This window comes from Streptomyces sp. NPDC001700 (genome assembly GCF_053596435.1).
Genome location: NZ_JBSFGE010000011.1, coordinates 1 through 115,343 on the forward strand (window position 1 = coordinate 1; position 115,343 = coordinate 115,343).

Here is a 115,343-nt window from a genome sequence, read left to right on the forward strand (position 1 = left end):
CCGGCGTCCTGTGGGCGCTCCTGCGCGACAACCGCATCTTCACCTCCGTCCCGCCGGACGCGCAGGCGGCTTGACTCAGTCATTGAGACTCCTTGCTGACGGGTGGCGGGGCGAGAGGTGTCCGGTGGCAGGCCCCGTACTGCCCGGATGGTACGTGACCGGGCGCGCCCGGGCCCAGGAAAGCGTTCGGGGTCAGCGTGGGTGCGCCTGGCGGGTGCCGCGGTAGGTGACGGCCGCCAGGGTGACCACGGCCAGCACGGCGGCGCCGAGGAGGATCGCGGGCGTGGAGAACACCGCCGTGAACAGGGTGATGACATAGGGGGCGAGGAAACCCAGGTAGGCCAGCGTCCAGAAGTACGAGGTCAGGCGCGCCAGCTGGTGCGGCGGCGCGAGGGCGGCGACCTCGGTGAGGCCGTACGCGACGCACAGCCCGTACCCGGCGCCGAGCACGACCGAGGCGAGCAGGGCGACCACCGGCTGCGCCTGCGCGGCGGCGAGCGCGGCGATCAGCAGACCGAGGGCGACGGCGGCCAGTCCGATCGCCCCCGTGGCGATCCGGTGCCGGGCGGCGAGCGACCGCGCGAACGGCGCCACGAGGATGCCCGCGCCCGGGGTGACGGCGGTGATCACCCCGGCGTACACGGTCTCCCAGCCCTTCAGCTCGGCGTCGACCAGCCCGGGCAGCGTGGCGAACGCCACCGCCGGGGCGATGAACACCCACGGTGCCACCGGGGCGACCATCCGGCGGAACTCGCGCGCCGGGGCCGTGCCGGAGCGGACCGTGCCGGAGCGGGCCCTGTCCGAGTACGCCGGGGAGGAAGGGGCCGGGGAGGACTCGGGGGTGCGGGCGGCCAGCAGCGCGGCGACGGCGGAGAGGACCAGATGCGGGAGGTAGGCGGTGACCATGGGCTGCGGAGCCCACTGGGCGATCAGCGAAGCGGCCAGACCGCCGGTCGCGAAGCCCGCGGACAGGAACAGTCCGGAACGGCGGGCCGCCACCCCCGGGTTGGGCGCGGTGCCGTGCGGTGGCGAGGACAGTTCCTTGATCCAGGCACTGCCCGCCGCCAGCAGGGCGCCCGCGCCGATCCCGGTCAGAAAGCGCCCGGGCCACAGGAAGGCGGCGGCGCTGGGGCCGATCATCAGCAGGCAGGTGGCCAGCGCCGAGGTGCCCAGCGCGAGGAAGACGACGGGTCGGCGTCCCCGCCGGTCGGCGAGCGGCCCGCCCAGCAGCAGACCGGGAATGAGCCCCAGGACGTAGATGCCGAACAGGGCCGTCGTGTCGGCCGACGTCAGGCCCAATTCGTCGCGGTAGGCGCCCAGCAGGGCGGAGAACTGGTTGGCGCTCCAGCCGGAGGCCGTCATCACCCAGCCCGCCCGCAGCCAGTGCCGGGGCGCGGGCGCGGCGGTGTCCGGGGGAGGGGCGGGAGCGGAGACCGAGGGTGGAGCGGTGGTGGCGGCGTGCTTGCTCATACCGGCCGTTGTACGGGCCGGTCGGCGCCCGGCGCCGCCTCCGTTCAGAAATCCTGAACGCCGTCGTGACCACGTGCGACGCGGTCGTATCGTGGCCGGTATGGATCTGCGCAAGCTGTCCTCGTTCCTGGCGGTGGTCGAGGAGGAGCACTACGGCCGGGCCGCCTCCCGGCTCTTTCTGTCACCGGCCGCCGTCACCCAGCATGTGCAGCAGCTGGAGCGGGATTTCGGCACCCGGCTGCTGGACCGTGGCAGCGGCCCCGTCGTGCCGACCGTCGCCGGGCGGCGGCTCGTCTCCCACGCCCGGACCCTGCTCGCCGCCGCGAACGCGGCCGTCGAGGACGTGACCGAGGCCGCCCTCGCCCCGACGAGGGGTACCGGCACCCTGCGGGTGGGCATCATGGGCCACGGCTCGGCCGAGGTCACCCCCGCCGCCGTCAGCGCCTTTCGCCGCGCCCGGCACGAAGTGTCGCTGGAACTCGTCCAGTTGACCTTCACCGAACACATCAGCGCGCTGCGTGAGGACCGGGTGGACGTGGCCTTCGTGCGGCCCGCCTTCGAGGCCGAGGGCATCGACGTGGACCTCATCACCACGGAACAGCGGATCGTGGCGGTCCCGGCCCGCTCCGCCCTCGCGGACGCCGCCGGAACCGGTGTCCGGCTGGCCGACGTCATCGACCTGCCCTATCTGCAGCTGCCGCCGCACACACCGCGCAACTTCACCGACTACCTGTACTTCGAGACCGGCGAACGCCGCGCGCCCGACTGCGCCCTCACGCCTCAGGACGTCCTCACCAGCGTGGCGGCGGGCCGTGGCGCGGGCTCGGGGCTCGCCTCGTTCGCCCGCTACTACCGCTGGCCGGGCGCCCGGTACGTACCGGTGCTGGACGCACCCCGCGCGCACAGTGTCCTCGCCACCCGTACCACCGACACCAACCCCGAAGTACGCATCTTCCGCGCCCTGACCGTGGCGCTGGCCCGTGAGAGGGGAACCGTGGCCGGGTAGCCCGCCGAGGGCGTATGGATTGACATGTTCACGGCATCTTTCTATGGTCCAGGCCAACGAGCATGGAAGAGGTCATCGGATGCGACGAACCAGAACCGCCCTGCTCAGTGTTCTCGCCCTGCTGGCCGGACTGCTGAGCCTCCAGCTCACCGGCCCGGTCCCACGCGCCACCGCCGCGCCGACCACCTTCACCCACCCCGGAGTGCTGGTGAGCCGTGGCCAACTCGACTACGCACGGACCAAGGTGCAGGCCGGTCAGCAGCCCTGGAAGGCCGCGTACGACGGGATGATGGCCAGCTCCTACGCCTCACTGTCGCGCACTCCGAAGCCACGCGCCGTCGTGGAGTGCGGATCGTCGTCCAACCCCAACTACGGCTGCACCGACGAGCGCCAGGACGCCATCGCGGCCTACACCGACGCGCTCGCCTGGTACTTCACCCGGGACAGCAGATACGCCAAGAAGGCCATCGAGATCATGGACGCCTGGTCGGCGACCATCACCGACCACACCAACACCAACGCCCCGCTGCAGACCGGCTGGGCCGGATCCACCTGGCCACGGGCCGCCGAGATCATCAAGTACACGTACGACGGCGGCTGGCCGAACGCGGGCCGCTTCGCGACCATGCTGCGTACCGTCTACCTCCCCGAGGTGATCAGCGGCGCCGAGACCAAGAACGGCAACTGGCAGCTGGTCATGACCGAGGCGGCGATCGGCATCTCCGTCTTCATCGAGGACCGCACCAGCTACGACAAGGCCGTGAACACCTACCTCGCCCGCGTCCCGGCGTACGTCTATCTGACCAGCGACGGCGATCTGCCCAAGCCGCCCGCGAACAGCGGCATCGACACCAAGGCCGAGATCATCAAGTACTGGCAGGGTCAGAGCACCTTCGCCGACGGCCTCTCCCAGGAGACCTGCCGCGACTTCGGCCACACCGGCTGGGGCATCGCCTCCATCGCGGACATCGCCGAGACCAGCCGCATCCAGGGCCAGGACCTCTACCCGAAGATCCAGGAGCGGCTGCGCCAGGCACTGGGCTTCCACACCTCCTACGAGAACGGCGCCACCGTGCCGTCCTGGCTGTGCGCAGGCTCGGTCAAGAAGGGCCTCGACGAGGTCACCGAGGTCGGCTTCAACGCCCTCCACAACCGCCTCGGCATCGCCATGTCCAACACCCAGAAGTACACCGAGGCACACCGCCCGTCCGGCACGGACAACTACTTCAACGCCTGGACGACCCTCACCCACGCGGACAACCCCTCCTGACCGTCCTCAGCCGTCGAGGGGGAAGTGGCACAGACCCTCGTGCGGCTCCTGCCCGGTGTGCCCCACGGGTGCGCGGGTGACGGCCACCGGCGCCGTCTCCGCGCACCGGTCCTCGCTCTTCCAGCAGCGGGTACGGAACCGGCAGCCCGAGGGGATGCCGTACGGGGAGGGGACCTCACCGCGCAGCGGAATCTCCTCCCCGTCCGCCGCCCCGGACACATCGAGCCGGGGAGCGGAGGACATCAGGGCGGCGGTGTAAGGGTGGATCGGCCGGTCGAAGACATCGTCGGCGAGGCCGTGTTCGATGACCTTGCCCAGGTACATCACCGACACCCGGTCCGAGATGTACCGGACCACGGACAGGTCGTGCGAGATGAACACGTAGGACACCCCGAGCCGGGTCCGCAACTCCGAGAGTACGTTGAGGACTTGGGCCTGCACCGACAGGTCCAGCGCGGACACCGGCTCGTCGCACACGATGAGGTCGGGTTCGAGGGCGAGCGCGCGGGCGATGCCGATGCGCTGCCGCTGTCCGCCGGAGAACTCGTTCGGGTAGCGGTGGGCGTCGCTTTCCCGCAGTCCGACGAGGGACAGCAGCTCCAGGACCCGGCGGTCCCGCTCCCGCGCGGTCGGCACGATGTCGCGGTGGGTGCGCCACGGCTCGCCGATGAGGTCGGCCGCGGACATCCGGGCGTTGAGCGAGGCGAAGGGGTCCTGGAACACCATCTGTACCCGGCGCCGCCACGCCAGCAGGTCCTTGCCCTTCAGGGTGAACGGGTCGGTGCCGTCGAAGCGCACCACTCCCGCGTCCGGCCGCTCCAGCCCGAGCACCACCCTGGCCAGGGTCGACTTCCCGCATCCGGACTCGCCCACCAGACCGAGGGTTTCGCCCCGCCCGACCCGGAGGTCGACCCCGTCCACCGCGGTCAGACGGCGGCGTCCGTGACCGAACGACTTCGTCACGCCACGGACGTCGAGCAGTGGTGTTCCGTCGAGCGGAGGTGTTCCGTCGAGAGGTGTTCCGGGCGTCTCAGACACGGTCCATCTCCTCGGGGAAGTGGCAGGCCGCCAGCCGTGCGGCGCCGACCAGCTCCAGGGGAGGGCGTTCGCGGGTACAGCGCTCGGCGGCCAGCGGGCACCGGGCCTGGAAGACACAGCCGGACGGCACCGCGCTCAGCTCGGGCGGGCTCCCCGGTACGGCGGGCAGCGGTTGGCCCCGGACGGCGTGTTCGGGCACGGAGTCCAGGAGCGCCTTGGTGTAGGGGTGGCGGGGGCGGGCGAAGACGTCCCGTACCGGGCCGGTCTCCACCACGGTGCCCGCGTACATGACCACGACATCGTCCGCGCGCCGGGCGACCACCGCCAGGTCGTGGGTGATGAGCACGAGCGCCATGTCCCGTTCGGTCTGCAGGTCCCGCAGCAGCCGCATGATCTGCGCCTGCACGGTGACGTCGAGCGCGGTCGTGGGCTCGTCGGCGATCAGCACATCGGGGTCCAGGGCCACGGCCATCGCGATCAGCAGCCGCTGGCGCATACCGCCGGAGAACTGGTGCGGATACGAGCGGGCCCGCAGCCGGGGCTCGGGGATGCCGACCCGGGTCATCAGCTCCACCGCCTTCTCCGCAGCCTGACGCCGCGACATCCCGCGATGGATGCGGAACGGCTCGGCGAGCTGCCGCCCGACCGGCTGCACGGGGTTGAGCGCGGCCAGCGCGTCCTGGAAGACGATCGACAGCACAGGACCGGCCAGCTTTCTGCGCTCGGCCCGGCTCACCCGCGTCACATCGGTGCCGGACACCCGCACGGCCCCGCCCGTCACCTCCGCCACGGGGTCGAGCAGCCCGGCGATGGACAGCGCGGTCATCGACTTCCCGCAGCCGGACTCGCCCAGCAGCGCCAGGGTGCGCCCCTTGTACACACCGAAGCTGACGCCGTCCACGGCGCGGACCGTGCCGGAGGGGGTGTGCAGATCGACGCAGAGCCCCTCGACCTCCAGCGCGGGGCGGCCGGTCGCGGCGGGCACGGGCGGGGCGGATGGCTTCACGCGATCATCTCCGGGGGAACGGCGGCCCGCTCGCCGCGCCGCTTACGTGGCAGCGTCAGCCGCCAGCGCTGACCGGGGTCGGTGGCCAGCCGCACCCAGGCGGCGAGCATCGCGGCGGACACCGTGGTGAGCATGATGGCGAGCCCCGGCAGCACGGCGATCCACCAGGCGCCGCGCAGATACTGGCGGCCCTGGGCCACCATCAGCCCCCAGCTCACATCGGGCGGCTGGATGCCGATGCCGAGGAAACTTAAGGACGACTCGGTCAGCATGACGAAGCAGAAGTCGAGCGTGGCCACGGTCAGCAGTGTGGGCAGCGCGATCGGCAGCAGATGCCGGGCGATGATGGCCGAGCTGGGCGTGCCGAAGGTCCGGGCCGCGTCGACGAACAGGCGGCTTCGCAGCTCGGCCGCCTCCGCGCGGGCGGTGCGCAGATAGACGGGGATGCGCGCGACGGCCAGGATCAGCACGATGTTCATCGCGCTGGGGGCGAACACGTACAGCACGACCACCGCGATCAGCAGCGACGGAAAGCTGAGGATGACATCGGCGACGCGCATCGCGACGCTCTCGCGCACCCCTCCGTGGTATCCGGCCCACAGCCCCAGGGCGGAGCCGATCAGCAGTGAGCACAGTACGGCGGGCACCGCGATGGACAGCGTCGTCCCGGCGGCGTCGATCAGCCGGGCCAGCACGCTGCGCCCCAGGACGTCCGTACCGAGCAGCCCGTAGAGGCCGTGGTCGAGGGAGGGCGGCCGCAGCGAGGCGCGCAGATCCTGCCGTACCGCCCGGTCGCCGAGGAAGAGCTGCCCGGACAGCGCGACGAGGAACACCAGGGCCAGGATGACGGCCGCGGCGGCCGCGCCCCGGTCCCTGCCGAGCAGCCGCCACCAGCGGGGCGGGCGGGACGGCGGCGAAGTGGCCGCAGCGGAGGGTGAACGGCCGTCGGGCGCGGGCATGGTGGCTCCTTCGCTCATGCCGGTACCGCCTGGCGCACTCGGGGGTCGATCAGCGCGTGGCAGACGTCGACGAGGATGTTCAGCGCGAAGATCGTCACGGCGGTGAGCAGGACGGCGGCCTGCAACACCGCGAAATCGCGCTGCAGAATCGAGTCGATCATGAGCTTGCCGATCCCGGGCCAGCCGAAGATCGTTTCCACCACCACCGCGCCGTTGACGAGGCCAACGGCGAGATCGCCCGCGACGGTCAGGACGGGGGTGACGGCGTTGCGCAGGGCGTGTCCGAACACCACCCGGGTGGCATCGGCCCCCTTGCTGCGGGCCACCTTGACGTACGGAGCGGACAGCGCGCCGACCATGCTGCCGCGGACCACCTGGACGAGCACCCCGAACGGGCGGATCAGCAAGGTGGCGAGCGGCAGCACCCACACCTCGGGGCCGCCCAGGGTGCCGGAGGTCGGCAGCCAGCCGAGCCCCACGCCGAAGACCAGCACACCCATGATCGCGAACCAGAAGTCGGGGATGCTGGCCGCCGTCATCGAGAGCACACCGGAGAGCCGGTCGACGGCCGAGCCCGGCCGGTAGGCGGCGATACTTCCGACCAGCAGGGCGCCCAGCACCGCCAGCAGCATGGTCATGCCCGCGAGCTGCAGGGTGACGGGAAACGCCTCCAGCACCATCGCGTCGGCGGGCTCTCCGGTGCGCAGCGATGTGCCGAAGTCGAGCCGCGCCGCGTTGCTGAGGTAGTCCCACAGCTGTACGGGGACGGAGTCGTCGAAGCCATGGGCGGCGGAGAACTCCGCGCGCTGCTGGTCGGTGGCGCTCAGCGGGAGGTAGAGGTCGACGGGGTTGCCGGTCAGCCGGGCCAGGCAGAACACGCCCAGCACCACGAACACCAGGGGGATCGCGCTGGAGATGACGCGCTTGCGCAGAAAGGACGCCATGTCAGTGGTTCCCCGCCTTCACGGGCCGGACCTCGGCCAGCCGCATCTCGTCCCCGGTGGCGGAGTCCGGGCGGTACCGCACCGAGGGCGACAGCCCCAGCAGCCCGCGCATATGGGCGAGGTACGCGTACTGCGCGACGCTCTCGTTCTGGTCGGCGAGCACATCGGCGAAGGCCTTCTGCCGGGCCCTGCCGGACAGCGCGTTCGCCGCGGCGATGCGGCGGTCGAGCCGCGGGGTGCCGAACGTGGACTGGGGGCCGTCGCTCAGCAGGTACTGACTGGTCGTGAAGGCCGCGTCCCCGGCCTGGTTGCCGTGCATGATGAGCAGCGCGATCGGCCCGACGCCACGGGGGAGCGGGCGCAGCTGGTACTGGAGGTGGGTGGCGGTGTCCGCCATCCGTATCCGTACGTTCAGCCCGATGCGCGCCAGCTGGTACTGCAGCGCCTCGGCCACCTCCGCGATCCCCGCGAACTGGCCGTTGCGCGCGACGAGGGTGATCCGGCGGCGGACGGGGACACCGTCGGCGGCGGCCCGCTCGACCAGCGCGCGGGCCTTCGCCACCTGGTACGGGGTGGTGGCGAGGCCGTCGTCGTGGCCCACCACACCGGGCGGGACGAGTTGCGCGGCGGGCCGGGCGAGTCCTCCGAGCAGGGCGTCGACGATGCCCGTGCGGTCGACGGCCATGCCGATCGCCCTGCGCACCCGGATGTCGTCCAGCGGTGCCTCGCGGCCGTCCAGCCGCAGGGCGGTCGTCTCGTTGTTGGGGTAGGCGACGGTGGTGTCCTTGGCCGCGTCCACGGGGTCCAGCGCCGTGGCGATGTCGGCCTCGCCCTTGTCGATCATGGCGGCGCGGACGCTGGCGTCGCTGCGCCAGACATACCGGGCCCGGGGGTAGGCGGGCGGCTTGCCCCAGTACCGGTCGTTGCGGGCGAGGGAGATCGAGACCCCGGTCTCCCACTTCCTGACGGCGTAGGGGCCGGTCCCGACCGGTATGCGCACCTTGGCCTTGGTGTCGGTGGTGCGCGGCACGATCTCGATGAAGCTGAGCCGCAGCGGGAGGATGGGGTCGGCCTTCTGAGTGGTGACGGTCAGCCGGGTGGGGCTGAGCGCCCGTACGTCGAGCTTCTCGTCGCCGAAGACATAGCCGTCCACATTGCAGGCGAGGTCCGAGTTGACGGCGCGTTCGATGGAGAACGCGGCGTCCTGGGCGGTGAACGGCCGCCCGTTCTGGAAGGTCACGCCCGAGCGGATGCCGAAGGTCCAGGTGGTGGGCTTCGTCTGCCGCCAGCCGGTGGCCAGCAGCGGTTCCAGCCCGCCCGATGTGGGATCCCGTTCCACCAGCGGTTCGGTGACGTTCGAGCGGACGACGACACCGGTCGCGGTCAGCGAGGACTCGCAGGGCTCCAGCGTCGGGGGCTCCTGGGTGAGCACCACCCGCAGCGTGCCACCGCCCGCGCTCCCGGCATCCCCCACGTCACTGTTCGCCACGGCACACGCGCTGGTCAGCAGCAGCGTCCCCGAGACCACAAGGGTGAGCACGGTGCGCCGCGCCCGGTCGGATCTCATCCTGGCCCCCGAGACTGTCTACATGTGCGTACTCGGTCTGCATTTATAAACGCCGAAGCTAAGGCGGAGGTGGCGGGGCGTCAAGAGATCTGACACAAGCGGCAGTTGGCGGATCGGAGGTCACGCCATGGACGGCGGCGGAACGGCACGCCGCCGGGCGGTGTACAGCAGACGACCCGCGCCGAGGCGCGCGTGTGAAGGGGGTGTGAGCGGCGGACCCTGCCTGCTCGGCGGGGCGGCGGATGACCTTAGACTGCCCACGTCTTCAAGTCGATCAGGAGCACCACATGCAACGCCGCCTCGCCCCCGCCCTCGCACTCGTGGCCGTGACCGCCCTCGCACTCACCGGGTGCGCACAGGACTTCGAGAAAGGCCCGGAGGGGAAGGTCACCGAGAAGGTGAAGGACGGGAAGAAGTTCTATCTGGTCGTCGATCCCGCCAAGGGGGGCGAGGGGAAGAAGTTCCGCGTCAGCAAGTACGACTACCACGACTGCAACCGGGGCTCGAAGTACCCCAAGTGCGTCGACGGTTAGACCTACTCGAATCGCGCGGTGTCGCCCGCCCCCCGTCGTACGATCTGGGCTTCGCCGTCCGAGAAGTCGATGACCGTGGTCGGCTCCGTGCCGCAGTCGCCCGAGTCGACCACGGCGTCCACCACATGGTCGAGCCGCTCCTTGATCTCCCAGCCCTGGGTCAACGGCTCGTCCTCGCCGGGCAGCAGCAGGGTGCTGGACAGCAGCGGTTCGCCGAGGTCGGCCAGGAGCGCCTGGGTGACGGCGTGGTCCGGGATCCGCACGCCGACCGTCTTCTTCTTCGGGTGCGGCAGCTGCCGCGGCACTTCCTTGGTCGCGGGAAGGATGAAGGTGTAGCTGCCGGGCGTCGACGCCTTGATCGCCCGGAACACGTCCTTGTCGATGTGCACGAACTGACCCAGCTGCGAGAAATCCTGGCACACCAGGGTGAAGTGGTGACGGTCGTCGAGGTTCCGGATCGACCGGATACGGCTGATGCCGTCGCGGTTGCCCATCTGGCAGCCGAGTGCGAAGCAGGAGTCCGTCGGGTAGGCGATCAGGGCGCCTGAACGGATCCTTTCCGTCACATTGCTGATGGTCCGCGCTTGCGGATTGTCGGGGTGAACATCGAAGTACTTCGCCATCTGGTGAGCCTAATCGATCGTCGGGATCATGCGCAGAGTGATGATCTGGAAAGGGCGCAAGGAGAGCGCGACCGAGCCGTCGTCCGACACCTCGAACGCCGCGTCGCCGTCCGGCAGCGGGCGCTCCAGCAGGTCGACGGCGACAGCCGAGGCGACCGGGAACCCCGAGGTCACCCGGGACCTCGCCCTCCGCCCCAGTGCCTCGTAGAGCCGTACCACCACCGCCCCCGAACGGTCGTCGGCGAGCTTCACCGACTCCACGACCACCGGATCGCCGTCCACCGCCACGAGCGGCGCCACCACCGCGTCCCCCGGCACCGAGCGCTCCGGCAGGTTGATGCGGTACCCCTCGCACACCGCCTCCGCGAGGCCCGCGCCGGGGACGAGGGCGTAACGGAAGCGGTGCGTGCCCTGGTCGGTGTCCGGGTCGGGGAAGCGCGGCGCGCGCAGCAGCGACAGCCGTACGGTGGTCGTCGTCCCGCCGCCCTCGCGCACCGCGCGGGTGACGTCATGCCCGTACGTCGAGTCGTTCACCAGCGCCACGCCCCAGTCCGGCTCGCCCACGTGGAGGAAGCGGTGGGCACAGATCTCGAATTTGGCCGCGTCCCAGCTGGTGTTGGTGTGCGTCGCCCGGAACACATGGCCGAACTGTGTCTCGGCGGCCGACCGGTCCGCGTGCACATCCACCGGGAAGGCCGCTTTCAGCAGCTTCTCCCGCTCGTGCCAGTCGACTTCCGTCTCGATGTCCAGCCGCCGGGCACCGGGCCGCAGCACCAGCGACTGTTCGACGCGCGAGGAGCCGAAGGTACGGATCACCCGAACCGCCGCCGCCGGTTCGTCCGTCCGGGTGAGCCGAACCTCGTCGGCGTCCGTCAGATCGGTGACCGTGTTGCGGTAGAAGGCGTCCACGTCCCAGGCGTCCCAGTGGTTGGGCAGGTCGGGGTGGAGCTGGAGCAGATTGGCCACGCCGCCCGGGGCGATCGCCTCGCGCCCGGCGGCGATGTCGTACACCGAGGTGACCAGCCCACGGCGGTCCACGGCCACCCGCAGCAGACCGTTGTCGAGGACGAAGCCGCCGTCCCGGCCCTCGGTGGCGGACACGGCCGGGCCGCCGGGCCCGGCCGTGGGCGCCGCGCCCATCGCGGGCACGCCGCCCCGCCCGTGCGGCGCCGCGTTGAACACCACCCGGGTGCCCGCGCCCGCGTCCCCGGCCAGCGCCCGCTGCGCGGCCCCGATCACCGCCTCCAGCTCCTCGGCCACCCGGGCGTAGGTCCGGGCCGCCTCGCGGTGCACCCAGGCGATCGAGGAGCCGGGCAGGATGTCATGGAACTGGTGCAGCAGCACCGTCTTCCAGATCCGGTCCAGCGTCTCGTACGGATACGCGAAACCGGTGCGCACCGCCGCCGTGGCCGCCCACAGCTCCGCCTCGCGCAACAGCGCCTCACTGCGCCGGTTGCCCTGCTTCGTCTTCGCCTGCGAGGTGTACGTGCCCCGGTGCAGCTCCAGATACAGCTCGCCCACCCACACCGGCGCGTTCGGATACTCCGCCTGGGCCTTGGCGAAGAAGCGTGCGGGCGGTTCGATCTCGACGCGCGGCGAACCCTCCAGATTCCGCAGCCGGTGGGCGCGGGCCAGCATCTCCCGGGTCGGGCCGCCGCCCCCGTCGCCGTAGCCGAACGGCACCAGCGAGCGGTTCGCCGACCCCTTGTCCCGGAAGTTGCGCACCAGATGCGCCATCTCCTTGCCGGAGAACTCGGCGTTGTACGTGTCCACCGGCGGGAAGTGGGTGAACACCCGGCTGCCGTCCAGCCCTTCCCACCAGAAGGTGTGATGCGGGAACGGGTTGATCTGGCTCCACGAGATCTTCTGGGTCAGAAACCACTTCGACCCGGACAGCTTCACCAGCTGCGGCAGGGCGGCGCTGTAGCCGAACGAGTCCGGCAGCCACACCTCCTCGGTCTCGATCCCGAACTCCTCCAGGAAGAACCGCTTGCCGTGGGTGAACTGCCGCGCCAGCGCCTCGCCACCGGGCATGTTGGTGTCCGACTCCACCCACATCCCGCCGACCGGTACGAACTGACCGGCCGCCACCTTCTCCCGCACCCGGGCGAACACCTCAGGGCGGTGCTCCTTGATCCAGGCGAGCTGCTGCGCCTGCGACATGGCGAACACGAACTCCGGATGGCCGTCCATCAGCGCCGCCACGTTGGAGCACGTACGGGCCACCTTGCGCACCGTCTCCCGCAGCGGCCACAGCCACGCCGAGTCGATGTGGGCGTGGCCCACCGCGGACACCCGGTGCGCCGAGGACGTGGCCGGGGCGGCGAGCGCCGGGGCCAGCCACTCCCGCGCCGCCGCCGCGCTGCCGCCCACGTCATCCAGTACGAGGGCGTCCAGGGCGCGTTCGACCGCGCGCAGCACACCCCAGCGGCGCTCGGCGTCCACCGGCAGCTCCCGCATGAGCTGGCCCAGCACCTCCAGGTCCTGCACCAGCTCCCAGACCACCGGGTCGAAGACCGCGAGGTCCGCCCGCCGCAGGCGGTACAGCGGCTCCGGCGGGGCGGTCCCGGTGTCGCCGAACCAGGTCACCGGGCCCGCGATCAGGGGGTTGGCGGCGGCCTCCACATGCAGCAGCACGGGCTCGCCCCCGGCCGAGGGCGCTGCCACCGGCACGGAGGTGCTGCGCGGGTGCAGCCCCTTCACCGCGGTGCCGTCCGGCCGGTACACCAGACCCTCCGCCGAGAACCCCGGATTGACGGAGTCGAACGCGTTGCCCGCGCCGGAGCCGAGGTCGACCACCGCCTCGACCTGGCGGCCGGTCCACTCGCCGGGCACCGCGCCCGTCAGCCGGAACCAGCTGGTGCCCCACGGCCGCCCCCAGACGTCGCCGACCCGGGCGGGTTCGTACGCCGCGGCCAGCCCCTCGGCCACCGGCACCGGCTCCCCGGGTGCGTGCCACACCTCCACCGTCAGCGGTACGGAGAGGGGATGGACGGCGGGGCGGATCCGCTCCCGCAGCACACGGTCGAGACGGTCCTCGACCAGTCTCCGGTCGTCGTGCATGAAACGCTCCTCGCAGGGGGCTTGCAGGGGGTGACGGAAGGGGGTGGGCTTCAGCCCTTGAGCGCGCCGCCGAGGGCCGAACTCCCGCCCAGCACACGGGACATCACGACGTACAGCAGGACCACGGGCGTGGAATACAGCAGCGAGAAGGCCGCGAGCTGCCCGTACTCCACCGTGCCGCGCGAGCCGAAGAAGTTGAGGATGCTGACCGAGGCCGGAAGCTGGTCGGGGGAGAGCAGCAGGAAGAACGGGACGAAGAAGTTCCCCCACATGGTCAGGAAGGTGAAGATGGTGACCACGGTGATGCCCGGCCACATCAGGGGCAGGACCACGCGGCGCAGCGTCTGGAGGCCGGACGCGCCGTCGGTCCAGGCCGCCTCCTCCAGCACCAGCGGCACCCCGTCCATGAAGTTCTTCGTCAGCCAGATCGCGAACGGCAGCGCGGACGTGCCGAGGAACAGGACCGTTCCGTACATCGTGTCGATCAGGTTGACCTGCACGAACATGCCGTAGACCGGGACCATCACGGCGGTGATGGGCAGACCGGTGGCGAACAGGATGGTCAGCAGGAACGGCCGCTTGTACCGCGACTCGTACCGCGACAGCGGGTAGGCCGCCAGCACGGCGCACCCCACGCACAGCGCGGTGGCGCCGCCGCACAGGATCAGCCCGTTGAGGATGGGCCGGAAGGTGATGTCGGCGTTGAGCACCTGGCGGAAGTTGGTCAGCGTCCAGGGATCCGGGGCGGTGACCCGCAGCCCGGCCGTACCGTTCAGCGAGGCGAGGACCAGCCACAGCAGCGGCACCAGGAACGCCGCCGCGATCAGCAGCAGGACCACGTTGACCATGGCCCGCTCGGCGCTCCGCCGCGAGCGGTGTGCGGTACGTGGCGCCGCGCTGGGGCGGGAGCGCCGGGCCATGGACTTCGGGGAGGCGATGACGGCCATTCAGACCTCCGTCTTCAGCAGCCGCAGATACAGCACGGAGAACAGGGCGCCGACCACGAGCAGCATCAGGGCCACCGCCGTGCCGTACCCGATGAGGCTGTTCTGGAAGGCCTGCTCGTACATGTACAGCGGCAGGGTCTGGCTCTTGTTGCCCGGTCCGCCGCGGGTCATGACGTAGATCAGGCCGAACACCGACAGGGTCTGCAGGGTGTTGAGCATCAGATTGGTGCCGATCGAGCGGCGGATCATCGGCAGCGTGATGTGCCACAGCCGCTGCCACCGGCCCGCGCCGTCCACTTCCGCCGCCTCCGAGATATCGTTCGGAATCTCCTGGAGCGCCGCCGAGTACACCAGCATCGAGAATGCCGTGCCGCGCCAGACATTGGCCAGGGAGACGGCGATGATGGGCAGCGTGTAGAGCCAGTTCTGCTGCGGCAGATGGAGAAATCCCAATATCGCGTTGAGTTCGCCTTCCTTGCGGAAGAACACATACAGCAGATAGGCGGCGACCACTTCCGGGAGCACCCAGGAGATGATCACGACGGTACTCGTGACGGTGCGCACCCGTCGTGATGCTTTCCGCATCAGCGCGGCCAGTGACAGGCCCAGTACATTCTGTCCGAGGATAGACGACACGATGGTGAAGACCAGGGTCAGCACCACCGCGTTGAGGAAGTCGGGATCGCGGAACGCCTTGGTGAAATTGTCGAGTCCGACGAAGTGTGTCGCCGAGGAACCGGTGAGCTGCATATCGGTGAACGCGTAATAGACGCAGTACGCGATCGGCCCGGCCAGGAACAGCAGCAGCAGGATCACCGAGGGGGCGACCGGGGCGCCGCGCAGCAGGGTGCGGCGGACGCGGCGCCCCGCGCGGGAGGGGGAGCCGGGCGGGTGCGGGAGGGGCACTCCCGCACCCGGGCCGGACAGCGTGGCCACCGGTAACCTCACCCGCCCGCGCGGTCCACGGTCGCGCCGTCGGTCGCGCTCTTCACCGCGTCCGCGTACGTCTTCGCGGCCTTTTGCGGGCTCGCCTCACCGGTCGTCACGGCTTCCATGGCTTCCTGGATCGCCGTCGACACCTTCGGGTAGGCGGGCAGCGCGGGGCGGTAGTACGTGTACTTCACCAGCCCGGTGAAGAAGTCGATACCGGGCATCGACTTCTGGTACGCGGGATCGGCGGCCACGTCCTTGCGCACGGCGATGTTGGCGCTGCGCACGTCGTACTCGGCCGCGTTGTCCTTCGTCTGCAGGGTCTTGATGAACTTCCAGGCCAGGTCCGGGTTCTGGGACTTGGTCGGAATGGCCCAGGTCCAGCCGCCGGAGAGGCTGACCTTGCCGGGCGCGTCACCGGTCTGGGTCGGCATCGCGGCCTGGCCCAGCACCGTCGACCACTGAGGCCACGGCTTGCCGCCGGTCTTGATCCAGTTGTTGCCCAGCCAGGACCCGTCGAGGTTGATCGCGAGCTTGCCGCTCGGCAGCAGTTCGGTGGCCACCGTATTGCCGAAGTTGGCGTCGAGCGCGTCCTCGACGTCGGGGCCGAGCTTCTCCTTGAACACCTTCTGCACGAAGCTGAGCGAGTCGGTGATGCCCTTGCTGCCGACGACCCACTTCTTCGACGACGGCTCGTACAGCGGGTCCTTGCCCGTGCCGTAGAGCAGCATCTCGAAGCCCTGCATGCTGGAGGCCTCGCCCGCGGCCTTGCCCGTGTAGACGTTGAGCGGGGTGACCCCGGGGAGCTTCTTCTTGATGGCGCGGGCCGCGTCGAGCACGTCGTCCCAGCTCTTCGGCTGCCAGTCGACCGGCAGTCCGGCCTTCTTGAAGAGCTGCTTGTTGTACCACAGCCCGCGGGTGTCGGTGCCGTCCGGAACGCCGTACGTCTTGCCGTCCTGCGCCTTGGCGGCGGCCTTCGCGGTCGGCACGAACTGGTTCCAGTCCGCCCAGTCCTTCAGATAGCCGTCCAGCGGGCGCAGATAGCCGCTGGCGATGTCGGAATTGATGAGGAAGGTGTCCTCGTAGACCAGGTCCGGAGCGGTGCGGGGTGAGCGCATCATCAGCTGGATCTTGGAGTAGTAGTCGTTCTCCGCCGCCTGGATGGGTACCAGCTGGACCTTCTTGCCGGGATTGGCCTTCTCGAATTGCTTCTTCACCACGGCCAGATAGTTGTCCATGATCCGGGTCTTGTTGTCCATGTTGCGCTGGTAGGCGATCTTGATGGTGTCGCCGGACCCGGAGGCGCTGTTGTTTCCACACGCGGCGAGCGGCAGGACGAGAGATCCGCTCAAGGAGGCTATGAGAAGGGGTCTGAGGTGGTGCGCTTTCACGGATGCTCCCCAGGAGGAGAAGCCCTCGCAGAACAAGGGCGGTGGTGCTGTTGTGCGGAAAAGTAAATCCAATGGATTGATGAAGTCAACGGGTGCGCGTCACCATTTCTCCGGTACCTTCAAAGCCCCGCGCGACCGGGCACGGCCACGCGGGGCGCTGTCGCCCCTGAAGACCGGACGGAGGCACGCAGGCGCATGCGGACGGGCACCAACCTCCCCCGGGTCGGGGGATACAACCGCGCTGTCGTACTGGACGCCGTGCGCAGAAGGCCGTCCGTGAGCCGGGTCGAGCTGGCCCAGGCCACCGGCCTCACCAACCAGACCGTCTCCAACGTGGTGCGCAGGCTGCTCGGCGAGGGGCTGATCCAGGAGACCGGCCAGGCCCCGTCCCGAGGTGGCAAACCGCGCACGCTGCTGTCGCTGCGCCCGGAGGCCGCGTACGCCGTCGGCGTCCATCTCGACCCCGACACCACGGTGGCCGTCCTGCTCGACCTGTCCGGCCGGGTGCTGCGCCGCCGCAGGCTGCGCACCTCGTCCGAGACCGACCCGAACCGGCTGGTGCGGGAGGTGGGCCGCGGGGTGAAGGCGCTGATCAGGCAGTCGGGCGTGGAGCCGGGCCGGGTGCTCGGGCTGGGCGTGGCCGTGCCCGGGCCGATAGACAGCCGGCGTGGCATGGTGCTCGACCCGCCCAACTTCCCCTCGTGGCACCACGTTCCCCTCGCGGATCTGCTGGCCGAGGCGACCGGGCTGCCCGTGGTGATGGACAACGACGCCACCGCCGCCGCGATAGGGGAGCGCTGGGCCGGAGGCGCGGACCGGGCGGGCGACTTCCTGTTCGTGTACGTGGGCGCCGGGATCGGTGGCGGGATCATGCTCGCGGACTCGGTGCTGCGGGGAAACTCCGGCAACGCGGGCGAGTTCGGGCATGTCGTGGTCGAGTCGGGCGGGGCCGCGTGCCACTGCGGTGCGCAGGGCTGCCTGGAGGCGTACGCGGCACCCCACGCGGTCCTCGCCGCGTTCGCCGCCCGGCACGGCCGCCCCGAGGCCGAACGGCTCGGCCTGACCCTGGACCCGAAGCAGACCCGCGCCGACTGGAGCAGGCTGTGCGCCGCCGCGGCGAAGGGCGACTCGTACGCCGCCGAGGCGGTCGAAGGGGCGGCGGAGCGCATCGGCCGGGCGGCGGTGACCGCGGTGAACCTGCTCGATGTGCGCCGCATCGTGCTCGGTGGCGAGGCGCTGCGCGACATCGAGGAGACGGTCCGCCGCGCGATGGACACCTGGGTCAACGACCGTTCCATCGCCCGTGCCGTGCGCACCATCGCCATCGAGCCGAGCCTCATCGGGGACGCGGTCGGCGCCGTCGGCGCGGCGTCGCTGGTGCTGCACAGCGCCTACACCCCGGGCTGGCATCTGCTCCTGGGCGCCGGGGAGCGACACGTTGATTGGGCTTTCAACGATCACCGGATCTAGTGTGCGGGGGAGGCAACGCGACACCGCTGAGGAGAGAACCATGGCGAAGATTCTTTTTGTGATGACCGGCGCCGACGTGTGGACACTGGCGGACGGCAGCACGCACCCCACGGGTTTCTGGGCGGAAGAGGCCGTCGTGCCGCTGGAGGCCTTCAAGGCCGCCGGGCATGAGGTCACCGTGGCCACTCCGGGCGGTGTGGTCTCGCCGGTCGACGCCGTAAGCCTGGCCCCGGAAGCCGCCGGTGGCGCCGAGGAGGCCGAGCGGCTCGCGCAGGTGGTGAAGACCGCCGCCGAGTTCCAGCGGCCCGCCGTCCTGGCCGATGTGCGGCTGGAGGACTTCGACGCGGTGTACGTCCCCGGCGGCCACGGCCCCATGGAGGACCTGGCGGTCGACGCCGACTCCGGGCGGATCCTGACCCGGGCCGTGGCGTCCGGGATGCCGGTGGGCGTGGTGTGCCACGGCCCGGCCGCGCTGCTCGCGGCGGTCAACGAGGACGGCACCAACGCCTACGCCGGTTACCGGATCACCGCCTTCACCAACGCCGAGGAGCAGCTGGCCGGCAGCGCCGACAACGCCAAGTGGCTGCTCCAGGACCGGCTGACCGAGGCCGGGCTCACCGTCGAGGTGGGCGACGCGTGGGCGCCGCACGTCGAGGTCGACCGCAACGTGGTCACCGGCCAGAACCCCGCCTCGTCCGCCGCCCTCGCCACCGAACTGCTCAAGAAGCTGGGCTAGTGTCCGGCAGCCGCTGCTCGCACCAGATGGTCTTCCCGGCGGTGGTCTGGCGGGTCCCCCAGTTGTGGCTGAGCCGCGCCACGAGCACCAGGCCACGGCCGCCCTCGTCGTAGACACGGGTGCGGCGCAGATGGGGTGTGGTGCTGCTGGCGTCGGACACCTCGCAGATCAGCTTGCGGTCGCGGATCAGCCGCAGGCGGATCGGCGCGGCGCCGTAGCGGATGGCATTGGTGACCAGCTCGCTGACCAGCAGCTCGGTGATGAACGCCAGATCCCACAACCCCCACGCGTCGAGCTGCTCCACGGCCAGCTTCCGGGCCTGCACGACCAGGGCCGGGTCGGCGGCGATCTCCCAGTCGGCGACCCGGTCGGGGGCCAGGGCGCGGGTACGGGCGAGCAGCAGGGTGATGTCGTCCGCCGGGCGGTCGTCCGCCAGCGCGCGCAGAACGCTCTCGCAGGCCGCGTTCAGCGAGGTCTCCGGCACTGACAAGGCGTCGCACAGCTTGGTCAGACTCGCGTCGATGTCGCGGTCGCTGGAGCGCACCAGACCGTCGGAGTACAGGGCGAGGACACTGCCCGCGGTCAGGTCCAGCTCGGTGGTCTCGAAGGGGAAGGCGCCCACGCCGAGCGGCGGTCCGGTGAAGCCGCGCACCAGACCGGCGCGGCCGCCGGGGGGGATGAGGACGGGCAGAGGGTGGCCCGCCGAGGCCAGCGCGCAGTGCCGGGAGACCGGGTCGTAGACCGCGTAGAGGCAGGTCGCCCCCACTCCGCCGTTGGCCGCCGCGTCCGCGTCCGCCTCCAGGACCTCGTCATCGGTGAGGTGGACGACCAGATCGTCGAGGTGGGTGAGGAGTTCGTCGGGTGGCAGATCGACATCGGCCAGGGTGCGCACGGCGGTGCGCAGCCGTCCCATGGTGGCGGACGCGTTGATGCCGTGGCCGACCACATCCCCGACGACGAGCGCCACTCGGCTCCCGGACAGCGGGATCACATCGAACCAGTCGCCGCCCACTCCGGCCCGCGAATCCGCGGGCAGATAGCGGGAGGCCACATCGACGGCCGTCTGCCCGGGCAGATGCCGGGGCAGCAGATTGCGCTGCAGCGCCAGCGCGGTGGCCCGCTCACGGGTGTAGCGGCGCGCGTTGTCGATGGCCACGGCGGCCTTGGCGGCCAGCTCCCCGGCGTCGGACAGATCGCTGTCGGTGAAGGGCGGGGTGTCCCGCGTACGCCAGAAGCCGACCGTTCCCAGCACACTGCCCCGCGCCCGCAGCGGAGCCGTGATCAGCGAGCGCATGCCGTAGTCCAGCACCGCCCCGGTGTCCTCGGGGACCAGCGCCTGCCAGTCGGCACGGGCCCGCACATCGGGTTCGAGCCTCGGCTGCCCGCACGGCGAGCCACGGGACCGCGCCCCGCACAGGGCCAGCCGGGGCGGCCCGCCCACGGGGAGCAGCGGATGATCGTCGCGGACCCCGGCCAGGGCCACCCGGCGCACGTGCGTGGCAGCGTCCGAGGGCGCCTCCTCCCCGGCCAGAACGCACACCGCCAGATCGACGGTGACGAAATCGGCGAACCGGCCCACCGCCACCTGCGCCAGCTCCTGCGCGGTCCGCTTCGCGTCGAGCGTGGCGCCGATAGCCGTCCCGGCGTCATGGAGCAGCTTGAGGCGGCGGTGTGCCGCCTGCGCCCGGTCGCGCTGGCTGAGGGCGCGTACCGCCAGCTCCGAGACGGCGAGACCGATGCCGAGCAGCAGGGCGGCCGTCCACCCCTCCTGGGCGCTGGTGACGGACAGCGCGCCCCACGGGCGGGTCAGGAAGAAGTCGAACCAGATGGTGGCCGACAGCGCCGCGATCACACCGGCGCTCCGGAAACCCAGCGCGGCCACGGCCACCACCACGGCCACCAGCACCAGAGCCGCGTCGGTCCGGGGGAAGCCGGTACGGAACGGCATCAGCGCCAGCGAAACGATCAGCGGCCCCACCAGGGCGAACGCTATCGCTGTCCGGATGTCGCTCAGCCAGCGCACACCATGGCATGTACCCACCTGAAAGGGGATGTACCACTTCACGAGGTGGCGGGTACCCGACACCGGATCGTGAGGTGCTTCACAATGAAATGACGGGTGAGGCGTGGCGGGCTGGGTACGCGCGCCATGATCACCACGTGGCAACACCGAAGTGATCGGCACAGGTAGAGCATCGTTGGAAGGAGGGCGACATGTCGTCGAAGCGACGTCGCAAGAAGAAGGCCCGTCGGAAGAACGGCGCCAACCACGGCAGCCGCCCCCAGTCCTGATCTGAGGCACTCTGCCGCGTGGCAATGAGGGACTCCCGGTGCGCGGGGCGCGCCGGGAGTCCCTTGTCGTGTGCGGGCGTGTGTACGTGGCGGGTCAGGCGGGTTCGGCCACGGTGCCTCGTACGACGAGGTGCGGGCTCAGCACGACCTCGCAGGGGTCGGTGCGGCCCTGGTCGAGGCGTTCCACGGCGGCGGCCACCGCGTGGCGGGCCTGTTCCTCGGCGTTCTGGCTGACCGTGGTCAGGTTGAAGCAGCTCAGCCGGGAGAGCGTGTCGTCGTCGTATCCGGCCACGGACACCTCGCCGGGGACGGCGACACCCGCGCGGGAGAGGGCGGCCAGGACACCGATGGCGCACTGGTCGTTGAAGGCGACCACGGCGGTGGGCAGGGCGGCGCCGTCGAGAAGGTGGCGGGCGGCCCGCTCACCGGCCGCCTCGGTGTTGTCGCCGCGCAGGATCCTGATGTGCGGGTCCAGCCCGTGGCGGCGCATCGCGGTGCGGTAGCCGCGGCGCCGGTCGGTGGCGATGACGCCCTTGCCGCCGTCGACGTAGGCGATGGCACGGTGGCCGAGGCCCACCAAGTGGTCGACGATCTGGCCGACTCCGTCGTCGTCCGCGGTGCGGACCACGTCCAGTTGCTCGTCGGTGATCCGGCGGCCGACGACGATCACCGGGGACTTGCGGTCGAGGGCGGCGAGGGTGTCGGCGGGGGAGGTCGGGCCGAGGAGGATCAGGGCCTCGCTGCGGAATGCCAGCAGGGTTTCCACGGCGGTGTGCTCGTCGCGGGTCCGGGTCAGCGTGCTGAGGACGAGGTCGTAGCCGACCTCCTCGGCCGCCGTGTGCAGATAGTCGACCAGTTCGGCGTGGAACGGGCTGTGCACGTCGACCATGACCCCGAGGAGCCGGGTGCGCCTGCTGGCGAGCAGGCTGGCGGTGCGGTCCGCCTGGTAGCCGAGTTCGGCGGCGGCCTTCAGGACCCGCTGCCGGGTGCGCTCGCTGGGGCCGGACACGCCGCGCAGTACGAGGGAGACGGACGCGGTGGACACGCCTACGCGGGCCGCCACGTCCTCAAGCCGGGGGCGCTTGTTCGCACCGTTCTGGCGCCGCTCGGAATCGACCTCGTCCACCTGTACCTCCCGGACACTCCCGGACAGCGATCTCCTCGTGCAACGCCTTGACACGCTCTTGAAACGAGTCGATAGTACCAGCACTTAAAGCGCTTTAATCGCTCTTGACCGCTCCTGGTTGTTTCCCGCGAAACCGGCCCCGCGCGTGCGAAATCCGCACGGCGCGCACGCCCGGCTTCGGTCTGCTCTCCCTCTCCTCCCCTCCTCCCCGTCCCGTCGCACAGTGAGGTGCACGAGCCATGAACCGCGTTTCCCGCTCCCGCTCCCGTTCCCGTTCCCGAAGAGCCGTCCCCGTCGTGGCCGTGGCCGCCTCGGCCGCCCTGATCCTCGCGGGCTGTTCCAGCAGCTCCGGCGGGAAGAAGGCAGAAGAGGCCGGAAGCAACGTGTCCGCGGGGAAGGCCTCCACTCCCCGCATGACGATCGCGATGGTCACCCACGCGCCCTCCGGCGACACCTTCTGGGACACCATCCGCAAGGGCGCCCAGGCCGCCGCCGCCAAGGACAACGTCAAGCTCATCTACTCCAACGACGAGAGCGCGGGCGACCAGGCCAACCTGGTGCAGAACGCGATCGACCAGAAGGTCGACGGCATCGCCGTCACCCTGGCCAAGCCGGACGCCATGAAGGCCGTGGTGGCCAAGGCCGAGAAGGCCGGTATCCCGGTCGTCGGCTTCAACGCCGGTCTGTCCGTGTGGAAGAAGCAGGGCCTGCTGTCCTTCTTCGGCCAGGACGAGTCCGTCTCCGGCCAGGCACTCGGCAGCAAAATCAACACCACCGGCGCCAAGCACGCCCTGTGCGTCATCCAGGCCCAGGGGGACGTCAACCTCGAAGAGCGCTGCGCCGGGGTGAAGAAGACCTTCAGCGGCAAGACCGACATCCTCTACGTCAACGGCACCGACATGCCCTCGGTGAAGTCGACCATCAACGCCAAGCTCTCGCAGGACAAGTCCATCGACGAAGTGGTCACGCTCGGGGCCCCGTTCGCGATCACCGCCGCGCAGGCGGCGTCCGAGGCGGGCAGCAAGGCGAAGGTGGCGACCTTCGACCTCAACAAGGACCTCATCTCCGCCATCGAAAAGGGCACGGTCCAGTTCGCCGTCGACCAACAGCCCTATCTGCAAGGCTACTTGGCCATCGACTCGCTGTGGCTCTACAAGAACAACGGCAACTACAGCGGCGGTGGCGAGCAGCCCGTGCTGACCGGCCCGGCCTTCGTCGACAAGTCCAACGTCGACACCGTCGCCACGTTCGCCGCGAAGGGCAACCGGTGATGAGCATGGCCCAGCAGGCAGCCCCGGCGGTCAGCACACCCCCGGCTCCCGGCTCCCGGCAGAGCGACGGCCGGACCACGCGGCGCTCCCTCGCGTTCCGGCTGCTCGCCCAGCCGGAGGTCGGGGTCTTCCTCGGCGCCGTCGCCGTGTTCGTGTTCTTCCTCATCGCGGCGCCCCCGGTCCGCGACGCCGGTTCGATGGCCAACATCCTGTACCAGTCGTCGACGATCGGCATCATGGCGCTGCCGGTGGCGCTCCTGATGATCGGTGGCGAGTTCGACCTGTCGTCCGGCGTCGCCGTGATCACCTCGGCGCTCACCGCGAGCATGCTCAGCTACCAGCTGACCCTGAACGTGTGGTCAGGGGTGATCATCGCCCTGGTGGTGTCGCTGGCGGTCGGCATGTTCAACGGCTGGATGCTGGTCAGGACGGGGCTGCCGAGCTTCCTGGTCACCCTCGGCACCTTCCTGATCCTCCAGGGTGCGAACCTCGCGGTCACCAAGCTGGTCACCAGCAATGTCTCGACCGACGACATCAGCACGATGGAGGGCTTCGACCAGGCCAGGGCGGTGTTCGCCTCGTCGTTCGACGTCGGCGGAGCCCAAGTGAAGATCACCGTCGTCTGGTGGCTGGTCTTCGCGGCCCTGGCCACCTGGGTGCTGCTCCGTACCAAGTACGGCAACTGGATCTTCGCGGTCGGCGGCAACAAGGAGTCCGCCCGCGCGGTCGGTGTCCCGGTGACCTTCACCAAGATCTCGCTGTTCATGCTGGTCGGCTTCGGTGCCTGGTTCGTCGGCATGCACAACCTGTTCTCCTTCAACACCGTGCAGTCCGGCGAGGGCGTGGGCCAGGAGTTCATCTACATCGCCGCGGCGGTGATCGGCGGGTGTCTGCTGACCGGTGGCTACGGCTCCGCGATCGGCCCGGTCTTCGGCGCCTTCATGTTCGGCATGGTGCAGCAGGGCATCGTCTACGCCGGGTGGAACCCCGACTGGTTCAAGGCGTTCCTCGGCGTGATGCTGCTCGGCGCCGCCCTGATCAATCTGTGGGTCCGCCGCACGGCGACCCGGAGGTGACCCCCATGACCACTGACGCGACCACTACCCAAGCCGAGGACACTTCGCCCGTGGACGGCAACCCCGTCGTCGAACTGCGCGCGGCGGGCAAGTCCTATGGCAACGTCCGCGCACTGCACGGCGTCGATCTCGTCGTCCGCCCTGGCAGGGTGACCTGTGTTCTGGGTGACAACGGCGCCGGGAAGTCCACCCTCATCAAGATCATCTCCGGGCTGCACCAGCACACCGAGGGCGAGTTCCTGGTCGACGGCGGACCGGTGCGCTTCACCACCCCGCGTGAGGCACTCGGCAAGGGAATCGCCACCGTCTACCAGGACCTGGCGACCGTCCCGCTCATGCCGGTGTGGCGCAACTTCTTCCTCGGCTCCGAGATGACCACAGGACCCTGGCCGCTCCGCCGCCTCAGCATCGACCGGATGAAGAAGACCGCCGACGAGGAACTGCGCAACATGGGCATCGTCCTGGACGACTTGGAGCAGCCCATCGGCACCCTCTCCGGCGGCCAGCGCCAGTGCGTGGCGATCGCCCGAGCCGTCTACTTCGGCGCCCGGGTGCTGATCCTGGACGAACCGACCGCGGCCCTCGGTGTGAAGCAGTCCGGCGTGGTGCTGAAGTACATCGCCGCCGCCCGCGCCCGCGGGCTCGGCGTCATCTTCATCACCCACAACCCGCACCACGCCTACATGGTCGGCGACCACTTCAGCGTGCTGCGCCTCGGCACCCTCGAACTCAGCGCCGACCGCGGCGAGGTCAGTCTCGAAGAGCTGACCAACCACATGGCGGGCGGCGCCGAACTGGCCGCGCTCAAGCACGAGTTGGCGCCGGTCCACGGCGTCGACGTGGCGAAGCTCCCCGAAGAGGCGGACCTCACGGCATCCGCCGCCGCGTCGCCTCCCGGTCGCGCAACACCGTAGTGACAACCTATTGACATGACATTTACGCGAGGGCATCGTACTCGTCGTAGGCGCGTTTAAAGCGCTTTAACTCCGCCATCCCCCGGGCCCGCAGAATCGAAGGGACACCGCGTTATGCCGTTGGAACTGCTGACCATGGGCCGGGTGGGAGTGGATGTGTATCCGCTCCAGACCGGCGTGGGGCTGGCGGAGGTCACGTCGTTCGGCAAGTACCTGGGCGGCAGCCCGAGCAACGTCGCCGTCGCCGCCGCCCGCTACGGCCACCCCTCCGCCGTGATCACCAAGACGGGCCGCGACCCGTTCGGGGACTTCGTCCGCACCGCGCTGACCGGCTACGGCGTCGACACCCGCCACGTCGGCACGTCGGACATCGCGCCCACCCCGGTGACCTTCTGCGAGATCTTCCCGCCGGACGACTTCCCGCTGTACTTCTACCGGCTGCCGAAGGCCCCCGACCTCGACATCCGCCCCGGTGAACTGGACCTCGACGCCGTGCGCGACGCCCGGATCTTCTGGGTCACCGGCACGGGGCTGTGCGACGAACCGAGCCGCTCGGCCACCCTCGCCGCACTCGCCCACCGGGCGAAGGCGGGGACGACGGTCTTCGACCTCGACTGGCGCCCGATGTTCTGGAACGCCCCCGAGCAGGCGCGGGCGTACTACGCCGAGGCCCTGCGGCACACCACCGTGGCCGTCGGCAACCTCGACGAGTGCGAGGTGGCGACCGGTGAGCGCGAGCCGTACGCCGCCGCGAAGGCGCTGCTCGCCGCCGGTGTGGAGCTGGCCGTGGTGAAGCAGGGCCCCAAGGGGGTGCTGGCCGTCGGCCGCGACGGCTCGGCCGCCGAGATACCGCCCGTCCCGGTGGACGTGGTCAACGGCCTCGGCGCGGGGGACGCGTTCGGTGGCGCGCTCTGCCACGGCCTGCTGTCCGGCTGGGACACCGGCCGCACGATCGCCTTCGCCAATGCCGCGGGCGCTCTCGTCGCCGGGCGCCTGGCCTGCTCCGACGCCATGCCCACGGAGGCCGAGGTGGAGGCGAAGCTCCGCGCCGCGGGCCCCGCCACCTCCGACGACCCTCAGCGAAAGGTGTGACGACGTGCCCTCCGACAACGTGAGCCGGATCGTGGGGGCCCGGGTCAACGACCCCGGCGCCATCGCGGCCGCCGCCGTACGACGGCGCAAGCCCACCTCGCTGCTCGGCGAGCACGGCAAAGCCATGATCATCGCAGCCGACCATCCGGCGCGCGGCGCCAACGGCGTCGGCGGCGACCCCAGCGCCATGGCCGACCGCCGCGCGCTGCTGGACCGCCTGTGCACGGCCCTGGACCGGCCCGGTGTCACCGGAGTGCTGGCCACCGCCGACATCCTGGAGGACCTGCTGCTGCTCGGCGTCCTCGACGGCAAGAGCGTGTTCGGCTCCATGAACCGGGCCGGGCTCGCCGGATCGGCCTTCGAGATCGACGACCGGTTCACCGGCTACGACGCCGGGACCATCGCCGCCATGGGCTTCGAGGGGGGCAAGATGCTCACCCGCATCGCCCTCGACGACCCCGCGACCCCGGCGGCGCTGGAGAACACCGCCCACGCGGTGGACGAGCTGAACGACCGCCACCTGATCGCGCTGGTGGAGCCGTTCCTCAGCGTCTGGAAGGACGGGCGGATCCACAACGACCTGTCTCCCGACGCCGTCATCACATCCATCACCATCGCCTCCGGACTCGGCCGCCGCACTGCCTACACCTGGCTCAAGCTGCCCGTCGTGGGCGACATGGAGCGGGTGCTGTCCGCCTCGACGCTGCCCGCGCTGCTGCTGGGCGGCCAGGTCACCGACCCCGACGCGGCGTTCGCGTCCTGGGGCAAGGCCCTGAAGCTCCCGACCGCGCAGGGCCTGGTCGTGGGCCGCTCCCTGCTCTACCCCTCGGACGGCGATGTGGCCGGTGCCGTGGACCGGGCGGTGAGCCTGCTGTGACCGCCCCCACCACGATCCGTCTCACCACGGCCCAGGCCCTGGTCCGCTTCCTGGCGAACCAGTACAGCGAGCGCGACGGCCGGGAGCAGCGGCTGATCCCCGGCGTCTGGGGCATCTTCGGCCACGGCAACGTGGCCGGGATCGGGCAGGCGCTGCTCCAGGCGGCCGTCACCCGGGAAGCCGACCTCCCGTACTACCTCGCGCGCAACGAGCAGGGCATGGTGCACGCGTCGGTGGCGTACGCGAAGATGCGCGACCGGCTCGCGGCCTTCGCCTGCACGGCGTCCACCGGACCCGGTTCCACCAACATGGTCACCGGCGCCGCGCTCGCCACGACCAACCGCCTCCCGGTCCTGCTGCTGCCGAGCGACATGTTCGCCACCCGGGCCGCCGACCCGGTGCTCCAGCAGCTGGAGGACAGCCGTGGCGGGGACGTCACCGTCAACGACGCCTTCCGCTCCGTGTCCAAGTACTTCGACCGGGTGTCCCGTCCGGAACAGCTCATCCCGGCCGCACTGGCCGCCATGCGGGTGCTGACCGACCCGGTGGAGACCGGCGCCGTCACGCTCGCGCTGCCGCAGGACGTCCAGGCGGAGAGCTTCGAGTGGCCGGTGTCCTTCTTCCGGCGCCGGGTCTGGCACGTGGGCCGCCCGCTGCCGGAACCCGCCGCCGTCGAGCGGGCCGCGCGGCTGCTGCGGAACGCCAGGAAGCCGCTGATCGTGGCCGGTGGCGGCGTCGTCTACTCCGACGCCCGGTCCCGGCTGTGCGCCTTCGCCGAGGCCACCGGCATCCCGGTCGCGGACACCCACGCGGGCAAGGGCGCCGTGCCCTGGGACCACCCGTGCGCGGTGGGCGGCATCGGCTCGACCGGCTCGTACGCGGCGAACGAGCTGGCGAAGGAGGCCGATGTCGTCCTCGGTATCGGCACCCGCTACTCCGACTTCACCACCGCGAGCCACACCGTCTTCGGCAACCCTGACGTCACGTTCGTCAACCTCAACGTGGCCCGCCTCGACGCCGTGAAGCACTCGGCGGAGCCGCTGGTGGCCGACGCCCGGCTCGGCATCGAGGCGCTGACGGCGGCACTCACGGGCTGGCGGACGGACGAGGCGTACCGGGACCGGACCCGCCACCTCATCGCCCGCACCCGGGAGATCGAGGAGGAGTGCTTCCACCGAGGCCACGGCCCCCGGCCCGCCCAGACGGAGATCCTCGGTGCGCTCAACCAGGCACTCGGCGACCGCGACGTGGTCATCAACGCCGCCGGGTCCATGCCCGGCGACCTCCAGCAGCTGTGGCGGGCACGGGACCCGAAGGCCTACCACGTCGAGTACGCGTACTCCTGCATGGGCTACGAGGTCGCCGCGGGCCTCGGCGCGAAGATGGCCGATCCGTCGCGCGAGGTGGTCGTCCTGGTCGGAGACGGCTCGTATCTGATGATGGCCCAGGAGATCGCGACCATGGTCAGCGAGGGCCTGAAGGTCATCGTCGTCCTCGTCCAGAACCACGGTTTCGCGTCCATCGGGTCGCTCTCCGAGGCGCTCGGCTCACAGCGGTTCGGCACCAAGTACCGCTTCCGCGACGGGGATTCGGGACTCCTGGACGGCGATGTCCTGCCCGTCGACCTCGCCACCAACGCCTCCTCCCTCGGCGCCGACGTCCTGCACGCCACGACCGTCGACGAGTTCCGCACCGCGATGGAGAAGGCCAAGGCCGCCACCCGTACGACCGTGGTGCACGTCGAGACCGACCTCTACGGACCCAACCCGCCCGGCCACGGCTGGTGGGACGTGCCGGTCAGCCAGACGTCCGCCCTGGACTCCACCCGCGCCGCGTACGAGACGTACGCCGCCCACAAGCTCACCCAGCGGCACTACCTGTAAGGACACCCCCGTGAAGACCATTCAGCACTGGATCGACGGATCCCCGGCCCCGGGCGCGGGCCCCCGCACCGCGCCGGTGTTCAACCCGGCCACCGGGCAGGAGCAGGCCCGGGTCGCCCTCGGCGGCTCCGCCGACGTCGACGCCGCCGTCACCGCCGCCGCGCGGAGCTTCGAGGAGTGGTCGGAGTCCTCGCTCACCCGGCGCACCCAGGTGATGTTCGCCTTCCGGCAGCTGCTCGTGGAGCACGAGGAGGAGCTGGGACGGATCATCTCGGCCGAACACGGCAAGACGGTCGACGACGCGCGCGGCGAGATCGTGCGCGGCCGGGAGGTCGTGGAGTTCGCTTGCGGTCTCGGTGAAGTCCTCAAGGGCGGCTTCTCCGACCAGGTGTCGCGCGGCGTGGACGTGCACGACTTCCGGCAGCCGCTGGGCGTGGTGGCGGGCATCACCCCGTTCAACTTCCCCGCCATGGTGCCGCTGTGGATGCACCCGGTGGCCATCGCCACCGGCAACACCTTCCTCCTCAAGCCCAGCGAACGCGACCCGTCGGCCGCGAACTTCGTGGCGGAGCTGTACCGGCGGGCCGGTCTTCCGGACGGTGTGTTCAACGTCGTCCACGGGGACAAGGAGGCGGTCGACGCGATCCTCGGCCACCCCGGCATCGAGGCGGTGTCCTTCGTCGGATCGACCCCGATCGCCACGTACGTGCATGAGACCGCCACCAGGACCGGCAAGCGGGTCCAGGCGCTCGGCGGCGCCAAGAACCACGCCGTCGTCCTCCCCGACGCCGACCTGGAGTTCGCCGCCGACCACATCACGGCGGGCGCCTACGGATCCGCCGGTGAGCGCTGCATGGCCGTCTCGGTGGCCGTCGCGGTGGGGGCGGGCGCCGACGGGCTGGTCGAGGCCTTGGAGCGCAAGGCCCGTGAGGTGAAGGTCGGCCCCGGCGACGCGCCCGGCACCGACATGGGACCGCTGGTGACCCAGGCCGCGCGGGAGCGCGTCGAGAACGCCGTCGGCACTGCCGCAACCCAGGGTGCCACCGTCGTCGTGGACGGCCGCGGGCTGAAGCTGGACGGCCACCCCGAGTACGCCGGGGGCTTCTTCACCGGCCCGTCCCTGCTGGACCACGTCACCGCCGGGATGGACGCGTACCGGGAGGAGCTGTTCGGCCCGGTCCTCGCGGTCGTCCGCGTCGACACCCTGGACGAGGCGATCGACCTCATCAACGCCAATCCGTACGGCAACGGAACCGCCCTGTTCACCGGTTCCGGCGAGGCCGCCCGCCGCTTCCAGCGCCGGGTCAAGGTCGGCATGATCGGCGTCAACGTGCCGGTGCCCGTGCCGATGTCGTACTACTCCTTCGGGGGCTGGAAGGACTCGCTCATCGGCGACTCGCCCATCCACGGCCCCGAGGGCATCCGCTTCTACACCCGCCCCAAGGTCGTCACCAGCCGCTGGCCGCAGCCTGCCCAGCAGCTCACGGCCGGTTTCACCTTCCCCACATCCCACTGACGCGTCACGGGAAGCCCACGACACCCGCACACCAACCTAGGAGGTGGCCATGGACGTCAGGGATGACACGCCCCAGGCCCCCGCACAGAGCAACGCCGTCACGGACCACGCCTCGCCGAAGGTCTACCGGAGACTGCGTGCCATCACCATCATCGCCACCTTCGGCGGACTCCTCTTCGGCTACGACACCGGTGTCATCTCCGGAGCGCTGCCCTTCATGGCCCTCTCGGCCGAGAAGGGCGGGCTCGGACTCAACCCGCTCACCGAGGGGATCGTCGCGTCCTCCCTCGTGGCGGGTGCCGCGTTCGGTGCCCTGTACGGCGGGTGCCTGTCCGACCGGTACGGGCGCAAGCGGGCGATCCTCGGGCTCGCCGTGCTGTTCTTCATCGGCGCGCTCGGCACCGCGCTCGCACCGGACCTCGTGGTGATGGTGCTCTTCCGGGTCCTGCTCGGGCTCGCCGTCGGCGGCGCCTCCGCCACCGTGCCGGTCTTCATCGCCGAGCTGGCCCCCGCCGCCCACCGTGGCCGCCTGGTGACCCAGAACGAGCTGATGATCGTGACCGGCCAGCTGCTGGCCTACACCTCCAACGCGGTCATCGCGAAGACCATGGGCGAAAGCGGCGTCTGGCGCTGGATGCTCGCGCTGGCCACGATCCCGGCCGTGCTGCTGTGGATCGGCATGCTGTTCGTGCCGGAGTCACCGCGCTGGCTCGCCTCCCGGGGCCGCTTCGACGACGCCGCCCGCACCCTCGGCCTCATCCGTGACCCGGAGGTGGTCGAGCCGGAGTTCGCCGAGATCAAGCGGCTCGTCATGGCCGGCGCCCATGAACCGAGGGCGAGCTGGGGCGACCTGCGTACCCCGTGGGTGCGGCGCCTGGTGATATTCGGCTTCGCGCTCGCCACGCTGACCCAGCTCACCGGCGTCAACTCGATCATGTACTTCGCGCCCACGATCCTGCTGGACAGCGGGCTCGGCACCCAGGCCGCGCTGACCGCCACCATCGCCAACGGCGTCGTCGCGGTGCTCGCCGTCTCCACCGGCATGTGGCTGCTGGGCCGGTACGGGCGGCGCCCGATGCTGCTGACCGGGCAGATCGGCGTCACCGCCTCGCTGGTGCTGATCGCCTTCTGCTTCCTGGTCCTGCCCGAATCGGCCGCCCGCAGCTACCTCGTCCTGGCGTCCATGCTGATGTTCCTGCTGTTCATGCAGGGGTGCGTCGCGACCGTGTTCTGGCTGATGCTCTCCGAGATCTTCCCGCTGCGGCTGCGGGGCTTCGCGATGGGCATGGCCGTGTTCGGCACCTGGACCGCCAACTTCGTGGTGACCCTGGTCTTCCCGCCACTGATCGCCGCCGTCGGCGGTGCCACGTTCCTGCTCTTCGCGGCGGTCAACGTCGCCACCATCTTCTACTACCTGCGCACCGTCCCCGAGACACGAGGCCGCTCGATGGAAGCCATCGAGGCCCACTTCCGCGGCCAGTCCGCCGACTGACCACCCCCACCACGTCGACCAGCCCGACCACCCACTCCACGCTGAAAGGCACACCCATGGCCACGTCCGGCAAGCCCCTTTCCGTCGCGGTAATCGGAGCCGGCATGGCCGGCCGCACCCACGCCGCCGGCTACCGCAACGTCAACACGGTCTTCGCGGCCGGCCTGCCGCCGGTCCGGCTGGCCGCCATAGCCGACGCCAACGTCGCACTCGGCGAGGACGCCGCCCGCCGGTACGGCTACGAGAAGGCGCTCCCCAGCTGGGAGGCCGTGGCCGAGGACCCGACGATCGACGCCGTCAGCATCGTCGTCGGCAACGATCTGCACCGCCCCATCGCCGAGGCCATGGTCGCCGCGGGCAAGCACGTACTGTGCGAGAAGCCCCTGGCCGGAACGCTGGACGACGCCCGTGCGATGGCCGAGCTGGAGCGCACCGCCGACGTCGTGACGGCCGTCGGGTACACCTTCCGGCGCTCTCCCGCCATCTCCGCCATCCGCGACCACGTCCAGCGCGGTGAGCTGGGCGACCTCACGCTGTTCAGCGGCCGCTACTGGTGCGACTACGCCACCGACCCGAACTCCCCGCTGAGCTGGCGCTTCAAGGGCGGCCCCGGCTCCGGCGCGCTCGGGGACGTCGGCGCGCATGTGATCGACGCCGCCGAGTACATCGCCGGTCCCATCGCCGCGGTCTCCGGCGCCTCGCTGTCGACGCAGATCCCCAAGCGCCCGCTGCCGCTGGGCGCGGTCGTCGGACACAACGCCGCCCCCGTCTCCGACGAGTTCGGCGAGGTCGAGAACGAGGACACCGCGTCCTTCACCGCGCGCTTCGAGTCCGGCCTCGTGGGCACCTTCTCGCTGTCGCGCACCGCCTTCGGCCTGCCCAACGGGCTCGCCTTCGATGTCGTGGGGCTCGGCGGCCGGGCGGCGTTCGACCAGCACCGGCCCGCCGAGTACCTCTTCGACGACGCCCAGCCGGACGCCCGTACCCGTGGCGCGCGCCACATCATCGCCGGTCCGCAGCTGCCGTACTTCAAGGGCGGCTACCCGATGGAGGCGCCGGGCGTGGGCGGCGGCAACGCCGAGATGTTCACGTACCAGGCGCGGGCCTTCCTCGACCAGGTCGCGGGCGTCACCGACCCGCTGCCGGCCTGTGCCACCTTCGCCGACGGGCTGCGGACCATGGAGATCATCCGCGCCATCGTCGAGTCCTCCCACAGCGGCGGTTCCGCCGTCACCATCCCGGCCACCTCCTGACCACCCCCCCTTACGTAGGAGATACCCATGGCTCTCAAGCTCGGCGCCTACACCGCTTGTCTGCACGACCGCACGCTCACCGAGGCCCTCGACATCCTCAAGGAGAACGGGCTGACCTCCGTGGAGGTCAACACCGGTGGCTTCATCCCCGCCCCGCACTGCCCGGTCGACCTGCTGCTGTCCTCGGCCACCGCACGCGAGGAGTACCTGGCCACTTTCGCCGACCGTGGCATGGAGCTGACCGGCCTCAACTGCAACGGCAACCCGCTCAATCCGCTCCCCGGGGTCGGCCCGAAACACGCCGACGACCTGCGCCGCACCATCCGGCTGGCGGGCCTGCTCGGGGTGAAGCACGTGGTCACCATGTCCGGCACACCGGGCTCCGACCCCGACGCCAAGTACCCCTCCTGGGTCGTGAACCCGTGGGACGGTGTCTACATGGACGTCCTGGACTACCAGTGGGGCGTGGCCGTCGAGTTCTGGAAGGAGATCGACGCGCTGGCGCGGGAGAACGACGTCCGGGTGGCCGTCGAGATGCACCCGCACAACGTGGTGTTCTCCCCGGTCACCCTGAAGCGGCTGGTCGACGAGACCGGCGCCACCAACGTCGGCGCGGAGATGGACCCCTCGCATCTGATGTGGCAGGGCATGGACATCGTTGCCTCCATCAAGTGGCTCGGCCCGCTGGTGTTCCACGCCGCGGCGAAGGACGCGACGCTCTGCCCCGGCGCCGACATCCGCGGCGTACTGGACTCGTCGTTCACCCGCGTGCCCGCCGACGCCCCCGGCAAGGTGCCCACCGGCTACGGCTTCTGGTGCAACGCGTGGCCCAAGGACCCGGCGTGGAAGTTCGTCGCGGTCGGCCTCGGACACGACACCGCCTACTGGACGGAGTTCCTGCGCGCCCTCGCGGAGGTCAACCCGGACATGGCCGTGAACATCGAACACGAGGACGCCGCCTACTCGCAGACCGAGGGGCTGGCCCTGGCCGCCAAGAACCTGCGCGGCGCCGCGGCCGACCTCTGAAACCATGAGCATGGGTGGCCCCGTACCCGGCAGGACCGGGTACGGGGCCACGCCCGTGCGGCCGCTACCAGGTGCGGGAGAGGACGAGCCTGGCCTTGTGGCCCGAGGCCGACTTCACCCAGATCCTCAGGTTGTTCAGCTGGACCGTGCTCCCCGGACTGGCGCTGCCGCCCAGACGCGTCCCACCGCTGGTGGCCGAGAACTTCACGGACCGGGAGCTGATGTGCGTGACGTTCAGCTTCCCGAACCCGAACGTGCCGCGCTGGACGCTGATGCTCTGCGGCTTCGACACGGTGATGGTGCACCGCCCGTCGTAACAGGGCCCCCGCCCGGCCCCGTACGCCACCGGCGCCATCAGGCCGCCTCCCAGCGCGCCCGCCAGGGTCAGCGTTACGGTGGTCGTCGCGGCGCGTCGGCGCATGCCCGTACTCATCAAGGAAACCTCCGGTCCTCACAGGGAATCTGGCCCGGAGTTTGTAACCCGGCGGCCCCGGGACCCCTCCCGAGACCGCCCGACGCCCGACCCCCGCCGCCCGGCGCGCGCCTCAGGGGCGGCTGGTGAGGTAGCCGCCCATGGAGGTGAAGTACTCGGTGGCGGCCAGCTCGTGGCCGTCCTCGGTCCGTACCCGGGTGACGGCCAGGCCGTGGTTGCGGCCGGTGCGGGCGTCGGCTCCCGCGACGATCACCACGCCGTCGCCCTCGCGGTAGAAGATGCGGCCGGGAGTGCCGCCGTACCGGTTCTGGGACACGTCCGCTGCCAGGATTTCGAGCCGCTTGCCCTTGTGGAAGGTGTAGGTGCTGGGGTACGGCTCGGACTGGGCGCGGACCAGGCGCTCGAGGTCTTCCGCGGGCCAGGTCCAGTCGATGCGGATGTCCTCGGTGGACCGCTTGTGGAAGAAGGTGGCCTGGGACCGGTCCTGCTTCGTGAACTCCGTCTGCCCGGAGGCGATGAGGTCGAGGGCGCCGATCGTGACCGGGGCGATGAGGTCGACGGTCTTGTGGAAGAGGTCGGTGGTGGTGTCCTTGGGGCCCACCGGGACCGCCTCCTGCCGGACGATGTCACCGGCGTCGAGTTCGTCGTTCATCATGTGCGCGGTCACGCCCACTTCGGGTTCGCCGTTGATCAGGGCCCAGATCAGCGGCGAGAAACCGGCGTACTTCGGCAGCAGCGAGTCATGGACGTTGAGCGTGCCGCGGCGCGGCAGGCCGAAGATGCGCGGGGGGATCCAGGTCCGCCAGTTGTTCGCCACGATGATGTCCGCGTCGGCCTCCTTGAGGCGCTCGAACAGCTCGTCGTCGTCGGGGCGGTTGCGGATCAGGACCGGGACGCCGTGCTCTTCGGCGAGGTCGGCGACGGAGTCGCTCCAGATCTTCTCGTACGCGTGCTCGCTCTTGGGATGCGTCACGACCAGGACCACGTCGTGTTCGGAGTCCAGGAGGGCTCGCAGGGTGCGGTGCCCCCAGGTCTGGTAGCCGAACATGACGACCCGCATGGGGTGCCTCCTTGAAGCAGGGGATGACCGGGGCAAGTAAAGCAAGGCTTGCCTTAGTCTGCAACGGGTCGATCTAGGGCCGCAGTTGGCGGAGCGGGCGTCGGATTGATTGTTTCCGGCTATCGACAGCCTCACGTGTTTAGCTTAGGCTCGCCTAAGTTGTTGGCGTGTCGTTCCGTCGGCGCGCCCCCTTTTACGCACCTTTCTCACCGCCTGACAGGCGATGGCCCCGCACGATGGGAGTGTCATGTCACGGGTTCTTCCTGGTGACGCATTACCGGTTCACGACCTCATTGGCATCGGCTTCGGACCGTCCAATGTGGCCATGGCGATCGCGATCGGTGAGCACAACGCACGCACCGGAGGGCCGGAGGCGATCAGCGCTCACTTCTTCGAGCAGCAGCCGCGCTTCGGCTGGCACCGTGGCATGCTGATCGACGACGCGACCATGCAGGTGTCCTTCCTCAAGGACCTGGTGACGCTGCGGAACCCGTCCAGTGAGTACAGCTTCCTCTGCTATCTGCAGAGCAAGGGCCGGTTGATCGACTTCATCAACCACAAGAACCTCTTCCCGCTGCGCGTGGAGTTCCACGACTACTTCGAGTGGGCCGCGGCCAAGGTCGGGGACATGGTCTCCTACGGCCACGAGGTGGTCGGCGTCGCGCCCGTCGTCCGGGACGGAGCGGTGGAGTACCTGGACGTGACGGTCCGTTCGGGGGAGGGGCTGGAGGTCCACCGGGCCCGCAACCTCGTCATCGGCACCGGGCTGCGTCCCCTCATGCCGGAGGGCGTGGAGCGCGGCGACCGCGTCTGGCACACCTCCGAACTCCTGGCCAAGGCCGATGGGTTGGAGGACACCTCGCCCTCCCGGTTCGTCGTCGTGGGCGCCGGGCAGAGCGCCGCCGAGAACGTGGCCTATCTGCACCGCCGCTTCCCCGGGGCCGAGGTGTGCGCGGTCTTCTCCCGCTACGGCTACAGCCCCGCCGACGACAGCGGTTTCGCCAACCGGATCTTCGATCCCGGGGCGGTCGACGACTACTTCGCGGCGCCCGACGACGTCAAGCGGCGGCTGATGGACTACCACGGCAACACCAACTACTCCGTGGTGGACATCGACCTGATCGACGACCTGTACCGGCAGAGTTACCAGGAGAAGGTGCTGGGCGCCGAGCGGCTGCGCTTCCTCAACGTCTCCCGGCTCACCGACGTCAAGGAGACCCCCGCCCAGGTACGGGCCACCGTGACGTCCCTGGTCACCGGCGAGGAGACGCTGCTGGACGCGGACGTCGTGGTCTTCGCCACCGGCTACAGCCCCGTCGACCCTCTCGGCCTCCTCGGCGAAGTCGCGGACAGCTGCCTGCGTGACGACGAGGGCCGGGTCCGCGTGGAGCGGGATTACCGCATAGCGACCGACCCCGGTCTGCGCTGTGGTATCTATCTGCAGGGCGGCACGGAGCATACGCACGGCATCACGTCGTCCCTGCTGTCCAACACCGCGATCAGGGTCGGCGAGATCCTGGACTCGCTCCTCGACCGGGGCGCCGGAGCCGCGTCGGCCGAGGCCCGGCCGGTCGCCGACGGAGTCGGCAGCACCGCGCGCTAGTGCGTCACCGGTGGAACAAGGGCCACCGGCAGAACAAGGGATGACGTACTGAGATATGAGCACGACTGCGGTTGAGCGCCCCGTGGCCAGGGGCGTAACGAAGGCCCGTCGGCGGCGGGTTGTGGGGCTCGGCACGCTCGTGGCGGTCCTGGTGGCCGTGGCGGCGGTGTCGCTGGCCGTCGGTGCGCGCGCGCTGAGCCCCGCCGAGGTGTGGCACGGGCTGTTCGCGGGGCCGGAGCCCGATCAGCGGCTCACCGAGATCAGGCTCATCGTGCGGACCGTGCGGGTGCCCCGGACGGTGCTCGCGATCGTGGCGGGCATCGCGCTGGGGGTCGGCGGTGCGCTGATCCAGGGGTACACCCGGAACCCGATCGCCGACACGGGCCTGCTGGGGGTGAACGCCGGTGCCTCGTTCGCCGTGGTGTCGGTGATCGCCGTGTTCGGGTTCGAGAACCCGTTCCAGTACGTCTGGTTCGGCTTCCTCGGCGCGGCGATCGCGGGTGTCGTGGTGTTCGGGCTGGCGAGCCTCGGCCGGGGCGCGGGCAATCCGCTGACGCTCGCCCTGGCCGGGCAGGGCATCACCGTGTTCCTCGCGGCGATGACGAAGGCGATCGCGCTGTCGGACCAGAAGTCGCTGAACGCGCTGCGGTTCTGGGACGCGGGCTCGGTGGCCGGGGTGGGATTCGACGTCATCTGGCCGGTGACCGCGTTCATCGCCGTCGGGCTGGTGCTGGCGGTGACCACGCTGCCCGCCATGAACCTGCTCAACCTGGGGGATGACGTGGCGCGGGGGCTGGGCGTGAACATCGCGCTGAGCCGGACCGTGGGCATCGTCGCCATCACCCTGCTGGCGGGCGCGGCGACGGCGGCGTGCGGCCCCATCGCGTTCCTCGGGCTCATGGTGGCCCACATCGCCCGCTATCTGACCGGGCCGGACTACCGCTGGCTGGTGCCGTACGCGGGGCTGCTCGGGGCCGTCGTCCTCCTCGTCTGCGACATCGTGGGCCGCCTGGTGGTGCGGCCGGGCGAGCTGGACGCGGGTGTGCTCGTGGCTCTCCTCGGTGCCCCGTTCTTCGCGGTTCTGGTGTGGCTCGGAAAGTTCAAGACGGCATGAGCGGAACAGATGTGAGAACGGACGCGAGAGCGGATGTGAAGCGCTCGGTGGCGCCGGGCGTGCGGCTCGGCCAGGTGTCGTTCGTGTGGCGGCCCTGGCTGGTCTGCGTGACGCTGCTGCTGGCGGCGGCGGTCTTCCTGGTGTTCTGCCTGTCCATCGGCGTGGGGGAGTTCCCCATCGGGCTGCCCCAGGTGGTCAGGACGATCCTCGGCCGGGGAGAGCGGGTCGACGAGTTCGTCATCATGGATCTGCGGATGCCGCGCGCCCTGGCCGGGCTCGTCGTGGGGATCGCGCTGGGGGTGTCCGGGGCGCTGACGCAGTCCATCGCGCGCAACCCGCTGGCCAGCCCGGACATCCTGGGGATCACCGGCGGCGCCGGGGCGGTCTCGGTGTTCCTGGTGACGGTGTCGGGCGGGGCGTCCGCGGCGATCGAAGGCGCCGTGGGCCTGTCGGCGGCGGCGCTCGTGGGCGGGCTCGGCACGGGTCTGCTGGTGTACTTCCTGGCGTGGCGGCGCGGGATCGACGGCTTCCGGCTCATCCTCATCGGCATCTCGGTGAGCGCCGTGATGGAGGCGATCACGACGTGGCTGCTGGTCACCGCCGACATCAAGGACGTGGCCCGGGCCCAGGCGTGGCTGGTCGGCTCGCTGGACAACCGGTCGTGGGACGAGGTCAATACGGCGCTGTGGTGCACTCTCGCCCTGCTGGCCGTCGTGTCCTGTGTGGCGTTCCAGTTCAAGCCGATGCACCTGGGCGACGACGTCGCCGCGGGCCTGGGCGTCCGGTACTCGCTGGTGCGGGCCGTCCTGCTGCTGTGCGCGGTGCTGCTGGCCGGTGTGGCGGTGAGCGCGGCGGGGCCGGTGCCGTTCGTCGCGCTGGTGGCGCCGCAGGTGGCGATGCGTCTCGCGCGGTGCCCGACACCGCCGTTGGCGGCCTCCGGCCTGGTGGGGGCGCTGCTGCTGATCGGCGCGGATCTGGTCGCGCGCACGGCCCTGCCGATCACGCTCCCGGTCGGCGTGGTCACCGCCGCGATCGGCGGCCCCTTCCTCGTCTATCTGCTGGTACGGGCCAACCTGAAATAAGTGGCCCCCATAGATGCCTCGGATAGGTGGTAGAAGAAGTTTGGCACACGTGAATACAGGGGGGCTTGTGAGCGCCGAGCGCAGCACCGAGATCGAGTCCGGGGCCCAGAGCCCCGCACGGCTGGCGGCCAGGAGCGTCACCGTCGGGTACGGCGGACGGAGCGTCATCGACGGCCTGGACGTGGCGATTCCGCCGGGCGTGATCACCACGATCATCGGGCCCAACGGCTGTGGGAAGTCAACGCTTCTGCGCACCCTGACCCGGCTGCTCAAACCGGCCAGCGGGAGCGTCGTACTGGACGGCGAGGACATCGCGCGGCTCAGGACCCGGGACGTGGCGAAGAAGCTGGGCCTGCTGCCGCAGGCACCGGTCGCACCGGAGGGGCTGACGGTGGCCGACCTGGTGGCCAGGGGGCGCCATCCGCACCAGAGCTGGCTGCGGCAGTGGTCGTCGGACGACGCCGGGGTGGTGGAACGCGCGCTGGCCATGACCGGGGTGGCGGATCTGGCCGACCGCCCGGTGGACTCGCTGTCCGGCGGGCAGCGGCAGCGCGTCTGGATCTCGATGACCCTGGCCCAGGGCACCGATCTGCTGCTCCTCGACGAGCCGACCACCTACCTGGACCTGGCGCACGCGATCGATGTGCTCGACCTGGTCGACGACCTGCACGAATCGGGCCGCACCGTGGTCATGGTGCTGCACGACCTCAACCTGGCCACCCGCTACAGCGACAACCTCATCGTGATGCGGGAGGGCTCGATCCTGGCGCAGGGACATCCGCGTGACGTGATCACCGCCGAGCTGCTGGACGAGGCGTTCGGGCTGCGTGCCGCGGTCGTTGACGACCCGGTGGGCGACCGGCCGCTCATCGTGCCGATCGGCCGGGCCCATGTGCGGCCGGAGCAGGTTCCTGCCAAGGAATGTTGCAAGTAAGGCTAGGCTAGCCTCACTTGCTCAGGATAAAGTTTGCCTGCCCTGAAACAAGGGGCGTAACGGACAGCGCGACAGCAAGGGATTCCGGATGCTCCTCGATCGAACGACGCGTATGGCGCCAAGACGGCGGTTAGTCGCGGCACTCTCCGCGGCGGCCCTCGGCGTCGGCCTCCTCGCCGGATGTGGTTCCGACTCGTCGGACAAGACGAACGACGACGCCCCGGCCGCGGCGTCCGGCGCGTTCCCGGTCACCGTGGAGCACGCGTTCGGATCCACGAAGGTCACCGAAGCCCCCAAGCGGGTCGTCTCCGTGGGCTACACGGACGACCAGGCCATGCTGGCGCTCGGCGTCAAGCCGGTCGGCATGGTCGACCAGTACCCGAACCCCCCGGGCAAGAAGCCCGACATCAACACCCAGTGGCCCTGGGTGAAGGACAAGTGGGGCGACACCCGCCCCGAGGTCGTCATGAAGAACGGCGACTCAGGCCCCGACTTCGAGAAGATCGCCGCCCTGCGGCCGGATCTGATCGTGGCGGTGTACTCCGAGATCGACAAGGCCGCGTACGACAAGCTCTCCAAGATCGCCCCGACCGTGGGCCGCACCAAGGGCGAGAAGGAGCCCTTCAGCGCCCCGTGGCAGGACAACGCCGTGCAGATCGCCAAGGCGCTCGGCAAGGAGGACGAGGGCACCAAGCTGGTGCAGGGCGTCCAGGACAAGCTCGACGCGGCCAAGAAGGCGCACCCCAAGTTCGCGGACCAGAAAGCCGTCGCGCTGTCCTGGTACGAGAAGTCGGTGGCGCCGTTCACCTCCACCGATGTGCGCGGACGCTTGGTGACGGGCATCGGCTTCACGTATCAGACCGAGATCGACAAGATCGCGGACGGGAAGTTCTACACCGCCCTGTCCCCCGAGCGCGTCGACCTGGTCGACGTCGACCGTATCTTCGTCGTCAACGACAAGGCGGACCAGGAAGCGCTGAAGAAGTTCAAGCTGTTCGCCAACCTGGACGCGGTGAAGCAGGGCAAGGTGTCGTACCTGCTGGACAGTGAGGGCCCGGCGGTCGGCGCGGCCATGTCCCAGGGCACCCTGCTGTCCCTGCCGTACGCGATCGACGAACTCGTCAAGTCGGCCGGTTAGGTGTGAGCATCACCGAAGCGCGCACCGCCCAGGCCACCCTGCGCACCGCGACCGGACGCGTGGCCACCCGATGGGTCGTGGCGCACTGCCGCGAGGTGCCGTGGCTGTCGGCCGCCACCGTGCTCACCACGGTGGCCGGGGCGGCGCTCCAGGTGCTCCCGGTGCTTCTGCTCGGTCAGGTGGTCGACGGGGTGGCCGGGGGCGAACCGCGCTCGGCCCTGGTCACCATCGGCGTGCTGATGGGAGCCGCCGCGCTGCTCGGCGCGGCGGCCACCGCGGCGTCGACCTATCTGATCGGGCGGCTGGGCGCGGATCTCCTCGCCCGGCTGCGCGAAGGCGCCGTCCGCGCGGTGCTGGGGATGCCGAGCGCACGTATCGAGCAGGTCGGCCGGGGCGATGTGCTGTCCAGGGTCGGCGACGATGTGGCCGTGCTGTCCAAGGGCATCCGTACGGCCGTCCCCACCGTGTTCTCGGCGGGCGTGCTGGTCGTCATCGCCACGGTCGGCATGTTCGGTCTTGACTGGCGGCTCGGCCTCGCGGGCGCGGGTGCGCTGCCCGCGTACGCGCTGGCCCTGCGCTGGTATCTGCCCCGGTCCGCGCCGCTCTACCAGAAGCAGCGGGCGGCCCAGGCCGACCGCGCGCAGGCGCTCATCAGCGGCCTGAACGGCATCGACACGGTCCGGGCCTACCGTCTGGAGGGCGCCTTCCGCGACAAGGTCACCAGCGAGTCGTGGCGGGTGCGCAACTTCGGCATCGAGGTGTTCCGGTTCTTCGGCCGGTTCGTCGGCCGGGAGAACCGCGCCGAGTTCATCGGCCTGGTCCTGATCATCGTGGTGGGGTACGCCCTGCTGGAGGCCGACGCCGCCACCCTGGGCGAGGTGTCGTCCGCCCCGCTGATGTTCCACCGGCTGTTCACCCCGCTGGGCTCCATCATGTTCACCTTCGACGAGGCGCAGAAGTCGGGCGCGAGCCTGACCCGGCTGGTCGGGGTGCTCGGCGAGGCCGCGGAGGACCGGCTGGTGGGCGACGCCCCGGCCGTCGCCCCGGCGGACACCGTGCCGTACCCGGTGACGGTGGAGGGGCTGACGTATCGCTACCCCGACGCCGAGGGCCCGGTCCTGCGGGACGTCAGCCTGACCATCCCGGCGGGCGGTTCGCTCGCGCTGGTGGGGGCCACGGGCGCGGGCAAGACGACCCTGGCCGCGCTGATCGCGGGCATCGGGACCCCGGAGGCGGGTTCGGTGCGCATCGGGCCGACCGACCTGGCCGGGCTGGACGAGGCCGGGGCGCGGGCGCTGGTGTCCATCCTGACGCAGGACACCCATGTGTTCTCCGGTCCGCTCGCCGACGACCTGCGGCTCGCCGCGCCGGAGGCGACCGACGCCGAGCTGCGGGACGCGCTGCGCACGGTCGGCGCCGAGGGGTGGGTCGACGCGCTGCCCGAGGGCCCGCACACCATGGTCGGCGAGGGCGGCGAGCGCCTGGACGTCACCAAGGTGGCCCAGATCGCCCTGGCCCGGCTGGTGCTGAGCCGGTCGCCGGTGGTGGTGCTCGACGAGTCGACCGCGGAGGCGGGCAGCGAGGGTGCCGCCGAGCTGGACCGTGCCGTGGTGGCCGCGTGTGCGGGCCGGACCACGCTGTTCGTGGCCCACCGGCTGACCCAGGCGATGGCGGCGGACCGGATCGCCGTGCTGGACGCGGGACGGGTGGTGGAGCAGGGGACACACGAGGAGCTGGTGGCCCTGGGCGGCCGCTACGCGCGACTGTGGCGGGCCTGGCGAGAAGGCAGCTAGGCGCGCCCGGTTTCAGGTGAGGTCTTCATGACGTGGAAGGAAAGCTGAGTCTTCGATGATGGATCCGAGCGCTCGTCGCGTCCTGCTCTCTCCCGCACGTGTCGCCGACGTACGTCGCCGCACCGGTGAGTTCTCCGATCGGACCATCGCCGGAGCGTGCGCCATCGGGCTGTCCTACTGGGCGACGGGCCACAGCCCCGACGGCATCGACCTCACCCCCGCCACCCTGTTCGCCGACGTCCTCGCGTGGGTCGACAACGGCGGTTCGGGACCGGAGAGTTGGGCGGTCGGCGCGGACGGCCGGAGCATCACCGTCCCGGAGGGTGTCGTACGGGCCGACGCGCAGCTCGCGCTGGACGACCTGGCCGACTTCCCGGACCGGCCGCTCGGCACCATCGGCCCGTCCAGCGTGGCGGCGAGGCTCGACGCCCTGGCCGAGTGGAACGACAACACCGCGCAGCGGGTCCGCCCGACCATCGTGGAGATGTTCCACGAACAGGCGCGGACCAGGCCGGACGCCATCGCCATCGTGGACGAGCACCGGTCGCTGACCTACCGTGAGGCGGCCGAGAAGGCCGCTCAGCTCGCCCACCATCTGCTGGAGCGCGGACTCCGCCCCGAACAGGTCGTCGGCATCTCCCTCGGCCGCTCCGCCGACATGGTGATCGGGCTGCTCGGTGTGGTGCAGGCGGGGTGCGCGTTCGTACCGCTCGATCCGCAGTGGCCCGCCGCGCGCCGGGCCGTCGTCATCGCCGACGCGCAGGTCGTGGCCCAGCTCAACGACACGGGCGAGCACGACCCGGAGGAGCCGGACGCCGTGGCCGTTTCCCTCGGCGACTGGCGCTTCGGCGGCTACCCCACCGAGGGCCCCGGGGTCGCCGTCCCCGGCGACGCCCTGGCGTACGTGATCTTCACGTCCGGTTCGACCGGGCGGCCCAAGGGCGCGATGATCCGCCATGAGGCGATCAGCGAGCGCCTGTTGTGGCAGGTCGACGAGATCCTGGGCTTCGGCCACGACGACGCGTCCCTGTTCAAGGCGCCGCTGTCGTTCGACATCTCCATCAACGAGATCTTCCTGCCGCTGGTGTCCGGCGGCAGACTGGTGGTCCTGCGCCCGGGTGGCGAACGCGACCCGCACCATCTGCTGAGCGTGATCGCCGAGCAGCGCGTCACCTTCACCTACCTGGTGTCCTCCATGCTGGACGTGCTGCTGGAGATGGCGGGCGACTCCGGGCGGCTGGACAGCCTGCGCCATGTGTGGTGCGGCGGCGAGGTGCTGACCCCGGAGCTGTACGAGCGGTTCCGCACCCGGCTCGACATCCCGCTGTACCACGGCTACGGCCCCGCCGAGACGACGATCGGTGTCTCGCACGTCATCTACCGGGGCGCGGCGGAACGCCTGTCGACGTCCATCGGCAAGGCCAACCCCAACACCCAGCTGTACGTGCTGGACGACGAACTGCGCCCGGTCCCGGTCGGCGTCGGCGGCGAACTGTACGCGGGCGGCTTCCTCCTGGGCCGCGGCTACATCAACGCGCCCGGCCTGACGGCGTCCCGGTTCGTGGCCAACCCCTTCGCCGGGGACGGCTCCCGGCTGTACCGCACCGGTGACCTGGCGCGATTCGCCCCGGACGGGTCGCTGGACTTCCTCGGCCGGGCCGACAACCAGGTCAAGATCCGTGGCATGCGGCTGGAGATCGAGGACGTCGAGGTCGGTCTCGCCGAGCACCCCCGCGTGCGGCACACCTGCGTCGTCGCGAAGAAGAACACGGCGGGCGGCACCTATCTGGTGGGGTACGTGATCCCGGCGGCCGGGAGCGAGGACCTGCGCGCGGACGAGGTCACGGCGTGGGCCGCCGCGCACATGGTGGAGTACATGGTGCCCGCCCACATCGTCGTCATGGAGGAGTTCCCGCTCACCGCGAACGGCAAGCTCGACCGCCGCGCGCTGCCGGAACCCGTGATCGGGACGGGCGCGCTCACCCCGCCCGCCACCGAGAACGAGCGCGTGGTGTGCGCGGCGGTCGCCAAGGTGCTGCGGCTGGACGAGGTCGGTGTCGACCAGGACTTCTTCCAGCTCGGCGGGGACAGCCTGCTGGCGATCTCGCTGCTGAGCGCGGTGCGCGACGCGGGACTGCACCTCACGGCCCGGCAGATCTTCACCCACAGCACCGTGGGGGCGCTGGCGGCGGTGGCGCTCGTTGCGGACACCGCCACCGTGGACCGGGAGGATGTCGCGACCGGCACGGTCGTGGGATCGCCCATCGTGCAGTGGCTCGGCGACACCACGGACGCGATTCGTGGCTTCGTGCAGTCGGTCGTGCTGAACACCCCGGCGGACCTGACCGCCGACGCCCTCGACGCGATCCTCACCGCCGTGGTCCGGCGCCACGACATGCTGCGCGCCACGCTGGTGCGCGGCGACCGCTGGAGCTTCGCCATCCCGGAGGCGGACCGGGCCACGGCATCGTGGCAGGAGAGCGACCGGCCGCTGGAGGAGTGCGTCGCGCTCGCCACCGACGGACTGGACCCGGCGGGCGGTGTGATGCTGCGCGCCGTCTGGCGGCGCGAGCCACGGCAGCTGGTCATGGTCGTCCACCATGTGGTGGTCGACGGCGTGTCCTGGCGCGTCCTGATGGACGACCTGGCCACCGGGTGGCGGCAGCTCGCCTCGGGCGAGCCGATCGCGCTGCCCCCGGTGGGCACGTCGTTCCGGCGCTGGACGCAGCTGCTGGAACACACGGCGTTCGAGGCGGACCGTGGCTACTTCCAGCGCCCCCTGCCGGGCGCGGACGCACCCGTGGGCAGGCGCGCCCTGTCCGCGGCCGACACCGTAGCGCGGGAGCGGGTACGGACCGTGTCGGTCGGCCCCGAGGTCACGGCCGCGCTGCTCGGCGAGATCCCCGCGAAGTTCCACGCGGGTGTGAACGACGTGCTGCTGACCGCGCTCGCCGTCACCCTCGTCCGGTGGCGCCGCGACCTCGGACAGGACCAGACGTTCGCCCACATCGAACTCGAAGGCCACGGCCGCGAGGGGCGGTTCGTGGCGGACACCGCCGGTTTTGAACCGGAGCTGTCGCGGACCGTGGGCTGGTTCACCACCCTGTTCCCGGTGACCGTGGACCCCGGCGCGGCGGCCGACTTCACCGCGCCCGGGTATCTGGCCGCCGCGCTCAAGGCGGTCAAGGACGACCTCGCCCGAGTGCCGGGCAACGGCGTGTCCTACGGCGCCCTGCGGTATCTGCGCGGCGCCGAGTTCGACGCGCCCGCACCGCAGGTGTTGTTCAACTACCTCGGCCGCTTCGAGGCGGGCGCCTCCGGCGACTGGCAACTCACGGGCTCCACCGGACAGTTGGGCGAGAAGCGCGACCCGGGGATGCGCCTGCCGCGCGCCCTGGAGTTCAACGCGATCACCGAACCCGCCTCGTCCGGCGCGTACGAACTGGTCACCACCCTGTCCTGGCCCGACGGGATGTTCACCGACGAGGACATCGCGACGATCGGCGGGTACTTCCGCGAGACCCTGGCCGGGCTGGCCGCGCTCGACCAGGGCGGCCACTCGCCCAGTGACTTCGGCCCGGTGCCGCTCACCCAGGCCGACGTCGACGCCCTGGACGGCCCGGCGCTGCGCGACATCCTGCCGCTGACCCCGCTGCAGGAGGGCCTGTACTTCCACTCGGTCTTCGACGGCGACTCGGCGGGCGCGTACGTCGAGCAGCAGCTGCTGACCCTGGACGGCGAGGTGGACACCGACCGGCTCGCGGCGGCGGCCACCCGGCTGCTCACCCTGTACCCGAACCTGGCGGCCCGGTTCACGGCCCTCGCCGACGGCCGCGTGGTCTCCGTACTGGAGCGCGGAGTGGAGGCGCCCTTCACCGCGCTGGACCGCCCCGGCATCACCGACGACGAGATCCGCGCCCTGGCCGAGCGGGACCGCCGCGCCGGATTCGACCTGGCCACCGGCCCGCTGATGCGGTACACGCTCGTCCGTGGCGGCCCCGGCAGGGACGTCCTGGTGCAGACCGTGCACCACATCATCGCCGATGGCTGGTCGGTGCCGCCGATGCTCCGCGCGCTGCTGGCCGAATACCACGCGCCGGGGACCGTGCACCCGCTCGGCGGCTTCCCCGACTACGTACGACAGCTCGCCGGACGCGATGACGACGAGAGCGACCGGGTGTGGCGCGAACAGCTCGCAGAGCTGCCCGGACCCTCGCTGGTCGCCGAGGGCCACACCCCCTCCGACCGGTTCGCCGACACCGCCGTGGAGCCGGGGGAGGACATCGACGCGGCCGCCCGGTCGGCCGGTGTGCCGCTGAGCGTGGCCGTGCACAGCGCCTGGGCCGTGACCCTGGGCTCCATCCTGCACGGCCGGGACGTGGTGTTCGGCTCCACGGTGTCCGGGCGGGACGCGGAGGTGCCCGGCATCGAGGACATGGTGGGGCTGTTCATCAACACCATCCCCGTGCGCGCCCGCTGGGCCGGTGCCACCACGGCCGCTGACCTGCTCGCCTCGGTGCGGGAACACCAGAGCGCGGTGCTGCCGCACCAGCATGTCTCGCTGGCCCGGATCGGTCGGCAGACCGGCGCGGGCACGCTGTTCGACACCCTGGTGGTGTTCGACGTGGCGACCGATGTGGCCGCGCTGCGACGGCCCGGCGACACCCTCTCCATCACCGGCATCGTCAACGAGGGCGCCCCGCACTACCCGCTGACGCTGGTGGTCGAGCGCGCGCTCGACGGCCGCCCCCGCTTCAACCTGATCTACGACGGCGAGCTGCTGCGCGAGGCAACCGCCCAGGCGATCCTGCACACGTTCACCCGGACCCTCACCGGCCTGCTGACCCGGCCGGACGCCCCGATCGACGACCTGGCGCCGCAGGGCACCCGGCATCCCGAGCGGATCGCCGAGACGACCCTGGGCGGACTGTTCGACACCGCCGCGCGCCGCGACCCGGCGGCCACCGCCGTCACCCAGTGCGGTCTCGACGGCGGCACCCGGTCCCTGACTTACGGCGAACTCGCGGACGCGAAGGACGAGCTGGCCGCTGTCCTGCGTGGGGCCGGGGTAGGTCCGGGCCAGCGGGTCGCCGTCGCCGTCCCGCGCTCCCTCGAACAGGTCGTCGCCCTGGTCGCGATCGTCAGCGCGGGTGGCGCGTACGTACCGCTGGACCTGGCGTACCCGGACGAACGGCTGGAGTACATCCTCGCCGACGCCGCTCCGCAGGTCGTCCTCGTGGAGCGGGAGCAGCGCGAGCGCTTCACCCGGCTGCTGGACCGGGCCGGTGTGCAAGCCCGTGTGCTGGTGCGGGAGGACGAGCGGCCACCGGCCACCACCGAGCCCGGGCCGGAAGCCACCTGGCACGACCCCGCGTACGTGATCTACACGTCCGGGTCGACCGGCAGGCCCAAGGGCGTCGTCGTTCCGCACTCCAGCGTGGTGACACTGCTCGCGAACACCCGGCCCGACATGGGCTTCGGCCCGCACGACGTCTGGGTCCAGTTCCACTCCTTCTCCTTCGACTTCGCCGTCTGGGAGCTGTGGGGCGCGCTGGCGCACGGTGGCGAGCTGCTGGTGCCGGAGTACGGGCTGACCCGCTCGCCCGTCGACTTCCACCGGCTGGTCCGGGAGCGTGGAGTGACCGTGCTCAACCAGACCCCGTCGGCGTTCTACCAGTTCATCGAGGCCGACCGGCATGCCGGTGAGCCGTTGCCCGCGCTGCGCCGGATCATCTTCGGCGGCGAGGCGCTGGACCTGGAGCGGCTGCGCGGCTGGGTGGAGCGGCATGGCACCGGATCGCCCGAGCTGGTCAACATGTACGGCATCACCGAGACCACCGTCCATGTCACCCACCGGGTGCTGACCGACGAGGACTTCGGCCCCGGCCACGACGTCAGCCCGATCGGCGGCCCGATCCCCGGACTGGTCACCTATCTGCTCGACGACCGGCTCCGGCCGGTGCCACCGGGCCGGGAGGGCGCCATCTACGTCGCGGGCGATCAGGTGTCGCTGGGCTATCTGGGCAGGCCGGGGCTGACTGCGGGCCGGTTCGTGGCGGACCCGTTCGCGGGCGACGGCTCCCGCATGTACCACACGGGCGACCTCGCCATCCGTACCCTCGACGGGGAGCTGGAGTTCACCGGCCGCGCCGACGATCAGATTCAACTCAAGGGTTTCCGTGTCGAGTTGGGCGAGGTGGAGGCCGCCGTCCGGGAACTCGACGGTGTGGTCGATGTGGCCGTCACCGTGGCGGACACCGGCGACCACCTCGTCGCACACATCGTGGGCCGGGTGCCGGGTGACTTCGCCGCGTCGCTGTCCACGAAGCTGCCGGTGCACATGGTGCCGGGCCGGGTGCTGCCGGTCGACGCCCTGCCGCTGACGGTCAACGGCAAGCTGGACCGCAAGGCCCTGATCCAGAGCGCCGCCGCCCAGGACGACACTCCGGCCGCGATGAGCGATTCCGCGCTCGCCGCGCTGGTCGGCATCTTCGCGGACACGCTGCCCGGATCCGCCGTGGACGCCGACACCGACTTCTTCCGGGCCGGGGGCGACAGCATCGTCGCCATCACGGTGATCAACCGGGCCAGGGCGCTCGGCCTGCCGATCGCGCCACGCGACGTGTTCCTCTTCCGGACACCGCGCGCGCTCGCCGAACACCTTGGGACGCGCACGCCGACAGCCGAAGCGCCCGCCTCCGTCCGCCGCGAGGACGGCCCGCTGACACCGACGCCGATCATCCTGCGCCAGCGCGAACTGGGCGGATCACTTGCCCGGTTCGCCCAGGCCAGGACGCTGATAGCGCCCGAGGGCGCCGGGTTCGCCGACGCCCAGCGCGCCGCGAACGCCGTGGTGGCCGCGCATCCCGCCCTGCGGCTGCGGCTGCGCGTCGAGCACGGGGTGTGGGCCCCGCGTACCGAGCCCGCCCGCGAGGTCACCGTCGAGACGCCGGACACCACCGATGCCACGGCGGCGGCGAACGAGGCCGCAGGGCGGCTCGATCCCGAGGCCGGGGACGTGGCCGCGTTCTCGTGGCTGGAGGCGAGCCGGACCCTGGTGGTCACCGTGCACCATCTCACCGTCGACTCGGTGTCCTGGCTGATCCTGCTGGACGACCTGGCCACCGCCCTGCGCGGGGAGCCCCTGCCGCCGCCGACCACGTCGTACGCCGAGTACGCCGAAGCACTCGCGACGCAGTCCGCTCACGCCATCGACGACCTCGGACACTGGATCACCACGCTGCGGGCGCCCGAACTCCTGCCGACCATGGGCGAGTTGCGCGGAACCACGGTCGTGCTCGCGCCCGAGGTGAGCGACCGGGTGACCCGTACCGCGCCCGCCGCGCTCGGCGTCGGTCTCACCGAGCTGCTGTGCGGCGCGCTGCGCACCGCGCTGACCCGCGTCCAGCCCATGCCCACCGATCTGGCGATCGAGCTGGAGCGGCACGGCCGGGTCCCGGCGCTGGAACACCACGACTACACCCGCACGGTCGGCTGGTTCACCTCCATCGCGCCCGTACGGCTCACCGCGCACACCGACCCCGTCGCGGCGGCGCGCGAGGTGGCCGAACGCCAGCCGGACGAGCGCGCACACGTCGGCTACGGGCAGCTCAGATACCTCAACCCGCAGACGGCGCCCCTGCTCGACTCCCGCCCGCAGGTGCTGTTCAACTACCTCGGCCGGGGCGGCGAGTCCCACGCGCCGCGCGTCACCGGCGGCGATCAGGGCAGCCCGTACGCGGTCGAGGTCAACGCGTGGACCGACGCGGCCACCGGAAGCCTGCACACGGAGTTCATCCTCGCCGAGGGCATCCCGGACGAGATCACCGAGCACTGGCGGAGCGCACTGGAACACCTCGCGGACGCCTCTGCGACGGCCGAGCGCACCGCGCCCGTGACCCCGCTCCAGCGAGGGCTGTTCTTCCAGGCCCAGCTGGCGGGCCCGGCCGGACACTATGTCGCGCAGAGCTGGTTCACCTTCGACCGGCGCCTGGACACCGACGCGCTGGCCGAGGCGATGGCGTACGTGATCGCGCGCTACCCGGGCGTGGCCGCCGGATTCGCCACCGACGACGACGGAAACCCGGTCCAGGTCCTGGGCGCGGGGCGGCGGGTCGATGTCCGTACGGTGTCCCTCGCCACGGACGCCGAGGTCGACGCCCTGCGCGTACGGGACCGCGACACCGGATTCGATCCGGGTGAGCCGCCGCTGATCCGGATGACCGTGGTGCGGCTGCCCGACGACCGCGACGGGCTGCTGCTCAGCTACCACCTGCTGCTGTGGGACGGCTGGTCCCGCGAGATCGTGCTGCGGGAACTCTTCGACGCCTACGCGGCCGTCCTCGCGGGCGAGTTGCCCGCACCGGTCCCGGCCACGCCGAGCTTCGAGGACCACGCCCGGGCGCTCGGCGCCCGCGACGCGGCCGTATCGGAGCGCTTCTGGGCGGAGCACCTGGCCGGTGTCCCCGGCCCGACGCTGCTCGCCGGACCGGCCCCGTCCCTCGTGGACGACCTGCCGCGCACCCTCGTGCACCCGCTGTCCGCCGAGCTGTCGGACCTGCTGCGGGACGCGGCCAGGGCGCACGGTGTCACGCTGAACTCGGTGCTGACCGGCGCGTTCGGCCTGCTGCTGGGCGCCCGTACGGGCCGTAGCGACGCCGTGTTCGGCGTGACCGTCTCGGGCCGGGAGGGCGAGGGGCTGGACGGCATCGTCGGTGTGCTGCTCAACACCGTGCCCCAGTGGACGCGGGCCCGGCCGGACGACACGGTCGGCGCGTATCTGTCGGCCGTCCAGGCGGCCAGGGTCGAGGCGATGGAGCACGAGCATCTGGGGCTCGGTGAGATCCAGCGGGCCAGCGGGCACCACACCCTGTTCGACAACCTGTTCGTGCTGCAGAACTTCCTCGACATGGACGCGTTCGCCGAGATGAACGCCCGGCACGGCATCACCTCCGTGAAGGCCGACGACTCCACCCACTATCCGTTCACCTGGGTCGTCACGCCCGGCGACCGGCTCACGGTCAAGCTGGAGTACCGCGACCACGACACCGCGCACGCCCGCCGTCTCCTGGACGACTACCTGAGCGTCCTCGAAGACGTGGCCCGCTCGACCGGACCGGTCGGCGCGCTGCGCGGCCTGGGGCCGTGGCCCTCGCGGGAGGCGCGTACGGACGTCGGTACGGACACCGTGGTCGACCGCTTCGACCAGGCGGCGGACCGCGACCCGCAGCGGGTGGCGCTCGTCGCCGATGGTTCGACCATGACCTTCGCGGGGCTACGGGACCGCAGCCGCGCGGTGGCGGGTGTGCTCGCCGAGCGTGGCATCGGCCCGGAGACGACCGTGGGGCTCGCGATACCGCGCTCCCTCGACTCGATCGTGGCGCTGTTCGCCGTGCTGCGCGTCGGCGCCGCGTACGTACCGCTGGAGCTGGACCACCCGGACGAGCGGATCGCCGCGATCGTCGCGGACGCCCGCCCTGATGTGATCCTCACGGTCAGCGCGGTGTCGCCCCGGCTCACCGGCGACCTGATCGAGCTGGACCGTCCGCTTCCCGACGCCGAGCCATATGTGACGTTCGCGCCGGACGACCCGGACCGGCTGCGGCACCCCGCGTACACGATCTACACCTCCGGATCGACCGGGAAGCCCAAGGGCGTGGTGACCGAGTACGCCGGGCTCACCAACATGCTGATCAACCATCAGCGCCGGATCTTCGAACCGGTGCTCGCGGCCCACGGCCACCGCACCTTCCGGATCGCGCACACCGTGTCGTTCGCCTTCGACATGTCGTGGGAGGAGCTGCTGTGGCTCGCCGACGGCCACGAGGTGCACATCTGCGACGAGGAACTGCGCCGCGACGCGCCCCGGCTGGTCGAGTACTGCCTCGAACACGGCATCGACGTCATCAACGTGACCCCGACCTACGCACAGCAGCTGGTGGCCGAGGGCCTGCTCGACAACCCGGCACGGCGCCCGGCGCTGGTGCTGCTCGGCGGCGAGGCCGTCACCCCGACGCTCTGGCAGCGGCTCGCCGAGACCGAGGGCACGGTCGGCTACAACCTCTACGGACCCACCGAGTACACCATCAACACCCTCGGCGTCGGCACCTTCGAATGCCAGGACCCGGTGGTCGGGGTGGCGATCGACAACACCGATGTCTACGTACTGGACCCGTGGCTGCGGCCGCTGCCGGACGGAGTCCCCGGTGAGCTGTACGTAGCGGGCATCGGCATCGCGCGCGGCTATCTCGGCCAGCCCGGCCAGACGGCGCACCGCTTCGTCGCCTGCCCGTTCGGCGCGCCCGGCGAGCGCATGTACCGCACCGGGGACCTGGTGATCCGGCGCCCCGACGGCAACCTGATGTACCTGGGCCGCACCGATCAGCAGGTCAAGATCCGGGGCCACCGGGTCGAACTGGGCGAGGTGGAGGCCGTGTTCGCGGCGCACCCGGCGGTGCGCTTCGTCGCCGCCGTCGCCCAGCCCGACCCGCAGGTCGACGGCGCGTACCGGCTGGCCGCCTACCTGGTGCTGGAGGGCGCGGAGCTGGCGGCGGTGGCGGCCGAAGTGGGCGCCGGGCTGCCGGACTTCCTGCGCCCCACGCACTACGCCCAGGTCGACAGCATCCCGCTGACCGTGAACGGGAAGGCTGACACCAAGGCGCTGCCGGAGGCCAAGCCGCTCGGCGCGCTGACCACGGCGGGGGAGCGGGGGCCCGAGACCGAGACCGAGACCGTGGTGTGCGAGTTCTTCGCCGAGGCACTGGACCTGGACGACGACGAGGTGAGCGCGGTGAGCGACTTCGTGTCCCTGGGAGGGCACTCCATGCTGGCGGTGCGGCTGATCGGGCTGCTCCGCCGAGAGTACGGTCCTGTGATCACGATCCGTGATCTGTTCACCCTGCGAACCCCGGAAGCGATGGCCCGCCACCTCGATGACAACGCACCGCGATGACCACTCCTGACACGCAGCGGCCCCGACCGGGGTCCGACATCCTCCGGACCGCCCTGCGCCGCAACAAGGGCGCCATGGCCTGGGGCACCGTCCTCATGGGCCTGTACCAGGCGGGTGAGACGGCCTTCCCCATCGCGCTCGGCCTCATCGTCGAGCACACCATGCGGGACCGGAGCCTCGGCGCGCTCGGCCTGTCGATCGCCGCGCTGGCGGTGATCATCACGACGGTGTCGCTGTCGTGGCGGTTCGGGATGCGCGTCCTGCAGAAGGCCAACACGACCGAGGCACACCGCTGGCGGGTGAAGGTCGCGGCCTGCGGCCTCCAGCCGGTGGCCAGGGACGTCGACCTGAAGTCCGGCGAGGTGCTGACCATCGCCACCGAGGACGCCGACCAGACCGCCGACATCATCGAGGTGGTGCCGCTGCTGGTCAGCTCGCTGGTCGCGGTGCTGGTCGCGGCGGTCGCGCTGGGCCTGGCCGACATACGGCTCGGGCTGCTGGTGATCGTGGGCACCGTCGCGATCCTGTCGGCCTTAAGCGTGCTGTCCAAGCGGATCGGGTCCAGCACCCGCGAACAGCAGGCCCGGGTGGCGCGGGCGGGCGCGAAGGTCGCCGACCTGATCACCGGCCTGCGCCCGCTGCACGGCTTCGGCGGCAACTCCGCCGCGTTCCGGTCCTACCGCGAGGTCAGCACGGAGGCCAAACACCAGGCGGTCACCGTCGCCAAGGTGAACGGCGTGTACGCGGGCACCGCGCTGGCCCTCAACGCGGTCCTCGCCGCCGCCGTGACCCTGACGGCGGGCTCGCTGGCCTGGAGCGGCAGCATCAACATCGGGGAACTCGTCATGGCCGTGGGGCTGGCGCAGTTCATCATGGAACCGCTGAAGCTGTTCTCGGAGATGCCGAAGTACGTGATGATGGCGCGCGCGTCGGCCGAGCGGATGGCGCTGGTGCTGGCCGCGCCGCCGGTGGCGGCCCCGGGCCCGGAGCGCCCGGCCACCGGTGGCGGCCTGGAGATCGACTGCGTCCGGTACGGGACCCTGCGCGAGCTGAAGTTCCAGGTGGCCGCGGGCGAGTTCGTGGCCATCGCCGCCTACCAGCCGCGCGCGGCGGCCGATCTGGCGTCGGTCCTGGCCGTGAACGTCCCGCCCGGCGCGTACGAGGGAGCGGTGCGGGTCGGCGGGCAGGAGCTGGCGGACCTGGCGGTCGAGGCGGTCCGCGGGCACCTGCTGGTCAACCCGTACGACGGGGAGATCTTCGCGGGCACCCTCCGGACGAACATCGACCCCTCGGGCACCAGCCGGATGATCCCCGAGGCCGTCGAGGCGTCCATGCTGACCGATGTCGTCGCCCTCCACCGCGCGGGCCTCGACTACGGCGTCCGCGACCGTGGCGCGAACCTCTCCGGGGGACAGCGCCAACGGCTGTCCCTGGCCCGGGCGCTGGCCGCCGACACCGACGTCCTCGTGCTGCACGACCCGACGACGGCCGTCGACGCGGTCACCGAGCAGCTCATCGCGCGCAACGTCGCGAAGCTGCGCCGGGACCGCACCACCATCGTGATCACCAGCAGCCCGGCCCTGCTGGACGCCGCCGACCGTGTTCTCGTCCTGGACGACGGCGTCATCACCGCCGAGGACACCCACCGCAACCTCCTCGCCACCGACGAGGGTTACTGCTCGGCGGTGGCGCGGTGATGCGTTGAGCCCGGTGGGCTGGGTCAGGCGAGGGCCCAGGCGACATCCCTGAGCAGGGCGTGCCGCCAGCCCGCCCGGTCGTGGCCGGACGCCGACCGCGCGACCCGTACGGTCGCGCCGGTCCGTACCGCCAGGGTCTCGGTCAGCTCGCAGTGGGGGAGCATGCTGGTCTCGTGTTCCCCCACGTCGAACGCGACCCGCAGGCCGGACAGATCGGGGCGCTCCCGCAGCCGTGCGGCGATGGCGCCGCCGACCGGGCCGCCCAGCGGGTCCGGCAGGTCCAGCGCGCCGGGTGTCCACCAGAACGACCCCGACTGACAGGCGACGCGGGACACCAGCTCCGGGAACTCCAGCGCCGCGTACACCGCGCTCAGCCCGCCCAGGCTCTGCCCGGCGACCACCAGCCGGTCGAGGTCGGCGGGCACGCCGGACTCCGCCACCAGCGGCAGCAGTTCGTCCCGGACCGCCTCCCACAGCTCGGGCGCGCACCCGAACTCGGCCTCCCGGTCCTTGACCGGAACGAAGACGAGCGTGACGGCGGGCATCTCGCCACTGGCGGCGGCCGAGTCGAACGCGGTCATGGCCGGGTGCAGATACAGCCAGTCGTCCCCGTCGAGCAGCAGGACCGCGGGCCCGCCGCCGCCGACCGGGTGGACGCGCACGGTGCGCCGCCCGCCGAGCCGTTCGCTGTTCCAGCGGATCCGGGTGCGCGGGACGGGCAGTACGTCAGCGGCGCCGATGACGGGCCAGTGCGGCTGGGCCGGGGCGTCCGGGGTGGCGGCGATGGACCGGTCGCCACCGGCACCGACCGGGTTGAACGGGTCGGCGTGGGCCTCGTCGTCCGCGAGGAACTGGTAGGTGACCCGCAGCCGCGCGGGCATGCGCACCTCGGCGTACCAGCAGTCCGTATCGGCCCACTGGCGCAGGGGCACCGGCTCCGACCAGCTCTCGAAGCCGATGGTCGCCGGGGACCCGCGCCACAGGAACAGGGTCACCCAGCCGCCGTCGCCGTCGGGTATCGACGCGGGCGCCTCCGCCTCCGCCGCAGCCCAGAACTCCTCGGTGCCCGGCGTGCCGGACAGTCCGAACTCCACGAAGGCGGTTTCCCTGCCGGTCGCGCCCAGGCGCATGAACGTCTCCTTGTGAGAGGGGAGGGACACGGATAAGCTCCTGTCAATTAGGCGAGCCTAACCTAACTTTTGGCGTTCACCGCGGGAGAGCCCTGTCCGATGCTCTGCACCAGACTGACGAACGCACGTTTCCTCACCATGGACCCCGACCACCCCGTCGCCCATGACCTGGGCGTGTGGCGGGGCCGGATCGTGGGCCTGGACGAGGCCGTGACGTCCCTGCCCGCCCGCGAGGTGATCGACCTCCAGGGCGCCACCGTGCTGCCCGGGTTCATCGACGCCCATGTGCACCTGGCCTGGACCGGCTTCCAACAGAACACGCCGAGCATCGCGGGGCACTCGCGGATCGACGACGTGCTCGCGCTCGTGGAGGAGGCCGTCACCCGCAAGGGCTCGCCCGGCGCCTGGGTGAGCATCGCGGGCTACGACCAGCGGGCCCTCGGCCGCCATCTGACCGCCGCCGAACTGGACCGGGTCAGCCACGGCCACAAGGTGTTCCTGCTGCACGAGTCCGGGCACGGATGCGTCGTCAACTCCGCCGTCCTGGACCTGCTCCCCGCCGACCTGCCGCACGAGAACGGCTTCCTGGCCGAGGGCGCCATGGGCGCCGCCCGCGCCCTGCGCCTGCCGTACGCCCAGACGGACCTGGCCGAGGCGATCGGGCACGCCGCCCGGACCTGCCTGGCCGAGGGCGTCACCGCCTGCGCCGAGGCGGGCATCGGCGGCACCCTCTTCGGCCATAGCCCGGTCGAGCTGGGCGCCTACCAACTCGCCCAGGAACAGGGCCTGTTGCCGCTGCGCGTCCAGCTCATGGTGTCCGCCGACCGGCTGCGCCCGGCCGCCGCACACCCGGCCGACGGCATTCCCCGCGCCCTCGACCTCGGCCTGCGCACCGGATTCGGCGACGACCGGCTGTCGGTGGGCGCGCTGAAGATCTTCACCGACGGCGGGATGATGGCCCGGACCGCCGCGCTCAGCAGCCCGTACGAAGGGCTTGACCACCGGGGCGAGTTGCAGGACGACCCGGAGGTGCTCGCGGACACCATCGTGGACGGCCACCTCGCCGGGTGGCAGCTCGCCGTTCACGCGATCGGCGACCGCGCGGCCGACCTCGCCCTGGACGCGCTGGAACGGGCCCAGCGCCTCCGCCCGCGCCCCGCCGCCCGGCACCGCATCGAGCACGCCGGGCTGATCCGCCCCGACCAGCTCGCGCGCTTCGCGCGGCTCGGCGTGAGCGCGGTCGTCCAGCCCAACTTCCTGCGCTCCTTCGGCGACGACTACGCGGCGATCATGGGCGCGCAGCGGGCCCCCTGGCTCTATCGCGGCAGGGCGTTCCTGGAGCACGGCATCACCCTCGTCGGCAGCTCCGACCGCCCGGTGACCGATGGATCCCCGCTGCGGGCCATCCAGTTCATGGTGGAGCGCGCCTCCGGGTCCGGCCAGGTCATCGGCCCGGACGAGGCCATCACCGTCGACGAGGCGCTGCACGCCTACACGGTGGCGGGCGCGTACGCCTGCCACTGGGAGGACAGCCTCGGCAGCCTCACCCCGGGCAAGCTCGCCGACCTGGTCGTGCTCGGCGACGACCCCCGGCGCGCCGAACCCTCGCGCATCGGCGAGATCGAGGTGGTGGCGACGTATGTCGGCGGCCGCGAGACCGGGGTGTCCGCGCTGTGAGCGGGAGATCGGCGGTTGCCGAGGTACTGCACGCGCCGACACCGTCCGCGCCGACACCGTCCGTGCGTACGGCTCGCCAGGAGGACGCCGCCGAACTCGCCGCATTATCGCGGCCCTTCGTGCGCTCGGGTGCGCTGCGGGAGCGTCCTGACGCGCTCTACGCCACCCACGCGGCCGACTTCCTCGTGGCGGAGGCCCCGGACGGCACCCTGGAGGGGTGCGTGGGACTGCGGGTGCACCGCGCCGAGCCGGGGGAGGGCCACGGGCCCACGGGCGTCGTGTACAACTTCTGCGTGGCCGGGCTGCGGCAGGGGAGCGGAGTGGGGGCCGGGCTGCTGCGCGCGGTGCTGGCCAGGGCGCGCGCCCAGTCGCTCGACGCCGTGTTCACGGCGACGACCGGCGGTGGCGGCCTGTTCCTCCGGTACGGATTCACGCCCACGCCGGTGCGCCTGGCGCCCGCGTCCTGGGCGGCGTCGCTGGACCCCCGGCGCGATGCGCGGGTCCTCGGGCGGAACCTGTGACCCCTCATACGGCGGCGCTTCTGTCGTGGTCCGTGTCGCGGTCCGCGCTGTGCTCCGCGTCGCGGCCAGGGCTGTGGTCGGGTACCACGGTGGTGCCCTGGCCCGGTTCGCCGAGAACGCCGCGCAGCACCGCGTGCGGCACCCGCCCGTCGAGTACGTGTGCGCTGCGCACGCCGCCACGGACGGCCCGCAGGCAGCCCTCCATCTTCGGCAGCATCCCGCTCGCCAGCCCCGGCAGCAGTGCGTCCAGCGCGTCGGCCGTCAGCCGCTGGATCACCTCGGTGCTGTGCGGCCAGTTCGCGTACAGCCCCGCCACATCGGTGAGCATCACCAGCCGCTCGGCGTCGAGGGCCACGGCCAGGGCGGACGCCGCGAGATCGGCGTTGACGTTGTAGACCTGCCCGTCCCTGCCGCGCGCCACGGGGGAGACCACCGGGATGTGGTCCTCCTCCAGGAGCGTGCGCACCATGCCCGGGTTCACGTCCACGACATCGCCGACGAGGCCGATGTCCACCGGCCGTCCGTCCACCCAGGCGGGCCGCCGCACGGCGGTCATCGTGTGCGCGTCCTCGCCCGTCATACCGACGGCGAAAGGCCCGTGGGCGTTGATGTGGCCGACCAGCTCCCGCTGGACCCGGCCGGACAGGACCATGCGGACCACCTCCATGGCCTCCGCCGTGGTCACCCGCAGGCCCGCCTCGAACCGGGTCTCCAGGCCTAATCGGTCGAGCATCGCGCTGATCTGCGGCCCGCCCCCGTGGACGACGACCGGCCGCAGGCCCGCGTGCCGTAGCTCCACGACATCAGTGGCGAACGCGCGCTGCAGACTCGCGTCCACCATGGCGTGACCGCCGAACTTGATGACGACAGGTCTCATCTGTGTCCCCGCCCCGTTCATGAGGTGCGTTCAGCCGACCTTGCCAAGATTTGGTTAGCTTAGCCTAACCTCAATAGCGATGGCGGGTGTCGTACGCGTTTACCAGCCGCGGGCGGCCCGCTGAAGTGCTTCGCGCACCCGGAGTACATCGGGGTTGGTCTCGGCGCCGGGCCGCTGGATGAGGAACAGCGTGTTCAGCGGGGGCTCTTCCGGTTCGTGGAGCAGGGCGAGACGGCCGGAGTCGAGGTACTCCTGACACAGCGAGCGGGGCAGCACACTGACACCGGTGCCCGCGTTGACCGCCGACAGGACCGCGTACAGATTGGGCACGGTGACCGCGGCGCGAGTGGTGAGCTGTCTGCCGAAGATGGTCCGCCAGTAGCGCCGCACGATGGGCAGGTCCTCGGCGTAGGTGATCAGCGGAACCTCGCGCAGGGCGGCGCACAGATCGTCGGCGGCCTGCGGGTGCGCGGCGATGCGCCGGGCCCAGGCGGGGGCGGCGACCAGCAGGTATTCCTCGTCGGTGAGCGGCACCGACTCCAGGCCGCGGCCGCGCGGCCGCCGGGTGGCGATGACCAGGTCGTGGCGGCCCGTCCGCATCTCCTCCAGCAGCGGTTCGGGCAGCCCTTGGCTGACGCGCAGCTGGACACCGTCGGTGACGAGGGCGGCCAGGGCGGGCAGGACCCGCACGCACAGCAGCTCGGACGGACCGGCGATGTGCACGGGCGCAGTGGGCCCGCCCTGGGAGCCGCCGCCGAGGGTGGCGAGCGCGTCGAGCGGGCCCGCGATCCGGGCGGCGAGTTCATGGGCGTAGGGGGTGGGCTCGACGCCGCGCGGCAGCCGGGAGAACAACTCGCGGCCGGTCTGCTGCTCCAGGGTGCGGATCTGGGCGGTCACGGTGGGCTGGGACAGCCCGAGCGCGGGCGCGGCGGCGGTGAACGTACCGGCGCGGTAGACGGCCAGGAAGGTGCGCAGCAGATTCAGATCGGCGTGCGCCGGGAGCCGCGCGGTGTCGGGAGCGTCGGGCGTCCGCTTCTTCATGGCGGCCATCGTACGCCTCGCTCACATCGGACTTCCGATAGCTGGAATCGGTCCTCCTATTGGTACGCCGATGGGACGTGAGCCTAACGTCATGGGTGTCACGCGAGAGGCTCGCTGGAAGGAAACCCTCATGACCACGCAGAACGCGATCAACTGGCCCGAGAAGTACCTGCCCGGGACCGGAGACAACTTCGTCTCCAACGAGGTGATCGTCCAGGGCGTCACCGCCGCCCAGGTGTGGCGGTACCTGACGGACACGGCCACCTGGGAGTCGTACTACGACAACGTCGCCGACATCTCCTTCCCGCACGGCGGCGGGCCCGTGCTCGCGGGCGACATCGACTTCAGCTTCGGCACCTTCGGCTTCCCGCCCCTGGCCGCCCGCGTCGTGGAGTTCCAGGCCCCCGCCACGGGTGTCCCGGGCCGACTGTCGTGGACCGCGAAGCAGGACGGCGAGCCGCAAGAGCGGCTGGATGTGCTGCACGCCTGGCTGGTGGAGGACCTGCCCGGTGGCCGGGTCCGCGTCCTGACCCAGGAGACCCAGGTCGGCGCCCCCGCCGCGGAGCTGGCCGGGCAGACCCCGAACCCGATGCTCAACGGCCACCAGGCGTGGCTGGACGGGCTGGTCCGCGCCGCCTCCGGGAAGCTCGGCGCCTGACCTGCCCGTCGTTCACGGCGTACGGTTCCGGGTGCGCTGCCGGTGCCCGCTGACATCGGGACGACCGATGTGGCCCGCCGGGCGCTGGGACTCGCCGAGCCAGATCTGCGGGACGTGACTCCGCACCGCCTCGACCACCGGCCGCTGGGTGGGCGCGGAGAGGGTGACGCGGTGGCGCAGGCGGGGAAGGCCGGGGTGCGGCGGCTCCTCGTCGCGGACCAGGGTCCACAGGTGGGGGTGGTCCCGGTCGATGGGCCCGGCGGGGAACAGCTCCAGGGAGTAGACCTTCGCGTTGCGCCCGAATTCGCTCCAGTAGAGGGCGACTCCGGCGAGGGTGTTCCAGGGGATGACGCTCCGCCTGCTTCCCTCTTCGAGCCACAGGCCCGTGTGGTCGATGAGAATCCTGCTGCGGCGGTTCGCCAGGAAGCCCATGAAGAGGATGACGCCGACGACGCCGAGTGCCACCGCGACCCCGAGTCCCACGAACCCGGCGACGGTGGCCTCTCCCTTCTGATTCCCGGTGGCGACCATGATGATGCCGAAGATGCCTGCGGCGCCGATGGCGATGAGGACGACGGAGCAGGGGAGCCCGGTCATGGCGCTGCGGCGGCCGATGGGTATGGCCGTGGCGTTCGGGGCGGGGGACGGGGTGTGCGGCGACGACATGGTGCGTGAGCTTAGTGGGCCTCCGGGCGGTGTGAGCAGCCGGATGGGCGGGGGTGCCCGCGATTCACGGCCATGAGCTGGCTTTGGGCGGGACGAACCTGAGATGCTGTAGGAGCCTTCGACGCGGTGGCTCCCACAGCGCATCGCGGTGGTCGAGGGAACGTAGCGTCGGTTTGAGAACGTCAGGTGCCGACCCCTTGCGGATAGCTGAAGAAGTTGGTCGGATCGTACTGACGATTCACCCGGACCAGCCGGTCGTAGTTCGCACCGTAGTAGGCCCGCCGCCAGTCCTTCAGGGTCGGATCCGGGAAATTCTGATACGAATGCGGGGGCGGCGTGTCACCGAAAATGCCGCGGTAGAACTCACGGAGCCAGTGAAGGTTCGCGTCGGCGACGCTGGGCGGATCATAATCCGCCCAGGAGGTCTCGGCGGCGAGGATGAACACGGCGTTTCGGTGCACGAACGCCGTGGCGTCCGGCGGCACTTGATTGATCTCGCCGCCGAGGGCGAACATGGCGAACCCGGCTCCGTCCTCGTTGTCGCTGCCAGGCCAGTCCAGCAGTTGCTCGGCTGCGGCACCGATCTGTGCATCGGTCAGGAGCCTCCGGGACGTCAGAACCGCCGACTTGGCGGCGAACTGTTGCACCGGAGTGGTGGCACTCAGCAGCACGCTCGCCACGCCCGGAGCGACCTCGCGGACGGAGGCGTTGTTGCGAGCGCGCTCCTCGGCCGTGCCGATGGCGAGCAGCGGGGCCAGGGTGTCGCGCAACCCCTCGAGGGAGCCGTAGTACTGACCGATGGCATTGACGTTGGCGTTGGCACGAATCTGGTCCCTGGTGAGCCCGTGCGTCCCGATGCCGACGCGGAGATGGAACCGTTTGTTGTCCAGGGTGTTCACGGCGATCTGTTGCGCGGTGGCGATCACCTGCAGCACCGAGTCCAGGCTCCAGCGCAGCTGGTAGACGCCCACGTCGCCCTGGAACCGCTCGTACTGGAACGTAAAGGAGGTGTTGACACCGAAGTTGTTTCCCGCGCCGCCGCGGCAACCCCAGAACAGGTCGGAGTGCGCGTCCCGGCCGGCCTCCACCACGCTGCCGTCGGCGAGTACCACGGTCGTCGACACAAGCCGGTCGCAGGTCAGGCCGAACATCTTGTCACTGAAGCCGATTCCGCCACCGAGCACCAGCCCGGCCACCCCGACCGTAGGGCAGCGGCCGGTCGGCACGAACATGCCGCGGTCCTCCAGCAGCGGGTGCAGGTCGCCGTTGGTGACCCCGGCTCCCACGGTGACCTCACCCGCGTCGTGAACGACCCTCATCCGCCCGTAGGTCCGGGTCCGGGATCCGGCACCCGGCCGCGCGGTGGAGACGATGCTTTTCATGCGGGCCATGTTGAGCAGCAGACCAGTGGTGGTGGAGTACCCGGCGTAGTTGTGGCCCAGCCCGGAACGAGGCACGGCGGGCAGCCCCACCGCGCGGGCCCAGCGGACCGCCGCCCGGACATCTCGGGTGGTGGCGCACGCCACGATTCCAGCAGGGCGGACCCCGGCGTACCGATGGTTGAACGGAAGTGCCAGCGGCGGGTAGCCGGAATCTCCCGGCCGGTAGAGAGTGGAACGCGACGACAGCGCCTGAGCCAGCAACTCCCAGTCCCGTTGGCTGCACCGCTCTGCCTCTTCGGTGGGTGACGCGGCAGCAGCGGGCAGCGACTGCGAACCCACCATCTCCGTCCCCAAAACACCCACAGTGCCTGCCCGCAGTACGCTCCGCCTGTTGATCAAGGTAGCTGCCCTCACAAGAGACGCGTCGGGGAAGCGATCGCCTCCCACGCCAAGTCAACCGACTCTGTTGGTCAGCACAGCCGCAAAACGAGTTCATCCCGCCAGCCCGCAACTCAAAAGGATGCTGATCTACCGCTGAATGCCCCAGCCCGGTGTTCGAACCGGATGCTGACACTACGGCGCGGGCGCCTTAGCCGGGTGCAGATACGGCTCGTCACCGGGCACCGCGCGCCGCAGCGTGTCGAGCACCGTGCCGAGCAGGGGGTTGGTGTTCTCGGCCCGGTGCAGGGCCATCACCTGGCGGTACGCGGACCGCTGGGTGAGCCGGGTGGCCTGGATCGCCTCGCTGGGCGCGTGGCCCAGCGCCGGGACGACCGCCACGCCGAGCCCCGTGGACACCAACTCCCGTACGACGTCGTAGTTGTTGCTCCGGAACGCGACCTCCGCGTCGAACCCGGCGGACGCGCACAGCCGGACCAGCGAGAGCGCCCCGGCCGTGCCCTCCGCGCTGGTGATCCAGCGCGCCTCGGCCAGCTGGGGAAGGCTCGCCCCCAGGCGGCTGTCCGTGGCCCGCAGCAGGACCAGGTCCTCGCGCAGCAAGGGGTGGCGGGTCAGCCCGTCCGGCCACTGGCGGGGGCTGAGCCCGTACTCGTAGACCAGGGCGATGTCCAGGTCACCGCTGGTGAGCAGGGCGATCAGATCCTCCGGCTCGCCCTCCTCCAGCTGGATCCGCGCCCGGGGGTGGGTCTCGACCAGCGCCGACAGCGCGGCGGGCACCAGCCGGACGCTCGCGGTCGGGAAACTGCCCAGCCGCAGCCGCCCGGTGACACCGGTGGCCAGCTCCCGCACCTGCTCGTCCAGGTCGTCCAGGGCGGCCAGGGCCCGGCCGCTGAGGTCGACCAGGCGGTGGGCGGCGGCGGTCGGCCGGATTCCGTGCGCCTCCCGCTCGAACAGGACCAGCCCGGTCTCCTTCTCCAGGGCCGAGATCTGCTGCGAGATGGCGGAGGCGGTGTAGCCGAGGTCGCGGGCCGCCACGGCGAACGAGCCGCTGCCGACGACGGCCTTCAGGGTGAGGAGATGCAGGGGCTTGAGCAACGCGACTCCTCGTGTCAGCAGGAGGCGGAGGGACGGACGGGCCACCAGGAGCATAAGGAGGGCTTGCCCTCCTCCGTCAAGACCGTCGCCCTGCTGGGGCTTGTGGAGCGTCCCCGCCCGCCCACATCGTGGGACGGCCGGGACGGCCAGGGCGGGCGTGACCGGTGCGTGTCCCAGGTGGCCGGTGAGCACAGGAGGAGCGAGCGCGGTGAGCACGACAGCACCAGGCAGCGACGGTATCGACCCGGCCGTGGTGGCCGACGCCCTCACCCGCGCGGACTGCGGGGAGGTGTTCGGCGACACCGGGCGCCGCGCGCAGTACGCGGCCGACGCCTCCAACTACCGGCAGGTCCCGCTGGCCGTGGTCTTCCCCCGCACCCGGCGCCACGTCCTCGCCGCGCTCGCCGCATGCCGCCGCCTGGGCGTGCCCGTCACCGCCCGTGGCGCGGGCACCAGCACCTCCGGCCAGGCCGTCGGCCCGGGCGTGGTGCTCGACTTCTCCCGCCACTTCAACCGGCTGCTCGCCCTCGATCCGCGTGCGCGCACCGCGACCGTGCAGCCGGGCATCGTCCTGGACGACCTCCAGTCGGCCGCCGCCGGGCACGGCCTGCTGTTCGGCGCCGACCCGTCCACCCACAGCCGCTGCACACTCGGCGGCATGATCGGCAACAACGCGTGCGGAACCCACTCCATCGCCTGGGGCCGCACCGCCGACAACATCGTGGAACTCGAGGTCGTCACCTACCGGGGCAGCGTGGTGCGCCTGGGCGAGATGACGCAGGACGAGATCGACGAGGCCATCGCCGCCGGAGACGACCGAGGCCAGCTCATCGCCTCCCTGTACGGCCTCGCGCAGCGCAACCTCGCGGTGCTGCGCACCGAGTTGGGGCGGTTCCCGCGCCAGGTGTCGGGCTACGGGCTGGAGCATCTGCTGCCCGAACGCCGCTTCCACCTCGCCAGGGCGCTGGTCGGCAGCGAGGGCACCCTCGCGGTCGTCCTCTCGGCGACCGTCCGCCTCCTCCCGCGCCCGCCCGCCCGCGCCCTGGTCGTCCTCGGCTACGAGGACGCCTGCGCGGCCGCCGACGCGGTGCCCGCCCTGCTGGAGCACCCGTTGCTCGCGCTGGAAGGGCTCGACCAGGCGCTGACCGATGTCGTCACCCGGCCTGCGACCCGTGCGGCCATCGACACCCTGCCCGCCGCGAAGGCCTGGCTGTTCGCCGAACTCGGCGGCATGGAGGGCGAGTTGCCCGCGCGTGCCCGGGCGCTCGTCACGGCGGCCGAACGGACGGCGGGGCTCACCGGCAGCGAAATCATCACCGATCCCGGACGAGCCAGCGCGCTGTGGCGCATCCGCGAGGACGGGGCGGGCCTGGCGACCCGGCTGCCCGACGGGTCCGAAGCCTGGCCCGGATGGGAGGACGCGGCCGTCCCGCCCGCCCAACTCGGTTCGTACCTGCGGCAGTTCACCATCCTGCTGGACCGGCACCGGCTCAGTGGCGCCGTGTACGGACACTTCGGCGAGGGCTGTCTGCATGTGCGCATCGACTTCGACTTCACCACCGAGCACGGTACGGCCGTCTTCCGCGCCTTCGTCACCGACGCCGCCGAGCTGGTCGTCGCCCACGGCGGCTCGCTCTCCGGCGAGCACGGCGACGGCCAGGCCCGCTCCGAGCTGCTGCCGCTCATGTACGGGCCCGGTGTCATCGCCCTGTTCGAGGAGTTCAAGGACATCTGGGACCCGGACAACGGCCTCAACCCCGGCATGATCGTGCGGCCGCTGCCCGTGGACGGCAATCTGCGGGTCACCCCGCACCGCACCCCGCTCCCGCTGGCGACCGTGTTCCCCTTCCACGCGGACGACGGCGACTTCGCCAAGGCCACCCGCCGCTGCGTCGGCGTCGGCAAATGCCGTACCGCAGCCCCGCGCGGTGGCGTCATGTGCCCCAGCTACCGGGTCACCCGGGACGAGAAGGACTCCACCCGGGGCCGCGCCCGGCTGCTCCACGAGATGACCCGGGGCGAGGTCATCACCGACGGATGGCGCTCCCGCGAGGTCCGCGACGCGCTGGATCTGTGCCTGTCCTGCAAGGGGTGTAACACCGACTGCCCGGTCGGCGTCGACATGGCCACCTACAAGTCGGAGTTCCTGCACCACCACTACAAGCGGCGCGTCCGGCCCGCCTCGCACTACTCCATGGGATGGCTGCCCCTGCTGTCCCGGCCCGCCGCCCGCATGCCACGGCTCGTCAACGCGCTGACGTCATCCCGGCTCGCGCCCCTGGTCAAACGGCTGGGCGGCATCGCAGCGGAACGGGAGATCCCGCGCTTCGCGGAGCAGACCTTCCTGTCCTGGTTCCGCACCCGCACACCTGGAACCGGCGGCCATCGCGGGCCGGTCGTGCTGTGGGTCGACTCGTTCAACAACCACTTCACCCCCGATGTCCTACGAGCCGGGGTGGCGGTCCTGGAAAACGCCGGGTTCCAGGTCCAGGTGCCCGACGGGACTCAGTGCTGCGGGCTGACCTGGATCACCACCGGACAGCTCGGCGTCGCCCGCCGTATCGCCCGGCGCACCGTCGCCGCGCTCGCCCCCGCCGTACGGGCGGGCATCCCCGTCGTCGGCCTGGAGCCCAGCTGCACGGCGGCGCTCCGGAGCGACCTGCCGGAACTCCTCGACGGCGACGGTGGCGGCGACGCCCGCGCCCTGGCCCGCGCCACCCTCACCCTCGCCGAACTCCTCGTCCACCACGCACCCGACTGGCAGCCCCCGGCCATCGAAGCCCGGTCGATCAGCCAGACCCACTGCCACCAGCACGCCACCTCGGGCTTCGGCGCCGACAGCACACTGCTGCACCGCATGGGCGTCGACAACACCACCCTCGACGCGGGCTGCTGCGGCCTGGCCGGAAACTTCGGCTTCGAACGCGGCCACTACGACGTATCGGTGGCCGCGGGCGAGGAGGCCCTGCTGCCCGCCGTACGCGCGGCCGCGCCCGGCACGTACGTCCTCGCCGACGGGTTCAGCTGCCGTACGCAGATCGCCCAGCGGACCGACCGCACCGGCACCCACCTCGCCCAGCTCATGACCCGCGCCCTCGGCTGACACCGCCGGACCGGTGCCCGCCGAGGGTAAGCTGCCGCGACGGCATCGCCCACCGGGAGGAGGCCTGCGGGCCCGTGCTCACCACACCACGCCTCCGGCTGCGCCCGCTCACCGAGACCGACGCCGACTGGTGGGTCCGGCTCCACGCCGACGACGAGGTGAACCAGTTCGTCGGCGCCTACACCCCCGAGCAGGCCGAAGCCCGTCTCCGCGACATCCACCAGCAGTGGGTGCGGCGCGGGCACGGGCTGTGCGCCGTCGAACTGGCCAGTACCGGGGAGGCGATCGGGCGCTCCGGCCTCAACTGGTGGGAACAGTTCGGCGAGACCGAGATCGGCTGGACCTTCGCCCGAGCGCATTGGGGCAACGGCTACGCCAAGGAAGCGGCACGTGCCGTCCTGGCGTGGGGCTTCGGAACGCTCGGCCTCAAGCAGATCACGGCCATGATCCACCACGGCAACACCGCCTCCGCTGCCCTGGCCGACCGCCTGGGGTTCACGCCGTTGCGCGAGGACATCGTCCTGAACCGTCCCTGCACCGTGTACGCGCTGCGCCAGGACGACTGCACCGCGCGCTGAAGCGGGCTCAGCGCGGGGTCAGGCTGGTGGGACGGGTGCGCAGTACGGCCTCGACGGAGGAGAGTGCGAGGCGGACCGCGCCCGTGATCACGGCCTCGTCGCCGAGGGCCGACAGCCGCCAGCGGGGCGGGTCCACGAGGAGGCCGTCGGCGTGCCGCTGGGCGGCGTCGAGGAGGAGTTCGGCGGCGGGCAGCAGGTCCGGGTCGCCGAACGGGCCGGTGCCGAGCACGACCAGCGCCGGGTCGAGGGCGAGCAGGACGGGGGCGATGCCGTCGGCCAGCCGCTGTCCGTAGGACGCGACGGCCCGGACCGCGTCCGGGTCGCCTGCGGCCGCGTTGCGGACGGTGAGGGAGGCCTGCGGCGGCAGGCCCGGGCGCGGGGGCGCGGGCTCGCTGGGGAGGACGGGGAAGTGGATGAAGCCGATCTCCCCGGCCGCCCCGTGGTGGCCCCGCAGCAGCCGCCCTTCCGTGATCACGCCCGCGCCGAGCCGTTCGCCCAGCAGCACGAAGATCATCTCGTCGGTGTCGCCGCCCACGCCGCGCCACCGTTCGCCGAGCGCGGCGAGGTTGGCGTCGTTCTCCACGGTCACCTGGCAGTCGAGCTGGTCGCGCAGGACGCCGACGATGTCCGCCCGGGCCCAGTCCTTGAGGTTGTCGGCCTGCCGGATGGTGAGGTTGTCCCGGTCGACCAGGCCGGGGGTGCCGACCGTCGCGGCCCACACCCGCCGGGTGTCGACGCCCGCCCGGCCGATCGCGGCGTCGATCGCCGCCGTCACGGCGCGGGCGCGGGCGCGGCCGGTGAGGTCGGCGCGCACCGCCTTGCGCTCGATGGCCACCGCGCTGCCGTCCAGATCGGCGAGGCAGGCCGTCACCGACCGGGCCCGTACGTCGACGCCGACGACGAAGCCCGCGCGGGCCCGGAAGCGGAACCGGCGGGCCGGGCGGCCGGGGGAGCGCCTGCCCCGCGCGGACTCCGCGGCGGCGGTCTCGATGAGGCCGCAGTCGGCCAGCTCGTCCACGATGGCCTCCACCGTGGGGCGGGACAGCTTGGTGGCCTTGACCAGCTCGGACAGGCGGGGGTGGTAGTCCGCCGAGCGGACGGCGGCCAGGATGGCGGCCGCGTTCGTGGCGCGGAGGTCCGCCACGCCCACCACCGCCGGCATGGGCGGGCCCGGCTCCGCGCCCTGGTCCACGGGCCAGCGCGTCTGCGGGACGGCGGCGGTGGCCGGGGACGCGTCGTCGCGGCCTCCGAGACCCCTGGACATGACCAAAGGATTCAGCCTCCTGGTATCTGGTATCCATCGACCCCGGCTCTTGACGCGCCCTCGCGCCATGCCGATTATGAAACGAAACTGCTTTATTAAATCACGCCCTGCTTCCCCCGCACAGGGCCCCGCCGCGCCCCCCGCGACCCCTCCGCGAAGCCCGGCATCGCCTCCTCGCCGTCTCAGGAGACCCCCGTGAGACCCACCCAGTCACCCCTGTCCTCCGCGTCTTCCCTGTCCTCCACCGCCCTGTCCAGACGGGCCTTCCTCGCCGCCTCCGGCGTGGTCGGCGCCTCCGCGCTCGCCGCGTGCGGCAGTCTGACACCCGGCTCCTCCGCCAAGAAGAGCAGCGCCGGGCCCGCCTCCACTGCCGTGCCGACCGGCAAGAAGCTCACCCTCGTGCTCGCCGACGCGGACGACACCACCATGACCCCGGGCCTGGTCAAGGCCTTCATGGCGAAGTACCCCAACATCACCATCAAGCGCCAGTACACCGGCTGGGACGACTACCTCAAGAGCATCAACACCACGATGTCCGCGGACACCGCACCCGACATCGCCCAGTTCACCTCCGGAATGCAGAACCTCGTCCGCGGCAGGCTGCTGCTCGACATGGGCGCGTACAGCCGTGCGTACGGCTGGCCGAAGAAGTTCCCGGGCCTGGACCAGATCACCTTCTCCGACGACGGCAGGACGGTCGGCACCGGGCAGCTGTACGGAGTGCCCGCCGGGCTGTCCTTCGAGGGCGTCTATTACAACAAGGCCAAGGCCCGCCAGCTGGGCTTGCGCTTCCCGCCCGCCACCGTGGACGACCTGGAGAAGATGTTCGCCAAGGCCAAGGCGGCCGGGGAGACCGCGCTGGTCGAAGGCAACCTCGACGGCGGCCTCAACCACCCCTTCAACGTCCTGCTCTCCGTCTTCATGAAGCCCGCCGATCGCGAGGCCTGGGCCTTCGGCCACAAGGGCGCCACCATCACCGGACCGGAGGCGCTGAAGGCCGCCCGGACGCTTCTGCGCTGGGTGGACGAGGGCTACGTCACGCCCAAGACCAACGGGCTCAGCGACAACGACGCCACCGCCGCCTTCGCCAAGGGCCAGGGCGTCTTCCGCATCAGCGGCAACTGGGCCGCGGCGGCCGTCGCCAAGGGCCTCGGCGACGACGCGGGCTACGTCAACGCGCCGCCCGCCACCCGGGGCGCCCCCGTCCGCACCACCGGCGCCGGGGTCTACTACTGCGTCTCCAGCAAGTGCGACAACCCCGACGTCGCCGCCGCCTTCCTGGAATTCGCCGCGAGTAAGGGTGCCGCACCCGTCATCGCCAAGGGCGGCTTCATGGCACCCGACGCGGCCGCCATGCCCCGCCAGAGCGGACTGATCGGCGAGGTGCAGCAGGGCTGGCAGGGCATCGTCAAGGACTCCGGTCTGGAGCCGTTCATCCAGAACGCCTCCACCACGACCATGGCCGACACCCTCACCACCCAGCTCCAGCTGCTCGCCGGAGGCAAGGTCAGCGCGGAGAAGTTCCTCGCCAACCTCCAGCAGGACTACGAGAACTACCACGCATGACCGCCACCGAACGCCTCGCCACCGGAGCCCACCGCCGCCCCCGCACACCCCACCGTCCGCGCCCCCGCCCGCACACCGCCGGGACCGTGACGACCGGCGCGGGCAGACGGCGCCGCCGCCGGGCCGTGGCGCTGCTGTACGTCCTGCCCGCCCTCCTCCCGTACACGCTCTTCGCCGTCCTCCCCGCCCTGCACACCGCCTATCTGTCGCTCTTCGACTGGGACGGCGTGACCCTGCCGTCCTTCGTCGGCCTCGACAACTACCGGCGTGTGTTCGCCGATCCGCAGCTGCGCGCCGCGGCCTGGCACGCGGGCGCGCTCATCGTGTTCTTCTCCGTCCTGCCCATCTGCCTCGGCCTGGTGTCGGCGGCCATCGTGTCCCGCCGCACCGGCCGCGGCACCGCCCTCATCCGGGCGCTGCTCTTCCTGCCCCAGGTCATCCCGCTGGTCGCGGTCGCCATCATCTGGCGCTGGGTGTACGCCGAGGACGGCACCCTCAACCAGGGGCTGCGCGCCATCGGCCTCGGGCGGCTCGCCGACTCGTGGCTGGGCAGCTTCACCTGGGCGCTGCCCGCCGTCGGACTCATCGGCACGTGGGTGGTCTCCGGCCTGTGCATGGTCCTCTTCCTGTCCGGGACCCAGCGCATCGACCAGGAGATCTACGAGGCGGCCCGCATGGACGGGGCGGGCCCGATCCGCGAGTTCCGGTCCATCACCGTCCCGCTGCTGCGGCCCGAGATCGCGGTCGCCCTGTCGATCACCGTGATCGCCGCGCTCTCCAGCTTCGACCTCATCTACATCACCACCGGCGGTGGCCCCGGCAACACCACCGTCGTCCCCGGCATCCTCATCTACCGCCTCGCCTTCGGCGGCGGCGCCGTCGGTCTCGCCAGCGCCCTGGCCGTCGTCCTCACCGCCGTCATCTCGGTGGCCGTCCTCGTGATCAACCGACTCGCCAGGGAGGCCCCGTGACCACCACCACCGAGGCCGCTACAGCCCGTCCGGCCACCAGGGGGATCGCGGCGCCCGCCGTGCTCGCCGTCTTCCTGGCCGTCGTCCTGATCCCGTTCCTCTCCCTGCTGCTGGCCGCGCTCCAGCCCGCCGGTACGCCGCTCACCGGGTTCGCCTGGCCGAACGGCATCCACCTGGAGAACTTCGGCCACGCCTGGTCCGCCGCCGGATTCGGCACCCTGCTGCGGTCCAGCGCGGTGATCGCGCTCAGCGTCGTGCCCGCCGCCGTCGTGTGCGCGACCCTGGCCGGATACGCGCTCGCCACCATGGAGGTCCCCGGCCGCGGCAAGCTCTACGCGTATCTCCTGCTCGGCCTGGCCATCCCGGTCGAGGTCACCGTCATCCCGCTCTACTACGACCTGCGGGCCATCGGGCTCACCAACACCGTGCCGGGCCTGGCCCTCGCCGAGATCGGCGCGTTCATGCCGTTCGGCGTGTTCTGGATGCGGGCGCACTTCGCGACCATGCCGCGCAGCCTCATCGAGGCCGCCCGGCTGGACGGCGCCTCGTCGTGGGCCACGCTGTGGCGGGTGCTGCTGCCCAGCTCCCGCCCGGCCGTGACCACGCTCGGCGTCCTCTACTTCGTCTGGAGCTGGAACCAGTTCCTGCTGCCGCTGGTGCTGATCCAGGACCCGGGCCGACGCACCGCGCCCGCCGGACTCGGCCTGTTCACCGGCCAGTACGAGGTCGACATCCCGCTCCTCGCGGCGGCCACGCTGATCGTGATCGCCCCCGTCGTCCTCGTCTACCTCTTCTTCCAGCGGCACTTCATCAACGGAGTGCTCAGCGGCGCCCTCAAAGGCTAGACACCCCCACACCGGCGAACGGCTAGGAAAGTCCATGGCAGAACTCGACATCGCGCTGATCGGCGCGGGCGGCATCGCCCGCACCCACCTGCCCGCCTGGGCCGCGCTCGGCGCCCGCGTACGCGTCTACGCGCCCGACCCCCACACCGCCACGCTCGCCCATGAATTCGGCGCCACCACCGCCGACTCGCTGCACGACGCGCTCAGCGGCGCCGACGCGGTGGACATCTGCACCCCCACCGACACTCACCACGACATCGCGCTGGCCGCCATCGCCGCGGGCGCCCACGTCCTGTGCGAGAAGCCGCTCGCGCTGAGCGGGACGCACGCCGAGGAGATGGCGGACGCCGCCGACGCCGCCGGGGTGCGGCTCTACCCCGGCCACGTGGTGCGCTACTTCCCCGCCTACGCCCGGCTCCGGGCCGCCGTCGCGGACGGCGAAGTCGGCCGGGTCGCCGTCGCCCGCTTCACCCGCACCGGCCGCTACCCCACCTGGAGCCGCTGGTTCGCCGACCCCGCCCGCTCCGGCGGCATCCTGATCGACCAGATGATCCACGACCTGGACATCGCCCGCTGGCTGTTCGGCGAGGTCGTACGGGTCCACGCCTACCAGCGCGGCCACTTCACCACCCCCGCCCCGGCCGGGGCGGTCGCCACCGGAGGCGCGGTCCTCACCCACGAGGGCGGTGTCATCAGCCAGGTCGTGGGCGTCTGGGCGCCCCCGGCCACCCGGTTCCGTACCACCTTCCACGTGGCCGGGACCGGCGGGACCGTACGCTACGACTCGCTCGCCGCGCCCGGCCTGCGCGTCACCGGCACCCTGGCCGAGGAGGACGGCATCCCGGCCGGTGACTTCGGCGAGTCTCCCTACCTCACCCAGATACGCGAGTTCGCCGAGGCGTTCGCGGGCGGCCCGCCGCCCCGGGTGAGCGCCCGCGACGGCGTGGCCGCCGTCCGTATCGCCGAGGCCGCCGCGCTCTCCGCCCGCACGGGCCGCGCCGTCGAGCTGACCGCCCCCAAAGAAGGAGCCACCACGTGAGGGTCGCCGTACTGTCCTTCGCCCATGTCCACGCGGCGACCTACGTCGAGCTGCTGCGCGACCGCGACGGCATCGACCTGATCACCGCCGACCCCGACGCCCCGCCCGGCGACCCCACCCGCGGCCGCGCCCTCGCCGAAGGGCTCGGGGTGCCGTACGCGGACAGCTGGGACGAGGCCTTCTCGCCGCCCCCCGACGCGGTCGTGGTGTGCAGCGAGAACGCCCGCCACCGGCCCCTGGCCGAGCGCGCGGCGGCGGCCGGAGCCCAGGTGCTCTGCGAGAAGCCGCTCGCCACCACGGAGGCGGACGCCCGCGCCATGATCGACGCCTGCGCACGCGCTGGGGTCGGCCTGATGACCGCCTACCCCGTACGGTTCAGCCCGGCCTTCGCCGCCCTCCACCGCTCCCTGGCCGACGGCTCCCTCGGGGACCTCGTCAGCGTCCACGGCACCAACAACGGCACCAACCCCGCCCGGGTCCGCCGCTGGTTCGCCGACCCGGCCCTCGCGGGCGGCGGCGCGGTCATGGACCACACCGTGCACCTCGCCGACCTGATGGACGTCCTGCTCCACGGCGAACCGGCCGCCGAGGTCTACGCCCAGGCCAACACCGTCCTCGACGCCGACTCGCCCGTCGAGACGGCGGGCCTGGTCACCATCCGCTACCCGAGCGGCGCCGTCGCCACCATCGACTGCAGCTGGAGCCAGCCCCCGGCCCACCCCACCTGGGGAGGGCTGACCATGACCTGCGTGGGGGAGCGCGCCATCGTCGAGTTCGACGCCTTCCCCCGGCTGCTCGGCGGCTTCGACTCGGTGGACGGCCGCGCCCGCTGGGAACCCGGCGGCACCGACCTGGACGCCGCCATGCTGGACGAGTTCCTCGACGCCGCCCGCACCCGGCGGCGCCCGACCCCCGACGGCGAGGCGGGCCTGCGCACCCTGCGCATCGTCCTGGCCGCCTACGACTCGCTGCGCACCGGCCGTCCCGCCGCCGTCGCCGCACACCCGTGAGAACACGCCGAAGGGGCCCGGCCACTTCCCCGCAGGCCGGGCCCCTTCGGCGTGATGACGCCATCAGCGCACGTCGGCGCACGTCAGCGCACGTCTTCGCCTTCCTCCAGCAGACCCGCCGCCGCGCCCACGACGCGCGGATCGGCGCTGCCGACCACCTCCGCGTCCTTGTCGGCGTAGTCGAAACGGGCGAGCACGCTGCGCATGGCCTCGACGCGGGCCCGCTTCTTGTCGTTGCTCTTGACCACCGTCCAGGGCGCGTGATCCGTGTCCGTCTCGCGGAACATGGCGACCTTCGCGGCGGTGTAGTCGTCCCAGCGGTCCAGCGAGGCCAGGTCCATCGGGCTGAGCTTCCACTGCCGTACGGGGTCCACCTGGCGGATGGTGAAGCGGGTGCGCTGCTCGCCCTGGGACACCGAGAACCAGAACTTCACCAGATCCACGCCGTCGTCCACGAGCATCCGCTCGAACATCGGCGCCTGGCGCATGAAGCGCTGGTACTCGTCCTCCGCGCAGAAGCCCATGACCCGCTCGACACCGGCCCGGTTGTACCAGGAGCGGTCGAAGAGCACGATCTCGCCCGCGGTCGGCAGATGCTCCACGTACCGCTGGAAGTACCACTGGCCGCGCTCGCGCTCGGTCGGCTTCTCCAGCGCCACGACCCGTGCGCCGCGCGGGTTGAGGTGCTCGGTGAAGCGCTTGATCGTGCCGCCCTTGCCCGCCGCGTCCCGGCCCTCGAAGACGATGACGAGACGGCGTCCGGTCTCCTTGATCCAGCTCTGCAGCTTCAGCAGTTCTATCTGCTGCAGCCGCTTGTGCCACTCGTACTCCGGGCGCTCCATGCGCCGCGCGTACGGATAGTTTTCCCGCCAGGTGTCGACCGGGCTTCCGTCCGGCCGGATGAGTACGGGGTCGTCGTGATCGCTGTAGTCGACCCGCAGGTCGGCCAGCTCGGACAGCAAGGGCGATGTCGTCATCCGGTCTTCCTTTCGCCTCAGTGGAACTGCGGCACGATCAGATAGATTCCGTACGCGACCACCGCCGCGCACGCGGCGAAGCACAGGCCGGCCTGGGTGAGGCCGAGGGTGGAGCCGGTGCCGTTCTCCTCGCGGGCCGCCTCGACGCGGGCGAGGCCCAGGACGCCGAGGGCGAAGACGGTGACCACGGCGACGGTGACGCCGATGCTCACCGCGGCGACCTGACCGAGTGCGTTCCAGTCGAGATGCATCGTTTCTTCAACTCTCCGTGATTCGAAAGGAACTTACGCGGCCGTGCCGACAGCGGTCGGCTGGTCGGTGCGGAGGGTGACCTCGTGGGTGTCGTTCACATTCTGGGCGTGCACGGGGTTCCGGCGCGAGAGTACGACGATGCCCGCGGCGAGGGCCGCGCCGACCAGGGCGACGACCGCCGCGCCGATGTTGCCGCCGTTGGTGACCACGCTCGCGGAGACGCCACCGACCACCGCGGCGGCGGGCAGCGTGACCATCCAGGCGATGACCATGCGGCCCGCGACGCCCCAGCGCACCTCCGCCAGCCTGCGGCCCATCCCCGCGCCGAGGATGCTGCCGGAGGCGACCTGGGTGGTGGACAGGGCGAAGCCGAGGTGCGCGGAGGTGAGGATGACGGTGGTGGAGGCGGTCTCGGCGGCGAAGCCCTGCGGCGACTGGATCTCGGTGAGGCCCTTGCCCATGGTGCGGATGATCCGCCAGCCGCCCAGGTACGTGCCGAGGCCGATGGCGAGCCCCGCGGCGGCGATCACCCACAGCGGCGGACCGGCGTCATGGCCGAGCGCGCCCGCCGAGATCAGGGTCAGCGTGATGACGCCCATGGTCTTCTGCGCGTCGTTCGTGCCGTGTGCGAGGGAGACCAGCGAGGCCGAGGCGATCTGACCGACCCGGAAGCCCTTGGTCACCGACTTCTTACGGGCGCGGTCGGTGAGCCGGTACGCGAGGTAGGTGGCCAGCAGCGCGGCGACACCGGCCACGAGCGGCGAGGCCACCGCCGGGATCAGCACCTTCTCGACGACCTTGTCGAAGTGCACACCATGGGAGCCCGCCCCGACCCAGACGGCCCCGATCAGCCCGCCGAACAGGGCGTGCGACGAACTCGACGGCAGCCCGACCAGCCAGGTCAGCAGATTCCAGAGGATGGCCCCGACCAGCCCGGCGAAGATCATCCCTGGGCTGACCAGGGCGTCGTCGACGATACCGCCGGAGATGGTCTTGGCGACCTCGGTGGACAGGAAGGCACCGACGACGTTGAGCACACCGCTCACCAGAACCGCCGTTCTGGGGGTGAGCGCACCGGTGGCGATGGAGGTCGCCATCGCGTTGGCCGTGTCGTGGAATCCGTTGGTGAAGTCGAAGGCGAGGGCCGTGACGATGACGACCGCCACCAGGAAGGTGATGTGGTCCATTCCTGTATGCAAACAAGCTCAGGCCAATGCCCGGAGAACGCGTGGCAAAGGAAGTACAAGGACGCCACGCGGGTCGGCGCCTGCGCTTCCGGTGGTTCAGGCCAGCAGGTTGCCCGTGTGGGAGAGGCGGCGCGCCGTGGTCAGCAGGGCGTGGATCTGCGGTCCGGCCTGGTTGATGTCGGTCACGGCGGTTTTGAACGGCAGCCGCACATCGTGGTGGGTGCGGGGGTATTCGAGGCGCAGGGTGAGTCCGTAGCGGTCCATCGCCACCGGGAGGGCGCGCACCATGCCCTTCTCCGGGTGCGGGTGGATGAGGCGCAGCAGCAGCGGGACGAGTTCGCTGTGGTCGTCCACGAGGTGGGTCAGCATGCTCGCCTCGCTGGTCGCGATGGGGTCGAGCGGTGCCGCCTGAAGGGTGTGGAGGGTGACGTAGTCGCGTCCGTCGGCGTTTTCGAGGACCGCCTGGCCGAACTCCAGGCAGGTGCTCTCCGTGGACTCCGCGTCGTACGGGGCGGACAGCAGCCCGGTCACCGTGACGCGGGCGCGGAGGCGGTCGCGTACGGGCGTGGGGGCGATGTCGGTGAGTTCCAGCCGGACCGGCACGCGCATCGTGGTCTGGGCGCCCGGGGTGCCCTCGAACGGCGGGTGGAGGTGGAAGTGGCCCATCGCCCCCGTGCCGTCGAGACGGCGCACTTCGGTGCTGGTTCCGTCGCTCACCACCGACATCGAGTGGGCGGCGGCGAGGATCGACCGGACTCGCTCGGCGGCGGTCGGGGTAGTGGTGCGGGGGGTGAAAGGACGCATCCGGGGGCTCCAGGCGCGGATAGGGCGGACACCAAGCGAACGACTTAGGTATGCCTAACCTAACCTACCGGGCGGGATTCGGGTAGTCCCGAGGGGTGCGTGGGGGTCAGTTGCTGCCCTTGTCTCCCGAAATGGGCCGTCTCCCGAAATGGGTTGTCTCCCGAAACGGGCGATGGCTTCGAGGATCGCGTCCCGCATCGCGGGACTGCCCGTGTGCCCCGAGTCGTCGATCACCTTCAACTCCGTGTCCGGCCACGCCTTGGCCAGCTCCCACGCGGTCTTCAGCGGACTGCCCAGGTCGAGCCGTCCGTGGATCAGCACCGCCGGGATCCCCGCCAGCCGGTGGGCGTCCCGCAGCAGTTGCCCGTCCTCAAGCCAGGCGTCGTGGGCGAAGTAGTGCGCGCAGATCCGTACGAAGGCCATCAGCGCGTCGTCGGGCTTGTCGCTGTAGTAGCCCGGACTGCCGAGCACCTCGTGGGAGATGACCGCGTCCTCCCACGCACACCAGTCCCGCGCCGCCTTGACCCGGACCGCCTCGTCCGGGCTGTTCAGCAGCCGGTCGTAGGCGGCCACGAGATCGCCGCCGCGCTCCGGCGGTGGCAGCGCGTCACGGAACGCCTCCCAGGGGCCGGGCAGCAGGCGTCCCACGCCCCGGTAGAGCCAGTCGGTCTCCTCCGGCCGGGTCGTGGTGACGCCCGCGATGACGATCTCGGAGACCCGCTCGGGGTAGCGCTCCGCGTAGGCCAGGATCAGCGTCGAGCCCCAGGAGCCGCCGTAGAGAAGCCAGCGCTCGATGCCCAGGTGTTCGCGCAGCCGCTCCATGTCGGCGATGAGGTGGTGGGTGGTGTTGTGTTCGAGACCGACCGCCGGCTCGGAGGCATGTGGCCTGCTCTCACCGCAGCCGCGCTGGTCGAACAGGACGACCCGGTAGACCTCGGGGTCGAACATCGTGCGGCTGCCACGGCGCCCGCCGCTGCCGGGGCCGCCGTGCACGCACAGCGCCGCCTTCCCCTCGGGGTTGCCACTGGTCTCCCAGTGGATCCGGTGGCCGTCGCCGACGTCGAGGAGTCCCTGTGCGTCCGGTTCGGCGGGCGGGAAGGGCTGGGCCATGGCGGTCTCCTCCTGCTGGGCGCGGCGGACAACCTCGCGAGGCTAGCGGACCACTGCCACCCCTCACCCGTGATTTACGCGGACTTGGGCGGCCCGCCGTGGCCGACCGTGCCGAGCAGCAGCCGCGCGGCCACCGCCGCTCCGTCGGTGCGGACCGTGGCGGCCACGGCGGCCGCCCGTGCGCGGGTCCCATGGGCCAGCGCCGTCCTGAGCGCGGCCGACAGGGACGCGGTGGTCGGGACCGGACCGTCGTGTGCCGCGCCGATGCCGAGCGCGGCCACCCGGCCCGCCCAGTACGGCTGGTCCACCATCTGCGGTACCACCACCTGCGGCGCACCGGCCCGGGCGGCCGCCGCCGTCGTGCCCGCGCCGCCGTGGTGCACGACGGCGGCCACCCGGGGGAACAGGGCCCGCAGGTTGACCTCGCCGACGACGTGGCAGTCCGCCCGGTCGTCGGCCGGGTCCAGATCCGCCCAGCCGCGCGAGACGAGGACGCGGCGGCCCTGCGCGCGGACCGCCGCGACGGCCACCCGGGCCATGTCCTGCGGGGCGCGCATGCTGCCGAAGCCCACGTACACCGGCGGTGTTCCGGCGTCCAGGAACGCCTCCAGCCCTGCCGGGAGCGGGCGTTCGTCCGGCAGGATCCACGCACCGGTCTGTACGACGTCCAGGCCCGCCGTCTCCCGCCACGGGCCCAGGACGGGGTCCGCCGCCAGCCACGGGCGGCCGGTGAACACATGGCCGCGTACGTCGTCCACCGGTGGCAGGCCGATCGCCGCGCGCTGGGTGGTAAGCGCCACGCCGAACAGCTCGTTGAGGTGCCGGGCGTCCAGGTCCCACAGCGCCCGGTTGCCGGTGACGTCCGGTGGGAACGGCAGGCCCTCCCGTGGCGGTGGCGGGTGGTGTGGCGACGGCAGGGCGACCGGCTGGTAGCTCACGTACACGTACGGGATGCCCAGCATCTCGGCCACCGACCGCGCGGCGACCTGTGCCATCCCCGCCGCCACCAGCGCGTCGCATCCCTCGGCCGCCGAGGCGAGGGTGCCGAACTGCGCGGCCACCAGCTCCACACGGAGCCTGGCCAGGTCCGCCGCCGAGGGCGGCGCCACGCCGTGCATCAGCGGACGTACCGGCTCGCCGACCGGCACCAGCGGTACGCCGACACCGGCCAGCAGCTCGGCGAACTCCGCGTCCGGTGGCGCGCACACCCGCACCTCCGCGCCGAGCGCGCGCAACCGCACCGCGAGCGCGGCCATCGGTTCGACGTCCCCGCGCGACCCGTACGCCGACAGCACCACACGCATCCGGAACTCTCCTCGCCGTAGGCGGCTCAGCTCTTGAGCGGGCCGCCGTTGATCGCCACCCGGCGGCCGTAGCGGGTGTGCGGGTAGTAGTCGTAGACCGCGTGGTGCTGGACGCAGCGGTTGTCCCAGAACACCAGGGTGTGGGGCTCCCAGCGCACCCGGCAGAAGAGCAGCGGGCGTTCCGCGACCACCTTGAAGAGCAGATCCAGCACGGCCCGGCTCTCGTCGGCCGACAGCTGCGGGATGCGGTCGGTGTAGGCGGGGTTGACGTAGAGGACCGGGCGGTCGGTCTCCGGGTGCCGGACCACCAGCGGGTGTTCGGATGTCGGCGCCACGTAGTCCGGCGGCAGGGTGTACCCCTTGAGCGACAGGCCGCCGTCGTGCAGCGCGGTCAGCCCGTCCAGCATGGCGCGCAGTGTGGGGGAGAGCATGTCGTAGGCCAGGTGCATGTTGGCGAACAGGGTGTCGCCGCCGCAGTCCGGCTCGGGCGTGCGGATGATGTGCAGCATCGAGCCGAGCGACGGCTCCTGGTCCGCGGTGCCGTCGGCGTGCCAGCCGTTGCCCGCCACGTTGCTGGCCTCGGCGCTGGTGCGGATCTCCAGGACGTATGGGTCGCCCTCCGGTGGCGGCGGGTTGACCGGGCGGAGTTCGCCGAAGTGGCGGGCGAACCGCTTGTGGTCGTCGACGCTGATGTCCTGGTCTCGGAAGACCAGCACATGGTGGTCGAGGAAGGCGCGCCGGACCTCGGCCAGCTGCTCGTCGGTCAGCTCCCGGGTGAGGTCCAGACCGGAGACCTCGGCACCGATGACCGGGGTGAGCGGCGCCACCTCGATGGTCCGGTACGCGGGCTGTGGCCGGGTGGTGATCCGCTCGATGGCGTCGAGTTCGTACGCTTCCATGGCTCTCCCTGCTGGGTACGGCGGATGGTGGGTGCGGCGGTCAGCGCTGATCGGCCACCGCGCGGTGGACGGCGTTGACCTCGGCCGTCACCGCCGCCACATGGGGCGGGCGGACCAGTCCGTAGTGGGTGGTCTCCACCTCGTGCCAGTCGCTCGGCGCGGCCAGCTGGGCCCGCCACAGCTCGCGCTGCTCCCCGGGGGAGCCGAGGGGTGGCAGGCCCGCCACCGGGAGCCGGGCCAGCCACACCCGGGCCGGGGTGGTGGTCAGCGGCGGTGGCCGGTGGTCGGCCATGGCGCGGAGGTTGGCCAGACAGCACCGGGTGAGCCGGTCGGCGTACTCCCGGGCCGCCTCGCCGTCCGGGCCGTCGCCACTCTCGCCGAGGCCCAGTTCGTGTGCGAAGAGGGTCCGCAACTCGCCCTCGCCGTACGTCTGGTAGAGCGGACCGGAGCCGGGCGGTGGCGGGTCGAGGAGATGCAGCGCGTCCACGGGCCGCCCCGCCGCCTCCGCCTCGGCGGCCATGCCGACGGCCACCCAGGCGCCGAACGACCACCCGGCCAGCTGCCGGTGCCACCCGGCGGCCGGGAAACGCGCCTCCAGCGCCGCGTGGTAGTGGCGGGCCCGCTCACCGATGGTCCATTCCGGGCCGCCGGGACGGCGCAGCGCCGGGTCGGCGATCAACGCCACGGTCAGCCGTGGATCGATCCCCGCGACCAGCGCGCGGTACGCCTGGATGTCCCCGCCGACCGGGTGCACCAGACACAGCACCTCCGTCCCGGCGCCCTGCTGCCACACGTCGAGGGTGACGACATCGGCTGCCCCGGCAGTGCCACCGCGCTCCCGGTCCAGCAGGGTCAGCACCTCGGTCAGCGAGACCTGGTGGCTCAGCTCGGCCAGATCGAGTTCCACGTCGAAGTGGCGCTTCATCTCGCCGATGAGGTCCAGCAGGGTCAGCGAGTCGGCGCCCAGGTCGTACAGCGAGGCGTCCCGGTCGAGGGTGTCCAGCCCCAGCCACTCGCACAGCCAGTCGCCGAGCAGCACGGCCGGTTCGTCAACGTACTCCACGGGTTCGGCGTCCGGCGCGGGCGCGGGCCCGGCGTAGAAGGCGCGGGAGGTGGTCAGTTCGGTGGTGGAGACCAGCACCTGCGGCAGTTGCGCGGCCAGCGCCCGGGCGAGGGTGCGACGGCCCTCCTCCAGCGTCAGCCCCACCGCCAGATGGGCCTGGTGGCGTACGTCCGCGGCCGGTGCCCGCAGCGCCATCCCGGCCTCCCGCCACACGTCCCAGCCGATGGCCAGCCGGAGCGTTGCCCCACCGCCACCGGGCGTGGGCGGCTCGTGGTGGGCGAAGGCGTCCAGCACCCCGGCCGACGCGGCGTAGTCGAGCTGGCCGACCCCGCCCAGCGTCCCGGCCATGGAGGAGCAGTAGACGGCCAGCGGCGGCCGGAACCGCTCGACCAGGCGCTCCACCAGCAGCGCGCCGTGCAGCTTGGCGAGCGAACCGGCGCGCGCCACGGCCGGGTCGCGGCGCGCGATCAGCCCGCCCGCCCCCGCGCCCGCCGCGTGCACCACGGTGTCCAGCCGCCCCGTACGGTCGGCGACGACGGCGGCGAGCCGATCGGGGGAGTGGGCGGTCAGGTCGGCCTCGACCAGCTCGATCCGGTCGGCCCATGGCGTCAGCGCGTCCGGCAGCTCCGGCCGCCGGGCCAGCAGCAGCACCCGCCCGGCGGTCCGCTCCAGCAGCCAGCCCGCGATCGTGGCGCCGATGCCGCCGGTGCCGCCCAGCACCAGGTGGACCGTGTCCGGCGCGGCCGGGACCACGGGGTGTTCGCTGGGCGCCGGTAGCGCCACCGTGTCCTGCCGCCACCAGTAGCCGTGACGCAGCGCCAGATGGGTGGGCGGTTGCTCGTCGGTGGCCAGCAGCGCGGCGAGCGGCGCCGCCCAGCCGGTCGGCGCGGCGGCCGGGAGGTCGACCCAGAGCCCGGCGGCGGCGCCCTCCTGCGGCGCCACCTCGGTGACCCCGGCCAGCAGCGCCAACTCGGGCCGGTCCACGGGTCCGTCCACCGGCCGGGCCCGGTGCGACAGCCACACCGGGCGTGGTGTCAGCCCGGTCCGTCCGGCCGCCGCCCGGATCAGCGCGGCCGGAGCGTCCAGGCAGGCCCAGCGGGCCCGGTCCAGCCGGTCGCCGTCGACCGGGCCGGTCACGCCCAGCGGCAGCGCGTGCAGCCAGTCCACGGCGCCCAGACCGTCCAGCGCGTCCAGCAGCGCGCCGAGCGAGGCCGGATCGGCCGGGTCCACCAGGTACGAGTCGTCGTTGCGCCGGGCGAACCCGCCCCCGGCGGCCACCAGCACCACCCGGGAACGGACCGAGCGCAGCGCCCGCACCTCCTCCGGGTCGGCCGGGCCGTCCGTGACGAGGACCAGCGGACGGGAGGCGGCCGCCGGGCCGGTGGCGCCCGCCCGGCGGAACCGCACCCAGTGCGGCTGGTGCAGCCACTGTTCCTCGGCCACCCGGGCAGGCCAGGCGGCCTTGGTCAGCTCGGCCTCGGTCGGCGCGACACCGGTCGTGGCGGCCCGGGGCGACGCGGCAACGGCCGTGACGCCCTCGGCCGACTCGGCTCCGGGCGACGCGGCGCCGGGCGGTGCCGCAACGGTCGCGGCGGTCCCGGTCCGCGCGGCACCGGTTGTGGCGGCCTCGGTCGGGGCGACACCGGTCGCGACGGCCCCGGGCGGCGCGGCATCGGTCGGGGCGGAAACGGCCGTGGGGGTCCCAGGCGGGGCGGCTCCGGGCGACGCGGCACCTGGTGGTGCCGCAACGGTCGCGGCGCCCTCGGTCGCGGCGGTCCCGGTTGGGGCGGCACCGGTTGTGGCGGCCTCGGTCGGGGCGACACCGGTCGCGACGGCCCTCGGCGATGCGGCACCGGTCGTGGCGGTCCCGGTGGACGTGGCAACGGTTGCGGCCGCCCCGGGCGATTCGGCACTGGTCGACGCGGCGCCGGGCGGTGCCGCAACGGTGGTGGCGGTCCTGGTCGGGGTGGCACCGGTGGTGGCGGCACCGGTCGTGGCGGTCCCGGCCGACGCGGCAACGGCGGTGGCGGTCCCGGGCGTGGTGGCAACGGTGGTGGCGGCACCGGTCGTGGCGGTCCCGGCCGACGCGGCAACGGCGGTGGCAGTCCCGGGTGTGGTGGCAACGGTGGTGGCGGCCCCAGGTGGCGCGGAAACCGTCGTGGCGCCCTCGGTCGGCTCGGCCCCGGGCGGTGCTGCAACAGGCGCAGCGGTCCTGGTCGGCCCGGCACCGGGCGGAGCCGCGATACCCGGAATGGCACCGGTCGCGGCGGTCCCGGGCGATGCGGCAACGCCCGGAACGGCAACGGTCGGCGCTATGCGGCCCGGGGTTGTCCCGTCCGCCGCCCGTGCCATGGCGTACTCCGCCCGCGCGAAGGACGGCGGTGGGAAGTCCCACGGCGCCTGCGCCGGGCCCGTAGGCCAGTCGATCCGCTCCCCGGCCAGCCAGTCGGCGACCAACCGCGGCGCGTCGCGGTCCGCCACCGGGACCGGCTCGGTACCCGGCTCCACCTCGACGCCACTCGCGGTACGCAGCCACCGCACCGCCGAGGCCGGGTCCGGGCAGACCGCGCCCATCCGCCAGCGGCGGTCCGGGCGACCGGCCTGGAGATGCCGCAGCACCGCCGGGTACGCCTCCGGGCGCTCCGCGAGATAGGCGGCGATCCGGTCCGCGTCGGCGCGCAGCGCCGCCTCGCTGGAGGCGGAGAGCAGCAGACAGGGCGGCGCTTCGACCGGCCGTCCCGGCTCGCCCGCTTCGATCACCGCGTGCGCGTTGGCGCCCCCGATGCCGAAGCTGCTGACCGCCGCCACCCTCGGCCGGTCGGCGGGCCAGGGCAGCGCCTCGGTGGGTACGTAGAACGGCGTCGGGTCGGGGCCGAGCTGCGGGTTGAGGGTACGGAAGTCCAGCGTGGGCGGGATCAGCCCATGGTGGACACAGAGCGCGGCCCGGACCAGACCGACCACACCGGCCGCCGCGCCCAGGTGGCCGATCTGGCTCTTGACCGAGCTGAGCGCCGTACGGCCGGACTCCGCCACCTCGAACGCCTGGCGCAGCGCGCCCACTTCGACCGGGTCGCCGAGCCGGGTGCTGGTGCCGTGCGCCTCGACGTAGCCGAGGTCGGCGCCGGTGCGGCCGCTGCGGCGCAGGGCGGTACGGATCACCTCGCGCTGGCCGGAGAGGGAGGGGGCGCTGTATCCGAGCTTGTCCGAACCGTCGTTGTTCACCGCCGACCCCGTGACCAGCGCGTACACCGTGTCCCCGGCCTCGCGGGCCAGCCGCAGCGGCTTGAGCACCAGCATCCCGACCCCGCTGGAGCCCACGGTGCCGGTGGCGTCGTCGCTGAACGGGCGGCAGTGGCCGTCCACCGAGAAGATGTGCTGCGGCTTGTAGCGGTAGCCGTCGCTCAGCCCGGTGTCCACCAGCACCCCGCCCGCCAGCATCACATCGGCGTCGCCCTGCCGCAGCAGCCCGGCGGCCATATGCACCGCGAAGAGCGAACTGGCGCACGCCGCCTGCACGCTGAAGGCGGGGCCGGTCAGATCGAGGTGGTAGGCGGCCTTGGTGGCCAGGAAGTCCTTCTCGTGGTGCAGCGCGAGCTGAAATCCGTCCGGCAACCGGTCCGGGCCGCTCTGCCGCAGCATGGCCTGGAAGTACGTGTTCTCGCCCGCACCGGCCACCAGCCCGACCCGCAGCGCCGAGGTGTCCGCGATACCGGCGTGTGCCAGCGCCTCGACGCAGGTCATCAGCGTGTGCCGCTGCTGCGGGTCCATCAGCCGGGCCTCTTGGCGGCTGATGCCGAAGTGCTCCGGGTCGAAGTCGAGCAGCCCGTCCATCTGGCTGCGGGCTCCCACCAGCCCGTCCGGGGCGTCGAAGTACTCGATGCCCCGGCCGCCGCTACGGGTCAGCTCCCAGAAGGCCCGCAGGTCCGGCGCGCCCGCCACCCGCACCGCCATCCCGACCACCGCGATGGGCTCGTGGCCCGCAGTGTGGACCGGGCCCGCCACTTCGGCCGGTCGCGCCGCTGCGTACGCCGGGCCCGGCGCCGTACCATCCAGGAAGCGCGCCAGCGCACGTACCGTCACATGCTCGAACAGGTCCGCTATCCCGAACCGCACCCCGAGCGCGGTGGTGCACCGCAGGTGGAAACGCATCAGCCCCAGGCTGGACGCACCGGCCTCGAAGAACGTCTGGTCCGGGCCGATGGGCACACCGGTCACCGCCTTGAAGGCGGCGGTCAGTTCGGCCTCCCGCTCCGAGAGCCGCTGACCGTCGGCCGGGCCGCGCCGCAGCTCCTCGCCCGGGGCGCGTGGTGCCGCCCGGCGGTCCAGTTTGCCGCTCGGGGTGCGCGGCAGCGACTCCAGCCGACGGAACCGGTCGACCCGTACGTGCGGTGGCAGCAGCGGCGCCAGGTGGCCGTCCAGCTCCCGGGCCGAAGGGGCGTCACCGCGCCACTCCAGGCAGGCGGTCAGCCCGCCGCCCTCAGCGACCACCACCGCGCCCGCCACCTGCGGATGGCGCAGCAGCGCCGCCTCCACCTGGCCCAGCTCCAGCCGGTGGCCGCTCAGCTTGATCTGCTGGTCGTCCCGGCCGTGGTGGTGCAGCAGCCCGTCGTGGCCGAAGGCGGCCCGGTCGCCACTGCGGTAGAACAGGCCATCCGCACCCGGCAGTTCGGTGAAGCGCTCCCGGTTGAGCGTGCCGTCGCCCAGATAGCAGCGGGACACCATGGTGCCGCCGATCAGCAGGTCGCCGACGCAGCCCGGGGGCAGTGGCTCACCGGCCGGGTCGACCACCCGCAGCAGCGCCCCGGCCACCGGAGTGCCGATGGCCGGGCGCTCAGGCCAGTGCGCCGGGTCGCCCGCCAGGCACAGGGCGCTGACCACGTGGGTCTCGGTCGGCCCGTAGTGGTTGAACAGCCGGGCACCCGGAAGTCCGGCGAACCAGCGGCGAATGGCGTCGGTGCACACCAACTGCTCGCCCGCGGTGACCACCTCACGCAGCCGGGACGGATAGCGGCCCAGGTGGACGGCGTGTTCGGCGAGCAGTTGCAGCGCCACGTACGGCATGAAGACGCGCTCCACACCGGCCGACTCCAGCTGGTCGAGCAGCGCGGGGATGTCCTGCCGCCAGCCGGGGCGCATGAGGTGCAGGGTGCCGCCACCGCACAGGGTGGTGAAGATCTCCTGGAACGAGACATCGAACGACAGCATGGAGAACTGCTGCGTCACGGCCGGTGTGCCGAGACCGCCCTCGGACGCCTGCCAGTGCAGCAGGTTGGTCAGCGTGTGGTCGAAGACCTGGACACCCTTGGGTGTGCCGGTGGAGCCGGAGGTGAAGAGTGTGTACAGCGGACGCCCGGCGTGCGGTGGCGGCAGTGCGGTGTCCGGTTCGCCTTCGGCCAGGGTGATGGTCCGGCGTACTGTGCCGCCGCCCGTGTCCACTCCGTCGTACGCCACCTCGTCGTACGCCGCCTCGCCGCCCGGTGCGAGGAGGACGCACACCGGGTCGACCTGGCGCAGGATCTGCCGCAGCGGTTCGGCCGGGTAGGCCGGGTCGAGCGGCACCGCGGTCCAGTTGAGCCGGGCGAGGGCCAGCAGCGCCACCACGTGTTCCACCGACGGCTCCAGGTACAGCGCCACAGGCCGCTGCCGCTCGCCGTCGGCCGCCAGCGGGTGAGCGGCCAGCAGTTCCCCGGCGAGCGCCGCCGCCCACCGGTCCAGCTGTGCGTAGCCGACCGGGCCGTCCGCCGTCATCAGGGCGGGCGCGTCGGGGGTCCGGGCGACCTGGGCGGCGAAGCCCTCGGCCACCGTCGCCCAGCCGCCGGACGGCTCGCCACCGCGCCCGAACTCCGGCAGCCCGCGCCGGTGCGGGGCCGCCACCTCGGCGGGCGTACCGGACCTGCCGGTGGCGAGCAGATCCAGGCCGGTACGGAACAGCCGGTCCATGGCCTCGATCTCGTCGGCCGCGAAGTGGTCGGCCGCGTACTCCCACAGGCAGTCGAAGCCGTCCGGGTGTTCCACCAGCGAGACGGTCAGCGGCACCTTGGCCTCGGCCGGTGCCCGCCACACCGGCCGGGCGCTGATCCCGGGCAGCTCCAGCGCGCCGAAGTCGGTGTTCTCCAGCACGAACAGCACATCGAACGGACTGTGCCCGGCCGGGTGGCCACGGTCGTCCAGCACATCGGCGAGCGACACGTCCTGCCACTCCAGGGTGTCGCGCACCGCCGCGCCCAGCCGCAGCAGCTCGGCGCGCAGCTCACCGCGCGGCGCGACGGCCACGGGCAGCAGCGCGGTGTTGGCGAACATCCCGACGCTCGACTCGAACTCCTGCACCGGGCGGCCCGCCACCGGTGTGGCGATGCGTGGCCGGGTGCGGCCGGTGACCGCGTACAGGCTCCAGGCGAACACCCCGAGCAACAACTCGAAGCGGCTCAGCTCCAGTTCGCGGCAGAGCCGGTCCACGGTGGCGCGGTGGTCCGGGTCCAGCGCGGTGTGCAGCAACCGGCCCTCGGGGTACGGCCGGTCGCGGACCGGGCGCAGCGGTTCGTCCGGCTCCTCCTCGGCGGTCCACCGCTCGCGCAGCCCGGTGCGCAGTGCCTCGTACCCGGTCGTGGCGAACCACCGCGTCTGCCATGCGGCGTGGTCCAGTGGGGTCGGCGCGGGGGATGACCCCGGCAGTGTGGTGTCCGGTGCCGTCAGCGCCTGGGCGTAGGCGGTCGACAGGTCGCGGAAGAGCACGGTCAACGACCAACCGTCCACCGCGATGTGATGCAGCCGCAGCAGCAGCGTCCCGCCGTCTGCATCAGGTAGCCAGCAGGCGGCGAACATCTGCGGGCGTGCCAGATCGTGTGGCTCGGCGAAGAACCGATCGGCGAAGGCGGACACGTCCTCCTCACCGACGAGCGCCACGGCCTCCGGCTCGGCCCACGGGGCGTACGGCGCGCCCACCACCTGCAGCAGACCGTCCGGCGACACCTCGAACCCCGTACGCAACGCCGGATGCCGGGCCACCAGCCCGCACAGGGCCCGGCGCAGTGCGGCGCCGTCCACCGGGCCGTCCAGCCGGAGCGCCTGGCCCACCGTGTAGCCACGGGAACCGGGGAAGCGCTGGTGGTGCAGCCACAGCCGCTGCTGCTCGCTGGTGGCCGGGCCACGGACGGCGCCGGACGGCGGGCCCGGCACCGGGTAGCGCGGTCCGGCTCCCGTACCCGTGCTGGCCTGGTCGATCGCCTCGGCGATGGCGGCGAAGTCGGCGTGCAGCACCTCCGCCTGGCCCAGTTCGCACCCCCAGCGGCGGCGGATCTCGAACCGGAGCCGCAGCGCCCGCAGCGAGTCGCCCCCGCTGGAAATCCACCGGTCGGTGGGGCGCAGCGCCGAGGTGCCGAGCACCGCTTCGGCCAGCTCCAGCACCTCGCGCTGCCGGGCGGTGGCCACTGCGGCAGGGCCCGCGTCGGCATCGGCGGAGCGCTGCCACGGGCGGTCCGCGCGGCGTAACAGCGCGGCCCGGTCCACCTTGCCATTGCCGGTCAACGGCAGAGCGTCCACCCGGTACACCCGGTGCGGCCGCATATACGCCGGTACGGCGGACGTCAGGTGGCGGTCGAACTCCTCGAAGTCCAGCTCCGCCCCGGCCACCAGGTAGGCCAGCAGCTCGTGTCCGGCGGTCTCCGGATGCTCCCGGGTGCACACGTACGCCTGCCGGACCGCCGGGTGCGCCGCGATCCGCCGTTCCACTTCGGCCGGTTCGATGCGGAAGCCGCGCACCTTCACCTGCCGGTCCGCCCGGCCCCGATAGCTGATCACGCCGTCCGCGTCGGCCCGTACCAGGTCACCGGTGCGGTAGTAGCGCTCCCGGCCGCCGTCGTACCAGTCCAGCCGGACGAACCTCCGGGCGGTCTCCTCCGGCAGGTTGCGGTAGCCGGTCGCCACGCCCGGCCCGGACAGCAGCAGCTCGGCCACCTCGCCCGGTTCGGCGACGCGTTCGGAGCCCGGCACCACCAGCAGCGCCCCGGTGTCCGGTAGCGGACGGCCGATCGGCACCACGTCCGCGTCGAAGTCGCGGGGGATCGGGTGAACGAGCGAGAACGTGCACACCTCGGTGGGGCCGTAGATGTTGTGCAGCACCGTGGCGCCACTGGGGTTGTGCCGGTACCAGCGCCGCACCACGGCCGGGTTGAGCTGCTCGCCGCCGACCAGCACCTGCCGCGCACCGGCGAAACACGCGGGCACGGTGTCCACCACGGCCTGGAAGAGCGCGGTGGTGACGAACAGCGTGTCGATCCGCTCCCGCAGCAGCGTGGCGGCGAGCCGGTGCGGCGACTGTACGTCCTCGTCGCGCAGCACCACGCAGCAACCGCCGGTCAGCAGCGGTGTCCACATCTCGAAGTTGATGGCGTCGAAGGCCGGGTTGGACAGGCAGGCGAACCGCGCCCCCGGCTCCAGGGGCAGCCAGCCGGGCCGTGCCATCCGCATCACACCCGCCTCCGGCAATTCCACCCCCTTTGGGCGGCCGGTGGTGCCGGAGGTGTAGAGGACCAGCCCGGCGGGCCGCTCCGGGAAGGTGTCCACCGACGTGGCCCGGTCCGCCAAGGCGTCCAGCAGCCGCGCCGCCGGGAGCGGACGCACGGTGTCCGGGATGCCCTCCGGCGGCGTGGCGCCGTGCACCAGCACGACGCTGCCCGAGTCCGTCAGGATGTGCGCCTGCCGCTCCGGCGGGCTCTGGGTGTCGAGCGGCACCACCCGGGCGCCCAGCCGCAGCGCGCCGAGCACCACCACGACCAGCTGCCAGGAGCGGGGGAGGCCCACCGCGACCGCGTCGCCGGGGCGCACCCCGTGGCCGCGCAGCGCCGCGGCCACCTGTCCACCTGCGGTGTTCAGCGCCGCGTAGCCGAACCGGCGGTCCTGGTCCACCAGCGCGAGCGCGTCCGGGGTGAGCCGTGCCCGCAGATGGACGCCGTGGGCCAGGCCGGTGGCCTCCGTTGCCGGGCCATCGCTCAACGTCGTCATGAGCGCTCCAGCGCCACGTACGGTACGTCCGGCCGGGCGGGCTCCGTGGCGTCCAGCCGGTCCAGTTCGCTGACGACCACGTCGGCCACCGCCGACACCTGCGCCCCCTCCAGCAGATCCCAGTGGCCGCAGTCGAGCGGCACCACCGCGAGCCCGGCCCCGGCCCGCCGCCGCCAGAACTCGCGGGTCGGATGCGGTCCGGATGGCCCCGGGCCGTCCGCGGCGGCCTCGATCAGCGTCAGCGGGGCGGTGGTCGGCCGCGGGGCGTGGCCACGGGCGGTCATCCGGCTGTGGTTGTACGTCTCGAAGTACCGGGTGAGCTGGTCGGCTTCGATGCCCGGGTACATGCCGTTGAACCGCACCAGCTTCTCCGCGAACTCCTCGTACGCCACCGGCTGGATCGCGGCCCGCGCGGCCGGGTCGTCGGTGGCCTGGGTGTCGAGCAGCACCACGCTCAGCCGGGCGTGCCCGGCCAGCGCCAGCCGTCGGCCCATCTCGTGCGCGATCAGACCGCCGTACGACAGCCCGCACAGCACCAGCGACTCGTCCGGGCGGGCGTCGATCAGTGCCAGGTACGCCCGCGCCATCGCCTCGACCGTGGGAAGCCGCTCCTCGTGCGGGTCGATGCCCGGGGCCTGGATGCCCTGGACGCCGATGTCCCCGGGGAGCGCCCCGGCCAGCGGCAGATAGCAGAAGGCGGTGCCACCGGCCGGATGGACGCACACCAGCCGCCGCCGTCCGGTTCCGGATTGGAACTCGATCAGGTTCGTGCCCGGCTTCGTGTCCGGTGGCCCGGCGGTGCCCCGGCGCAGCCGTTCGGCGAGCGCCTCGATGGTCGGATACCGGAACACCTCGCGTATCGGCGGTGTCTCGCCGAACTCCTCGCCGATCGCGTGGGCCATCTTGATGGCCGAGATGGAGGTGCCGCCGACGTCGAAGAAGTTGTCCGATATGCCGATGCCGGGGTGGAGCAGCAGCCGGGACCAGATCCGGTGCAGCGCCATCTCCACATGGTCGCGCGGGGTGGCGGTGTTGACCTGGGCGGGCAGCGCCTCCCGTGCGTGCTCCAGCAGGGCCGCCCGGTCCAGCTTGCCACTGCGGCCCAGCGGCAGACCGGGCAGCTCCACGAAGACCGCCGGGATCATGTAGTCCGGCAGCCGGTCGGCCAGCGCCGTCCGCCACTCGTGCGGTTGCCGGGACGGCGCCTCGCCACGTCCGATGCCCGATCCGATGCCCGCCACCAGCCGTGGTTCCCCCGCCCGGTCGCGGTCGACCAGTACGGCGGCCTCCCGCACCCCCGGCAGCGCCAGCAGCGCCGCCTCCACCTCGCCCGGCTCGATGCGGAAGCCGCGCAGCTTGACCTGGTCGTCGAGGCGGCCGGTGTATTCGGCGGTGCCGTCCGGAAGCCGGCGGGCCAGATCCCCGGTGCGGTAGATCCGGCCGCCCGGGACGAACGGGTCGTCAAGGAACCGCTCGGCCGTCAGCTCCGGCTGGTTGAGGTATCCGCGCGCCACGCCCGCGCCGCCGATGTACACCTCGCCCACCACACCGGGCGGCACCGGCCGCATCCGCTCGTCCAGCAGACAGAGCCGGGTGCCGGGCAGCGGTCGGCCGATCGGGCACGGCCGGTCCACCGGGCGCGGATCGGTGTAGGCGGTGGCGTACAGCGTGGTTTCGGTCGGCCCGTAGCCGAAGCAGATCCGCAGCCCGGGCAGGGCCGACGCCATCCGGTGCAGGGCCGCCTCGGGCAGCGACTCCACCCCGGTCAGTACCTGGCGCAGCGCCAGCCCGGCCAGCCTGCCGTCCGGGTCCTCGTCGATCCACCGTATGTAGGCCGGTGGCAGGAAGGCCTGCACCACCCGGTGTGCGCGCAGCCAGCCCATCAGCGCTGCCGGGTCGCCGCGTAAATCCTCGGGCACCAGATGCACTTCGGCGCCCGTGGTCAGCGGCAGCAGCAGCTCGTGCACCGAGGCGTCGAACCCGATGCTGGACCAGGCCGAGGCCGCCTCGCCCGGGGTGGCGCCGAACCGGGCCAGCCACTGGTCGAAGAGGCTCAGCACATTGCCGCGCGTGACCGCGACACCCTTGGGGCGGCCGGTGGAGCCGGAGGTGTAGATGACGTACGCCAGATGCGAGGGCGGGACGTTGATACCCGGCGCGTCGTCCCGGTCGCCCTCGGCCTCGACGGCCGTCAGCGAGTGCCAGGTGTCCGGCGTGTCCCGCTGGTCGGTGAGGACCAGGGCGGGCCGTGCGTCGGACACCATCGCGGCCAGCCGTTCGGCGGGCTGGCCCGGATCGAGGGGCAGCCATCCGGCGCCCGCCTTGAGGATGCCGAGCACACCGGCCACCAGCTCCGCCGACCGGCCGGTGTGCAGCGCCACCACCTGGTCCGGGCGCACACCACGGGCGATCAGGGCGTGTGCCAGCCGGTTGGCCCGCCGGTCGAGGTCGGCGTAGGTCAGACGGCGGTCGCCCGCCACCACCGCGGTGGCCGCCGGAGCGGACCGTACGTGGGCCTCGAACCGCTCGACCAGCCCGGCTGTTTCCGTGCGCGGGGCGATCGCGGTGGCGTCCCAGTCGGCCAGCAGCTCGGCGGTCTCCGCCGCGTCCAGCAGCGCGTACTCGGCGACGGGCCGCCCGGGCTCCCGGGCCAGCTGCTCCAGCACCCGGACCAGATAGCGCAGCTGGCGTTCGACGGTCTCCCGGTCGAACAGCGCGGTGGCGTAGTCCAGATCGCCGACGATCCGCCCGTCCGCCTCCTCCAGCGCGAGGACCAGGTCGAACTTGGCCGGGGCGTACGGCATCGGCAGCAGCCGGACCGTCACCCCCGGCAACTCCATCACGTCCTCCATGGGCGGAACCCAGGCGAACATGGTCTGGAACAGCGGGGTGTGCGCGGCGCTGCGCGGCGGGTTGACCAGCTCCACGACCCGCTCGAAGGGCAGATCGGTGTTCTTCACCCCGGCCCGGACCGTGGCCCGCACCTGCCGCAGCAACTCCGAGCCGGTCGGCGCGTCCGCCAACTCCACGCGCAGCGCGAGGGTGTTGACGACGAAGCCCATGATGTCGCCGACATCGCCCCGGCGGCGATTGGCGGTGGGGGTGCCCACCGCCAGGTCCCGCTGCCCGGAGAGGCGGGACAGCACGATCGCCCAGCCGGTCAGCAGAGTGGAGAAGAGCGACCCCTCATGGTCCTCGGTGACCGCCTTGAGCGCCGTGGTCAGCTCGGGGCCGATCTCCAGGTGCACCCGGTCGCCGGAGTGGTCCTGCTCGGCCGGGCGCGGCCGGTCGGTCGGCAGCTCCAGCAGTGGCGGCACACCGGCCAGCTTCCCGGCCCAGTACTCCTCCTGCGCGGCGGGTTCCGCGCCCGCCATCCACTCCCGCTGCCAGCGGGTGAAGTCGGTGTACTGCCACCGGGCGGGCGACAGCGGGTCCGGCTCGCCGCGCAGCAGGGCGGCGTAGAGCGCGCCGGTCTCGCGCAGCATCATGCTGCGGGACCAGCCGTCGAACATCGCGTGGTGCACGGTCAGCACGATCACGTGGTGGTCCGGGCCGAGGACCACCAGCCGCCCACGGGCCAGCGGTTCGGCGGCCATGTCGAACGGTACGACGGTCTCCCGGCGCAGCACCTCGGCGAGCCGGTCCTCCGCGTCCGGGTGGCCGGACAGGTCGTCCACCGCCAGCGCGAAGCCGGTGTCCGCCGGGTCGACCTGCTGGTACGCGTCGCCCTCGCACGGCACCAGCCGGGTCCGCAGCGCCTCGTGCCGGGCCGTCAGGGCGTCCAGCGCCCTGCCCAGTACCGCGACGTCCAGCGGCCCCCGCAGCCGGAACGCCATCGGCTCGTTGTACGTGGCGGCGGCACCCTCGCGCTGCGACACCGCCCACAGACGGCGCTGGCCGAAAGAGAGCGGTGGCCGGCCGTCCGGCCCCGGCGGTTCCGCGGTCGCGTCGGCGGAGATGGCGGAGTCGGACAACGATGTCATCGACAAGAGCAGCTCTTTTCACTCATGCCATGGATGGGAGATCGCGAAGCCGTTCGGGGTGATTTTTCGGCAGCAGGATGACCATGTCAATGGCCGCCTGAACGCAACCGGCGGTAACGGCTCCGGAAGTCCAGGGGAATACCGGGCAGGTCTAGGGAGATTATGGGAATACCCCGGGACCGGCGGATCAGCCCCCGGCGGGAGGGGCGGTGCTCTGCCGTACGACGAGTCGCGGAGTGGGGGCCTGTACGGAGCGGGGCGCGGGGCGTTCGGCCATGACGCGGAGCAGTTCGGTGGCGGTGAGCGTGCCGAGCGCGAAGGTGTCGCGGGTGAGCGCGGTGAGCGAGGGGTGCGCCATGGTGGTGAGGACGGAGTCGTCGAAGGACACCACGGACACCTCGCCGGGCACCGGGATGCCCATCTCGGTGGCCACGCCGAGCCCGGCGACCGCCATGACGTCGTTGTCGTACACGATGGCCGTGTGGCGGGGGCTGGCCTCGAGCAGACGGCGGGTGGCCGACGCGCCCTGGGCGTCGGAGTAGTCGGTGGCGACGGACATCACGTCGATGCCGGTGGACTCGCGTACGTCGGCGATGGCCCGCAGTCGGCGCTGGGTGTGCTGGTAGGCCACCGTGCCGCTGACGTGGCCGACGCGCCGGTGTCCGAGGGAGACCAGATGGCGCAGGATGCTGACCGTCGCCGCGTGGTCGTCCACCCAGACGCTGGTCAGCGGCATGGGATTCCCGTGGCTGCCCAACACCACCGCCGGGATGCCCAGATCGGCGACGAGCCCGGGCCGGGTGTCGTCGACCGCGAGGTCGAGCAGCACCAGGCCGTCCACCCGGTTCTCGGCCGCCCAGCGCCGGTAGACCGCCGTCTGGGCCTCGGTGTCCTCGACGATGAGCAACTGCGTGGCGATCCCCCGGTTGGACAGGCAGGACTGCAGACCGGAGAGGAACTGGGCGAAGAACGGCTCGACGCCGAGCGTGCGCGCGGGACGGGCGATGACGATGCCGACCACGTCGCTGGCCGCGCCCTTGAGCGCTCGGGCCGCCCGGTGCGGACGCCAGTTGAGTTCGTCCACCACATCGAGGATGCGCTTACGGGTGGCGTCGCTCAGCCCTGGGCGCCCGTTGACCGCGATGGACACCGCCGCGACGGAGACGCCCGCGAGCCGTGCGATGTCGGTGCTGCGCAGCCGGGGCGGCGCTTCCTCGGCACGCGAGCCATGGTTCTTCGGTGGCATCGACCCCTCCATCGTGACCCCCGTCGACTTTACGCAACCGTGATGATCCGCTGCGGTGACTGACGAACTTAAACGTATTAGTCTGCCGCCGACTCGACACTACTAAAACGTATTAGACGACCTGTTGCTCCTCTCTCTGCGGTGAGGACCACACATGCACCGTCACTTCAGCAGCACACTTGAGCGGCTGGACCGCGTACGCCGGGAGCGCGTCCTTCCCCGGGCCCACCGCCGCCTCGGAGACGTCGCGATCGAAGCGTGGACGGTCGGGGACGACGGCGAACCGGTGAGCCCCCGCCACGCGCTCGGGCTGATGGCCGAGCCACGGCGCGGCCGCCCCGACTACCGTCCCTTCGCCCTGGGCGAGGCGTGGGGGCCCGCGTGGTCCACGACCTGGTTCCGCGTCAGCGGCCGGGTCGAGCCCAGGACCCCACCCGGCCCGGTCGACCTGCTCCTCGATCTGGGCTGGTTCGACCATTCCGTCGGCGGACACTGCGAAGGCCTGGTCTTCACACCGGACGGCACCATCGTCAAGGGCCTCCACCCACGGCAGACGGCGATCCGGCTGCGCGACGGCGACACAGACACCGGCCCCGGGCTGCTCGGCCCGGACGGCCGCTTCACCCTCTACGTCGAGGCCGCGGCGAACCCCCTGCTGCTGGGCCTGCCGCCCTTCGTCGCCACCGAACACGGCGAGAAGGGCGCACGGGAACCCTTCGAGCAGTTTCGGCTCCGCCGCGCGGAGACCGCCGTGTTCGTGCCGGAGGTGCACGCCTTCCTCTGCGACCTGGACGTCCTCGGTGGCCTCGCCGCCGAACTTGACCAGGACGAGCCGCGCCACTGGAAACTGCTCTACGGCATCGAGCGCGCCCTCGACACCTACGACGCGGCGGACGCCGAGGTCAGCGCCCGCCGGGCACGCGCCCACCTCGCGCCACTGCTCGCCGCTCCCGCACACGCCTCCGCCCACCGGATCACCGCGGTCGGCCACGCGCACATGGACTCGGCGTGGCTATGGCCACTGCGCGAGACGGTGCGCAAGCTCGCCCGGACCGTCTCCAACGCCCTGGCCCTGCTGGACGCCCATCCGGACCTCGTCTACACCATGTCGGCGGCGCAGCACTTCGCCTGGCTCGAAGACCACTACCCCGAACTCTTCGCGCGGGTGCGCCACCACGTGGAGCGCGGACGGCTGGTGCCCGTCGGCGGCATGTGGGTGGAGCCGGACGGCGTCATACCCACCGGCGAGTCCATGGTGCGCCAACTCAGCTACGGCAAGCGGTACTTCCTCAGCCGCTTCGGTATCGAACCACGGGAGGTGTGGCTGCCCGACTCCTTCGGCTACTCGGGAGCGCTGCCGCAGCTGGCCCGCCGGGCCGGGGCCCGCTGGTTCCTGACGCAGAAGATCTCCTGGAACGACACCACGACCTTCCCGCACCACTCCTTCTGGTGGGAGGGCATCGACGGCACGCGGATCTTCACCCACTTCCCGCCCGCCGAGACCTACGCCGCCGAGGTCACCGCCCGCGAACTGCGCCACGCCGTCACCACCTTCCAGGACAAGGCGATCGCCTCCCACTCGCTGCTGCCCTACGGCTACGGCGACGGCGGCGGTGGCCCCACCCGGGAGATGGCCGAACGGCTGCGCCGCTTCGCCGACCTGGAGGGCGCGCCACGCGTGGCGTCCCGCACTCCGGCGGAGTTCTTCGAGGACGCCGAGGCGGAACTGCGCGAGGTCGAGGAGGTGGCGAAGCCACTGGCGCCCGTCCACCGCGGCGAGCTGTACTTGGAGCTGCACCGGGGCACCCTGACCTCCCAAGTGGCGATGAAGCGCCACAACCGGCGTTGCGAATCGCTGCTCCGGGCGGCCGAGTACCTCAGCGCGGCGGCCACGGTCCTGCGGGGCGCGCCCTATCCGGGGGAGAGCCTGGACGAGATCTGGCGCGGTGTGCTGCTGCACCAGTTCCACGACATCCTGCCGGGCACCTCGATCAGCTGGGTGCACCGCGAGGCCCGCGACACCTACCAGGACATCGAGTCCCGGCTGCGCGAACTCATCGAGCAGGCGGCCAAGGCTCTGGGCGCTGCGACTGACGGTGGGATGGCCGGGCTGCTGCCGCCGTTCGTCCCCGCCGCCGACACGAAGCCCGATCCCGTGCGCGTCACCGACGGGGAAGCGGGTGCCACCGTTCTGGACGACGGTCTGCTGCGGGTCGCCGTAGACGCCGAAGGCCACGTCACCTCGCTGCGCGACCTGCGTGGTGGCCGCGAGGTGGTGCCACCGGGCGGGCGTACGGGCGTACTGCAGCTGTTCCGCGACGAGCCGGTGCGGTGGGACGCCTGGGATGTGGACCGCCACACCCTGCGCACCTTCGAGGTCGTCGACGATGTCACCAGCCGCGCGGTGGTCCACGACGGCCCCGACGCCGGGGTCGAGGTCGTCCGGCGGTTCGGCGCGTCGACGGTCACGCTGACGATGTGGCTGAAGGCGGGCACCGGCCGCTTCGAGACGGAGTGCGCGGTCGACTGGCAGGAGCGTGAGCGGCTGCTCAAGGTGGCTCTGCCGGTCCACATCATGGCGCCCACGGCCCGGTTCGAGACGCAGTACGGATACGTCGAGCGGCCGCTGCTGGTGAACACCGCCGAGCAGGACGCGATGTTCGAGGCCGCCATGCACCGGTACATCCAGGTGGCGGACGGCGCGTACGGACTCGCCATCCTCAACGACACCATGTACGGCGCCGACGCCCGCGCCGACCACGACGCCACCGTGGTCCGGCTGTCGCTGCTGCGGGGCAGCCGCTTCCCCGATCCCGACGCGGACACCGGGACCCATCACTTCCGCTGGGCACTGCTCCCCGGCGCGGATGTGCCCGCCGCCGTCGAGGCCGCTTCCGTGTTCAACGCTCCCGACATCGCACCGCTCCCGCCACTGGAACCGCTAGTGGGCATCGAGGCGCTGCAAGGCCACGCGATGGTCGACTGGATCAAACTCGCCGACGACGGTTCGGGGGACCTCGTCGTGCGGATCTACGAAACGCGGGGAAGCCGGGCCAGCGCCCTGCTCCGGCCCTGCGCGGCACTCGGCGCGGGCGCCCTCGTACACGAGACCGACCTGCTGGAACGCGAACTCGCGCCCGGCGACGACCTGCCCACCGCCCTGCCCCGGACACCGTCCGGTACGCGCCGTCCCGCCGACGGCGCGGCCCTGAACCTCGGCCCCTTCCAGGTGGCGACCCTGCGGATCGCCTCTGGAACACACCTCGGATGAGGAGAAGACGAATGACGCCAGCGGGAAGACGGTCGGCGCTCATCGCGGGACTCGCTGCTGGATCGCTGTTGCTGTCCGCCTGTGTCATGGGTGGCGGCGAGACGACGGAGAAGTCGGACGGAAAGGTGTCCGGCAAGATCACTTTCCAGACCTGGAACCTGAAGAACGACAAGTTCACCTCGTACTTCAACGACCTCATCGCCTCGTTCGAGAAGGCCCACCCGGGCACCGACATCAAGTGGGTCGACCAGCCCGCGGAGGGCTACCAGGACAAGCTGTCGGCCGACGCCGCCGCCGGGTCCCTCCCCGATGTGGTCGACATGGGGCCGGAGTCCGCGTACACCCTGGCCAAGGCGGGTGTGCTGCTCGACCTGAACAAGGCCGACCCGAAGGCCAAGAAGAAGTACGCGGACAAGGCATGGGACGCCATGACCTTCGAGGGGCTGGGCGGCGGCACGTACGGCTACCCGTGGTATCTGAACACCGGGCCGTCCTTCTTCAACACGTCCCTCTTCAAGAAGTGTGGTCTGAACCCCGGCAAGCTCCCCGCCACCTACGACGAGCTGTTCGACCAGGCGGAAACCATGGCCGAGAAGTGCTCGGACACCATGATGATCGCCCGGATGCCCGCCATCGAGACCTTCGGCGAGTACGGCGTGCCCCTCATGGACGCGCGCGGGGAGAAGTTCACCTACAACAACGCCAAGGGCGTCGAGTACGTCGAGCGGTTCCGCAAGCTCTACGCCAAGAAGGGCATGGGCGAGGAAGCGCTGAACAACCTCCAGACCAAGGAGGTGGAGGAGTTCAAAGCGGGCCGTCTGGCGTACCTGCCCGGCAGCTCGTACACCCTGGACGACCTGAAGGCCACCGCGCCCGCCGTCTACAAGAACCTGGGCATCGGGCCGCGCATCAGCGACAGCGCCCCCAACATGTACCTCGAATCCCTGGTGGTCAACGCCGCGAGCAAGAACCAGACCCTGGCCACCGCCTTCGCCACGTACGTCACGAACTCCGCCAACCAGCTCGGCTTCGCCAAGAAGGCGTCCGTCTTCCCCTCGTCCGCCGGGACGCTGGACGACGCGTACTTCACCCAGGACGACGGCACCCCGGCCACCAAGGTGCGGCGGGAGAGCGCCGACCAGGTGCGCAAGGCCGTCGTGTGGTGGCCGCCCGCGTTCTCCGGCTCGGCCGACAGCAACACGCTGCGGGAGCAGATCGCCCAGGCACTACTGGGCAAGAAGTCCGTGAAGGCGGCGCTGGACGCCTCCGTCCGGTACTCCAACGAGCGCCTGAAAGCGGACAAGTGACCCTCTCCGTGCAGCGTCGTACGTCCGTGAAACGCGCCGCGCGCCCGGCTCGCCGCACGGCGACCGTCCTGGCCACGCACCGCTGGTCCCTGACACCGTGGCTGTTCCTGCTGCCGGGGCTGACCGTCATCGTGCTGATGGTGATGGTGCCGTTCGCGAACACGCTCGGCCTGTCGTTCACGGACTCGACCCTGCTGCGGCAGGGCGAGTTCGTGGGCTGGGACAACTTCCGCCGCATGTTCGCCGACGAACGCTTCACCACCGCCCTGCTGAACTCCACGCTCTACACCGTGTGCGTGGTGCCCTGCATGGTGGTCCTCCCGCTCATCCTCGCCACCCTGGTGAGCAGCGCGGGACGGCTGACCGGCTTCTTCCGCACCACCATGTATCTGCCCGTCGTGATGTCGCCCGTGGTCGTCGGCCTGATCTGGACGAACATGCTCGACAAGCGCGGTCTGGTCAACGCCACGTTCGCCACGCTCGATGTGGTGGCCGGGCCCGTTCCCTTCCTCACCGACCGGTGGCTGCTGCTCTTCAGCGCCATGTTCGTCACGGTGTGGACCGGCCTCGGCTACTACATGGTCATCTACCTGGCGGCGCTGGCCAGCATCGACCAGAGCCTGTACGACGCGGCGGCGATGGACGGCGCCGGGGCGGTGCGCAGCTTCCTGGCCGTCACGGTCCCCGGTGTGCGGTCCACGATGACCCTCATCGCCGTGCTGTCCTCGGTGGCGGCCTTCCGCGTGTTCGGCGAGGTGTACGTGCTCACCGGCGGCACCGGGGGCGTGGGCGGGGGCGATCTCACCATGACGATGCTGATCCAGCGGGAGGGCACCGGACTGCAGGCGCGGACCGGGTACGCGGGCGCGATCAGCCTCTTCATGTTCGTGATCCTCGGCGGGCTGCTGCTCGCGCAACTCGCCCTGCAGCGCAAGAGGAGTTCCTGATGGCCCAGCCCGCCGCGCACACGCGACCGACGGCCGCCGCCCGGCGGCGCAGGACGTCACCCGGTTCCGTGGCGCGCCACCTGATCCTCCTGCTCATGGCCGTACTCCTGGCGGGGCCGCTGGTGTGGCAGCTGTCGCTGTCCCTCAAGGGCGCCGGGGAACCGCTGTACACACGGCCGCCCGAGCTGATCCCCGACCACCCCACGCTCGACCACTTCGCCACGGTGCTCGACCGCGTACCCGTGCCGCGCTATCTGCTGAACTCCCTCGCGGTGGCCGCCATGGCCGTGGTCGGCAACGTGGTCGGAGCCACCTGCGCCGGATACGCGCTCGGGAAACTGCGCTTCCGTGGCCGGGGCGTGGCCACCGCGATCTGCGTCGCGGCCCTGCTGGTCCCGTCCGAGACCGTCCTCATCGCCCAATTCCTCACCGTCCGGGCCACCGGACTGGTGAACACGCTGGTCGGAGTCGCCCTGCCGACCCTGGTGGCGGCGCTGAACGTGCTGCTCATGCGCAACGCCTTCCGCAATCTCCCCGGAGAGCTGGAAGAGGCCGCCATCGTCGACGGCGCCAACGCCTGGCAGCGCTTCATCCGGATCTCCGTGCCCCAGGTCAAGGGCGTGATCGCGGTGGTGGCCATCTTCGCCTTCGTCGGCTCGTGGAACGACTTCCTCTGGCCCCTCATCGTCCTGTCCGACGAACAGAACTACACCCTCACCGTCGGCCTGAACCGGTTGCGCGGCACCTTCTACGACGATCCGCGCCTCATCGCCGCCGGGACCATCATCGCCCTCGTCCCCATCGTGGCGTTCTTCGCCGTCCTGCAGCGCCACTTCTTCCGCGGGCTGGAAGCCGGCGGCCTGAAAGGTTGAGATGCTGAGGTTTGGAGTCAACTACACACCGTCGAAAGACTGGTTCTACTCCTGGCTGGCCCCGGACCGCGCGGCCACCCGCCGCGACATGGAATCCCTGGCGGGCCTGGGCATCGACCACGTACGCGTCCTGCCGCTGTGGCCCGTCGTGCAGCCGAACCGCACCCTGATCCGCCACCGCGCCCTGCGGGACATCCGCGAGGTGGTGGAAATCGCGGGCGAGGCCGGTCTCGACGCCAGCGTCGATGTCCTCCAGGGACATCTGTCCGGCTTCGACTTCGTGCCCAGCTGGCTGACGGACTGGCACCGGCGCAGCATGTTCAGCGACCCCGACGCCATCGCCGCCCAGGCCCGGCTGGTGGAGGCCTTCGACGAGCAGCTGCACGACGTGCCCACCTTCCTCGGGCTGACCCTGGGCAACGAGGTCAACCAGTTCACCTCGGCGGTGCACCCCACCCCGATGCCCGCCACGCCCCACCAGGTGACCGGCTGGCTCGACGCCCTGCACGGCACCGGGCCGCGCGACCCCCGCCACTTTCGGCTCAACGCCGAATACGACGCCGTCTGGTACGCCGACGGCCACGCCTTCGTTCCGGCCCACTCCAGCCGCCACGGCCACATGAGCGTCGTCCACTCGTGGATCTTCAACGGCACGGCGCAGGGCTACGGCGCCATGTCCCACGAGAGCGTCCACCACGCCGCGTACCTCATCGAGCTGTCCCGCGCCTTCGCCACCGACCCCGACCGCCCGGTGTGGCTCCAGGAGGTCGGCGCCCCGCTCAACCACCTCGCCGAGGACCAGGCGCCCGACTTCCTCGAACAGACGGTACGGGCGGCGGCCGACAGCGAGGCGCTGTGGGGCATCACCTGGTGGTGTTCCCACGACGTGGACCGCCGCCTCGGAGACTTCCCGGACCTCGAACACAGCCTCGGCCTGATCGGCGCCGACGGCACGGTGAAGCCGATCGGACACCGCTTCGCCGCACTCGCCGCGGAACTCCGCGAACGGCCACGCCCCGCGCCCCGGCACGAGGCCGTGGTGGTCCCGGTCGACGGCCAGGATGTCCCCGTGTCCCGCGCCGAACTCTCCCCGGGCGGTGGGGTATTCGAGACCTGGATGCGAGGTGCCCGCGCCGGAGTACGCCCCGCCCTCGTCACATCGTCGTCCGCCGCCGACCCGGGCGCGCTGAGCGCCCGAGGCATCACCTCCGTCGTCCACGCCGAACCGACCGGCCGCACCTACTACACCTCGGTCAGCGACGCCGAGGTACTGAGCAGGACGCACACCCATGCCGAACACTGAACACCCACCCGCATCCGCTCCCGCACCCGTCGAACGCCTCCTCGCCGAGCTGACCCCACGGGAGAAGGTCGGCCAGCTCAACCAGCGCCTCTACGGCTGGCAGGCCGTCGAACGCGACCCCCGGGGCGGCTTCCGGCTCACCGACCGGGCCCACGCCGAGATCGACCGCTGGGGCGGCCTCGGGGCCCTGTACGGGCTGTTCCGCGCCGACGCCTGGTCGGGCCGCTCGTGGCACGACGGCATCCGGCCCGAGGAGCGCGCCGAGGTCGCCGCCCTGGTCCAGGAGGAAGTGGCGCGCGGCAGCCGCCACCGCATCGGAGTGCTCCTCTCGGAAGAGGCACCCCATGGCCACCAGGCCCTCGGCGGCACGCTGCTGCCCACCAACCTCGCCGTCGCCGCCGGATGGGACCCGGACCTGCTGACCGAGGCGGCCGCGGCCGTCGCCGCCGAACTGGCGGCGAGCGGCGTGCATTTGGCGCTCGTCTCGGCGCTGGATCTGCTGCGCGACCCGCGCTGGGGGAGGGCGGAGGAGTGCTTCGGGGAAGACCCGCTGCTGGCCGCCGAACTCACCCGCGCCGTGGTGACCGGGATGCAGGGCGGGGGCCTCGCCGTCGTACTCAAACACCTGGCGGCCCAGGGCGAGGCGGTCGGCGGACGCAACGGCCAGTCCGCCGTCATCGGCCCCCGCGACCTGCGCGAACTGCATCTGCCGAGCGCCCGGGCGGCGGTCGAGGCGGGCGCGCTGGGCTTCATGGCCGCGTACAACGACATCGACGGCGTCCCCTGCTGCGCCAACCGCGAACTGCTCACCGGCTTCCTGCGCACCGAGTGCGGATTCGACGGCATCGTCATGGCGGACGGCACGGCCGTGGACCGCCTGGCCACGATGACCGGAAGCCCGGAGGCGGCCGCCGTGGCCGCCCTGGAGGCCGGTGTGGACCTCTCCCTGTGGGACGAGTCCTTCACCCTGCTGGAATCCGCCATGTCCCGGGACACCCGCGTGGCCGAGCTGGTCGACGCCGCCTGCCGCCGGGTGCTCACCCTCAAGCACCGCCTGGGCCTGCTGCCGGAAACCGCGCAAGGCCGACCCGCACCCGGCCCGGACCGCCTCGTACCGGCCCTCCGTACGACGGACCAGCTGTCCCGGCGCCTGGCCCGCCAGTCCCTGGTCCTGCTGCACAACGCGGACCAGCTGCTGCCACTGCGCCCGCGATCCCTCACCAAAGTGGTGCTCGCCGGGCCCAACGCCCACGACGTCACCGCGCTGCTGGGCGACTATGTGCCACCCCTCCCCGAAGCGTCGGCCGCCTCTCTGGAACACGCGCTGCGCGAGGCCCTGCCCCACGCCGAGATCGTGTGCCCGCCGGGCCCGCCCTCCCCGGCCGATCTGCGCGGCGCCGACGTCGTGATCCTCGCCCTCGGCGGGACCAGCCACCGTGCCTACGACGACACCTTCGCCGACAACGGGGCCGTCGCGGGCCCCGCCGTGGTGGCCACCGCCGGAGAGGGCGTCGACCTCGCGGACGTGTCGCTGCCCGGAGGCCAGGACGACCTGGTCACTGCCGTACGCGCCCGCGCAGGCTGCCCCGTCGTGGCGGTGGTCATCGCGGGCAGGCCCCATGTGCTCACCACCGTGACGGACCACACCAACGCCGTACTGTGGGCGGGCTACCCCGGCCCGCACGGCGCCGAAGCCATCACCGGCGCACTCCTCGGCGGCCACGAACCGGGCGGCCTGCTGCCCTTCACCGCGCCCCGCCACGCCGCGGCCGTGCCCGTGCGGTACAACGACCGCCACCCGGCCGCCGACGTTTACCGGGACGCGCCGGACCCGGTGCTGTTCCCCTTCGGGTTCGGCCTGCGCTACGGGACGATCGCCTTCGACCACCTCACCGCCGGCGTGTCCGGGCGATCCGTACGCGTCGAAGTCGGCCTCACCAACCCGGCCCCCGCCGAAGCCGAGGTCATCGTCCCCCTGTTCGGCCACCGCACCGGCGGGACGGCACTGCCCCGGCGACGGGAACTCCTCGCCTTCCGCCGGGTCACCGTCCCGCCACGCGGCAGCGTCACCGTCGCCTGGGACCTGCCCGCCGCGCGCTGCTTCGCCGAGGGCGCGGAAGCACGGGCCCGCACCAATCTGGCTCGCACCGATCTGTACGTGAGCGATCTGAGCACCACGATCCGCCCGCCTCAGTGAAAGCTCAGCGAAAGCGAGGACACGGCATGCCACGAATACAGCGACGACAGAGACCACCGCGACGCCCCCGCACCAGAAGAGCCCGCACCGGCGTCCTGGCGGCGGCACTGGCCCTGACCCTGGGCGCGGGCAGCGCCCTGGCGAGCGACACCCTCCCCTGGGAGGGGGAGAGCGCCGTCGGCGCCAACCAGCCTTACCAGCACGGCTACTCCTCCACCGACCTGCTGCGATGGAATCCGGCGGACGACACGAACGCCGAGCTGCTGCGCGCCAAGGTGCCCCTGCAGACCCGTATCGCGCCCAACGCCGCCACCCAGCGCACACCGTCGCTCCCCGCCGACACCCAGTCCCTGACCCTCGCGGGCGACTACGGCAACGCGTTCTTCGAAAGCCACCCGTACACCAACGAGTTCAGCCAGTACCTCTTCAACTACTGGCAGTACAGCGACGTGTACGCGTCCTGGCACGGCATGCCCACCGAGGGCGTACCCGTGGACTATTACGACCCCGACCTCGACTGGAAGGAGAAGTGGTTCGAGTTCGGCGCGGTCAACCTCCCCAACCCCGGCTACACCAACGCCGCCCACGCCAACGGCGTACGGTCCCTGGGCTGCGTCTTCTTCTCACCGAACGACCGGGGCGACCAGGCGTACACCGAACTGCTCCAGCGGAAGGCCGACGGCAGCTTCCCCGCCGCCGCGAAGCTCATCGAGGTCGCCAAGTACTACGGTTTCGACGGCTACTTCATCAACCAGGAGGAGGCGGTGGCCCCGGCCGACATACCCGCCTACAAGAAGTTCCTCCAGCAGCTGCGCGACGGCGGCCTGTATGTGCAGTGGTACGACTCCATCGACAACTCCACCGGCAGGATCTCGTACCAGAACGAGTTCAACGCGGTGAACGCCCCGTTCGTCCGGGACACCACTCAGGGCGACGTGTCCGACTCCATCTTCCTCAACTACTGGTGGAACAAGTCCAAGCTCACCAAGTCGAAGACGTACGCGAAGGGGCTTGGCCTCGATCCGCGCAAGAGTGTCTTCGCCGGGGTCGAGGCCGGGATGTACCAGTTCGACCAGCCGTACGACCTCGCCAACAACCTCGACACCGATGGCGCCCCCATGAACGCCATCGCCACGCTCGGCGCCGACTTCGTCTCCTCCGACTACGCCGACAAGACCGACGACAAGGCCCAGTCGGCCGTCTTCGACCGGGAACGCCGCTGGTGGACCGGCTCGTCCCAGGGCGCCACCACACCGGAGGGCACCTGGAAGGGCATGTCGAAGTACATCGCCGAGCGCTCCGTCATCAAGGGCTCCACCTTCGCCACGTCCTTCAACACCGGACACGGCCTGTCGGCCTGGAGCGACGGCAAGCTGTCCAACGACGCCGAGTGGGGCAACATCAACCTCCAGGACATCCCGCTGACCTGGCAGTGGTGGATCGACGCCACGAAGTCTCCCCTCAAGGCCGACTTCGACTACGGCCCCGAGTACACGCCCGCCGACCGCTTCTCCTACCGGCGGATCGGCGCCTACGACGGGGGCAGCTCCCTGGCCCTCAGCGGCACCCTCGAAAGCGACAACACCGTACGCCTCTACAAGACCGACCTGAGCGTCACCTCGGCGTCCACCCTCGACCTCACCTACAACAAGCCCTCGGCGGACGACGACTCCCAGCTGCGGCTCGCGCTGGTGCTGGCCTCCGACCCGGGCAAGGTGGTGCAGGTGCCGCTGTCCGGCTCCGGCAAGCACACCACCGGCTGGACCACCGCGTCCGCCGACCTGTCGAAGTACGCGGACGAGCGCATCGCCTCCCTCGGCCTCGTCGTCGCCGCGGGCGCCCAGCCGATCAAGAACTACCAGGTCAACGTGGGCGCCCTGGCCCTGCGCGACGGTGTCGACCGCACCCCGGCCATGCCGAAGCAACTGCGCATCGACCAGCTGCTGCCCGGCAGCGACGAGCTGTTCCTGTCGTGGCAGCGCAGCGACTACGACACGGTGCGCCGCTACGACGTCTACCGCGATGACACGTACCTCGGCGGCATCTACGACGACGTGTTCTACGCCAAGCGCTTCACCGCCACCTCAGGGAAGATCAAGCTCGTCGCGGTCGGCCCGGACGGCACCCGGAGCAAGCCCGCGACCGTGTCGTTCGACCTGTCCACCGCCCCGTCCGAGGTGACCGCCAAGGCGGCGGCGGACGGCACCCTGAAGGCGACATGGACCCCACGGCAGACCGGCCAGCCCGTCACCGTGAAGGTCCGGGGCCTCGACAGCTCCAAGCCGTACACCAAGGAGGTGACGGTACCGGGCGACCAGCCGGGCGCGACCCTGACCGGTGTACCGGTGAGCGGCGGTAAATATCTCCTCACCGTGAAAACCGGCGACGGCACAGCCACCGGTGTGCGCGGCACATTCGCCGACGCCGACATCAGCCCCTATCCCGCGTCCGCGGTAAAAGTCACGGGAAACACTTTCGCTTTCTCCCGCCCCACCCTTTCCGACTGGCACACCCTCACCATCCTGGAGAACGGCCAGCCGAAATCGTTCGCCACGACCTATGGCTCGGGCAACAAGCCGTACATCGTCCGTGGTCGCACCACCCGCCCGGCGATGACGGTGACCATGTCCAGCCCCACCAGCAAGGTCGTCGCGGTTCTGGAGGACTACGCCGGAAACAAGGCCACGACGGTGCTGCGCGACAACTAGCCGCGTTCCGTGGGGGAGTGCGCCGGTGACGGCCGACTCGAGAGCCGTCACCGCCGCACTCCCGGCAAAAGCATTGGCCATGGAATTGCCGACACGATAACGTTCCCGCGTTCGAATTCACTCGACTCGCTGACCAGTTCGATATCTTTCGGACTTTACCAATGCATTACCAAATCGGATAATCGAATAATCGTTTCTGCGTATCTAGGATCGCGGGCTATGACCGACACTCCACGCGGCAACTCCGCAGCCCGTGCGCGCTGGCAAACGTGTCTCAAGCTCGCCCGCGAGCTTCTTCTCATCGGGCCGGACGACAAGGACCTCAAGCTCAGCTATCTCGACACGCTGATCGATACGGGCGGCCTCGGACCGACCCCGCACCCCCGTAAGAAGATCCTCATCATCGGCGCCGGTATCACCGGCCTCGTCGCCGGACGTCTGCTCAAGGACGCGGGGCACGACGTCACCATCCTGGAAGCCAACGCCAGCCGTGTCGGCGGGCGCGTCAAGACCTTCCGCGCCACCAAGCACCATCAGCCCTTCGACGACTCCGCCCAGTACGCCGAGGCCGGGGCCATGCGGTTGCCCGACTTCCACCCGCTCGTCCTCGCCCTCGTCGACAAGCTCGGGCTCACCCGCCGCCAGTTCTACAACGTGGACATCGACCCCTCCACCGGCAGCGGCCCCGGCGTCAGGGTTCCCCCGGTCACGTACACCTCCTTTACCGGCCGGACCTGGACCCACGGCGAGGACAGCCCCGGCTTCCGGGAACCCGACAAGCGCGGCAACTCCTGGATCCGCGCCAACCGGGTGCAGGTGCGGCGTTCCGACTACGCCACCGCCCCCGAGCGGATCAACGAGGGCTTCCACCTCACCGACGACGAGGTCCGCGCCCCCGTCGTGCGGATGGTGGACGACGCGCTGGAGATCGTCCGCGACTACTACTCCGACGTGGTCGACGGGCGGCGCGTCAACAAGCCGTTCGACGAGTGGGTCGAGGGCTGGGCCCGGGTCATCCGTGACTTCGACGGCTACTCCATGGGTGGCTTCCTGCGGGAGCGCGGCGGGCTCAGCGACGAGGCGATCGAGGCCGTCGGCACGCTGGAGAACATGTCCTCGCGGCTGCACCTCTCCTTCTTCCACAGCTTCCTCAGCCGCAGCGACATCAACCCCGGTGTGCGCTACTGGGAGATCGAGGGCGGCAGTTGGCGCCTGCCCCACGCCCTCCACCAGGGCCTGCGCGACGAGGTGAAGCTCGGCCACCGCATGATCCGCCTCGAATACCACGACCCCAGCCGCGACACCGCCCCCGAGGGCGCCTGCGCCGTCGGACCCGACGGATGGGGCGTGGCCGTGCACACCGTCCCCGAGGACGACCCGCAGGCCGCGCCGCGCCAGTGGACCGCGGACCTGGCGATCGTCACCATCCCGTTCTCCGCGCTGCGCTTCGTGGAGATCGTCCCCTCGATGTCGTACAAGAAGCGCCGCGCCATCATCGAGACCCACTACGACCAGGCCACCAAGGTGCTGCTGGAGTTCAGCCGCCGGTGGTGGGAGTTCACCGAGGACGACTGGCGCAACGAGCTGGAGAGCATCGCACCCGGCCTCTACGACTACTACCAGACGAGCGGCGAGCAGGACGCCGAAGCCGCCCCCGCCCCCGCGTTCGCCGAGGCGGGCGTCACCGGTCTGCTCGGTGCCGCGGTCAAGGACAGCAGCGTCACCGACGACATGCGGAAGCTGGGCAGCACCATGCCCCTGCGCGGCCCCGCCGTCCGCCCCGCCTCCCACTGCTTCGGCGGCGGCTCCGCCACCGACAACCCCAACCGGTTCATGTACTACCCCTCGCACCAGGTCGAGGGCAGCACCGGTGGCGTGGTGCTCGCCTCGTACTCCTGGTCCGACGACGCCGCGCGCTGGGACTCCATGCGCCCCGACGAGCGCTACGTCTACGCCCTGCGCAACCTCCAGGCCCTGCACGGCCGCCGTATTGAGGTGTTCTTCACCGGCCGGGGCGCCACCAAGAGCTGGGCCCGCGATCCGTACGCGTTCGGCGAGGCCGCCATCTACACCCCGCACCAGATGACCAGCTTCCACCTGGACGTCTCCCGCCCCGAGGGCCCCGTCCACTTCGCCGGAGAGCACACCTCCCTCAAACACGCCTGGATCGAGGGCGCTCTGGAGAGCGCCATCCGCGCCGCCACCGCCGTCCACCAGGCCCCGCAGCTGACGACCCCGGGCCCGAACGCGGGGGGCCGCTCATGACGGCGTTCACGCCCGAGTGCACGGTCGCCCGCTATCTGGCCGGCCGCCTGGCCGAGCTGGGCATCACCCATCTGTTCGGCGTCCCCGGCAACCACCTGGGCCCGTTCCTCACCACCCTGCGGGCCGAGGGCGACATCGAGTGGGTCGGCACGCCCACCGAGGGCGGCGCGGGCCAGGCCGCCGACGCGTACGCCCGGATCCACGGCATCGGCGCGGCCGCGGTCACCTACAGCGTGGGCGCGTTCAACCTGCTCAACGCCTGCGGCGGCGCCTACGTCGAGCACGTCCCGCTCATCGCCATCAACGCCTGCCCGCCGTACGAGCAGTGGCAGAACTACCGCGCCGTCGGCCTGCTCACCTCCCATATGAGCCCCCGCCGGGAGAGCAACCTGGACGTCTACCGGCAGGTCACCGTGGAGGCGCAGGTCATCTCCAACCCGGGCCTCGCACCCGGTCAGATCGACGCCGCGCTCACCGCCTGCCTGTCCGAGCGCAGGCCCGTCTATCTGGAGGTCATGGAGGACCTGTGGGACGAGCCCTGTGCCGCCGCCGAACAGCCCCTCCTCCGCCGCGAGCGGCCGTTCAGCACGCGCAACCAGACCATGCTGGACAACGCGGTGGACGCCATCCTCACCCTGATCGAGAACCACCCCAGCCCGGACGGCAGGCCCCGCCCGATCGTGTGGGCGGGCGAGGAGATCGACCGGTTCCGCCTCGGCGACCAGCTCACCGACCTGACGGAAGCCACCGGAGTGCCGTTCTGCACCACGGTCGGTGCCAAGGCTGTCGTCGACGAGGAACCGCGGGAGTTCCACGGCGTCTACAACGGCCCGGCCAGCCACCCGGATGTGCACTGGATCTTCAAGGACTGGGCCACCTGCCGGATCGGCCTCGGCGCCTGGTCCACGTCGAAGAACCTCGGCGGGGACCAGTACGTCGGCACCGACTGGGTGATGGCCGCGCAGGGCGGCGTCAGCGTCGGCACCCGGTACTTCCCCGACGTCCAGCTCGAGCGGCTGCTGCCCGCCCTCCAGGACGCGCTGGTGAAGCGCTTCGGGTCGGGAGGTCTGGCCGCCGACTACTACGCCGAGGCCCATGCCCACCACGGCGCGTCCGTCGACCGCCCCGCCAGCCTGGGAAGTCACCGCGCCACCCTCCGTACCCGCGGCTCGCGCTCCCGGTCCGCCGAACGGCTCACCTACGACGGCGTGTTCGACCGGATCAACCACTTCCTGGGCGAGGAGAGCCCAGGGGACTGGACGGTCGTCTCCGACGCCGCGTTCTCCCTCATCGGCTCGATGAACCTGAGCCTGCCAGCGGGCGGGTTCCTGTCGCAGATCAGCTGGCTGTCCATCGGCTGGTCCGTCGGCGCGGCCACCGGCGCCGCGCTCGCCCCCGAGCGCGAGCACGCCCGCCCGATGGTGTTCGTCGGCGACGGCGCCTTCCAGGAGACCTGCCAGGAGATCTCCACCCACACCAGGCTCGGGCTGCGGTCGGTCGTGTTCGTCATGGACAACGGCCACTTCTACGGCATCGAGCAGATGCTGGTGCACCCGTCCTACTACGCCGACCGGGACTCCGGCGCGGGGGACGACGCGCAGGAGGCGGACTTCTACAACGTCCTCCACCCGTGGCACTACGACCGCCTCGCGGAGGTCTTCTCCGGCAAGAAGACCCCGGTGAACGGGATCAGCATCGCGCACACCTCCGAGCTGGACGAACTGCTGACCCGCCTCGCCGACCCCACCGACCCGCTCAACGCGGGGCCACTGCTGGTCCGCGTCCGCCTGCACCGGCATGACTACCCGCGGGCGATGGCCTACAAGGTGCAAGAGAAAAGGGGTTAGGAATATGTCCGAGTTCATCAACGTGATGATCGCGTTCGACGCGTACACGATCGCCCATCGCTATACGAGCGCGTCGAGGAATCCCGACGCGCCGACCCAGGTCGACCACAGCCTGATCTATATGACGACGCGTCAGGACCGCGTCGTCGGCACCTCGGGAGCCGAACTGAACTTCCGGGCCAATCCGAGGGACATCATCAGGTGGCGCGAGACGACGCTCTCGCTCAACAGCGAATACAGCGCCCTGCTGTACCGGTACGTGAGCAGCGATCCGCTGATCAGCACGCCACGGATCGTGGTGGGCGACGGCACCTATCCGATGCCGAAGGAGGGGTCCGACGGCAGGCCGGAATTCGTCACGCAGGACTACGAGGACCACTACTGGGAGGCGGACGTCCGCAAG

Annotated in this window: 75 protein-coding genes and 1 pseudogene (1 of these 76 running past the window's edge); 44 read left to right on the forward strand and 32 right to left on the reverse strand. The window is 71.5% G+C overall.

Features of this window, described 5'->3' with window-relative positions:
• Positions 1 to 192: 192 nt before the first annotated feature.
• The gene (locus ACWC5C_RS21155) at positions 193 to 1,470 is read right to left on the reverse strand and encodes an MFS transporter (RefSeq protein ID WP_450877389.1); all 1,278 of its coding nucleotides are present in this window, start codon (positions 1,468 to 1,470) and stop codon (positions 193 to 195) included.
• 100 nt (positions 1,471 to 1,570) lie between these two features.
• On the opposite strand from ACWC5C_RS21155, the gene ACWC5C_RS21160 reads away from it, so the two are divergent.
• Entirely contained in the window at positions 1,571 to 2,476 is a 906-nt protein-coding gene (locus ACWC5C_RS21160) for a LysR substrate-binding domain-containing protein (protein ID WP_450877391.1), read from the forward strand.
• 79 nt (positions 2,477 to 2,555) lie between these two features.
• Positions 2,556 to 3,746: an alginate lyase family protein gene (locus tag ACWC5C_RS21165; RefSeq protein ID WP_450877393.1), complete on the forward strand. Its 1,191-nt coding sequence runs from the start codon at positions 2,556 to 2,558 to the stop codon at positions 3,744 to 3,746.
• Positions 3,747 to 3,752: 6 nt separating this feature from the next.
• Here ACWC5C_RS21165 and ACWC5C_RS21170 read toward each other — a convergent pair whose 3' ends face one another.
• Genes ACWC5C_RS21170 through ACWC5C_RS21190 form a run of 5 tightly spaced genes read right to left on the reverse strand, consistent with a single transcriptional unit; the run spans position 3,753 to position 9,260 of the window.
• Positions 3,753 to 4,784: an ABC transporter ATP-binding protein gene (locus ACWC5C_RS21170; protein ID WP_450877395.1), complete on the reverse strand. Its 1,032-nt coding sequence runs from the start codon at positions 4,782 to 4,784 to the stop codon at positions 3,753 to 3,755.
• On the reverse strand, positions 4,777 to 5,790 hold the full coding sequence (locus ACWC5C_RS21175; RefSeq protein WP_450877397.1) for an ABC transporter ATP-binding protein: 1,014 nt from the start codon (positions 5,788 to 5,790) through the stop codon (positions 4,777 to 4,779). Before ACWC5C_RS21175 ends, ACWC5C_RS21170 begins: the two co-directional genes overlap by 8 nt.
• Positions 5,787 to 6,749 carry an ABC transporter permease gene (locus ACWC5C_RS21180; protein WP_450877399.1) on the reverse strand — a complete coding sequence of 321 codons (963 nt, stop codon included), beginning with the start codon at positions 6,747 to 6,749 and terminating at the stop codon, positions 5,787 to 5,789. The genes ACWC5C_RS21175 and ACWC5C_RS21180 overlap by 4 nt, the downstream gene beginning before the upstream one ends.
• 14 nt (positions 6,750 to 6,763) lie before the next feature.
• Positions 6,764 to 7,693, reverse strand: coding sequence for an ABC transporter permease (locus ACWC5C_RS21185; RefSeq protein WP_450877401.1), 930 nt, complete (start codon positions 7,691 to 7,693; stop codon positions 6,764 to 6,766).
• Between the two features lies 1 nt (position 7,694).
• The gene (locus tag ACWC5C_RS21190; protein ID WP_450877403.1) at positions 7,695 to 9,260 is read right to left on the reverse strand and encodes an ABC transporter substrate-binding protein; all 1,566 of its coding nucleotides are present in this window, start codon (positions 9,258 to 9,260) and stop codon (positions 7,695 to 7,697) included.
• 287 nt (positions 9,261 to 9,547) lie between these two features.
• Here ACWC5C_RS21190 and ACWC5C_RS21195 point away from each other — a divergent pair, with 287 nt between their 5' ends.
• Positions 9,548 to 9,793, forward strand: coding sequence for a hypothetical protein (locus ACWC5C_RS21195; protein ID WP_450877405.1), 246 nt, complete (start codon positions 9,548 to 9,550; stop codon positions 9,791 to 9,793).
• Between the two features lie 2 nt (positions 9,794 to 9,795).
• On the opposite strand, the gene ACWC5C_RS21200 is transcribed toward ACWC5C_RS21195, so the two are convergent.
• Genes ACWC5C_RS21200 through ACWC5C_RS21220 form a run of 5 tightly spaced genes read right to left on the reverse strand, consistent with a single transcriptional unit; the run spans position 9,796 to position 16,717 of the window.
• Positions 9,796 to 10,416, reverse strand: a complete 621-nt coding sequence (locus tag ACWC5C_RS21200; protein ID WP_450877407.1) for an L-threonylcarbamoyladenylate synthase — start codon at positions 10,414 to 10,416, stop codon at positions 9,796 to 9,798.
• 9 nt (positions 10,417 to 10,425) lie between these two features.
• Positions 10,426 to 13,479, reverse strand: coding sequence for an alpha-mannosidase (locus tag ACWC5C_RS21205; RefSeq protein ID WP_450877409.1), 3,054 nt, complete (start codon positions 13,477 to 13,479; stop codon positions 10,426 to 10,428).
• 50 nt (positions 13,480 to 13,529) lie between these two features.
• On the reverse strand, positions 13,530 to 14,426 hold the full coding sequence (locus ACWC5C_RS21210) for a carbohydrate ABC transporter permease (protein WP_450877411.1): 897 nt from the start codon (positions 14,424 to 14,426) through the stop codon (positions 13,530 to 13,532).
• Positions 14,427 to 15,332, reverse strand: a complete 906-nt coding sequence (locus tag ACWC5C_RS21215; RefSeq protein ID WP_450877850.1) for a carbohydrate ABC transporter permease — start codon at positions 15,330 to 15,332, stop codon at positions 14,427 to 14,429.
• Between the two features lie 38 nt (positions 15,333 to 15,370).
• Positions 15,371 to 16,717 (reverse strand): ABC transporter substrate-binding protein, encoded by a 1,347-nt coding sequence (locus ACWC5C_RS21220; protein ID WP_450877852.1) that lies wholly within the window; start codon positions 16,715 to 16,717, stop codon positions 15,371 to 15,373.
• A gap of 225 nt (positions 16,718 to 16,942) precedes the next feature.
• Here ACWC5C_RS21220 and ACWC5C_RS21225 point away from each other — a divergent pair, with 225 nt between their 5' ends.
• Positions 16,943 to 18,217, forward strand: coding sequence for an ROK family transcriptional regulator (locus ACWC5C_RS21225; RefSeq protein ID WP_450877413.1), 1,275 nt, complete (start codon positions 16,943 to 16,945; stop codon positions 18,215 to 18,217).
• A gap of 40 nt (positions 18,218 to 18,257) precedes the next feature.
• The gene (locus tag ACWC5C_RS21230; RefSeq protein ID WP_450877415.1) at positions 18,258 to 18,953 is read left to right on the forward strand and encodes a type 1 glutamine amidotransferase domain-containing protein; all 696 of its coding nucleotides are present in this window, start codon (positions 18,258 to 18,260) and stop codon (positions 18,951 to 18,953) included.
• Here ACWC5C_RS21230 and ACWC5C_RS21235 read toward each other — a convergent pair.
• On the reverse strand, positions 18,937 to 20,976 hold the full coding sequence (locus ACWC5C_RS21235) for a SpoIIE family protein phosphatase (protein ID WP_450877417.1): 2,040 nt from the start codon (positions 20,974 to 20,976) through the stop codon (positions 18,937 to 18,939). The genes ACWC5C_RS21230 and ACWC5C_RS21235 overlap by 17 nt on opposite strands.
• A gap of 191 nt (positions 20,977 to 21,167) precedes the next feature.
• On the opposite strand from ACWC5C_RS21235, the gene ACWC5C_RS21240 reads away from it, so the two are divergent.
• Positions 21,168 to 21,245 carry a 50S ribosomal protein bL37 gene (locus ACWC5C_RS21240; protein ID WP_370443954.1) on the forward strand — a complete coding sequence of 26 codons (78 nt, stop codon included), beginning with the start codon at positions 21,168 to 21,170 and terminating at the stop codon, positions 21,243 to 21,245.
• Between the two features lie 94 nt (positions 21,246 to 21,339).
• Here ACWC5C_RS21240 and ACWC5C_RS21245 read toward each other — a convergent pair whose 3' ends face one another.
• Positions 21,340 to 22,371 (reverse strand): LacI family DNA-binding transcriptional regulator, encoded by a 1,032-nt coding sequence (locus tag ACWC5C_RS21245; protein ID WP_450877419.1) that lies wholly within the window; start codon positions 22,369 to 22,371, stop codon positions 21,340 to 21,342.
• 239 nt (positions 22,372 to 22,610) lie between these two features.
• Here ACWC5C_RS21245 and ACWC5C_RS21250 point away from each other — a divergent pair, with 239 nt between their 5' ends.
• The 10 genes from ACWC5C_RS21250 to ACWC5C_RS21295 all read left to right on the forward strand — a co-directional run bounded on the left by ACWC5C_RS21250 (position 22,611) and on the right by ACWC5C_RS21295 (position 34,771).
• Positions 22,611 to 23,642: a sugar ABC transporter substrate-binding protein gene (locus ACWC5C_RS21250; protein WP_450877421.1), complete on the forward strand. Its 1,032-nt coding sequence runs from the start codon at positions 22,611 to 22,613 to the stop codon at positions 23,640 to 23,642.
• Positions 23,642 to 24,718: an ABC transporter permease gene (locus ACWC5C_RS21255; protein WP_450877423.1), complete on the forward strand. Its 1,077-nt coding sequence runs from the start codon at positions 23,642 to 23,644 to the stop codon at positions 24,716 to 24,718. The genes ACWC5C_RS21250 and ACWC5C_RS21255 overlap by 1 nt, the downstream gene beginning before the upstream one ends.
• Before the next feature lie 5 nt (positions 24,719 to 24,723).
• Positions 24,724 to 25,632: an ATP-binding cassette domain-containing protein gene (locus ACWC5C_RS21260; RefSeq protein ID WP_450877425.1), complete on the forward strand. Its 909-nt coding sequence runs from the start codon at positions 24,724 to 24,726 to the stop codon at positions 25,630 to 25,632.
• A 114-nt stretch (positions 25,633 to 25,746) separates the two neighbouring features.
• Positions 25,747 to 26,724, forward strand: coding sequence for a 5-dehydro-2-deoxygluconokinase (iolC, locus tag ACWC5C_RS21265; protein WP_450877427.1), 978 nt, complete (start codon positions 25,747 to 25,749; stop codon positions 26,722 to 26,724).
• Positions 26,725 to 26,728: 4 nt separating this feature from the next.
• Complete coding sequence (locus ACWC5C_RS21270; protein ID WP_450877429.1) at positions 26,729 to 27,601, forward strand: Cgl0159 family (beta/alpha)8-fold protein; 873 nt, start codon at positions 26,729 to 26,731, stop codon at positions 27,599 to 27,601.
• Entirely contained in the window at positions 27,598 to 29,484 is a 1,887-nt protein-coding gene (gene iolD, locus ACWC5C_RS21275) for a 3D-(3,5/4)-trihydroxycyclohexane-1,2-dione acylhydrolase (decyclizing) (RefSeq protein WP_450877431.1), read from the forward strand. The genes ACWC5C_RS21270 and iolD overlap by 4 nt, the downstream gene beginning before the upstream one ends.
• A 10-nt stretch (positions 29,485 to 29,494) precedes the next feature.
• Positions 29,495 to 31,000, forward strand: coding sequence for a CoA-acylating methylmalonate-semialdehyde dehydrogenase (locus tag ACWC5C_RS21280; RefSeq protein ID WP_450877433.1), 1,506 nt, complete (start codon positions 29,495 to 29,497; stop codon positions 30,998 to 31,000).
• A gap of 49 nt (positions 31,001 to 31,049) precedes the next feature.
• Positions 31,050 to 32,492, forward strand: a complete 1,443-nt coding sequence (locus ACWC5C_RS21285; RefSeq protein ID WP_450877435.1) for a sugar porter family MFS transporter — start codon at positions 31,050 to 31,052, stop codon at positions 32,490 to 32,492.
• Between the two features lie 56 nt (positions 32,493 to 32,548).
• Positions 32,549 to 33,745, forward strand: coding sequence for a Gfo/Idh/MocA family protein (locus tag ACWC5C_RS21290; protein ID WP_450877437.1), 1,197 nt, complete (start codon positions 32,549 to 32,551; stop codon positions 33,743 to 33,745).
• A gap of 27 nt (positions 33,746 to 33,772) precedes the next feature.
• Positions 33,773 to 34,771, forward strand: a complete 999-nt coding sequence (locus ACWC5C_RS21295) for a sugar phosphate isomerase/epimerase family protein (protein ID WP_450877439.1) — start codon at positions 33,773 to 33,775, stop codon at positions 34,769 to 34,771.
• A 64-nt stretch (positions 34,772 to 34,835) separates the two neighbouring features.
• Here the strand turns inward: ACWC5C_RS21295 and ACWC5C_RS21300 are convergent, their stop codons facing one another.
• Together ACWC5C_RS21300 and ACWC5C_RS21305 are read right to left on the reverse strand one after the other, a co-directional pair.
• Complete coding sequence (locus ACWC5C_RS21300) at positions 34,836 to 35,192, reverse strand: hypothetical protein (protein WP_450877441.1); 357 nt, start codon at positions 35,190 to 35,192, stop codon at positions 34,836 to 34,838.
• 124 nt (positions 35,193 to 35,316) lie between these two features.
• Positions 35,317 to 36,264 carry a methionyl-tRNA formyltransferase gene (locus ACWC5C_RS21305; RefSeq protein ID WP_450877443.1) on the reverse strand — a complete coding sequence of 316 codons (948 nt, stop codon included), beginning with the start codon at positions 36,262 to 36,264 and terminating at the stop codon, positions 35,317 to 35,319.
• A 247-nt stretch (positions 36,265 to 36,511) separates the two neighbouring features.
• Here ACWC5C_RS21305 and ACWC5C_RS21310 point away from each other — a divergent pair, with 247 nt between their 5' ends.
• From ACWC5C_RS21310 to ACWC5C_RS21345, 8 genes are all read left to right on the forward strand, one after another.
• On the forward strand, positions 36,512 to 37,867 hold the full coding sequence (locus ACWC5C_RS21310; RefSeq protein WP_450877445.1) for a lysine N(6)-hydroxylase/L-ornithine N(5)-oxygenase family protein: 1,356 nt from the start codon (positions 36,512 to 36,514) through the stop codon (positions 37,865 to 37,867).
• Between the two features lie 55 nt (positions 37,868 to 37,922).
• Positions 37,923 to 38,981: a FecCD family ABC transporter permease gene (locus ACWC5C_RS21315; protein WP_450877447.1), complete on the forward strand. Its 1,059-nt coding sequence runs from the start codon at positions 37,923 to 37,925 to the stop codon at positions 38,979 to 38,981.
• Positions 38,978 to 40,063 (forward strand): FecCD family ABC transporter permease, encoded by a 1,086-nt coding sequence (locus tag ACWC5C_RS21320; protein ID WP_450877449.1) that lies wholly within the window; start codon positions 38,978 to 38,980, stop codon positions 40,061 to 40,063. The genes ACWC5C_RS21315 and ACWC5C_RS21320 overlap by 4 nt, the downstream gene beginning before the upstream one ends.
• Positions 40,064 to 40,130: 67 nt before the next feature.
• The gene (locus ACWC5C_RS21325) at positions 40,131 to 40,997 is read left to right on the forward strand and encodes an ABC transporter ATP-binding protein (protein ID WP_450877451.1); all 867 of its coding nucleotides are present in this window, start codon (positions 40,131 to 40,133) and stop codon (positions 40,995 to 40,997) included.
• Positions 40,998 to 41,085: 88 nt separating this feature from the next.
• Positions 41,086 to 42,135 carry an iron-siderophore ABC transporter substrate-binding protein gene (locus ACWC5C_RS21330; RefSeq protein WP_450877453.1) on the forward strand — a complete coding sequence of 350 codons (1,050 nt, stop codon included), beginning with the start codon at positions 41,086 to 41,088 and terminating at the stop codon, positions 42,133 to 42,135.
• Positions 42,136 to 42,137: 2 nt separating this feature from the next.
• Positions 42,138 to 43,928, forward strand: coding sequence for an ABC transporter ATP-binding protein (locus ACWC5C_RS21335; protein WP_450877455.1), 1,791 nt, complete (start codon positions 42,138 to 42,140; stop codon positions 43,926 to 43,928).
• Between the two features lie 55 nt (positions 43,929 to 43,983).
• Entirely contained in the window at positions 43,984 to 54,879 is a 10,896-nt protein-coding gene (locus ACWC5C_RS21340; RefSeq protein WP_450877457.1) for an amino acid adenylation domain-containing protein, read from the forward strand.
• Positions 54,876 to 56,576: an ABC transporter transmembrane domain-containing protein gene (locus ACWC5C_RS21345; protein WP_450877459.1), complete on the forward strand. Its 1,701-nt coding sequence runs from the start codon at positions 54,876 to 54,878 to the stop codon at positions 56,574 to 56,576. The genes ACWC5C_RS21340 and ACWC5C_RS21345 overlap by 4 nt, the downstream gene beginning before the upstream one ends.
• Positions 56,577 to 56,599: 23 nt before the next feature.
• Here ACWC5C_RS21345 and ACWC5C_RS21350 read toward each other — a convergent pair whose 3' ends face one another.
• Positions 56,600 to 57,706, reverse strand: a complete 1,107-nt coding sequence (locus tag ACWC5C_RS21350) for an alpha/beta hydrolase-fold protein (protein WP_450877854.1) — start codon at positions 57,704 to 57,706, stop codon at positions 56,600 to 56,602.
• Between the two features lie 99 nt (positions 57,707 to 57,805).
• Between ACWC5C_RS21350 and ACWC5C_RS21355 the strand changes: the two genes are divergently transcribed.
• Entirely contained in the window at positions 57,806 to 59,383 is a 1,578-nt protein-coding gene (locus ACWC5C_RS21355; protein WP_450877461.1) for an amidohydrolase, read from the forward strand.
• Positions 59,380 to 59,904, forward strand: a complete 525-nt coding sequence (locus tag ACWC5C_RS21360; RefSeq protein ID WP_450877463.1) for a GNAT family N-acetyltransferase — start codon at positions 59,380 to 59,382, stop codon at positions 59,902 to 59,904. Before ACWC5C_RS21355 ends, ACWC5C_RS21360 begins: the two co-directional genes overlap by 4 nt.
• A 4-nt stretch (positions 59,905 to 59,908) precedes the next feature.
• Here the strand turns inward: ACWC5C_RS21360 and argB are convergent, their stop codons facing one another.
• Both argB and ACWC5C_RS21370 read right to left on the reverse strand, forming a co-directional pair.
• Positions 59,909 to 60,781 (reverse strand): acetylglutamate kinase, encoded by an 873-nt coding sequence (gene argB / locus ACWC5C_RS21365; RefSeq protein WP_450877465.1) that lies wholly within the window; start codon positions 60,779 to 60,781, stop codon positions 59,909 to 59,911.
• Between the two features lie 99 nt (positions 60,782 to 60,880).
• Positions 60,881 to 61,822 (reverse strand): LysR family transcriptional regulator, encoded by a 942-nt coding sequence (locus ACWC5C_RS21370; protein ID WP_450877467.1) that lies wholly within the window; start codon positions 61,820 to 61,822, stop codon positions 60,881 to 60,883.
• Positions 61,823 to 61,952: 130 nt separating this feature from the next.
• Between ACWC5C_RS21370 and ACWC5C_RS21375 the strand changes: the two genes are divergently transcribed.
• Entirely contained in the window at positions 61,953 to 62,480 is a 528-nt protein-coding gene (locus ACWC5C_RS21375; RefSeq protein WP_450877469.1) for an SRPBCC family protein, read from the forward strand.
• 12 nt (positions 62,481 to 62,492) lie between these two features.
• Here ACWC5C_RS21375 and ACWC5C_RS21380 read toward each other — a convergent pair whose 3' ends face one another.
• The 3 genes from ACWC5C_RS21380 to ACWC5C_RS21390 form a co-directional block, all read right to left on the reverse strand.
• The gene (locus tag ACWC5C_RS21380) at positions 62,493 to 63,146 is read right to left on the reverse strand and encodes a hypothetical protein (protein WP_450877471.1); all 654 of its coding nucleotides are present in this window, start codon (positions 63,144 to 63,146) and stop codon (positions 62,493 to 62,495) included.
• A gap of 182 nt (positions 63,147 to 63,328) precedes the next feature.
• Positions 63,329 to 64,891, reverse strand: a complete 1,563-nt coding sequence (locus ACWC5C_RS21385) for an FAD-binding oxidoreductase (protein ID WP_450877473.1) — start codon at positions 64,889 to 64,891, stop codon at positions 63,329 to 63,331.
• A gap of 210 nt (positions 64,892 to 65,101) precedes the next feature.
• Positions 65,102 to 66,022, reverse strand: a complete 921-nt coding sequence (locus ACWC5C_RS21390; RefSeq protein WP_385437986.1) for a LysR family transcriptional regulator — start codon at positions 66,020 to 66,022, stop codon at positions 65,102 to 65,104.
• Positions 66,023 to 66,230: 208 nt separating this feature from the next.
• Between ACWC5C_RS21390 and ACWC5C_RS21395 the strand changes: the two genes are divergently transcribed.
• Together ACWC5C_RS21395 and ACWC5C_RS21400 are read left to right on the forward strand one after the other, a co-directional pair.
• Positions 66,231 to 69,125, forward strand: a complete 2,895-nt coding sequence (locus ACWC5C_RS21395) for an FAD-binding and (Fe-S)-binding domain-containing protein (RefSeq protein WP_450877475.1) — start codon at positions 66,231 to 66,233, stop codon at positions 69,123 to 69,125.
• Between the two features lie 74 nt (positions 69,126 to 69,199).
• Positions 69,200 to 69,703 carry a GNAT family N-acetyltransferase gene (locus ACWC5C_RS21400; protein WP_450877477.1) on the forward strand — a complete coding sequence of 168 codons (504 nt, stop codon included), beginning with the start codon at positions 69,200 to 69,202 and terminating at the stop codon, positions 69,701 to 69,703.
• A gap of 7 nt (positions 69,704 to 69,710) precedes the next feature.
• Here the strand turns inward: ACWC5C_RS21400 and ACWC5C_RS21405 are convergent, their stop codons facing one another.
• Positions 69,711 to 70,967 (reverse strand): ROK family protein, encoded by a 1,257-nt coding sequence (locus ACWC5C_RS21405; RefSeq protein ID WP_450877479.1) that lies wholly within the window; start codon positions 70,965 to 70,967, stop codon positions 69,711 to 69,713.
• Positions 70,968 to 71,162: 195 nt separating this feature from the next.
• On the opposite strand from ACWC5C_RS21405, the gene ACWC5C_RS21410 reads away from it, so the two are divergent.
• The 5 genes and pseudogenes from ACWC5C_RS21410 (at position 71,163) to ACWC5C_RS21430 (ending at position 76,398) form a co-directional block, all read left to right on the forward strand.
• A complete protein-coding gene (locus ACWC5C_RS21410) occupies positions 71,163 to 72,533 on the forward strand; it encodes an ABC transporter substrate-binding protein (RefSeq protein ID WP_450877481.1) in 1,371 nt (456 codons plus the stop codon).
• Positions 72,530 to 73,504, forward strand: a complete 975-nt coding sequence (locus ACWC5C_RS21415) for a carbohydrate ABC transporter permease (protein ID WP_385437976.1) — start codon at positions 72,530 to 72,532, stop codon at positions 73,502 to 73,504. Before ACWC5C_RS21410 ends, ACWC5C_RS21415 begins: the two co-directional genes overlap by 4 nt.
• The gene (locus ACWC5C_RS21420) at positions 73,501 to 74,349 is read left to right on the forward strand and encodes a carbohydrate ABC transporter permease (protein WP_450877483.1); all 849 of its coding nucleotides are present in this window, start codon (positions 73,501 to 73,503) and stop codon (positions 74,347 to 74,349) included. Before ACWC5C_RS21415 ends, ACWC5C_RS21420 begins: the two co-directional genes overlap by 4 nt.
• A 25-nt stretch (positions 74,350 to 74,374) precedes the next feature.
• Positions 74,375 to 75,388, forward strand: a pseudogene (locus tag ACWC5C_RS21425) (Gfo/Idh/MocA family protein); the annotation flags it as partial.
• Positions 75,385 to 76,398: a Gfo/Idh/MocA family protein gene (locus ACWC5C_RS21430; RefSeq protein ID WP_450877485.1), complete on the forward strand. Its 1,014-nt coding sequence runs from the start codon at positions 75,385 to 75,387 to the stop codon at positions 76,396 to 76,398. The pseudogene ACWC5C_RS21425 and the gene ACWC5C_RS21430, both read left to right, overlap by 4 nt.
• Before the next feature lie 83 nt (positions 76,399 to 76,481).
• On the opposite strand, the gene ppk2 is transcribed toward ACWC5C_RS21430, so the two are convergent.
• The 10 genes from ppk2 to ACWC5C_RS21480 all read right to left on the reverse strand — a co-directional run bounded on the left by ppk2 (position 76,482) and on the right by ACWC5C_RS21480 (position 98,223).
• Positions 76,482 to 77,375, reverse strand: coding sequence for a polyphosphate kinase 2 (gene ppk2 / locus ACWC5C_RS21435; RefSeq protein ID WP_450877487.1), 894 nt, complete (start codon positions 77,373 to 77,375; stop codon positions 76,482 to 76,484).
• A 17-nt stretch (positions 77,376 to 77,392) separates the two neighbouring features.
• A complete protein-coding gene (locus ACWC5C_RS21440; RefSeq protein WP_385437969.1) occupies positions 77,393 to 77,626 on the reverse strand; it encodes a hypothetical protein in 234 nt (77 codons plus the stop codon).
• 33 nt (positions 77,627 to 77,659) lie between these two features.
• Positions 77,660 to 78,814, reverse strand: coding sequence for an anion permease (locus tag ACWC5C_RS21445; RefSeq protein WP_450877489.1), 1,155 nt, complete (start codon positions 78,812 to 78,814; stop codon positions 77,660 to 77,662).
• Positions 78,815 to 78,910: 96 nt separating this feature from the next.
• Entirely contained in the window at positions 78,911 to 79,618 is a 708-nt protein-coding gene (locus ACWC5C_RS21450) for a DUF2470 domain-containing protein (RefSeq protein ID WP_450877491.1), read from the reverse strand.
• A 54-nt stretch (positions 79,619 to 79,672) separates the two neighbouring features.
• Positions 79,673 to 80,728 (reverse strand): prolyl aminopeptidase, encoded by a 1,056-nt coding sequence (gene pip, locus ACWC5C_RS21455; RefSeq protein WP_450877493.1) that lies wholly within the window; start codon positions 80,726 to 80,728, stop codon positions 79,673 to 79,675.
• A gap of 74 nt (positions 80,729 to 80,802) precedes the next feature.
• Complete coding sequence (locus ACWC5C_RS21460; protein WP_450877495.1) at positions 80,803 to 82,032, reverse strand: glycosyltransferase; 1,230 nt, start codon at positions 82,030 to 82,032, stop codon at positions 80,803 to 80,805.
• A 26-nt stretch (positions 82,033 to 82,058) separates the two neighbouring features.
• Complete coding sequence (locus ACWC5C_RS21465; RefSeq protein WP_450877497.1) at positions 82,059 to 82,931, reverse strand: TauD/TfdA dioxygenase family protein; 873 nt, start codon at positions 82,929 to 82,931, stop codon at positions 82,059 to 82,061.
• Between the two features lie 40 nt (positions 82,932 to 82,971).
• Positions 82,972 to 92,994, reverse strand: coding sequence for an amino acid adenylation domain-containing protein (locus tag ACWC5C_RS21470; protein ID WP_450877499.1), 10,023 nt, complete (start codon positions 92,992 to 92,994; stop codon positions 82,972 to 82,974).
• Positions 92,991 to 96,977 carry a non-ribosomal peptide synthetase gene (locus ACWC5C_RS21475; protein ID WP_450877501.1) on the reverse strand — a complete coding sequence of 1,329 codons (3,987 nt, stop codon included), beginning with the start codon at positions 96,975 to 96,977 and terminating at the stop codon, positions 92,991 to 92,993. The genes ACWC5C_RS21470 and ACWC5C_RS21475 overlap by 4 nt, the downstream gene beginning before the upstream one ends.
• 187 nt (positions 96,978 to 97,164) lie before the next feature.
• Positions 97,165 to 98,223, reverse strand: a complete 1,059-nt coding sequence (locus tag ACWC5C_RS21480; RefSeq protein WP_450877503.1) for a LacI family DNA-binding transcriptional regulator — start codon at positions 98,221 to 98,223, stop codon at positions 97,165 to 97,167.
• 154 nt (positions 98,224 to 98,377) lie between these two features.
• Between ACWC5C_RS21480 and ACWC5C_RS21485 the strand changes: the two genes are divergently transcribed.
• The 10 genes from ACWC5C_RS21485 to ACWC5C_RS21530 form a co-directional block, all read left to right on the forward strand.
• Positions 98,378 to 101,494: an alpha-mannosidase gene (locus tag ACWC5C_RS21485; protein ID WP_450877505.1), complete on the forward strand. Its 3,117-nt coding sequence runs from the start codon at positions 98,378 to 98,380 to the stop codon at positions 101,492 to 101,494.
• 11 nt (positions 101,495 to 101,505) lie between these two features.
• Positions 101,506 to 102,801 carry an ABC transporter substrate-binding protein gene (locus ACWC5C_RS21490; protein WP_450877507.1) on the forward strand — a complete coding sequence of 432 codons (1,296 nt, stop codon included), beginning with the start codon at positions 101,506 to 101,508 and terminating at the stop codon, positions 102,799 to 102,801.
• A 26-nt stretch (positions 102,802 to 102,827) separates the two neighbouring features.
• Positions 102,828 to 103,748 (forward strand): carbohydrate ABC transporter permease, encoded by a 921-nt coding sequence (locus tag ACWC5C_RS21495; RefSeq protein WP_450877509.1) that lies wholly within the window; start codon positions 102,828 to 102,830, stop codon positions 103,746 to 103,748.
• Complete coding sequence (locus tag ACWC5C_RS21500) at positions 103,748 to 104,620, forward strand: carbohydrate ABC transporter permease (RefSeq protein WP_450877511.1); 873 nt, start codon at positions 103,748 to 103,750, stop codon at positions 104,618 to 104,620. The genes ACWC5C_RS21495 and ACWC5C_RS21500 overlap by 1 nt, the downstream gene beginning before the upstream one ends.
• 1 nt (position 104,621) lies before the next feature.
• Positions 104,622 to 105,923: a glycoside hydrolase 5 family protein gene (locus ACWC5C_RS21505; RefSeq protein WP_450877513.1), complete on the forward strand. Its 1,302-nt coding sequence runs from the start codon at positions 104,622 to 104,624 to the stop codon at positions 105,921 to 105,923.
• On the forward strand, positions 105,910 to 108,120 hold the full coding sequence (locus ACWC5C_RS21510; RefSeq protein ID WP_450877515.1) for a glycoside hydrolase family 3 protein: 2,211 nt from the start codon (positions 105,910 to 105,912) through the stop codon (positions 108,118 to 108,120). The genes ACWC5C_RS21505 and ACWC5C_RS21510 overlap by 14 nt, the downstream gene beginning before the upstream one ends.
• A gap of 26 nt (positions 108,121 to 108,146) precedes the next feature.
• Positions 108,147 to 110,828, forward strand: a complete 2,682-nt coding sequence (locus tag ACWC5C_RS21515; RefSeq protein ID WP_450877517.1) for an endo-beta-N-acetylglucosaminidase — start codon at positions 108,147 to 108,149, stop codon at positions 110,826 to 110,828.
• Positions 110,829 to 111,047: 219 nt separating this feature from the next.
• Complete coding sequence (locus ACWC5C_RS21520) at positions 111,048 to 113,093, forward strand: FAD-dependent oxidoreductase (protein ID WP_450877519.1); 2,046 nt, start codon at positions 111,048 to 111,050, stop codon at positions 113,091 to 113,093.
• Positions 113,090 to 114,940, forward strand: coding sequence for a thiamine pyrophosphate-binding protein (locus ACWC5C_RS21525; RefSeq protein WP_450877521.1), 1,851 nt, complete (start codon positions 113,090 to 113,092; stop codon positions 114,938 to 114,940). Before ACWC5C_RS21520 ends, ACWC5C_RS21525 begins: the two co-directional genes overlap by 4 nt.
• Before the next feature lie 4 nt (positions 114,941 to 114,944).
• Positions 114,945 to 115,343, forward strand: partial view of an inclusion body family protein gene (locus tag ACWC5C_RS21530; protein WP_385437910.1) — the 5' portion only. The gene runs 108 nt beyond the window's last position; the window shows 399 of its 507 coding nt (coding positions 1-399); the start codon lies at positions 114,945 to 114,947; its stop codon lies beyond the right edge, outside the window.

Coding starts and splice junctions, on each gene's coding strand:
- ACWC5C_RS21380 (WP_450877471.1), bottom strand. CDS start 63,146: ATGTCGTCGCCGCACACCCCGTCCCCCGCCCCGAACGCCACGGCCATA.
- ACWC5C_RS21345 (WP_450877459.1), top strand. CDS start 54,876: ATGACCACTCCTGACACGCAGCGGCCCCGACCGGGGTCCGACATCCTC.
- argB (WP_450877465.1), bottom strand. CDS start 60,781: ATGAGACCTGTCGTCATCAAGTTCGGCGGTCACGCCATGGTGGACGCG.
- ACWC5C_RS21460 (WP_450877495.1), bottom strand. CDS start 82,032: ATGCGTGTGGTGCTGTCGGCGTACGGGTCGCGCGGGGACGTCGAACCG.
- ACWC5C_RS21370 (WP_450877467.1), bottom strand. CDS start 61,822: ATGAAGAAGCGGACGCCCGACGCTCCCGACACCGCGCGGCTCCCGGCG.
- ACWC5C_RS21240 (WP_370443954.1), top strand. CDS start 21,168: ATGTCGTCGAAGCGACGTCGCAAGAAGAAGGCCCGTCGGAAGAACGGC.
- iolC (WP_450877427.1), top strand. CDS start 25,747: ATGCCGTTGGAACTGCTGACCATGGGCCGGGTGGGAGTGGATGTGTAT.
- ACWC5C_RS21200 (WP_450877407.1), bottom strand. CDS start 10,416: ATGGCGAAGTACTTCGATGTTCACCCCGACAATCCGCAAGCGCGGACC.
- ACWC5C_RS21515 (WP_450877517.1), top strand. CDS start 108,147: ATGCCACGAATACAGCGACGACAGAGACCACCGCGACGCCCCCGCACC.
- ACWC5C_RS21475 (WP_450877501.1), bottom strand. CDS start 96,977: ATGACATCGTTGTCCGACTCCGCCATCTCCGCCGACGCGACCGCGGAA.
- ACWC5C_RS21415 (WP_385437976.1), top strand. CDS start 72,530: ATGACCGCCACCGAACGCCTCGCCACCGGAGCCCACCGCCGCCCCCGC.
- ACWC5C_RS21160 (WP_450877391.1), top strand. CDS start 1,571: ATGGATCTGCGCAAGCTGTCCTCGTTCCTGGCGGTGGTCGAGGAGGAG.
- ACWC5C_RS21485 (WP_450877505.1), top strand. CDS start 98,378: ATGCACCGTCACTTCAGCAGCACACTTGAGCGGCTGGACCGCGTACGC.
- ACWC5C_RS21185 (WP_450877401.1), bottom strand. CDS start 7,693: ATGGCGTCCTTTCTGCGCAAGCGCGTCATCTCCAGCGCGATCCCCCTG.
- ACWC5C_RS21440 (WP_385437969.1), bottom strand. CDS start 77,626: ATGCATCTCGACTGGAACGCACTCGGTCAGGTCGCCGCGGTGAGCATC.
- ACWC5C_RS21320 (WP_450877449.1), top strand. CDS start 38,978: ATGAGCGGAACAGATGTGAGAACGGACGCGAGAGCGGATGTGAAGCGC.
- ACWC5C_RS21190 (WP_450877403.1), bottom strand. CDS start 9,260: ATGAGATCCGACCGGGCGCGGCGCACCGTGCTCACCCTTGTGGTCTCG.
- ACWC5C_RS21230 (WP_450877415.1), top strand. CDS start 18,258: ATGGCGAAGATTCTTTTTGTGATGACCGGCGCCGACGTGTGGACACTG.
- ACWC5C_RS21300 (WP_450877441.1), bottom strand. CDS start 35,192: ATGCGCCGACGCGCCGCGACGACCACCGTAACGCTGACCCTGGCGGGC.
- ACWC5C_RS21165 (WP_450877393.1), top strand. CDS start 2,556: ATGCGACGAACCAGAACCGCCCTGCTCAGTGTTCTCGCCCTGCTGGCC.
- ACWC5C_RS21180 (WP_450877399.1), bottom strand. CDS start 6,749: ATGCCCGCGCCCGACGGCCGTTCACCCTCCGCTGCGGCCACTTCGCCG.
- ppk2 (WP_450877487.1), bottom strand. CDS start 77,375: ATGACGACATCGCCCTTGCTGTCCGAGCTGGCCGACCTGCGGGTCGAC.
- pip (WP_450877493.1), bottom strand. CDS start 80,728: ATGGCCCAGCCCTTCCCGCCCGCCGAACCGGACGCACAGGGACTCCTC.
- ACWC5C_RS21350 (WP_450877854.1), bottom strand. CDS start 57,706: ATGCGCCTGGGCGCGACCGGCAGGGAAACCGCCTTCGTGGAGTTCGGA.
- ACWC5C_RS21155 (WP_450877389.1), bottom strand. CDS start 1,470: ATGAGCAAGCACGCCGCCACCACCGCTCCACCCTCGGTCTCCGCTCCC.
- ACWC5C_RS21510 (WP_450877515.1), top strand. CDS start 105,910: ATGCCGAACACTGAACACCCACCCGCATCCGCTCCCGCACCCGTCGAA.
- ACWC5C_RS21250 (WP_450877421.1), top strand. CDS start 22,611: ATGAACCGCGTTTCCCGCTCCCGCTCCCGTTCCCGTTCCCGAAGAGCC.
- ACWC5C_RS21305 (WP_450877443.1), bottom strand. CDS start 36,264: ATGCGGGTCGTCATGTTCGGCTACCAGACCTGGGGGCACCGCACCCTG.
- ACWC5C_RS21330 (WP_450877453.1), top strand. CDS start 41,086: ATGCTCCTCGATCGAACGACGCGTATGGCGCCAAGACGGCGGTTAGTC.
- ACWC5C_RS21500 (WP_450877511.1), top strand. CDS start 103,748: ATGGCCCAGCCCGCCGCGCACACGCGACCGACGGCCGCCGCCCGGCGG.
- ACWC5C_RS21205 (WP_450877409.1), bottom strand. CDS start 13,479: ATGCACGACGACCGGAGACTGGTCGAGGACCGTCTCGACCGTGTGCTG.
- ACWC5C_RS21340 (WP_450877457.1), top strand. CDS start 43,984: ATGATGGATCCGAGCGCTCGTCGCGTCCTGCTCTCTCCCGCACGTGTC.
- ACWC5C_RS21290 (WP_450877437.1), top strand. CDS start 32,549: ATGGCCACGTCCGGCAAGCCCCTTTCCGTCGCGGTAATCGGAGCCGGC.
- ACWC5C_RS21310 (WP_450877445.1), top strand. CDS start 36,512: ATGTCACGGGTTCTTCCTGGTGACGCATTACCGGTTCACGACCTCATT.
- ACWC5C_RS21315 (WP_450877447.1), top strand. CDS start 37,923: ATGAGCACGACTGCGGTTGAGCGCCCCGTGGCCAGGGGCGTAACGAAG.
- ACWC5C_RS21505 (WP_450877513.1), top strand. CDS start 104,622: ATGCTGAGGTTTGGAGTCAACTACACACCGTCGAAAGACTGGTTCTAC.
- ACWC5C_RS21260 (WP_450877425.1), top strand. CDS start 24,724: ATGACCACTGACGCGACCACTACCCAAGCCGAGGACACTTCGCCCGTG.
- ACWC5C_RS21470 (WP_450877499.1), bottom strand. CDS start 92,994: ATGACGACGTTGAGCGATGGCCCGGCAACGGAGGCCACCGGCCTGGCC.
- ACWC5C_RS21445 (WP_450877489.1), bottom strand. CDS start 78,814: ATGGACCACATCACCTTCCTGGTGGCGGTCGTCATCGTCACGGCCCTC.
- ACWC5C_RS21465 (WP_450877497.1), bottom strand. CDS start 82,931: ATGGAAGCGTACGAACTCGACGCCATCGAGCGGATCACCACCCGGCCA.
- ACWC5C_RS21405 (WP_450877479.1), bottom strand. CDS start 70,967: ATGTCCAGGGGTCTCGGAGGCCGCGACGACGCGTCCCCGGCCACCGCC.
- ACWC5C_RS21285 (WP_450877435.1), top strand. CDS start 31,050: ATGGACGTCAGGGATGACACGCCCCAGGCCCCCGCACAGAGCAACGCC.
- ACWC5C_RS21490 (WP_450877507.1), top strand. CDS start 101,506: ATGACGCCAGCGGGAAGACGGTCGGCGCTCATCGCGGGACTCGCTGCT.
- ACWC5C_RS21375 (WP_450877469.1), top strand. CDS start 61,953: ATGACCACGCAGAACGCGATCAACTGGCCCGAGAAGTACCTGCCCGGG.
- ACWC5C_RS21210 (WP_450877411.1), bottom strand. CDS start 14,426: ATGGCCGTCATCGCCTCCCCGAAGTCCATGGCCCGGCGCTCCCGCCCC.
- ACWC5C_RS21520 (WP_450877519.1), top strand. CDS start 111,048: ATGACCGACACTCCACGCGGCAACTCCGCAGCCCGTGCGCGCTGGCAA.
- ACWC5C_RS21450 (WP_450877491.1), bottom strand. CDS start 79,618: ATGCGTCCTTTCACCCCCCGCACCACTACCCCGACCGCCGCCGAGCGA.
- ACWC5C_RS21255 (WP_450877423.1), top strand. CDS start 23,642: ATGAGCATGGCCCAGCAGGCAGCCCCGGCGGTCAGCACACCCCCGGCT.
- ACWC5C_RS21195 (WP_450877405.1), top strand. CDS start 9,548: ATGCAACGCCGCCTCGCCCCCGCCCTCGCACTCGTGGCCGTGACCGCC.
- ACWC5C_RS21480 (WP_450877503.1), bottom strand. CDS start 98,223: ATGCCACCGAAGAACCATGGCTCGCGTGCCGAGGAAGCGCCGCCCCGG.
- ACWC5C_RS21355 (WP_450877461.1), top strand. CDS start 57,806: ATGCTCTGCACCAGACTGACGAACGCACGTTTCCTCACCATGGACCCC.
- ACWC5C_RS21525 (WP_450877521.1), top strand. CDS start 113,090: ATGACGGCGTTCACGCCCGAGTGCACGGTCGCCCGCTATCTGGCCGGC.
- ACWC5C_RS21295 (WP_450877439.1), top strand. CDS start 33,773: ATGGCTCTCAAGCTCGGCGCCTACACCGCTTGTCTGCACGACCGCACG.
- ACWC5C_RS21225 (WP_450877413.1), top strand. CDS start 16,943: ATGCGGACGGGCACCAACCTCCCCCGGGTCGGGGGATACAACCGCGCT.